Below are 110,628 nucleotides of genomic sequence, written 5' to 3' on the forward strand. Positions count from 1 at the left end.
CCCTTGCGGATCGTCGTGTGGTCACCCCAGGCGTCCGGCTGCGCCCGGTCGGGGGTGGGCACTGTGGGGTTGGTCACTGATCGTCGGGGATGCGGGTGGTGCTGGGCGGGTTCGCGGGGTGGGTGCGGTGGTGGTGTGGTCGGCTGGCGGCGGGGCGGATTTCGCCTGCTACAGCGGGTGTTCTGTGGGTTTGTGGTGGTGTGTGGGGCGGGTGGTGCGGGGCGGGGGTCTGAGGGGCTCGTCGGGTGGGCCGGCGGGTGATGCCGTTTCTTACAGGTTTCTTGACGAGTCGTGGAAATGGGGACTCGGATGGTTTTGACGCGCTTACTCTGGATATCTGGTACGCGGCCGGAAGGGGACCCACGTGGGGAACGATGTGTTGTGCCAGGTCTGTCAGGGGGTTTTGCCAGCGTCTGGGCGTGAGGCGTACACCGCCGCCCGGGCGCGGCTGGTGGTGACGAACGGCTACTGCCAGGGTGGGTGCGCCGAGCGTGCCCAGCCGCCGGTGCAGGCCGTGCGGGTGGGCGCCGCTCCCCCGGCTCCTGCGCCGGTCCCGGCTCCGGGTGTGCCGAGTGCGGTGCGGGTGTAGTCAGGTTTCGTGCCAGTAGTCCCTGGTCTGTACGGCGCGGCCGTCGTGGCCGAAGGTGATGAACACGCAGCCGGCCAGGGTGTGCTCGCCGTCGGTGACACGGTATTCGACGGCGGCTCGGTCGCCGTCCACGATGGGCGGTTCGAAGTGGGCGCGGGGGGCGTGCTCTTCTGCGAAGGATCTGCGGATGTAGTCGGCGATTTCGGCTTTCCCGCGGTGTGGTGGGCGGAAGGGCATCGAGGTGTGGACGGCGTCGTCGGCGTACAGGGTGAGGATGGCCTCGGCGTCGTGGTGGGTCCAGCCGTGCTGCCAGGTGTCGGCGAAGCGCTGGGCGGCGGCGCGGGTGTCGGTCATGGGGTGATCGTAGGTGGCCGTGCCGGCGGTCTGGCTGGAGGCTGCGCCGGAGGGCAGGCCGGCGGGGCGGGTACCCGGCCGGCCTCTTGTCTCCAGGTCACATGCCGGCGATGAGCTTGTCCACTCTCTCGTCCACGCTGCGGAACGGGTCTTTGCACAGCACGGTGCGCTGCGCCTGGTCGTTGAGTTTGAGGTGCACCCAGTCGACGGTGAAGTCGCGGCGCTTCTCCTGGGCCTTGCGGATGAACTCGCCCCGCAGCCGCGCCCGGGTGGTCTGCGGCGGCACCGACTTGGCCTCGAAAATCCGGATGTCGGACGTCACCCGTTCCACCGCGCCGCGCTTTTGCAGCAGGTAGAACAGGCCGCGTTTGCGGTGCACGTCGTGGTAGGCCAGGTCGAGCTGGGCCACGCGCGGTGAGGACAGCGGCAGGTCGTACTTCTTGCGGTAGCGCTCGATGAGCTGGTATTTGGTCACCCAGTCGATCTCGCGGCTGACCAGGTCGAGGTTGCCGGTCTCCACCGCGCGCAGGGTGCGCTCCCACAGCTCCAGCACCCGCCGGGCGATGGGGTCGCCGCCGCGCCGGTCGACGAAGTCCTTGGCCTTGCCCAGATACTCCTGCTGGATCTCCAGCGAGGACGCCTCCCGCCCGTTGGCCAGGCGTACCCGCCGGCGGCCGGTCATGTCGTGGGAGACCTCGCGGATGGCCCGGATCGGGTTCTCCAGCGACAGGTCGCGCATCACGGTGCCCGCCTCGATCATGCGCAGCACCAGGTCGGTCGCGCCGACCTTGAGCAGCATCGTGGCCTCGCTCATGTTCGAGTCGCCCACGATGACGTGCAGGCGCCGGAAACGCTCGGCGTCGCCGTGGGGCTCGTCGCGGGTGTTGATGATCGGCCGGGACCGGGTCGTCGCCGACGACACCCCCTCCCAGATGTGCTCGGCGCGCTGCGAGACGCAGTAGACGGCGCCGCGCGGGGTCTGCAGCACCTTGCCGGCGCCGCAGATGATCTGCCGCGTCACCAGGAACGGGATCAGCACGTCGGCCAGGCGGCCGAACTCTCCCTGCCGGCTCACGCAGTAGTTCTCGTGGCAGCCGTAGGAGTTGCCGGCGGAGTCGGTGTTGTTCTTGAACAGGTAGATGTCGCCGGCGATGCCCTCCTCGCGCAGGCGTTTCTCGGCGTCGACGAGCAGCCCCTCCAGGATGCGCTCGCCGGCCTTGTCGTGGGTGACGAGTTCGACGACGTTGTCGCACTCGGGGGTGGCGTACTCGGGATGGCTGCCCACGTCCAGATACAGGCGGGCGCCGTTACGGAGGAAGACGTTGCTTGACCGGCCCCAGGACACGACCCTCCGGAACAGGTAGCGCGCCACCTCATCCGGCGACAGCCTGCGCTGACCCCGGAAGGTGCATGTGACGCCGTACTCGTTCTCCAGGCCGAAGATGCGTCGATCCACCACCTCACACTATTCTCCCCGAGCCGATGTCGGGGAAGATCTTGGTGCGCGGCGTGCCCGGCCTGGGGGTACGGCTGCGCCCGGCCGGGACGTCCTGGCCGGTCAGGGGCCCGGAGTACGCATTTCCCGGGTGGCGCGGTGGTCTCGCGATCGGCTATCGCGTCCGGGCTGTGGGGAGGACAGTGTGTTCAGGCACACTCATCCGCGACGGCCGCGCCGGCGAAGACCGAAGAGCAACGGTTGGACGGAGCCGGCCGGAGCGTCGTCCCCCGGGTTCCGTCATCATCCACAAGGAGACAGGTATGCGCACGTCGTACAAGATCGCTCTCCCCGCCCTCCTGACGGCCGGGCTGCTGATGTCCCCGGCCGCCCTGTCCGCCTCCGCCTCCGCGGTGTCGAGCGGTTCGGCGGCGGCGATGGCCCTGACTCTCGACGGCGGCAGCTGTGAGGCGCTCGCGCGGCGGTTCCTGTGCGAGGTGTCCTTCAGCGGCGGGGTGGCGCCGACCTCGGTCCGCTGGTTCGTCAACAACAACCACATCCCGTCCTTCGACAACAAGCGGTTCGTGGCGATCGGCTGCCAGCCGACCTTCAGCTACGCCATCCGTGCCGTGGTTTCGGATGCGGCCGGCGCCTCCGTGGAGTTCCGTACCTCCGCGATCTGCAGGTCCGGCAACCCGTGATCGGTTGCGTCTGATCCGGTGGGAGCGGCATCGCCGTTCTCACCGGATCGGGGGCGGGCCGGTCAGGCGCCCACGTAGGCGGCCAGGTGCCGGCCGGTCAGGGTGGAGCGGGCGGCGACCAGGTCGGCGGGGGTGCCTTCGAAGATGACGCGGCCGCCGTCGTGCCCGGCCCCCGGCCCCAGGTCGATGATCCAGTCGGCGTGGGCCATGACCGCCTGGTGGTGTTCGATGACGATGACCGATTTGCCGGCTTCCACCAGGCGGTCGAGCAGGGTGAGCAGTTGCTCGACGTCGGCCAGGTGCAGGCCGGTGGTGGGCTCGTCGAGGATGTACACGCCGCCCTTGTCGGCCATGTGGGTGGCCAGTTTGAGCCGCTGGCGTTCGCCGCCGGACAGGGTGGTGAGCGGCTGGCCGATGGTGAGGTAGCCGAGGCCGACCTCGGCCAGGCGTTGCAGGATGGCGTGCGCGGCCGGGATGCGGGCCTCGCCGGTGGCGAAGAAGGCGGCGGCCTCGCCGACCGGCATGGTCAGGACTTCGCTGATGTCGCGGCCGCCGAAGTGGTAGTTCAGGACGGAGGCGTCGAAGCGCTTGCCGTCGCAGTCCTCGCAGGTGGTGGCGGAGTCGGCCATGATGCCCAGGTCGACGTAGATGACGCCGGCGCCGTTGCAGGCCGGGCAGGCGCCTTCGGAGTTGGCGCTGAACAGGGCGGGTTTGACGCCGTTGGCTTTGGCGAAGGCTTTGCGGATCGGGTCCAGCAGGCCGGTGTAGGTGGCCGGGTTGCTGCGGCGTGAGCCGCGGATGGGGGCCTGGTCGACGGAGATGACGCCGGCGGAGGCGGGGATGGAGCCGTGGATGAGCGAGCTTTTGCCGGAGCCGGCCACGCCGGTGACGACGGTCAGGACGCCGAGCGGGATGTCGACGTCGACGTTCTGGAGGTTGTGGCGGGTGGCGCCGCGGATCTGCAGGGTGCCGGTGGGGGTGCGGGTGGCGGGTTTGAGGGTGGCGCGGTCGTCGAGGTGACGGCCGGTGATGGTGCCGCTGGCGCGCAGTCCCTGGAGGGTGCCTTCGTAGCAGATGGTGCCGCCGGCCGTACCGGCGTGGGGGCCGAGGTCGACGATGTGGTCGGCGATCGCGATCGCTTCGGGTTTGTGCTCGACGACCAGGACGGTGTTGCCCTTGTCGCGCAGGCGCAGCAGCAGGTCGTTCATCCGCTGGATGTCGTGGGGGTGCAGGCCGATGGTGGGTTCGTCGAAGACGTAGGTGACGTCGGTCAGGGCCGAGCCGAGGTGGCGGATCATCTTGGTGCGCTGGGCCTCGCCGCCGGACAGGGTGCCGGCGGGGCGATCGAGCGACAGGTAGCCCAGGCCGATCTCGACGAAGGATTCGAGGCTGTGCAGGAGTTTGCCGAGCAGGGGCGCCAGGGTGGGTTCGTCGAGGTCGCGGATCCATGCGGCCAGGTCGCGGATCTCCATCGCGCAGGCGTCGGCGATGCTGATGCCTTTGATCTTGGAGGAGCGGGCGGCTTCGTTCAGGCGGGTGCCGCCGCAGTCGGGGCAGGAGGTGAAGGTGACCACGCGTTCGACGAAGGCGCGGATGTGCGGCTGCATGGCGTCGACGTCCTTGGACAGGAACGACTTCTGGATCGTCGGGATGAGGCCGGAGTAGGTGAGGTTGACGCCCTCGACCTTGATTTTCGTGGGTTCCTTGTGCAGGAGGTCGTCGAGTTCTTTTTTGGTGAAGGTGCGGATGGGCTTGTCGGGGTCGAAGAAGCCGCAGCCGCGGTAGATGCGGCCGTACCAGCCGTCCATGCTGTAGCCGGGCACCGACAGGGCGCCTTCGTTGAGGGATTTGCTGTCGTCGTAGAGCTGGGTGAGGTCGAAGTCGGTGACGGTGCCGCGGCCTTCGCAGCGGGCGCACATGCCGCCGTGGTAGACGGCTTTGCGTACGACGACGCGCTCGCCCTTGCCCTTGTCGATGGTCATCGCGCCGCTGGCCACGCGGGCGGCGGTGTTGAAGGAGAAGGCGGGCGGGGGGCCGATGTGCGGGCGGCCGAGGCGGCTGAACAGGATGCGCAGCATGGCGTTGGCGTCGGTGGCGGTGCCGACGGTGGAGCGGGGGTCGGCGCCCATGCGCTGCTGGTCGACGATGATGGCGGTGGTCAGGCCGTCCAGGACGTCGACGTCGGGGCGGGCCAGGGTGGGCATGAAGCCCTGGACGAAGGCGCTGTAGGTTTCGTTGATCATCCGCTGGGATTCGGCGGCGATGGTGTTGAAGACCAGGGAGCTCTTGCCGGAGCCGGACACGCCGGTGAACACGGTCAGGCGGCGCTTGGGCAGTTCGACGCTGACGTCCTTGAGGTTGTTGACGCGGGCGCCGTGCACCCGGATCAGGTCGTGGCTGTCGGCGGCGTGCGGCTGCGTGCCCGGGGTTTCGGCCTTGCTCATGCTGTCTCCATCTGTGGGGCGGTGCCGCCTGGCGGGTCCGGAAAAACGCGTCCAGTATGCCCGGTTGGTTCGGGTTGGGCGGCAACGGTTTCTGTCTACCTGAGCGGCGGCGGTGGTCGCGTCCGGGTGCTCAGCGGATTTCCTCGATGCGGATGAGGTTGCCCGCCGGGTCGCGGAAGGCGCAGTCGCGTACGCCGTAGGGCTGGTCGGTGGGTTCCTGGACGACTTCGGCGTCGCCGGCCTGCAGTTTGGCGAAGGTGGCGTCGAGGTCGGCGGTGGCCAGGACGATGCCGGCGTAGGTGCCTTTGGCCATCATTTCGATGATCATGCGGCGTTCGTCGTCGGTGATGCCGGGGTCGGCGAGCGGGGGTGTGAGCACGATGGAGGTGGCGGGCTGGTCGGCCGGACCGACGGTGATCCAGCGCAGGCCCTCGAAGCCGACGTCGTTGCGGACTTCGAAGCCGAGGGTGTCGCGGTAGAAGGCCAGGGCGGCCTCGGGGTCGTCGTGGGGCAGGAAGCTGGCGTGAATGCGGATGTTCATGCCGGTCAGGCTAATTGTGGTGGCATGGGTGGCGCTTCTTGAATCCTGATGGGTCTGGTCAATTCCTGACCGGTCGGGTGACGCGTTTGGCCACGCACGCGGGCATCTCGGCGCCGGCTTGGGCGGTGCGGCGGCGGTAGGCGCTGGGGGGCATGCCGACCAGCTCGGTGAAGCGGGTGCTGAAGGTGCCCAGGGAGGAGCAGCCGACGGCGAAGCAGACGTCGGTGACGCTGAGGTCGCCGCGGCGCAGCAGTGCCATGGCGCGCTCGATGCGGCGGGTCATCAGGTAGCTGTAGGGCGATTCGCCGTAGGCGGCGCGGAACTGGCGGCTGAGGTGGCCGGCGGACATGTTGGCGCCGCGGGCCAGCGCCTGCACGTCGAGGGGCTGGGCGTATTCGCGGTCGATGCGGTCGCGGACCCGGCGCAGCAGCGCGAGGTCGCGCAGGTGCTGGGCCTCGGTGGATCTGCTGCTCACCTGCGCATCGTACGCCGCCGGGTGCTCAGCCGTCGCCGAGCAGGGCGTTGACGTGGCGCCTGAGGGTGGCGTGGGCGGGGGTGGCGCCGTGGTGGCCGACCAGGGCCAGGGCGGTCAGTCCTTCGGCCAGCGGCAGGAGGGTGTCGGCTGCCTGCTCGGCGTCCAGGCCGGTGCGGAACTCGCGGGTCTGCTGGCCGTAGCGGATCAGCCACACCAGCAGGGCGCGGGTCTGGGCGTGGGCCTGGCGCAGGACGGCGGCCAGGGACGGCGTGGCGGCGGCGTGGGCGGTGAAGGCGGCCAGGATGGCGGCGTCGCGCCGCTGGTGGGCTTCGACGAGCGTGATGGAGCGCAGGGTGGCGGTGAGCAGGGTGGCGGCCGATTGGCCGGTGCCGGAGGCGGCGATGTCGGCTTTGCCGTGTTCGGTGATGCGTTCGGTGACGTGGCGCAGGGCGAAGACGAGCATCTCCTCCTTGGTGGCGAAGCAGCGCTGTACCGCGCCCATGGACACGCCCGCCTGTTCGGCCACCTCGCGCAGGGTGGCGCCTTCGGGGCCGTGGCGCTCGATGAGGTCGCAGACCGCTTCGGCGATGTGGCGGCGGCGGGTCTCGTAGTCGACCTGCTTGGGCATGAGGCTCCTCCCCCGGGCTCGTTGTGATGCGTTTGCATCGTATCAAGGAATCCGGTTTATTTGATGCGTACGCATCGGAACGAAGGAGAGGGACGTCCACGTGAACCGTCTCACCACCCCGCCCCGCACGGCCGTCAAGGCGTTGTGGCTGGCCGGAGTCCTGTTCGCGGTCCAGGGATTCGGCTCGGCGATCACCGAGGCGCGCTGGGGCACCAGCTTCGGCATCGCCGCGCTGCTGCGCGCCGCCGGCGTGCCGGGCTGGGCCGACCTGGTCATCGGCGCGATCGGGGCCCTGGCCCTGCTGGCGGCGCTGTATCGGACGGTGCGCCGATGAGCGCGCCCACCGGCCGCACCACCGGCCGCCGCCTCAAGGCGACGGCAGCCGCGATCGGCCCGCTCACGCTGACGCTGAGCCTGGCCGTCCCCGCAGCGCACGCCACACCCGCGCACGCCACACCCGCGCACGCCACACCCGCGCACGCCACACCCGCGCACGCCACGTACGGCGCGGCCGTGCAGGCTGCACGATCGGCCGCACACGATTCGGGCGGTACGGCGCGGCCCGTCGTGCGCACCGGCGCCGGCGCGGTCGCGGGGGTGGCCTCCGCCGACGGCCTGCGGCGATTCACCGCCATCCCGTACGCCGCTGCCCCGACCGGGGACCTGCGCTGGCGGCCGCCCCGGCCCGCCCGGGCGTGGAAGGGGGTCAGGGACGCCTCCGGCCCGGCGGTGCGCTGCGCCCAGAACGCCAATCCGGCCGACTCCAACCCGGCCAGCGCCGCCGAGGACTGCCTCTACCTCAACATCACCACGCCGGACAAGGCGCAGCGGTCCGCGCGGGGGCTGCCGGTCATGGTGTGGCTGCACGGCGGCGGCTTCACCCAGGGCGCCGGCGGCGACTACGACGCCGGGCGGCTCGCGCGGGCGGGCGCGATGGTCGTGACCGTCAACTACCGGCTGGGCATCTTCGGCTTCCTCGGCCACCCGCACCTGGCGGGCTCGGGCGCGTTCGGCCTGCTGGACCAGCAGGCCGCGCTGAGGTGGGTACGGCGCAACGCCGCGGCGTTCGGCGGGGACGCGGCCAACGTCACCCTGTTCGGCGAGTCGGCCGGCGGGTTCAGCACCTGCGCCCAGCTGACCTCGCCCCGGGCGGCGGGGCTGTTCGACAAGGTGATCATCCAGAGCGGCACCTGCTCCATGCGCCGGCTCGGCATCGACCCCGCCGGCGGCGACGCCGTCTGGCCCGCGCGCCGGGCGAGCGAGCGCATCGCCGCGGCCGCCGCCGGCCGGCTCGGCTGCACCGGCGCGGCGCTGCGGTGCCTGCGCAAGGCCCCGGTCGCGGCGCTACTGGGCGCCCAACAGGCGATCCCGGCCACCTGGGCACCCGCCCACGGCACCCCGGCGCTGCCGCTGGAGCCGGGCCGGGCGCTGGCGCAAGGCCGCATCCACCGGGTGCCGGTCATGGCCGGCGGCACCGCCGACGAGGCCCGCTACTTCACGGCCATGTACTTCGACGGCCCCGGCCGGCCGCTGGACGACAACACCTACCGGCAGTTCCTGCGCATCGCCTTCGGCCGCGACGCCGCCCGGGTGGCGGCCCGCTACCCGGTCAGCGCGTACGGCTCGCCGTCCCTGGCCTGGGCGGCCGTGGCCACCGACCGCGCCTGGAGCTGCCCGGCGCGCCTGGGCAACCGGCAGCTGGCCCGCAAGGTGGCGGTGTATCAGTTCGAGTTCGCCGACCGCGCCGCCCCGCGCCCGGCCGGCTTCGCCGTACCCCGCTCCTTCCCGCTGGGCGCCTACCACGGCGGAGAGCTGGCCTACCTGTTCGACGGGCCGGGCGCCGCGGTGGAGCGGCCCCTGTCGCCCGGCCAGCGCCGCCTGGCCGCGCAGATGATCGGCCACTGGACGCGCTTCGCGGCCACCGGTGACCCCAACGGCCCCGGCCTGCCCCGCTGGAAGCCGGGCGCCGGGCACGTCCGCACGCTGGCGGTATCGGATGGCCCGGCGCGCCACCGGTGCGCCTTGTGGGCCTCACTCGGCCGGTAGGGGCCGGCCGGTGCCGGGCTCGTGCACCTCCGGGCCGGTCTCACCCCCATAGGTGGCGATCTTGTAGTCGACGGCCGCCAGCGACAGGGCAAGCTCCCGGATGCGGCGCCGGATGGTGTCGCGATGCTCGATCAGCACAGGAAGGCCAGGCGCCGCACCGCCGCGGCGTCGTAGGCGCGGTGCCCGCCCGGGTCGCGGGCCACGGTGACCAGGCCGGCCCGCTCGTAGTAGCGCAGTGTGTGGGCGGTGATGCCGAGCAGGCCGGCGACCTGGGCGATCGTCAGCGGCTGCGGCACCGGGCCCGGCCGGGTCAGCTCGTGGAGCACCTCGATCGGCGGCGGGCCGTCCTCGCCGAGGATGTCCAGCAGCCGGGTCATCAGGTCGTCGGTGGCCATGCCGGGCGAGCCTACGCCCCTTGCGCTAGACGGGCCGGGCCGAGGGGGCCAGGCCCGGGAAGTCGGCGCTGCGCGCGATCCCGGCCCACCGCTCGACCTCGGCCAGGCCGCGCCGGTAGGCGCCCGACAGCCGCTCGACGGCCTCGCGGCCCAGCGGCAGCCGCAGCGGCACCTCGGCGGCGTGGGCCAGGCCCACGATGATGGCGGCCGCGCGCGCCGGGTCGCCTTCCCGCAGCCCGTCTGCTCCGGCCAGGTCGGCGCGCACCGGGGTCGGCGCCTCGCGGTAGGCGGGCGAGGGCTCGACGATCATCACGCGGACGCCGAACGGCGCGACCTCGCCGGCCCGGGACTCCGCCCAGCCTTCCAGGGCGAACTTCGAGACAGGTGCAGGTCCATCAGCTCGCGCAACTGCTCCTCGCTCACCTCCTGGGCGGAGCCGACGATCGCGCGGCCGGCGTTGTTGACCAGCACGTCCAGGCGGCCGAACCGCTCGAGCGCGGCCTGGATGAGGGCGGGGGCGGTGGCGGTGTCGCGGGCGTCGAAGGCCACCGTCAGCAGGTCGCCGGTGTGCAGGCCGGCCATGCTTTCGGGGTGGCGCACGGCGGCCACCACCCGGTCGCCGGCCGCCAGCGCCGCCTCGGCCAGGGCGCGTCCCAGGCCGCGGGAGGCGCCGGTGATGATCCAGGTCTGTGTCGTCATGGCGGCGACGGTAGGCGTTGGAGCGCGCTCGAAGGCAAACCGGCTCAGCGTTCGCGGCGGCGCGAGCGGGTCGCGGCGGCCGGGCGCGGCGGTGTCTGCGGGCGCTCGGGCCGGAAGGCGCCGGTGAGCAGGGCGGCCATCTCCCGTACCGTCGGATGGCGCAGCAGGTCGCCGGCGTGCACGTCGGCGCCGAAGTCGCGGCGCAGCCGTTCGCGCAGCATCACCAGCGACAGCGAGGTGCCGCCGGCGTCGAAGAAGTTCTCGTCCGGCCCGGCCGGATGGCCCAGGATCTCGTCCCAGGCCGCGCTCACCGCCGTCTCAGCCGGCCCCGAAGCCGACCCGGAAGCCGGTTCGGAAGCCGGTTCGGAAGCCGGTTCGGAAGCCGGTTCGGACTGGAGCCCGGACGACGCGCCGGGTGGCTGGGCGGGCGGCCCGCCGTACGACAGCAGGATCCGCGCGCGGTCCAGCCGGCCGCTGGGCAGCAGCGGCAGGCGCTCGGCGAGCACCAGGCGGGCCGGAACCATGGCGCCGGTCAGGCGCCGGCGCAGGTCGGCGCGGATCTCCTGCGGCCTCGCCCGCGCGCCGGGGCGCAGCACGACGGCCGCCACCAGCACCTCGGCGCCCTCCTGGCCGGTGAGCATGGCGCAGGCGCCGGCCACCGCGGGATGCTCCAGGATCGCGGCCTCGACCTCGCTCAGCTCGACCCGGCAGCCGCGCACCCTGACCTGCCGGCCGGCGCGGCCGAGCACCTGCAGCCGTCCGTCGGGAAGGTGGCGCGCCAGGTCGCCCGTGGCATACAGGCGCCGGCCCGGCTCGGCGGAGAACGGGTCGGCGACGAAGCGCCCGGCGGTCAGGGCGGGGCGGTGGAGGTAGCCGCGGCTGATCGCGGCGCCGCCCAGGTACAGCAGGCCCGCGACGCCGGGCGGGACCGGCCGCAGCAGGGGGTCGAGCACGTAGGCGGTGGTGTTGTCCATGGGGCGCCCGACCGTGATCGGCTCGCCGGGGGCCACGATGGTGAACAGCGCGAACAGGCCGGCCTCGGCGCAGGCGTACAGGTTGTAGACGACGTCGACGGACTCGCGCGCATACAGCCGGGCCAGCACCGGCGGCGGCAGCGGCTCGCCGTGGGAGATCACGATGGGGGCGGACTCGGGCAGGGCGTCGTCGTTCAGCAGGGCCGCGTGCACCGACGGCGCCGCCACCACCACGCTGGCGCCGGGGGCGACGCGGGCCGGGCCGTCGGCGTCGGCGTCGGCGTCGGCGATGAGCACGGTGCCGCCGCAGGTCAGCGTGGTCAAGACGGCGAACATCGCCGCGCCGCAGGTCAGGGGGCTGATCAGCGGCACGCCGGCCAGCGCCTTCTCCCCCAGTTCCCGGTGCGCCCAGGTGAGCAGGTTCGTCAGGTTGCGGTGTTCCAGGACGACGCCGGAGCCGGGCAGGACGCAGGCGGCGTTGGCCGCCGCGACCGGCGCGTCGACCGGGCCGCTCGGCCGGGATGCGGCCTCCTGCGGCGTGACCAGCCGCCTGCCGGGCGGCGGCGGCCCGTGCCGGGGTTCGGCCAGGATGATCGCGGGGGCGGCCGCGTCGCCGGGGGTGTCCAGGGGCACGCAGACGCCGCCGGCCTTGAAGACGCCCAGGATGGCCGCCGGCAGCTGCGGCGAGCGCGGCAGGCACACGCCGACGGGCGTTTCCGGGCCGACGCCGAGCGCGCGCAGGTGGTGGCCGATGCGGTTGGCGGCCTCCTCCAGCTCGCGGTAGGTCCAGGCGTGCGCGCCGGCGCGGGCGGCCACCCGGCCGGGGGTGCGGGCGGCCTGCCGGCTGACCAGGTGGTGGACGCAGCGCTCGGCCGGGTAGGGGGCGCGGGTGGTGTTCCACTGGCGCAGCACCTGCTCGCTCTCGGCGGCGTCCGGCAGCACCAGGTGCGACAGGCGGGCGGCGGGGTCGCGGCCGATGCGCTCCAGCACGCCGGCCATGCGCGCCAGCATGCGCTCGGCCGTGTGCTCCTCCAACAGCTCCAGGCGGTAGTCCAGGTGCGCCTGCAGGGCGCCGCGCTCGGCGTCGGCCAGGGTGATCTCCAGTTCGGCCGGGGTGGTCTCCAGGCGCAGGTTCGCCGCGGCGAAGGCGACGCCGCCGGCGCGGCCTTCGGGCTCGGGCGGCAGGTGGCCGAACATCACCTGGAAGAAGGGCCGGCAGCCGGGGTCGCAGGCCACCTTCAGCTCCCGCAGCACCTGCTCATACGGCAGTTCGCCGTAGGTGTGGGCGTCCAGGACCTCGCGCCGGACGGCGGCCAGCAGCTCGGTGAAGGACATCTCCAGGCCCGCCCCGCCGGACAGGTCGCTGCGCAGCACGACCGGCTGGGCGAAGGAGCCGATGAGCCGGCCGGCCGCCACCGTCCGGCGCCCGGGCAGGTTCACGCCCACGAGCACGTCGCCGGCGCCGTGCTGGCGCAGCACCACGTCCCAGGCCGCCTTGAGCACCATGAACATCGTGGCGCGCTGCTTCCTGGCCAGCTCGCGCAGCGGCGCCAGCACCCCGGGCGAGATCCAGCGCGAGACGCGGGCCGCGCGCTGCTCGCTCCAGGCCGGGCGCGGGCCGGCCAGCGGCAGGTCCACGGCCGCCGGGGCGCCGCGCAGCCGCCGGCTCCAGTACGCCGCCGCCTGGGGGTGGGGCTGGCTGCAGTAGTCCTCGGCCGGCTCCGGCAGGGGCCGCCCGCCGTACAGGCTCAGCAGCTCGTCCATGAAGATCTGCAGCGAGGGGCCGTCGAAGACGATGCGGTGGACGGCCACGATCAGCCGGTGCCGCTCCTCGCCCAGGCGCAGCAGCAGCATCCGCCACAGCGGCTCGCCCTCCAGGTCGTAGGGGCGGCGGGTGAGCGCGGCGCTCAGCTCCTGGGCGCGGCGGGCGCGCTCGAGCGCCGACAGCCCGCTGAGGTCGGCCACCTCCAGTTCGTACGGCGTGGCGGGCCGGATGAGCTGCACCAGTTCGCCGCCCAGCAGCCGGATGCCGGCGCGCAGCGGGGCGTGGCGGCGCACGATCTCGTTCAGGCAGCGGCCCAGCAGCGCCACCTCCAGCGGCCCGCGCACCTCGACGGCGAACGGTGCGGCGGCGTAGGGGTCGCCGGGCCGCAGCTGGGCCAGCGCCCACAGCCTGCGCTGGGCCGGGCTCAGGGGGATGGTCGGCTCAGACCTCATGCGGGGTCCCCTCGGGGTGGTGGCGAGGCGATCGGCGTCATCCGCGGCGTAACCGGAGGGGGTTGTCCGGGCGACTCTCGCGTTGTTCCGGCCTGCGCGCGGACGTCGTCGCGTTCCCGGCGCGCCGGCGGGCGATCCGGGCCACGGCCTGCCTCTCGCGGGCGGGCGGCGGGCGGTGGATGCCGTCGATGACGCGCACGGTGGCGCGGTGCAGGAGAATCGGCGGGAAGCCGGCCCCGGATTCGGCCAGGCGGGTTATATGCTCCTGGTTTCCGGCGGCGCGCGGAATGTCCTCGTGCCGGAGTGTGTCAACGTCGGCAACGTGCGGGTCGACGGAATGTAATGCGGGCACCACGCTCGTCATGCATAACACCCCGCCACGCCGATGAAATGCCGGACCGATAGTAATCCGGGCTTATGGCGGTGTCCATTCGAGGGGGGCGTGCCGGGTTATCGGGGCGGCCGGCTGCGGAAGCGGTTGATGTCCGGCAGCCATCGTCCGCGTGACTCCTCGTCCTCCACGCCGAGTCCGTCGCGGGGCGCCAGGCACAGCACGCCGACTTTCCCGTGGTGCAGATTCTGGTGCACGTCGTAAACGGCGCAGGCCACGTCCTCGAGGGGGTAGGTCCTGGACAGGGTGGGGTGGACGCGGCCCTTGGCCACCAGGCGGTTGGCCTCCCACGCCTCGCGGTAGTTGGCGAAGTGCGAGCCGACGATGCGTTTGACCTTCATCCACAGGTGCCGGTTGTCGTATTGGTGCACGAACCCGGTCGTCGAGGCGCAGGTGACGATCGTGCCGCCCTTGCGCGCGACATACAGCGACGCGCCGAAGGTGTCGCGGCCGGGGTGTTCGAAGACGATGTCGACGTCGCCGTCGGCCAGTTCCCGGATGCGGCTGCCGAAGCGGCGCCACTCCCGCTCGTCGTGGGTGTGCTCATCGCGCCAGAAGGTGTAGTCCTCGGCGCTGCGGTCGATGACCGCCTCGGCTCCCATCGCCCGGCACAGCTCGGCCTTGGCGGCGGAGGAGACCACGCAGACCGGGGTGGCGCCGGCGGCCAGCGCGAGTTGCGTGGCGCACGAGCCGAGGCCGCCGGCGGCGCCCCAGATGAGCACGGTGTCGCCGAGTTTCATGCCCGCGCCGTTGCGCGAGACGAGCTGGCGGTAGGCGGTGGAGTTGACCAGGCCGGGCGCCGCGGCCTCCTCCCAGGTCAGGTGCCGGGGCTTGGGCATGAGCTGGTTGGCCTTGACCAGGGCGATCTGCGCCAGGCCGCCGAAGTTCGTCTCGTAGCCCCAGATGCGCTGGTCGGGGTCGAGCAGCGTGTCGCCGTGGCCTTCGGGGGACTCCAGTTCCACCGACAGGCAGTGCGCCACCACCCGGTCGCCGGGCCGCCACAGCGTCACGCCGGGTCCCGTGCGCAGCACCACGCCGGCCAGGTCGGAGCCGATGACGTGGAAGGGCCGGTCGTGCCGGGCGGCCAGCGCCGACCTGCGGCCGTAGCGCGACAGGAAGGTGAAGGTGGGCACGGGCTCGAACAGCGCGCTCCAGACGGTGTTGTAGTTGACCGCGCTGGCCATCACCGCCACCAGCGCCTCGCCGTGCGCCGGCTGCGGCAGCTCGACCTCGTCCAGGTGCAGGGATTTGCGCGGGTCCTTGTCGCGGCTGGGCAGGCCGGCGAACATGTCGGTCTCATCCGCGTGGACCGTTATCCCGCGATAATACGCTGGGAGCGGCAATTTCCCGACGTCCGAAAATTCTCCGGCGAGAATGGCGGCGCGGATGTTGGCGATTTCTTCCGTGGGCATCGCACGCTCCCAAAAGCCTATTTTTTGGGGTGGTGGGCGCAGACTACCAAGGCGCCTCGCGTGCGGATCGCCCCTCGGGCCGGCGGCAGGGGTCGCCCGCCCGGGTTCAGGGGCGGCGGTAGGGGTGGGCGGCGGTGACCGAGGCGAGGGGCAGCGCGCCGTACAGGTGCGGGAATCCGTCCTCGACGCGCACGTCCAGGCCGGCGGGGTCGATCTCCAGCACGAGCAGCTCGTCGGTGACGTCGGCGTAGAAGACGGCGGCGACCTGCTCCAGCTGGGCCCGGTCGCGGCTGCAGTGGATGAAGCCGACCTCGGCCAGGGTGCGGCCGCGGGTGGAGACGCGGTAGCCGCCGGGCCCGGCCGCGCGCCAGTCGCGGGCGTAGGCCAGGTGAAGGATCATCGCAGCGCCTCCAGCGCGCGCTCGACGTCGGCGTGGGTGTTGTAGGCGTGGAAGGACAGCCGTGCCCGCCCGGCCCGTACGGCGGCGCGGATGCCGGCGGCGGCCAGGCGGGCGGGGTCGGCGTCCAGGGACACGATGGGGCTGTCGGAGGGCGGCCGGCCCAGTTCGGTGCGCAGCCGGTTGGCCAGGGCGAGGTTGTGCTCGCCGATGGCCGCCACGCCGAGGGTGAGCACGACCTCCAGGGCGGGGGCGGCGCCGACGTAGCTGAACCAGGCCGGTGACAGGTCGAAGGCGCGGGCGTCGTCGGCCAGGCGCAGCGGCATGCCGTAGTAGCCGCTGTCGCGCTCGGCCGCGCCGTACCAGTTGGCGGCCAGGGGGCGCATGCGCTCGCGCAGCAGCGGCGACAGGTAGCCGAAGGCGGCGCCGCGCGGGGCCATGAGCCACTTGTAGGCGGCGCAGACGACGGCGTCCAGGCCCTCGACGGTGAAGGGCAGCCAGCCGCAGGCCTGGCTGGCGTCGGCGATGACCAGGCAGCCGCGGGCGCGGGCGGCCTCGACGATGGGGGCCGGGTCGGTGACGTGGCCGGTGGCCGACTGCACGAGGCTGAAGGCGACCGCGCTGATGCCGGGGGTGATGTGCTCGGCCAGGCGTTCGGCGGGGGCGGTGCGGACGCGGGCGGCCACGGCCCAGGGGAAGACGTTGCTGGTGAACTCGATGTCGGGCACCAGGACGGTGGCGTCGGCGGGCAGGGCGGTGGCGATGGCGGAGACGATGTGGGAGGCGGTGGAGCTGACCGTGACGTCGGCGGGCTGGGCGCCGATCAGGCGGGCGAACAGGGTGCGGGCGCGGGTGACGCTCTCGTCCCAGGGCGCCCAGTCGCTGCTGCCGTGGCGCCACTGGTCCAGGACGGTGTCCAGGGCGGTGTAGGCCAGGCGGGGCGGCAGGCCGTAGCTGGCGGTGTTGAGCCAGCCGGGCCGGGCGTCCCACAGGGTGCTCCAGTCGCTCACCGCTGCTGCCATTCGCGGGCCAGCATCGCGTAGACGATCTCCGAGGCCCAGGCGCCTTTGACGTATTCGTTGTCGATGAGGTGTGCTTCGCGGCGCATGCCGAGTTTCTCCAGGACACGGGCCGAGGCGTGGTTGCGCGCGTCCAGGCGGCCGACGATGCGGTGCAGGCCCAGGCCGTCGAAGCCCAGGCGCAGCATCTGCGCGGCGGCCTCGGCGGCGTAGCCGCGGCCGTGGAAGTCGGGGTGCAGCACGTAGCCGATCTCTCCCTGGCGGTGCTGCTTGCTGGTCCAGATCAGGACGCAGTTGCCGGCCAGGCGGCCGCTGGCGGTGTCGACGACGGCCACGTCGATCGCCTCGCCCTCCTCGTGCAGCGCCGTGCGCGCGATCTTCTTGTCGAGGAAGGCGCGGGTGGTGTCGAGGTCGCGTGGTTCCCAGTACAGGTAGCGGGCCACCGCGGGCAGCGACTCGTAGGCGTGCAGCTCGTGCAGGTCCTGCGGGGTGAACGGGCGCAGGGTCAGCCGCTCGGTGGTGATCGGGTAGCCGGGTGTGAGCACCCACGCAGTGTAGACATCGGTCATTCGGGACGCGAGGCGTTTTTCACGGCAAGGTCTACGAGCGTGCGCATGTCCTCGAGGGGCAGGCCGATGACGGTGTGCTCCAGCCACAGGTAGCTGACGGCGGCGTACAGCAGGCGCGCGCGGGGGTGGCCGGCGGGCAGGGCGAGGTGCTCGGCGGCGATCTCGGCGCACGCCTGGCTCCAGCGCCGGGCGATCGCCTGCAGCGCCGGGTCGCGGGCGGCCAGCACGTACAGCTCCCACAGGCCCTGCTGGCGGGAGTGCTCGTCGGCGGCCAGGTCGTCGACGAGCCCGGCCAGGCCGATGGCGCGCAGGTGGGCCACCTCCCGCTCGACCAGGTGGCTGAATGCCTCGGCCAGCAGTTCGTCGCGGGAGGCGAAGTAGTAGGTGGTGGCGGCCAGCGGCAGGCGGGCCCGCTGGGCGACGGCGCGGTGCGTCAGGGCGGCGAACCCGCCTTCGGTCAGCACCTCGACGGCCGCCGCCAGCAGGGCGGAGCGGCGCTGGGTGGCGCGGGCCTGCGGTTGCCTGGTCAATGGGCTCCGGCGAGGTTGAGGACGACGACTCCGGCGATGATGAGCACGATACCGCCGATCTTGAGCGCGGACACGCCTTCGCCCAGGAACAGCGCGCCGATGACGGTGATCGCGGCGGTGCCGACGCCGGCCCAGACGGCGTAGGCGGTGCCCATCTCCAGCTGGAGTTTCAGGGCTTGGCCGAGGGCGGCGAAAGAGGTCAGGTAGCCGGCGGCCGTCACGATGCTCCAGCCGAGATGGCTGAAGCCGTTGCTGAGTTTGAGCGCGGAGGTCGCCAGGACTTCGGCGGCGATGGCGAGAGCGAGCAGGAGCCAGGCCATGGGGGGATCCAACCTTCCAACAGAAAACTGGTACTTGCGTACCACTTTAAGCGATGGAGATTGGATCGAAGCGCTTGCACACCAAGTCGAAAGCGTGTTCCATTGAGAGTTGTGGAGTGGGACGCGCTTTCGCTGCTGGAGGCAGGCCAGGACCGGCCGCTGATCGAGCGGCGCTCGGTGCTGCGCGACGGCTTCTACGAAACCCAGGCCAAGACCATGATCGAGCGGGTCCCGCCGGCCGCGGGCATCGCCCAGCAGTGGAGCGTGTCGCCCTACCGCGGCTGCGCGCACGCCTGCCTGGGCTGCGGCGCCCGCGCCGGCCACCGCAGGCTGGGCCTGGACGCCGGGCGCGACTTCGACACCCGCATCGTGGTCAAGGCCAACGCCGCGGCGCGGCTGCGCCGGGAGCTGGCCCGCTGGGACGGCGCGCCGCTGGCCGTCGGCCTGAGCGGCGACTGCTACCAGCAGGCCGAGCAGACCTACCGGCAGATGCCCGGCATCATCACCGCGCTGCGCGATGCCGCCGTCCCCTTCACCGTCTACACCAAGAGCCCGCTCGTGCTGCGCGACGCAGCCCTGCTGGCCTCCTCCGGGGCCCAGGTGGCGATCTCGATCGCGTTCGTCGACGAGCGCATCCGCCGGGCCGTGGAGCCGGGCGCGCCCAGCGCGCAGGCCCGCCTGGAACTCGTGGCCGCGCTCACCGAGGCCGGGGTGGCCTGCCGGGTGCTGATGGCGCCCGTGCTGCCGCTGCTCAGCGACGCCACCGACCAGCTGGCCGCCACGGTGCGCCGCATCGCCGCCAGCGGGGCGGCCGGGGTGGAGGCCATCGTGCTGCGCCTGCCGCCGGCCACCCGCCGCTGGTACCTTTCGTGGCTGCGGCAGGCGCATCCGGCGCTGGCCGAGCGCTACGAGGAGCTCTACGACCGGGCCGGGCTGCCCGCCTGCGGCTACGAGCAGCGCATCCTCGGCCAGATCGCCCAGCTGTGCCGGCCGTACGGGCTGAGCTTCGGCCCGCCCGCTCCCCCGGCCCCCGCCCCGGCGCGGGCCGCGCAGCTGAGCCTGGTGTAGCGGCGCGGCGCCAGTCGGCGTCCCACCGGGGGCGGCCACCAGCGCGGGGCCCGGCAGGACGTACAGCTCGACGGTGCCGGAGCTGTGGCGGCGCGAGCCCCGGACGTTCCAGCCGGGGAAGTCGGCGGGCCTGCAGACCTTGCCGCAGAAGGCCGACGCGCACGGCTGCACACCGATGCTCCCGCTCCGGGTGAAGCCGCCGGGCACGACCGGGCCGATCAGCGCGCCGGCCTCCTGCGGCGCCACCGGGACGGCCTTGACCCGCACGTTCACCCCGACCGCGCGAAACGTCGCCGGTCGGCCGCGGGGTCGGTGATGGTGACGCCGACGTGGTCGGCGGCCTTCTGATGGCCACCGAAGGCCGCGCGCACGTGCTCCAGCCCGTCCGGCGCGCGGCGCCGCGGAGGCAGGTCTCGGCGGTGTCGTCGGGCGAGCGGGTACGGCGGGCGGCGTCCTGATGGATGGCCGGGTAGCGGGCGTCGTAGACCGCTTCGCAGCGATCGCGGTGTGGCACTCGATCTCCTTGTCTCACGGGGGCCGGACACCCGGGTGGGTGTCCGGCACCCCTCCCCCCGCGTCGCATTGTTGACTGATCGTTCCATTTTTGGGCTAAGGTGGGGAGCATGGCGCGGACGAGGGAATTCGACACCGGCGCCGTCGTCGAGCGGGCCATGGGGCTGTTCTGGCGGAAGGGCTACGCGGCCACCTCCATCCAGGACCTGGTCGAGGCCACCGGCGTCGGGCGCGGGTCGTTGTATGCCGCATTCGGCAGCAAGGACGGGCTGTATGAGGCGGCGCTGACGCGCTACGCCGAGCGTTCCGGCGCGGCCAACGCCGCCCGGCTCGGCCGCGACGCGCCGATCCGGCAGGTGCTGCGCGAGCTGCTGGTCTCCCTGGTGGAGGCAACCACGGCCGACCCGCAGCGGCGCGGCTGCCTGATCACCAACACCGCGACCGAGCGCCTGCCCGACGACCCGGTGGCCGCCCGGGTGGTCGGCCGGGCCCTGGACGGGCTGGCCGCGCAGGTGAGCGGGGCGCTGCGGCGCGCCCGCGAGGCCGGCGAGCTGGCGCCCGGGGCGGACGTGACGGCGCTGGCCGACCTGATCGTCACCGCCGTGCAGGGGCTGCGCGTGCAGGGCAAGGCCGGGGCCGACCGGCGGCGCCTGGTCGCGGTCGCAGATCTGGTGCTGGACGCCCTGCCCATCTGTAATGATCGTTCAATATAGGAGTTGGTGTCATGTCGACCGTCGCACTGCTGGGCACCGGGATCATGGGTGCCGCCATGGGGCGCAACCTGCTCAGGACCGGCCACCGGCTGAGCGTGTGGAACCGTACCCGTGAGCGCGCCCTGCCGCTGCAGGCCGATGGCGCCGTCGTGGCCGGCACGCCCGCGGAGGCGGTCGCCGGAGCCGACGTGATCATCACCATGCTGGCCGACGGGCCCGCGGTGGCCCAGGCCATGGCCCAGGCCGCGCCCGCGCTGTCGGCCGGGCAGGTGTGGGCGCAGATGAGCACCGTCGGCGTGCGCGCCCTGGACGAGCTCGGCGCCCTGGCCGCCGGGCACGGCCTGGTCTTCGTGGACGCGCCCGTGCAGGGCACCCGCCAGCCCGCCGAGGCCGGGACGCTGGTCGTGCTGGCCGCCGGGCCGCGGGATCCGCGCCTGGCCTCGGTGTTCGACGCGGTGGGCGGCAAGGTCGTGCACGTGGGCGAGGTGGGCGCCGCCACCCGGCTCAAGCTGGCCGTCATCACCTTCGGGATCTCGCTGACCTCCGCGCTGGGCGAGGCGCTGGCCCTGGCCAAGGCCCTGGACGTGCCGGCGGCGGGCTTCGCCGAGGTCGTCACCGGCGGCCCCATGGACAGCCCCTTCGCCCAGGCCAAGATCGCCGCGATCGCGGCCGGGGACTACACGCCGAGCTTCACCGTCGGCAACGCCGAGACCGCCACCCGCCTGATCGCCGAGGCCGCCGCCCTGGCCGGGGTGAGCGTGGACCTCACCGAGGCCGCCGGCGCCCGCTTCCGCCGCGCCGAGGCCCGCGGCCACGGCGCGCAGGACATGGCCGCCGGCTACTTCGCCAGCTTCCCGGACTGAAACCAGACCTTCCCACACTAAAACCGGGCCTTCCCACGCTGAAACCGGGGCGTCCACGCTGAAACCGGGGCGTCCACGCTGAAACCGGGGCGTCAAAGCCAGGCGTGGCGGATCGTCACCCGGCCCAGCCCCACGGCGCCGGAGATGCGGATCCGCGGCCCCGCGCCGCCGGCGCGGCGCGGGGGCCGGTAGCGGGCCTCCTTCCAGCCCGCGAGCCCCTCCAGGTCGACGATCGCCTCGCGCGGCAGCGTGATGCGGGCCCGGCCGGTGCCCAGGCGCAGTTCGATGTCGACCACCGGATGGTCGATGGTCGCCCGCGACAGGTCCAGGCGCACCCGGCCCAGCGCGGAGGCCACCGTGAGGGTGCGCGGCACCCGCCAGGCGCCGCGCCGCACGATGCGCCCGCCGACGGCGGTGATCGTGGCCGCGCCCTCGTCCGGGAGTGCGGCCAGCGCCGCGGTGAGCTCGCCGCGCGTGGTGGCGCTCAGCACCCGGTGCAGCAGGCCGTCCATCTCCTCGTGCGGGACGTGCCCGGCGGCGTATGCCTCCTGCAGCCGCAGCACGGCCGCCTCGCGCTCTTCCCGGCCGATCATCGTCCCGCGCGCGTGTAGGCGCGCAGCGACAGCGGCACGAAGACCGCCAGCAGCACGGCCGACCACAGCAGGACGGCGGCCACCGGGTGCGCCAGCGGCCAGGCCACCGGCCCGGAGGGGCCGCCCGGGTTGCCGAACAGCTGCCGGCAGGCGGCGGTCAGCGCGCTGACCGGGTTCCAGTCGGCCAGCAAGCGCAGCCAGGCCGGCATGCCCCCGGTCGGGACGAACGCGTTCGACAGCATCGTGAACGGCAGGAACAGCGGCACCAGCGTGTCGGCGACCTGGTCGTTCTTCACCGCCAGGCCCACGTACACCCCCACCCAGCTCAGCGCGTACCGCAGCACGATCATCAGCAGGAACGCCTGGGCCGCGGGGATCGGGCCGCGGTGCGGCTGCCAGCCCACCAGCAGGCCCGCGCCCACCATGATGGCCAGCATCAGCAGGCCGGTCAGCAGGTCGGCGCCGCTTTGCCCGAACGGCACCGCCAGGCGCGCCATCGGCATGGAGCGGAAGCGGTCCATCACCCCGCGGGAGGCGTCGCCGGCCATCCGCGTCATGACCCCCGCCACCGAGGAGAAGGTCACCATCGCGAACAGGCCGGGCATGAGGTACTCGCGGTAGTCGCCGCCGCCCGGCACCTGGATCGCGCTGCCGAAGACGTAGCCGAACAGCACCACCATGATGGCCGGGAAGATCAGCGCCCCGGCGAGCTGGCCGGGTTCTTGCCGCAGCCGGCCCAGCTCGCGGCCGACCAGGGTCAGCCCGTCGGCCAGCGTCCAGCGCAGGCGGGTGTAGGCGCTCATCGCACGGGCTCCTTCCGGTCGGTCAGGCGCAGGAACACCTCGTCCAGGGTGGGGCGGCGCAGCCGTACGTCGGCCGCGGCGACCCCGGCGCGGTCGAGCTCGCGCACGATGTCGGCCAGCCGCGGGCCGCCGCCGGGCAGGGCGACGCTGAGCAGGCCCTCGTCCGTGGCCGCGGGATCGGTCCCGGCCAGGGCGCTGAGCACGCCGGCGGCCGGGCGCAGCGCGGCGGGGTCTTCGACGACCACGTCGAGGCGGTCGCCGATCGTGGCCTTCAGCTCGTCGGGGGTGCCGGTGGCGATCACCCGGCCGTGGTCGATGACGGCGATGTCGTCGGCCAGCCGGTCGGCCTCGTCCAGGTACTGCGTGGTCAGCAGCACCGTGGTGCCCTCGGCCACCAGCTCGCGGACGCTGTCCCAGATCTCGCCGCGGCTGCGCGGGTCCAGGCCGGTGGTCGGCTCGTCCAGGAAGAGCACCTCGGGGCGCAGGATGAGGCAGGCGATCAGGTCGAGGCGGCGCCGCATGCCGCCGGAGTAGCCGGCGACCTGCCGGTCGGCGGCCTCCATCAGGCCGAAGCGCTCCAGCAGCTCATCGGCCCGCAGCCGCGCCCGGCGCCGCGACAGGTGGGACAGGCGCCCGAACATGCGCAGGTTGCCGCGGCCGGTGAGCTTGTCGTCCACGGCGGCGTACTGGCCCGCCAGCCCGATCCGCTCCCGTACCTTGCCCGCCTGGCCGACGACGTCGTATCCGGCGATCCGGGCGTGCCCGGCGTCGGGGTCGGACAGGGTCGCCAGGATGCGCACCGCGCTCGTCTTGCCGGCGCCGTTGGGGCCGAGCACGCCGCAGACGGTGCCCGCGGGGATGCTCAGGTCCAGGCCGCGCAGGGCGTGGGTGTCGCCGAAGGACTTGTGCAGCCCCTCGGCGACCACGATCGGTTCCATCGTCTACCCCTCCACTGGGTACGTTGTACGCGCTTTATGGCGGCCAGGTTAAATTACTGGGTACTATGTACGCAAGTGGGAGGTGCGCCGGTGACCGACGCCGAATACGTGAACATCTGGATGCGGCCCGAGCGCCCGGCCCGGGGGCCCAGGCCGGCCTACAGCCGCGCGCAGATCACCGAGGCGGCGATCCGGATCGCCGACGCCGAGGGGCTGGAGGCCGCCACCATGCGGCGCATCGCCGCCGAGATCGGCGCGGGCGCGATGTCGCTCTACCGCTACGTCCCCAGCCGCGACAACCTGGTCGAGCTCATGGCCGACCGGCTCATGGGCGAGATCGACGTCACGGGCATGCCCTCGGGCGAGTGGCGCGCCGACCTGACCCGCTACGCCGGCGGGCTGCGGGCCATGTGGCTGAGGCACCCCTGGATCGCCGGCGTGCAGCGCTCGCTGCCCAGCTTCGGCCCCAACCAGCTGCGCCTGATCGAAGCGCTGATGGGGGCGCTGGACCCCTTCGTCTCCATCGACGAGAACCTCGGCCTGACGGCCATGCTGAACAGCTACGTCGAGGGCGCCGTCCGCGAGGAGATCAGCTCGGCCGGGGAGGTGCGCCGCAGCGGGCTGAGCGAGTCGCAGTGGATGGCGCGCAGCTCCCCCTACATCGAGCAGCTGGTCGGAAGCGGCGACTACCCGATCTTCACCAAGATCGTGACGGAGGCCCGCCAGCTCCACCTGAGCCGCGACGAGCAGTTCCGGCACGGCCTGGCCCGCGTCCTGGACTGCATCGCCGCCGCCATCCCCCCGCCCTGACAACCGTTCGCCCTTGCGCACACTGTTCCCCATGAGTACGGTGTACCCGTCAAGCGACTGACGTGCTCATGGAGGCAGCCCTCATGACCGACAACACCCGCCTGGACGCCTCCGCGTACCGGGCCGCCGAACAGCTGATGCGCAACAACCGCGGCAACCTCGTGCACGGCGCCAAAGTCCGGCCCACCTGGATCGACGGCGGCACCCGCTTCTGGTACACCGTGAGCACCGGCGCCGGCCGCCGCTTCGTGCTGGTCGACCCCGGGGCCGGCACCCGTGAGCTCGCCTTCGACCACGAACGCCTGGCCGCCGCGCTGAGTGCGGCCTCCGGGCGGCACGCCGACGCGGCGGCGCTGCCGCTGAGCGCGCTGGAGTTCGGCCAGGGCACGCTCTCGTTCCGGACCGGCGACGGCCTGCACTGGACCTGCGCCCTGGACACCTACACGGCCCTCTGCTCCCGAAGGCGTCCCCAGCCCCAAAGTAGCTGTGAGTGATCTTGGTTGCGGGGGTCGTTAGGTTGCCGAACCGGGCTGGTTGGGGAGGAGATCGGCGAGGGCGGTCCGTATGGCGGCGCGGCTGACACCGTGGGCGCGGGCGAGCGCGGCGATCGAGGTGCCGTGGTCGGTGAACGTCGATCGCACCTCTTCAAGCCGGGTACCGGTGAGCGCGGGCGGGCGGCCTCGATAGCGACCTTCGGCCTCGGCGGCGGCGATCCCCTCGACGGTGAGCTCGTTCTGGATGTCACGCTGGAACTGGTCAACTGCGGTGATCACGTTGATGATGACGGCGGTGGTGGCGTCGCCTGCGGCCAGGTCGTGGAAGTTCGACAGCGGTCCGGACAGGACGCGCAGGGCGACGCCGCGGGCTTGGCACCAGTTGCGGACGGCGTGGATGTCGAGCAGGTCGCGGCAGAGCCGGAACAGCTCGGAGACTGTCAGGGTGTCGCCGGGGTGTGCCTTGGCGGCGATCTTGCCGAACGCGGGCCGGTCGAGGGCGGGGATCTTGGAGGTGGTGGCGGGGTCCTCGAAGAGCAGGACGCCGTCGGCAGGCCGGAATCCCTCGGCGACGCCTTCGGTGCGCATGAGAAGGCCGGCCTCGGTGAGGATGTGGCGCTGGCGCAGCAGGGACTGGGTCGCGGTGGAGACGCGGGAGTAGACGATCTGCACCGGGCTCTCCTCGGGAAGGGGCAAGGCCCGATTTTCCTGTCGGATAATCCTGTCGTCAATTCAGGCACCGAATCGGCCGCGCGACGCCCCTATTCGTCCCTCGGTGCCCGATCTCCGAGAGGGTGCCTGGGCCGGTTCGATGCCTGTCGGGAAACCACCTAATCCCGACAGGCCACCCTGTCGGGATTGGCCGCGGAGGCGAGTTGGGTGATGGTGCCGCAGGCGATGTCGTCGTCGGGATCGGGTGGTGCCACCCGCTATATCACGCTGGGCGACGGCGACAGTCGCCGTGTGATCCGGTCGAACAGCTCCGTCAGCGGCTCGCCGATGTCCTGGCCGAAGTCAGTCAGCCCGTAGGTGACCTGGGGCGGCGTTGTCGGCTCGACCTCCCGCCAGACCAGGCCGTCCTGGACCAGTGCGCGCAGGAGAGATTTCGAACGGAATCCGGCGTTAAGGCCGGGCAGCTGGATTGCCTACACGCTCATGCCGTAAACCGGGGGCGCTTGCGCTTGCGCTTGCCGGTCGCGGCGCCACTCCAGGCTTTTGAGGAAGTCGATCGTGGAGGAACGGCTGCGGGAGATCGACGCCGAAGGTACCTGACCAGCATCGCGACGGGGATCGCCCCCGCTGTCGGCACCCGCGTACGGCCCCACGGAAGGCGTGCAGAGCCCCCAGTGATCAGCGGGAGGCGACAGTAGCTCGCTGACCGGTTGCAAAGACCGGCGTGAGCACTGCCACCGGCCTCAGCGCCACCACCGCGCCCCTGCTGGCCGCTCGCAAGCGGGTCAATGGCCGTCGTGGCTGTCCGCAGAGGTGAGCCAGGTCTGCAGGCCGTCCAGGAACAGGTCAAGCCGGCGGTCGAAGTCCGCCTCGCTGGTGCCGTGCGGGTTCTTTCCGTGCTGGATGGCGTACAGCTTGCGCAGGCGCGGGTACGGCTGTGCCGCCTTCTCGGCCGCCGGCCATACCTGCTCGACCAGGTCGCGCTCGGACTGTCCGCTGCGGGCCAGCATCGTCAGGTACGCGGCTTCGCTGATCGCCGACCCGAGGACGTAGGCGATCAGCGTGTTCAGCGCGTGGTCGGCCTGTTCCAGGGTGAAGCCGCCGCGCTCGAACATGGCGAGGATGTCCTCCGAGGCGCGCATCATGTTCGGGCCGAGGAAGACCAGGCCCGCCTCGCCGATCACCGAGCCGAACCACGGATGGCGCAAGATCACCGAGCGCAGGCTGCGCGCGGTGCGGACGGCGCCGCCCCGCCAGTCGGCCGATTCCCCGGCTACCTCGATCTCGCCGTAGATCTGGTCCACGACCAGCTCGAGGAGTTCGTCCTTGCTGCTCACATGGTAGTAGAGCGCCGGGGCGACGGCGCCGAGCCGGCTGCCGAGCCGGCGCATCGTCAGCGCGTCGATGCCCTCTTCGTCGAGCAGCCGGATCGCCTCGGACACGATCTGCTCGCGGCTCAGCTCGGGCCGTGCCCGCCTCGTGCGCGCCGGGCGGGTCCACACCGAGCCGAGCGCCTGCTCATCGCCTGACATGCGACCTCCTCCATCCCGGCCAAGCATAGCCGCCTGTTGAACAACGTAAGACTTCGTGTACGGTGTTGGCAGTTTCTAACAGCGTTAAAACTGCCAAACAACGTTCAAGAAGGAGGTGTCGCGGATGGAACGACATCCCCGGCGCTGGCTGATCCTGGCCGTCCTGTGCCTGTGCACTCTGGTCCTGGTCGTCGACAACGGCGTACTCACCGTGGCGATCCCGACCCTCACCCGTGACCTGGGCGCCACCGCTCAGGACATCCAGTGGATCACCGCGTCCTACATCCTGGTCTTCGCCGGACTGCTGCTGACCGCCGGCAGCCTGTCCGACCGCTTCGGCCGGCGCCGCGTCATGATCATCGGACTGGTGGTCTTCGGAGTCGCCTCGGCGCTGGCCACCTACGCGGCCGGCCCCGGTCAGCTGATCATCGGCCGGATCCTCATGGGCCTCGGCGGCGCGCTGGTCATGCCCAGCACGCTGTCGATCCTCATCACCGTCTTCGACGATGACGAGCGGCGCAGGGCGACCTCCCTCTGGAGCTCGGCCCTGATGCTCGGCGTGATCGGCGGCCCGGTTCTGGGCGGTGTGCTGATCTCCACGTTCTGGTGGGGGTCGGTGTTCCTGATCAACGTGCCGGTCGCCGTCGTGGCGATCATCGCGGCGCTGGCGTGGATGCCGGAGTCCAAGGCCCCCGCGCGCAAGGCCGACCCGCCGGGCGTGGTGCTGTCGGCGCTCGGGATGAGCGCGCTCGTCTGGGCGATCATCGAGCTTCCCCGGCACGGCTTCGCCCATCCGCTCGTCCTCACCGCGCTCGGGGTGGGCGCGGTGGCCATGGTCACCTTCGTGCTCTGGCAGGCACGCGCGCCGTACCCGATGGTGCCTCTCGCGCTCTTCCGCGACCGCAACTTCACCGGCGGCAGCCTGGCCCTGGTCCTGGTCCAGGTGGGCACCTCGGGACTGCTGCTGGCGCTGCCGCAATACCTGCAGTTCGTCCTCGGCTACACACCGACCCAGGCCGGCCTGGCGATCGCCCCCATGGCACTGGCCACCATCGCCGCCAACGCCGTCGGCGGCGCGCTCGGCAACCGGATCGGCAACCGCCCCCTGGCCGTCATCGGAATCGCCGTGCTGGCCACCGGCTTCGCCTTCCTCGCCACCACCTCGCCCGGCGACGGCTACGGGAGCGTGGTCACGGCCCTGGTCCTGTTCGGCGTGGGAACCGGGCTGGCCCAGCCGGCGGCCGTGGCGGCGCTGATGGGCGCGGTACCGCACGAGCACGCAGGCGTCGGATCGGCGCTCAACGACACCATGCAGCAGGGCGGCGGCGCACTCGGCGTGGCCGTCCTGGGCAGCGTGCTGGCATCGGCGTTCACCGCGGCCATGCCCGACACGGCCACCGAGCACGCGCGGCGCTCGATCAGCGACGCACTCGGCGTGGCCGCCCGCACCGCCGACACCGCCCTGGCCGAAACCGCCACAACCGCGTTCACCACCGCGATGTCCGTCACCTCCGTCGCCGGAGGCGTCCTCGCGCTGGCCGGAGCCGCCCTGGCCTTCCTGCTCATCCGCGACCGCAAGGGCCTGCGGGCCGTGCCGGACATCGTCTCTGGCACCCATCACTGAAGCCAAAGGAACCCAGTCATGCACATTGAGGTGGACACTCCCGCCTGCATCGGCGCCGGCCAGTGCGTCCTGCTCGCACCTGACGTCTTCGACCAGCGCGACGACGACGGCCTCGTCGTACTCCTGCGACCACAACCCTCCCCAGAGTTCCAGGAGGTGACCCGCGAGGCGGCCCAGGTATGCCCGGCCATGGCGATCAAGATCACTGAATGAACCGGATCGTGATCGTCGGCGCCTCCATCGCCGGGCTCAGCGCCGCCCAGACACTGCGGCGCGAGGGTTTCGAGGGGCACCTGACCCTGGTGGGCGCGGAACCGCACCTGCCCTACGACCGGCCACCGCTGTCCAAACAGGTACTCGCGGGCACCTGGGAACCAGAGCGGATCCAGCCTTTCGACACCGGCCACTACGCCGACCTCGGCGTACACCTGCGGCTGGGGCGAGCGGCCACCGCCGTGGACCTGCCCGGCAAGGCCGTCGTCCTGGACGACGAGCGGCTCGGCTACGACGGCCTGATCATCGCCACCGGTGTCTGTCCCCGCCGCCCGCCCTGGCCCCACGTGCACGTGCTGCGCACCGTGGACGACGCGGTACGGCTGAGCACCGCCCTGCGGCACCTGCCCCGCCTGGCAGTGATCGGCGCCGGCTTCCTCGGCGCGGAGGTCGCCGCCACCGCCCGCACCCTCGGCTGCGACGTCACGCTGATCGACCCGGCTCCCCAGCCGATGGCCCGCCAGCTCGGTCCCCGGCTCGGCGCCCGCGTCGCCCGCCTGCACCGGGAACACGGTGTCATCGTGCACACCACCACGAACGTGCTGCGCGTGACACCGAACGGTGTGGAAACACACGACGGCAGGTTCGTCCAGGCCGACCTCGTCGTCGCGGCCATCGGCTGCACTCCCGCGACCGCGTGGCTGGCCGGCTCCGGGCTCCCGCTCGGCGACGGCATCGAGTGCGACGACCGCGGCCGCGCCGCACCCGCCGTATACGCCGCCGGCGACGTCGCCAGCTGGCACAACCCGGCGTTCGGCACCCGGATGCGGCTCGAACATCGGCTCAACGCCGCCGAACAGGCGGCCGCCGTCGCCCGCAACCTGCTCGGCGCCGACCGCCCCTACGCTCCGATCCCGTACTTCTGGAGCGACCAGTTCACCACCAAGATCCAGGCGTACGGGATCCTCCCGGCCGACGCCGAGATCACCCTCGAACACGGATCACTCACCGGCGACCGGTTCGTCGTCGCCTACCGCCGCCACGGCCACACGGTCGGGCTGCTCGGCTGGAACAGCCCGCGCGAGCTCCGCACCCTGCGCGCCGCCTGGCGACCCATCACCCCTGCGACAAGGAGCATGACATGACGGAGTTTCCCCACGAGCGTCCCGCGCGATGCCCGTTCGATCCCCCCGCGGAGCTGGCCGAGCTGCGTGAGCAGCGGCCGATCACCCGGCTGGCCTTCGCCGACGGCCACCAGGGCTGGCTGGTGACCAGCTACGCCCTGGTCCGGCAGGTGCTCGCCGACCCGCGCTTCTCCTCCCGATATGAGCTGCAGCATCACCCGCTGGTCCCCGCCGGGACCGGCCCGATGCCGCCCGCGCCGGTCGGGGACCTGTCCGGGATGGACGCCCCCGGGCACACCCGGTTGCGCAAGCTGCTGACCGGTCAGTTCACCGTGCGCCGGATGCGGCAGCTCACCGGACGCGTCGAGGAGGTCACCGCCGAGCACCTGGACGCCATGCAACGGCAGGGCCCGCCACTCGACCTGCTCAAGGCCTACGCGCAGCCAATCCCCGCGGTCATGATCTGTGAACTGCTCGGCGTGCCGTACGAGGATCGCGAGAACTTCCGCAGGCACGCGGCCGACGGCATCGCCGCCTCCACCCCAGAGGTCCAGTTCACCGCGTTCGCCGCGCTCGCCGAGTACATCGGCGAGCTCGTGACGGCCAAGCGAGCCCATCCGACCGACGACGTGCTCAGCGACCTGACCGGCACCGACCTGTCAGATGAGGAGCTCGCCGGCGTCGGAACTCTGCTGCTGGGGGCAGGTCTGGACACCACCGCCAACATGATCGCCCTCGGCACCTTCGCCCTGCTGCGACATCCCGGCCAACTCGCCGCGTTGCGCGAGGACCCGGACCTGGCCGGCCCGGCGGTGGAGGAGCTGATGCGCTACCTGACCATCGCCCACACCGGGATCCGCACGGCACTGGAGGACGTCGAGGTGGACGGCCACCTGATCAAGGCCGGCGAGACGGTGGTCCTGGCGGCCAACGCCGCCAACCGCGACCCGGCCAGGTTCCCCGACCCCGACACCCTTGACCTGAACCGCAACGCCACCGGGCACCTGGGCTTCGCCCACGGCATCCACCAGTGCATCGGCCAGCAACTGGCCCGCGTCGAACTGCGCGTCGCCCTTCCCGCGCTGGTCACCCGCTTCCCCCATCTGCGCCTGGCCGTGGCGCCAGAACAGGTGCCGACGCGCACCGACTCCCACATCTACGGCGTACGCGAACTACCGGTCACCTTCTAGAGAAAACCCAGCACCAGACGGCCCCTGGCCAGCCGCACCTGCTGGACGCCATCCGGGTCAGAGCCGGGTGGCGTCCGGGCCCCGCCGGATCGTCACGTGAACGCGGCCCCGACGATCTGCTCCTTGGTCAGCATGCGCCCACCCAGCCCGAGTTGAACTTTGATCAAATCGACGTTACCGTCGTTGAACTAAGTTCAAATCTTTGTGTGAGGAGATCCCCTCGTGTTCGTCGTTGTCGCCCTTCAAGTCCTGACGGCCCTGACGTACGTGATCGTTCCGCTTGTCGGCCACCGGTACGGCACCGCCGCCCAGCAAGCAGCCGAGACCGAGATCCGGCGCCAGGGCCACGCCCCCGCCCTCCTGGTCAAGCACGGCCTCGACTTCACCGCCGGCACCGCCAGCGTGGTGGTCTCGATGCTGATCGCCGCGGACCTGGCGGCGCTCGCCGTACTGAACCTCGGCGACCAGCCACTGTTCACCTGGATCCTGCAGCCCATCCTGCTGATCGCCGGCGGCTTCGTCACCACCACCCAGGTTTTCGTCGACCGCTACGTGGAGCGCGCACTCAGCAAGTCCGGCACCACAACCATCGACACCAAGGCACTGATGGGGGCAGCCAAGGAAACCTTCCCCGGCTGGTTCCGGCCCCTGGTCATGACCCGCTTCCTCCTCACGACGGCGGGCTCGCTGGCCATCCTCGTCTCGCTGGCGGTTTCCTGACCCGGCAATCGAGGTCCTTGCGGTGGTCGTAGATCGCCATCCAGGACGAGAACCAGGCACCTAGCGCGGTTCCGCTGGTCAGCGACCCCGTCTCGCTCGTCCGAACGTGGTCAACGCCGGATTTCGCTCCAAAGCGCCGCTGGCGTTGGAGATGCGGCGGCGGCGCGGATGGTGCAGAGGCCGCCCGGTACGCAGCCGGCTGGATCGACGCGTGCCGGCCGCTGTCGGCGCGTAGCGAGCGAGAGACACGACCGTGGTGTGGCCGGAGGAGGCGAGCGGGTTCAGCTGAACAGGCTGACGATCAGGTCCATGCTGGGTGCGACCGGTGTGAGGCGGTGCCGCGGCGGTTCGACTCCCATGAGGTTGCGGAGGAGGAAGTCCCACTTACGCCGGTTGACGTGGTGTTCGTAGCCGATGAAGAAATGCTCGGCGCCGGGGACGATGAGGAGTTCGACGTCCTTGTCGGCGGCGATGAGGCGTTCGGCGAGCCGTAGCGAGTGGTGGGCGTGGACGATGTCGTCCACGCCGCCGTGGATCAGCAGGAGCTTGCCGTCGAGCCGGTCGGCCAGCTCCACGTTCGATGAACGGGCCCAGGCGGCCGGGTCCAAGCCGTCGTAGGCTTCCGCGAACTGCAGGTGGAACAGGCGGGTGTCGTGGTTGCCCGACTCGGCGACGCCGACCTTGTAGACGTCGGGGAAGGCGAGCATGGCGCGGACGGTGGCGAATCCGCCGCCGGAGTGGCCGGTGACGCCCACGCGGTCGAGGTCCATCCAGGGGCGGGTAGCGGCCAGTTGCCGCAGGGCGGCAACGTGGTCGTCGATGCCGCCCGCGGCCGCCTGGTTGCCGTAGGAGGCATCGTGGAAGGCCTTGTCCCGGCCGGGGGTTCCCCGCCCGTCGACGGCGACCACGACGAAGCCGAGCGCGGCCAGAACCTCGGCTTCCTGGCCGAGGATCCCCGGGTGGAAGGCGGGCGAGACGCGGGTGGTCTGCGGGCCGGGGTAGACGTGGTCGATGACCGGGTATCGGCGGCCGGGGTCGAAGTCGTGCGGCCGGTAGATGACCCCGTAGACGTCGGTGACGCCGTCGGCCGCGGTGGCCCGGAAGCGTTGCGGAGGGGTCCAGCCGGTCGCGAGCAGCGGGGTGATGTCGGCCCGCTCCAGTTCGACCAGCACCCGGCCGTCCCATCCGCGCACGGTGGTCACCGTAGGCAACTCGACCGTGGAGGCCGAGTCGATGAAGCAGTCCTTGCCAGGGGCGAGGGTGACGACGTGGTGCAGGCCGTCGTCGGTGATGCGGGCGAAGCCGGTGCCGTCGAGGTTGATCCGGCACACCGAATGGCGGTAGGGATCCTCGGCTACCAGGCCGGCTGCGGTGAAGTAGAGCACGCCTGCCGGTTCGTCGACGCGCAGGATGCGCTGCACCGCCCAGGCGCCCGAGGTGACCTGCCGAATGGGTGTGCCGGTGCGCGCGTCGTACAGGTAAAGGTGGCCCCAGCCGTCGCGCTGGGAGTACCACAGCACCTGTGATCCGCCGGACAGGACAGCGATGATCGGCTCCGCCCCCGTCTGGTTCGGCTCGACGCGGGTCGAGCCGCTCTCGCTCAGCACCCTGCGTACTTCCCCGGTCGCCGGGTCGAGCCGGTTCAGGTGCAGGGAACGCAGGTCGCGGGGCTGGCTCAGGAAGTACACGGCCGAGCCGTCTTCGGCCCACCAGGCCCAGCCGGAGGCGATCGGCGACTGCAGCGGCATGGGTTCCGGGGCGGTGCGGGCCTTGACGACGTGGCAGGTCGCCGCGTCGATCACCACGAACTCCCCTTGCGACATGTGGGCGTCACCGGGGTAGGCGTAGCGCTGGGTGATCGGCCGCGGGGCACCGCCGTCGGCCGGCAACTCCTCCATGATCTGGGTACGGCGGACCGCACGCTGGTCGGTGCGGTGCGTCAGCACGCGCGTCGAGTCGGGCGACCAGGCAAGGGCGGGCGGCAGGTGGCTGCGCAACCCCAGCTTGTTCGGCAGCACCGATGGCGCGAACGGCGTGGCGCCGTACTCCTCATCCTCCCGGCCGTCGGTCGTCAGGGGCCACTCCCGGCCGTCGGCCACCGAGCGCGCCCACAGGTCGTGACCGCGCAGGAACGCCACCAGCTTGCCGTCCGGCGAGGGCACTTCGAGGAAACCGGGGCCGTGGACGGTGGCCGGGGCCGCGGGCGTACAGGAGTAGGTGTCCAGTCGGCAGCTCCAGAAGGAGCCGAAGGCGAAGAATCCGACCGCGTCCCGGCTCAACGCGATGGCGGAGAACGGCAGCGCGCCCGGGTTCACCTCCTGCCCGGTGGCGGCCGCCAGCGCGACGGCCAGGCGGTCATGGTCGAAGACGGGCTCGCGGGATCCGGCGACGGGATCGACGAGAATGAAGCGCCTGCCCTCGCGGGCGTCCACGGTGTACCAGAAGCGGGCGCCGTCCCACTGCGGGTTGATCTTGTCGCCGCGTACCAGGCCCGCTCGGTTGTGCCGGAGCAGGCGCTCGGCCGCTTGGTATCGGGTTGCGTCCATCGTGATCACTCCACACGTTAGGCTTCTAAACGAATCGTTTCGTTTTGCAGGATGGCATCGGATGCCGAGACGTGTCAAAACGAATCGTTTCGTTTAGGGTGTGGGTATGACGAGAGCCCCGAACCCAGACCGCCGCCGGGACGCAAGCCGCAAAGCGACCCTGGCCGCGGCGCTGGAGTTGTGCGTGGAGCGGGGATACGCCGCGGTGACCGTCGACGCCATCGCCACCCGCGCCGGCGTCAGCAAGGCCACCATCTACCGCTGGTGGCCCGCCAAAAGCGCGATCGTCCTGGAAGCGGTCGATGAGGCCGCGCCCATCCCGGAGACCTTCCCCGACACCGGCGACCTGGCCGCCGACCTGCACACCTGGCTCAGCGGCATCCACGGCGTCTTCCACGACCCGCGCCTCGGCCCGGCCTTCACCGGCGTGCTCGCCGAAAGCCAGCTGGATGCGAACCTCGCCCACCAGCTACGCGAACGACTGATCAACCACCGAGTCGCTCAGCTCGAGGAACGCATGACCAAGGCGCGAAAGAACAACGAGCTCGCCCCCGACGCCGATCTCGAAGTGGCGCTGGACATCCTCCACTCACCCATCTACCGAAGGCAGGCGCTGCACTACCCGCTGCCCGATGACACCTACCTGACCAGGCTCATCACGCTCGTCATGCGGGCCATCGGACCCACTCACGCCAACTGACCCACACCAGGCCACAGCTCTGGACGGTCGCTGATCATTCCAAAGCTTCGATCCAGAGCGCCAGCTTCTCGACGCTCAACACGCTTCGCACAAATGAGTCATCTCAGGCGGCCAGGCCGAGGTCGAGGCGGCGTTCCATGTCGATGTCGATCCGACCGTACAGGTTGGCGTTCGACCAGAACAGAGGCGACAGGCCCCGTTTGTCGGCGTCGGTCATCTTCTCCTGCCAGGCCGGATCCTTCAGGACGGACTGAACCAGCAGGGTGTTGATGAACACCAGGGCGGACTGCAGCAGGTGCAGACTCAGCATGGAGACCTCTTGGTGCTCCTTGTCGCTGCCGGGCAGGGTGCCGGCGCTGCCGTAGAACAGGTCGGTGTTGGCCGAATTCCAGTTCTCCACCACCTGCAGCCCCTCGTGAATCTCCCGACGCAGCTCTTGGGAGGCGACGTACTCGGCGACGAAGATGCTCTTGACCGCCTTGCCGAGTTCCTCGATCGCTCTATAAGTGGGGTGCTTGGGGCCGCCGCGGGTGAAGCGGCGCAGCACTTGCTCGGCCTCGGCCGTCCCCAGCCGCAGGGCGGTGGCGTACTTGACCAGCTGGTCGTACTGCTGAGCGATGATCTTCCAGTCGATCGGCTTGTCGGACACCATGCCGCTCAGGCTGGAAGGAACCGGATCGTCGGCGTCGGCTTTCACCAGCTTCTGCTGGGCGATCTTCTTCATCCGCGGCAGCAGCTTGAACCCCAGCAAGTAGGAGAAGGCGAACCCGACCACGGACTGACCATGACTATCGGTGTACTGGCGGTCGATGGTGGCGTCGGTGCAGTGCCGCAGCACGCCCTCCATCATCGCGGCGACCTCGGAGGCGTTGCAGGTCCGCAGCTGGGAGTAGACGCACACCGACTTGCGGTCCACGTGCCAGTAGATCATGACGCCGGGGCCGCCGTAGCGGGCGTGGTATTCGGTCATCAGGTTCGACGACCATGACCCGAACTTCTTCGAGTCCGACGCGCACGCGGTCCCGTTGCCCCACCACAGCGGGTCGCGCATCTTCAGGGTGGCGTTGACCAGGGCGGCGATCGCCTTGCGCAGGTCGTCGCGGTTGACGAACAGGTGGCGGGTCGCCCGCAGCGCCGCTTCGGTCTCACCGTGGTGGCCGCTGTCGGCGACCCGTTTGATCCCCACGTTCGTGCCCAGCGCGTACAGGACCAGCAGCAGGCGTTTGCGGATCACCTCGCGCGGGGTCGCCTCCCGGGTGGCGACCGTGGTGAAGGCGTCGGTGAAGTCGGTGACGAAGTCCGACTCCTTCAAGAAGTCCAGCAGGTCGATGATCCCCCAGCGAGCGGCGACCTCGGTGTGCAGCGCCCGCAGGTTCTCCGGCACCTTCAGCTTGCCCAGGTCAGGGATGTGCCAGCGCGGCTCGCCGCAGTGCGTCTTCACCTTCGTCCCGCCGGACTTGTTCCTGGCCAGCGCTTCCCCGCACGCCGCCATCGAGGCGCGCATCGCCTCCTTCAACGTCTCGATGAACACCGTGGCGTCCAGCGGCTGGCGCAGTTCCTCGTAGTGGACGTCGCGGTTGTCCTCGAAGTCCGCCGGCAAGTCCTCGTCGGGGTTGCGCCAGCGGCGTGCGCCGGCGACGTAGATCTCGCGGCGGCGCAGTGCGTCCTTCAACGACACGATCACGCACAGCTCGTAGGAGGCCCGCTCGATGACCCCGTTCTCATCGACCACCGCTTCCAACCAGCCGTCCGGCACCACGCCCTCGATCGGGACGTTCTCCGAGGCGTCGTAGTGGCGGGTCGTGTTCGGGATATCGGCGTAGCGCTGCAGCAGGTCCAGCGCGTCCATCACCGGCCGGTAGGCGGTGTTGTTGCACTTGAACTCGAGCGCGGCCAGCAGCTTGGGCAGCATCCGCCGGTAGTAGGAGGTGTAGGAGCTGGTCAGCACGATGCGCACCTGGGCCTTGAACGTCTTGGCGTCCGCCTTCGCCTCGGTCACCAGCGCCTTCAGTGTCGCCTCCCCGCCCGGCACCGCGGGAAACACCACCTGCCGGACCGTGCCCTCTGGCCGGCGCAGCGAAGCCTCGGCAATCGAGAACAGCTTCTCGGTCTTGCGATGCACCTTCTTGGCCTCCGCCGCGATCGCCCGCTCAACCTTCCGCTCCGCCCTGGTGTTGATCTTCGACACCAGGCCGATGAACAGATCCACCAGCGCATCCGTGATCTCCGTCGTCCGCGACCAGGCCAGCGCCGCCATCAACGTCAACCGGATCGCCGGCGGATTGGCCGCGAAGTCCGACGGATGCGAGGCCATCGACCGGGCCCGCCAGGAGGCCACCAGCCGATCCGAGTAGCCGCCGAACAGATCCGCCGGCAACCCGAGGGTCTTGGCCCGCCGCAGCTTGACGATCTCCTCCAGCAACGTCTCCAGGCCCAGCCGTCCGGGGTCGGACTTCAGCTCCTGCAGGAACCCGTCCTCGCCTGTCGCCAGCTCCCACAACGCCCGCGCCGAGTCCGCCGACAACCCGTTCAGCACATGCAGGCAGAACTTCCGCTCAAACCGGGCCCGGCCTGCGCCCACGATCCGGTCCATCCGGCCCGGCGGTTCGATCTGTAGCTTCCGGCAGCGAGGCAGCAGCGCCGCCCGCAGCCCTTCGTCGGTGAACACCATCGGACAGATCTTTTTCGCCAGCCAACCGGCCAGCACGTCCTCATCCGCCCGGGTCGACTCCCGAAACCCCAGCGCTTCCCGCACCTGCGCCCGGTGGTACTCGATCGTGGACCCCGACCACCGATACTCCGAAACAGCGTAGCGTCGACCTTCACCTGCCCGGCCATGTAGTCCACCGCCGCTCGCGGCACCTCACCCGCATGTCGCGGGAACCGGCCTTCCTGCTCGAAGAACTTCAGCAGCAGGCCGAAACCCAGACGGGTCGCCCCCGTCTTGTTCCCCACCAGATCCCAGTCGCTGTCCAGCAGCGTCCACGCCGCGATCAGCTCCTCAGGCTCCCACTCCCGGCGCATCTCCGCCGCTCCCTTTGCCAGACCGACCCCCGAGAACAAGGCACACGATCGAACGGGAAACACCCCCTACGCCCCGGTACGCGCGATTCGTGACGACTACGAACCGCAACCGTGATCTAGCTCATCGCTACTTTGGGGCTGGGGACGCCTTCGGGAGCAGGACGCCTACACGTGCACCCGCACCGAGGCCGCCCCACCGGCCGGCTTCATGGAACCCGCCTCGCCCGACGGCCGGCACACGCTCTTCCTGCGCGCGCACGACCTGTGGCTGCGCACGGTCAAGGACGGCCGCGAGCGGGCGCTGACCGGCGACGGCGAGGCCGACCTCGCCTACGGCCTCAGCCCCTTCTCCCCGGCCGTCCTGCTGAACAAGCTCGGCCTGCCCGGCCCGCCGCCCGCCGTGGCCTGGTCACCGGACTCCACCCGCGTCCTGACCCACCGCACCGACCAGCGCCGCGTGCGCCGCACCCACCTCGTCACCCGGGTCGAACCCGCACAGTTCGGACGGCCGATGGTCAAGGTCCTGGCCAGCGGCGAGGTGCTGTGGTACTCCCAGCGCGACGGCTGGGGTCACCTCTATCTGTACGGCGGGCGGGCCGAGCGCCAGATCACCTCGGGGCCTGGGCGGTGCGGGAGATCCTGCACGTCGACGAGGCCGAGCGGGTGGTCTACTTCGTCGCCACCGGCCTGGTCGCCGAGGACCCCTACCGGCGCTCGCTCTGCCGGGCCGCGCTGGACGGCTCCGGCTTCGCCCGCATCACCGGCGACGACCTGGACCACGAGGTCACCGTGTCTGCCAACCGGGAGTACGTCATCGACTCCGCCTCCACCACGAGCCTGCCCCCGGTGATCAGCGTGCGCGGCTGGGACGGCGCCGTCCGCGTCGAACTGGAGCGCGCCGACATCTCCCGCCTGCTGGCCACCGGCTGGTCGGCCCCGGAGCGCTTCCGGGTCAAGGCCGCCGACGGCGTCACCGACGTCTACGGCATCGTGTACAAGCCCCACGGCTTCGACCCGCGGCGCACCTACCCGGTGATCGACCGCCCCTACCCGGGGCCGCACGCCAACCGGGTCAGTCCCGCCTTCGACTCCGGCATCCTCGGGCACGAGGCCGAGCCCATCTTCCCCGACGTCTACAAGGTCGGCGTCGCCGAGGCCGGCAACCACGACAACCGCTTCTACCACGCCGGCTGGGGCGAGGCATACGACGGCCCCGACTACGTCCGCTCCTCCAACGTCGAGGCCGCCGACCGCATCCGGGGCAAGCTGCTGCTCATCCACGGCGGCAGCGACGACAACGTCCACCCGCACCTGACCCTGCGCCTGGCCGAGCGGCTCATCGCCCTGGACAAGGACGTCGACATGTTCATCATCCCCGGCGCCGAGCACGCCTTCGTGGGCTACGAGCACCAGGTCTCCCGGCGCAGGTGGGACTACCTCGTCCGCAACCTGCTGGGCGTGGAGCCGCCGGAGGACTACCGCATCGCGCCGACGGCGATCGATGGGGAGATGCCGGCCGAGTTGTTCGGCTGATCAGCCCAGGACCAACGGGAGTTTCGCCGCCAGCTCCCCCAGCTCGGCCCTCTGCGCGGCGCTCGGGGCGCGGCGGCCGGTGCCGACCAGCAGCGCCTCGGCGTCGGAGAAGGCCGCGGGGAACGCGCTGGCGGCGATCTTCTCCAGCATCTCGCGGGTCCTGGCCAGCCCGTCGGCGGGTGGCCCCGGCACGCCGGGCAGGTGGGCGACCAGGTCGAGGTGGTGCAGCGTCCACTCCAGGACATAGGCATCCAGATAGTCGCCCGCGGTCAGGACCTGGTCCTTGGTGCCGACCCGCATCGCCGGATCGGCCAGCACGGCGGCCCGGCCGGCGGCGGCGCCGAGGTCGTCGAGGTGGAACTTCAGCAGCCGAGGCTCCTGGTAGGCGGCGGCCAGCCGGACGATCAGCGCGTCGAGCGGGTCCTCGCCGGTGGGCGGCGTCTGGGAGAGGGTCCAGTAGGTCACCGCGTCGTGGGTGGGCTCGCTCTGCGCGGGCGTGGCCAGGGTGATCAGGACGTCCTGGGCGTCGATGATCAGATGGCAGGCCAGGTCGCGGACCAGCCAGCCGGCGCACCCGGACGGCTGCGCGAATGCCTCGTCGGGGAGGTCGGCGACCGCCGTGCGCAACGCCGCCCAGGAGCGTGAGAAGAGATCCACCTTGGCAACCTAGTCCGGGGCCGCGCCGGCGGACAAGCGCATAACCCCCGAGCCGGGCGCATGGATCGCGCCTGGAGCCCTGACCACTCCAGGCGCGGTCCATGCGCCGGCCCCGGGCCGCGGGGCGCTCAGAGCAACAGGGCCGGCAGGTGGAGCAGGGCGTTGAGGGTGACGCGCCGGCCGAGCTGGGCGCCGTCGTCGTCGGCGTCGCGGGTGTGGATGCCCGACCACACGCGGGCGTCGAGGTTCTCCTGGGTGAACTGGCGCCAGCTCGTGTACGTGCGGTCGGCGCCGGGCGCGGCCGAACTCGCCACGGTGATCGGCTGCTGCGGGCGCGAGCCGGTCAGCGCGGTGAGCACCTGCTCGGCCGAGGCGGCGACGGCGGCGTGACCGGAGACGTAGTCGGGATGCGGGGGCGTGTCGTGCAGCGGGGTCCAGGCAGGGTGGCCGCCGGCGCGCAGGGCGGTGACCGGGCGCCAGCGCGCGTGCGCGTACTTGGCGTCGGCCACGGCGATCTGGGTGTCGACCGAGGCCACGTGGAAGGCCGCCACCAGGCCGGCGCGGGCGGCCGTCGGCCAGGTCGCCCTCTGAGCCAGGGCGCCGCGCAGGATCTGGGTGAAGATCGGCAGCGGGGTGGTGGCCCAGAACTGCGCCACCGCCGTCTGCTCCGGGGTGCGCACGGCGGAGTCGGCGGCGCCGTACACGCGCACCTCCTCCAGGTCGCGGCGGTAGGCGGCCGAGTCCAGCGGGTCGGGGGCCGGCCGGTACCGCGCGCCGTCGGGCAGCAGGAAGGGGCGGGCGTTGCGCAGGCCGTACTGGATGCCGGGCTCGTAGCGCGGCGGCGTCGGCTGCCAGACGCCGGGGGCGGGCGGCTGCGGGTGGTAGGGGGCGTTCACCGAGGCCGGATCCAGGCCGTCGCCGGTGCGGGCCGACAGCAGCGCGGCGGTTTCCGCCTTTCCTGCGGCGATGCCGCGATCCTTGGCGGGCCCGTCGGGGATGCGCGCCAGCGTGCCGGCCAGAACGGCGTCCAGCTGCGGCTTTCCCGGCGGGGCGAAGTCGAGCAGCGCCGCGTGCACGGCGCAGGCCAGCGCGGCCTCCTGATAGGCGGTGCCCGCCAGCGGCTCGCGCAGCAGGGCGCGCGTGGCCGCCGTCCAGCCGATCGCCCACACGCGCGAGTTGGTGACCGCGGCCGAGGCGCCGCCCAGCCTGACGGTCAAAGCGGAGGCGTCATACCATTCCAGGGCGACATCGACCGCCCCCGCCGCGGTGCGGGCGGTCGCGGGGGCTGCGGTGAGCGTGGTCGGCAGTACGGCCAGCACGAGCACGGCCGCTATCCGGGATAAGCGCGACATCGAGCCGGTGGTCCTTTCTGTGGGAATCCCTCGGGGCCACGCTCGTCCCGGCGGCGATCAGCGGCAACCCCTAGCGACGCCTTGGCCTGCGGGTCTGGGGTGACGCAGGGGTAAATCGGTGGACAGCGTCGCTAACGTGGCGGGTATGCAGATCATCGATGAGGAGCGTTTCGCCGCCGACGGTTTCGCCAAGGTCGAGGCGGTGGTGGCACGGCAGGTGGCCGACGCGGCCCGGGATCTGCTGTGGCGGCAGATCGGCCTGTCCCCCGGCGAGCCGTCCGGCTGGCGTGAGCCCGTGGTGTGGGCCTCCGACATGACCGGCGCCGGCCCGTTCGGCGAGATCATGAACAGCCCCCGCCTGCACGCCGCCTACGACGCCGTCGCCGGTCCGGGCGGCTGGCTGCCGCGCGGCAGCCTGGGCATGATCCCCGTCCGCTTCCCCCGGCTTCCGCCGGCCGACGACCGGGGCTGGCACATCGACCTCAACACCCAGCGCCCCGACGGCACGTGGGGCACCAGTGCGCGCTCGCAGACGATGCTGCTGCTGATCCTGCTGTCGGAGGTGGGCCCCGACGACGCGCCCACCCGGGTCCGGGCCGGCTCGCATCGCGACGCCTTCGCCGTCCTGGGCGAGGAGGCCCTGGAGCACACCGAGGCCGGCCCGCTGGTCGAGGCGGCCAGCCGGGAGCGGCCCGTCGTGCACGCCACCGGCGAGCCCGGCGACGTGTACCTGCTGCACCCCTACACCGTGCACGCGGCCGACGAGCACCGCGGCACCCGGCCGCGGTTCATGTCGCAGGGACCGGTCATGCTCAAGCGAGCGGTGACCGGGCAGAGCGACACGTTGCTGGACCGCGCCCTGCGGTAGCACGCGCGCCCGGAGGATCAACGGGTTCAGAAGGTGAACCCGCCCGGCCGCCCGTTGCGGTCGGCGATCAGCCCGGCCAGGGTGGCCAGCGCGATCTCGGGCGGCGTCTGGGAGCCGATGTTGAGCCCGATGGGCCGGCGCACCCGCGCGATCTCCTCCTCCGGCACCCCCAGCTCGGCCAGCGCCTTCACGTGCGGGCCGGTGTGCCGGGCACTTCCCATGATCCCGATCCAGCGGGCGGAGGTCTTCAGCAGCTCCCGCAGAACCGGCCCGATCTCTGGCCGATGGTGATCGGTCAACACGACGTCGGCGCCGTCGAGGAAGCCGCCCGCCCGCCTCTCGGCCCGCACCCCTGCCAGCCCCCGGGCGGGGTCGGGCTCGAACAGAACGGGCGTGAACCCGAGCTCGGCGCCGAAGCGCAGCAGGCACTCGGCGACGGGCGAGGCGAACACCGCCACCAGCCTGCGCTCGTCCCGCCCCTGGGGCGGGTGCCCGTGGGCGGCCTCACACGCCGGGTCCTCGTCATGGCTGTGCGTCATAGGGGCAGTCTGCGCGCCGCGCCCGCCTCAGGACAACCGGCCGTGCCGGGCCCGCCTCAGGACAGCCGGCAGGTGACCTCGGTCGCCATCGCGCTGGCCGGTTTGTCGGCCACGGCGCTGCGTCCCGGGTACTTCCACTGGCACACCTGCGAGGCGGAGATCATGCTTCCGCTCAGGCACCACAGGTTGTCCCAGCTGCCGCCCGCCATGGTCGCCCCCTGCGCCTTGCAGTAGCCGTGCGCGTCGTCGAACGTGATCGTCCCCTGCGCGGGCTCGGGCGGCTTCGTGCTCGGCGGCGGCGTGGTCTTGGTGGTGGGCCGCGCCGTGGTCTTCTTGGTGGGTTTCGTGCTGGTGGGCGGGTCGCCGGGCACGACCGGCGCCGTCGTGGCCGGCGGTTTGGGGGTACGGCTCGGCGTGCCGCGCGAGGAGCGCTCCGGTGAGGCGACCGGGCTGGGCAGCACCTGCGCCGACTGCGAGCGCTTGGTGGCGCCGGGGCCGCCGGAGGGAGTGGGCGTGCCGGCGGCGGGGGTGCCGATCTCCGTGACGGGCGCCGAGGTGCCGGGCGGCGAGGTGACGGTGGTGGCAGAGGGCTGCGGAAGGGCGTTCATGGGAGTCGAGCCCATGGCCCGGTTGCCCGAGGCCCCCGGCGCCAGGGCGAAGTACCCTGCCACAGCCGCGGCCAGCAGCGCGGCGCCCGCCGTACCGAGAACGAGCCCGCGGCGCCGCCGCGCGACGGGCACGGCCGCGGCGGTCACCGGGCCGACGGCGGCGCCCGCGGGGATCCCGGGCACGTCCGGCGCGGCGAACCCGCCGGCGGCCGCGCGCCCGATCGGCACGGTCTCCCAGGCGGGCGGCGGCAGCGCCCGCAGGCGCTCGATCACCTGGGCCGCGCTGGGCCGCCGGGACGCGTCCTTCTCCAGGCACTGGGCCAGCAGCTCGCGCAGCGGCCCGTCCAGGCCGGCGAGGTCGGGCTCGCCGTTCAGGATGAGGTGGAGAATGCCGGGAATGGAGTCGGCGACGAAGGCGCGCCGCCCGGTGGCGGCGTAGACCATGGTCGCGCCCCAGGTGAACACGTCGGCCGCCGCCCCGACGTCGCCGCCGGCGATCTGCTCCGGCGCCATGTAGGCGGGGCTGCCGATGGGCTGGCTGCTGACGACCGACTGGCTGAGGTCGAGCGCGCGGGCGATGCCGAAGTCGATGACGACGGGCCCGTCGGGGCCCAGCAGCACGTTGCCGGGTTTGAAGTCGCGGTGCACCACGCCGGCTTCGTGGATGGCGGCCAGCGCGGTGGCGGTGTTGACGGCCAAGCGCTGCAGCGCGGCGGCCCCGCGCGGGCCGTTGTCGCGCACGCTGTCCTGCAGCGACGGCCCCTTGACGTACTCACTGACGATGTACGGCCTGGCCCCCACGAACCCGGAGTCGAGCACATGGGCGGTACAGAACGGGGCGACCCGCTTGGCGGTGCCGACCTCGCGCAGGAAGCGCTGCTGTTCGCGGTGGTCGGCCATGAGGTGGGGGTGCAGCAGCTTGACCGCCACGGGGACGCCGTCGCCGGAGCGGGCGAGGTAGACGGTGCCCTGGCCGCCGGAGCCGAGCCGCCCTTCGAGGCGATAGGACCCGACCGCGCGCGGATCCTCGTCTAACAGGGGCAACACCTCGGGCACCAAGCCTCCCAGTCAAGTCGGCCAAGATCGTACCAAAGCCACACACACCCCGGTTAAGCAACCTACGTTGACTAACGTGCGGGTGGTCGCCTACAGTTGCCCGCATGCCCGCCGAAGAGATCCCTGCTCCCCTGGACCCCGCCGACGGCCTGGCCGCCGTGGCGGCACTGCGACGGCTGGCCGACCAGCTCGAGGACGCCGCGGTCGAGCAGGCGATGCGCGCGGGCTGGAGCTGGCCGCAGGTCGCCGAGGCGCTCGGCGTGACCCGCCAGGCCGTCCACAAGAAGCACGCCAAGCGGCTCATCGCCGCCGGCGTCCAGCTGAGGAGGCGCTGAGCCGTGACACCGTTCGAGAAGTATCTTCACATCATCATCACCCAGGGCGGCTACGAAGCGGAAAAAGACCGTTCGGCCACCGTCGAGGCCCACCATCTGCTGCTGGCCATGGCCGACTACGCATCCGGCACCGCCCACCGGCTGCTGGCCGAGGCCGGGCTGAGCAGGCAGGCGGTCCGCGAGGCGCTGGATCGCGAGTTCGAGCACAGCCTGAACGCCGTCGGCGTCTCGGCCGCCGCCTACACCCTGCCCCGCCCCAGCGGCACCCCCAAGACGTCCGGAATGGGCGCCTCCGGAAAGCTCGTCCTGGAGCGCACCTTCGCCTCCGCCCGCAAGAAGGACCTGGACTCCGCCCACGTCCTGCAGGGCATCCTCCTGGCCCAGGCCGGCACCGTGCCGCGCGCCCTGGCGCTGGCCGGCGTGGACCGCGAGGCCCTGCTGGCCCGCGTCCACGAGGCCATCGCCGCCCTGGACGCGTAACACCCCCCTTTTTTCTTCGCAAGGCGGTCCTCGCGCCCTGCGGTGAGTAAGTATTCACGAACCGGGATTCCGCCATGTCCTCCAGCTCCGCCGTCCTGGACGTCAAGGGCCTGCGCATGCGCTACGGCAGCACCGACGTCCTGCACGATGTCACCTTCCAGGCCCGCCACGGCGAGGTCCTGGCCCTGCTCGGCCCCAACGGAGCCGGCAAGACCACCACCATCGAAATCCTCGAAGGCTTCCGCACCCGCTCGGCCGGCCAGGTCACCGTGCTCGGCGCCGACCCCGCCACCGGCGGCGAACGCTGGCGGGCCCGCGTCGGCGTCGTCCTGCAATCCTGGCGCGACCACGGCAAATGGCGCGTGGGCGAACTCCTGGCCCACCTGGGCGCCCACTACGCCCCCTACGCCACCGCGCGCCTGCCCCGCCCGTGGGACCCCGACAAGCTGATCGCCGCCGTGGGCCTGACCGGGCACGCGGGCAAGAAGATCAAGACGCTGTCCGGCGGCCAGCGCCGCAGGCTGGACGTGGCCATCGGCATCGTCGGCCGCCCGGAACTGCTCTTCCTGGACGAGCCCACCGCCGCCTTCGACCCGCGCGCCCGCGCCGACTTCCACGGCCTCGTCCGCAGCCTGGCCGCCGACCAGGCCACCACCATCCTGCTCACCACCCACGACCTGGACGAAGCCGAGAAGCTCGCCGACCGCATCGTCATCCTCGACGGCGGCCGCATCGTCGCCGACGGCACCGCCGCCGAGCTCTCGCGCCGCATCGCCGGCCACGACGAGGTCCGCTGGACGCTCGAGGGCCGGCGCCACAGCGAGCGCGTCGCCGACTCCACGACGTTCGTCCGCGAGCTCTTCGGCCGCTACGGCGGCGCCGTACGAGAACTCGACATCCAGCGCGCCTCCCTGGAACAGACCTACCTGGCGCTGGTACGCCAGGCCGAGACCCGCGAGGAGCCGGGCCGATGACCACCACCGCGCTGCGCGCCGGCTGGCGGCGCGGCCTGATCGAGCTCCGCCAGTCCTTCACCAACGGCGCCGAGGTGTTCAGCCACCTGTTCTGGCCGGTGCTGATGCTGGTGGCCATGTCCTTCCTGCGCGAGCACTCCTTCGCCGGCTCCGGCCTGCTCCTGGGCACCCTCGCGCTGCCGGGCATCCTGGGCATGAACGTGGCGATGGGCCTGGTCAGCCTCAGCCAGCTGCTCACCCACGAACGCGAGGACGGCACCCTCCTGCGCGCCAAGGCCACCCCGTACGGCATCCAGAGCTACCTGATCGGCAAGGTCGTCGCGGTGACCGGCGGCCTGCTGGCCGATCTGGCCATCTTCCTGATCCCGGGCCTGCTCATCATCGACGGGCTCGACGTGCGCGCCGGCTCCTGGCCCATGCTGGCCTGGGTACTCGTGCTGGGCATGGTGGCCACCATCCCCATGGGCGCCGTGCTCGGCTCGGTCGTCCCCGGCGCCCGCGGCCAAGGGCTGCTGCAGCTGCCGGTCATGGCCCTGATCGGGATCTCCGGCATCTTCTACCCCATCACCGCGCTGCCCGAATGGCTGCAGGCCGTCGCGCAGGTCTTCCCCTTCTACTGGCTCGGCCTGGGCATGCGCTCGGCCCTGCTGCCGGAGGCGGCGGCCGCGCTGGAGATCGGCCAGTCGTGGCGGCATCTGGAGACGGCCGGGGTTCTGCTGGGCTGGGCCGTACTCGGGCTGGTGCTGGCCCCGATCGTGCTGCGCAGGATGGCGCGCGGGGAGTCGGGCTCGGGCGTGGCGGCGCGGCGCGAGAAGGCGCTGCGGAGGGCGATGTGAGGTCATCGCGCCACGCTCGGCCGCCGCACGCCCGGCCGGCGGTCGATCGCCCACACGGCGAGGGCGCACACGGCGAACCCGGCTCCGAGCAGGCTGGAGCCGGTCCAGCCCGCGCTGGCGAACACCACCGTGGTGGCGGCCGCGCCGAGGGCGGAGCCGAGGGAGTAGAAGACCATGTAGCCGCCGATGACGCTGCTGGTGCGGTCCGGATGCGCCGTGGTGAGCAGGTGCTGGTTGCTGACGTGCGCGGCCTGCACGGCGAAGTCGAGCAGGAACACCCCGGCGGCCAGCAGCCACAGCGACCACGGAAGCTGCGCGATCCCGGCCCACGAGGCGGCCAGCAGGGCGAGCGCCAGGCCGGTCACCGCCACCGCCCGCCCCGAGTCCGCCCACCGCCCGGCGCGCGCCGCGCCGAGCGCTCCGGCGAGCCCCGCGACGCCGAACAGCCCGATCTGGGCCTCGCTCAGCTGCCACGGCGCGCCCGCCAAGGGCAGCGCCATCCCGCTCCACAGGGTTCCGAAGGAGGCGAACAGGAAGAACGTGATGAGCCCGCGCGTGAGGAACAGCCGCTCGCGCAACAGCCCGCCCAGGGAGGCGACGACCCGCCCGTACGGGATCCGTCCGCTCCTCGCCTCGGCGGGCAGCACGGCCAGGACGAGGCCGGCGAGGGCGAACGCGAGCACCGCGAGCACGAGGTAGACGCTCCGCCAGCCCCACACCGCGGCCAGGGCGCCGGCGAGCACCCTTCCCCCGAGGATGCCGACGACCACCCCCGAGGTCACCACCCCGATGCTCGCGCCGCGCTCGCCCGGCGCGGAGACCGAGGCGGCATAGGCCACCGTGGTCTGCACCACCACCGCGAACACCCCGGCCACCGCCAGCCCCGCGAGCGCCGCCCACGCCGCCTGGGCCGAGGCCGTCACGACCATGCCCGACCCGGTCAGCGCCAGGTGCCCGGCGATCAGCCGCCGCCGGTCGAGCAGATCGCCCAGCGGCACCAGCAGGACCAGTCCCGCCAGGTAGCCCACCTGGCCTATGGCCACGATCCAGCCGGTCAGCTCCGCCGGCACGCCGAGATCACGGCCCATCGGCTCCAGCACCGGCTGGGCGGCATAGACGCTCGCCACCGCGACACCGCACACCACCGCCAGCAGCACCCGCCGCCACACGCTCATGACACCACCCCAATCAGTAGCACATTGCAACCAATTTGAGGCTAGGGCACAATGGTTTCAATCCGCAACTCATCTGGAGGTGTCATGCCGGCCACCGTCACCGTCGCCCCGGACTCCGGCTGGACCGACCCCACCTGCCCGGTCGCGCGCACGCTCGACCTCGTCGGCGACCGGTGGAGCCTGCTCGTCATCCGCGACGCGATGGACGGGGCGCGCTCGTTCACCGAGTTCCAGCGGCGCACCGGCATCGCCCGCAACATCCTCACCGACCGCCTCCGCAAGCTCACCGCCCACGGACTCCTGGCCCAGCGCACCGCGCCCTCGGGCCGCCGCCAGGAGTACGTCCTCACCGACGCGGGCCGCGACCTGTTCCCCGTCGTCCTCACGCTGCGCCAGTGGGGCGAACGCCACGCCTTCACCCCCGGCGAACCCCACTCCACCCTCCTCGACGGGCACGGCGCGCGGGTGCCCGACGTCGTGCCCACCGGCGCCGACGGCACCGTCCTCGGCGCCGACACCACCCACGTGCACAAGGTGAGCTGATCCGGTGACGGCTCGCCCCGCTCTGCTACCGGGCCGTCTTCACCGACCAGGCTCCCGCCCCCGAGTGGGCGCGCACCCCGGTGTCACGCCTGCTGCCCGGCCGACAGCGAGCGCAGGCCCCGCAGCGCCACCTCGGCCGCCGCCCGCCCGGCCTCGAGGGTCTCCTCTTCGTCGTGCCCCAGTTCCCGGCTGACCAGCGAGGCCCCCATGAGCGCCCCCATCAGGGCGCCGACCGCGGCCGCCGCCGTGACCAGGTCGATCTCGCCGGGGAAGGACTCCACGAACGCCCCGGCGACCTTGCGCTGCAGGTCGAGCAGCACCAGCAGCCCCTTGGCCTGGACCGAGGGCACGGTCATGACGAGCTCGCGGTAGAGGCCGGCGAGTTCGGGGTCGCGGCCGACGAAGTGGGCGACGACCTCCTCATACGTGCGCAACAGCAGGTCGGCGATGGTCTCGCCGGGACGGCGCGAGGCCAGCACCTCCAGCGTGACGTCGTAATACTCCCCGGCGGCGAAGAACAGCACGTCCTCCTTGGCCGGGAAGTAGTTGAAGAACGTCTTGGTGGCCACGTCGGCCGCGGCGGCGATCTGGGCGACCGTGGTCTGCTCGAAGCCCTGGTCGGCGAACAGGCGGAAGGCGTGCCCGGCGATGAGTTCCCTGGTCTGCCGCTTCTTGCGCTCGCGGCGCGTCTCCTCCATATGCAGACCTTACACCATCAGTATTTTTACACATATTGTAAGTTTGCAGGGAGTGGTGTTATCTGGAAGGCATGTTTCCTTTCCCACCACGGGCAGGCCGTCCCTTCGACCCGCCCGAAACCCTGGGCGAGCTGCGGGAGCACTCCCCGGTCAGCCCGATGACCTACCCCGACGGCCACGAGGGCTGGCTGGTGACCAGTCACGAGCTGGTCCGGCAGGTCCTGTCCGATCCGCGCTTCAGCCATCGCGCCGACCTCGTCCACACCCCGGTTCCCGGCGCGAGCGTGCGCGGGCCCCTCCAGCCGGCGCCCCGGGGCGCCTTCCTCGGGATGGACCCGCCCGAGCACACCCGCTACCGGCACCTGCTGACCGGGCAGTTCACCGTACGGCGCATGCGGCAGCTCACCGGCCGCGTCGAACAGGTCGCCGAGGAGTACCTGGACGCGATGGAGAGCCACGGCCCGCCCGCCGACCTCGTCGCCTTCTACTCCCAGCCGATCCCCGGGGACGTGATCTCCGAGCTGCTCGGCGTGCCCGGCGCCGAGCGCGACGAGTTCGGCCGCCGCATCCTCGCGCTCGGCAGCACCACCGCCAGCCCCGAGGACAAACTGGCCGCCTACACCACCATCCAGGCCATCATCGGCGGCCTCATCGCCGCCAAGCGCGAACACCCGGCTGACGACCTGCTCGGCGGCCTGATCGCCGGCGGCGAACTGGACGACGAGGAACTGGCCACCATCGCGTTCCTCCTGCTCGGCGGCGGCTTCGACACCACGGCCAACACGATCGCCATGGGCGCGTGGGTGCTGATGAGCCGCCCCGGCGGCGTCGAGCGGCTGCTGGCCGATCCGGCCAAGACCGTCGAGGAGCTGCTGCGCTACCTCAGCGTCGTGCCCGGCACCGCACGGGCCGCGCTGGAGGACGTCGAGGTCGGCGGGCAGCTCGTCAAGAAGGGGCAGACGGTCACCGTCTCCATCCCGGCCGCCAACCGCGACCCCGCGCGCTTCCCCGACCCCGACGCCTTCGACCCCGACCGGGCCACCTCCGGGCATCTGGCGTTCGGCCACGGCATCCACCAGTGCCTCGGCCAGCAGCTGGCCCGGGTCGAGATGACGGTCGGGCTGCCGGCGTTGTTCCGGCGCTGGCCCGCGTTGCGGCCGGCCGTACCCGACGAGCAGGTGCCGCTGCGCACCGATATGGGGATTTACGGCGTCCACGCGCTGCCGGTCACGTGGGAGCCCTAGGCTGCTCCCTCATGACTGATCAGACCCGTGACTCCTACACCGCCATCGCCGTCGAGTACGCCGAGCTCGTGCGCGCCGAAATGGGCGGCAAGCCTCTCGACCGCGCCATGGTCGGCGCCTTCGCCGACCTGGTCCGCGGCCAGGGGCAGGTGGCCGACATCGGCTGCGGCACCGGCAACGCGACCGGGCAGCTGCACAAGCTGGGAGTGGACGTCTTCGGCGTGGACCTGTCGCCCGGCATGCTCGCGGTGGCCAGGAAGGACCTGCCCGAGGTGCGCTTCTTCGAGGGCTCCATGCTCGAGCTCGACATCCCGGATGAGTCGCTGGCCGGGCTCGTGGCGTGGTATTCCACCATCCACGTGGCCGACGAACTGCTGCCCCGGGCACTGGCGGAGTTCCACCGGGTGCTGCGGCCCGGCGGGCACGCGTTGCTGGCCTTCCAGGTGGGCGATGAGCCGCTGCACCTGACCGAGGGTCTGGGCCACCAGATCGACCTGCTGTTTCACCGCCGCAGGCCCGAGAAGATGGCCGAGCTGCTGAAGGCGGCCGGACTGGTCACCCACGCACGGCTGGTGCGCGAGCCGGAGAACGAGCGCACCCCTCAGGCGTTCCTGCTGGCCAGAAAAGACCTCACGGGCTGAGGTAGGGCGTCGTGGTGGCCAGCGCCGCAAAGCCGAGCCGGGCCAGAATGGGCCGGCTGGTCGGCGCCGCGTCCACCTGCAGGTAGGCGTAACCGCGTTCGGCGGCCAGCCGGGCGCGGTGGGCCACCAGCCACCGGTACAGGCCCCTGCCGCGCCAGGCCGCCACGGTCCCGCCGCTCCACAGGCTGGCGAAGCCGGTGCCGGGGTGCAGCTGCATACGCGCGGCGCTCACCGGCTCCTCCCCCGCCATGGCCACCACCGCGACCAGTTCCTCCGGCCGCTCGGCCAGCTGGGCCAGCAGCTGGTGCCGCACCAGGGAACCGTCCCCGCCGAACGCCTGCGCGTGCACCGCCATCATCAGCTCCACGCCCGCCGCGTCGTCCACCGCCCGCAGCCGCACCCCGGCCGGCGGCTCGCCGTCCAGGTGCAGCTCGCCGATCCGCCCGACCATGAGCGTCTCCGGCTCCTCGGGGGTGAAGCCCGCCCTGACCAGCCGCTCCCCCAGGTCAGCGGGCTGGTCGTGGCTGTAGAGCTTCCATTCGAAGGTACGGCCCAGCCGCCCGAAGTAGGCCACCTGCTCGGCGATGGCCGCATCGGCCCCGGCGGCGTCCAGATCGGACCACAGGATGCCGTTCCAGTCGTCGTCCCCGCCGACCTGCCGGACCACCGGCCCGGCCCGTTCCACCCGGGCCCCGGAGGTGTCGGCCTTGGCTCCCCGGCGCATCTGCCGGTCGAAGATGTGCAATGTCACGGCGCCACCATAACGACCTAATACAGGCGGTGCGCGTTGCGCACGGCGTTCACCCCCACCTGCTTGCCCAGTCGTACCCCGGCCAGGTCCGCCGTGCGGGTGTGAATGCCCGACCACACGCGGGCGTCGACGTTCTCGCGCGTCGGCGTGCTCCAGTCGCCGTAGGTGCGCGAGGCGCCGGGCTGCGTCGGGCTGGTGATCGTGTACGGCCGGCGGGCCCGCGGGCCCAGCAGCGCGGTGAGCACCCCTTCGGCGGCGCCGGAGTAGGTGTTGTGCCCGCTGGGATAGTCCGGGTGCGCCGGGGTGGTGTGCAACGGCGTCCAGTCCGGCGCCCCGCCCGCGCGCAGGGCGGTGACCGGCCGCCAGCGCAGGTAGGCGTACTTGGCGTCGGAGGTGGCGATCTGGGTGTCGACCAGGGCGACGTGGAAGAGCGCCACCAGTTCGGCCGGACGCCTGGCCTGCTCGACGCCGGCGCGCAGCACCCCGGTGTAGAGGGTCAGCGAGGAGCCGAGCCAGAACTGGGCGGTGTCGGTCTGGGCCTGGGTGCGCACGGTGCTGTCCTGGGAGCCGTACGCGCGGACCTCGGCCAGGTCCTTCTCATACGGGGGCGAGCCCAGCTCCGGCGGCGGCCCGGGCCGGAACTGATCGGCGCGCTGCAGCAGGAACGGCCTGGCCGCGCGCGACCCCGACTGGGTGGCCGGCGTGTAGGCCGGCGGCGTCGGCTGCCACACGCCGGGCGCCGGGGCGGGGGCGGGAAAGGGGGCGTTGATCGAGGCCGGGTCGAGGCCGTCGTTCTGGCGCTCGGCCAGCAGCGCCCGCGCTTCGCGCTGCCCGGCGGCCACGCCGCTGCTCTCGCCTGGGCCGTCGGGGATGGCGTTCAGGGTGTCGGCCAGGGCGGCGTCCAGCTCGGTCACCCGTGAGGGGGCGAGCGCGGTCAGCGCGGTGTGCACGGCCGAGGCCAGGGCCGCGTCGGCGTAGCCGGCTCGGCGCGTGGCGGCGCCGGCGGCGGGCCGGTGCAGGGCGCGGGCGGCGGCCAGCCAGCTGATCGCCCAGGTGCGGCTGTTGGTGGCCTGGGTGGAGGCGCCCGCGGCGGCGACGGTCTCGGCCGTCACGTCGTACCAGCGCAGCGCGACCGCGTTGCCGGCCGGCGCCGAGACCGGGCTGGTCAGGGTATTGGCGGCCAGGGCGGTGGCGGCCAGGGCGGAAACGAGCGACATGAAGGGTTCCCCTCTCTCAGGCGTACTGGCTGGCCGGGCGGGGCAGGCCGTAGTGGTCGCGGAGCGTGGCGCCGCCGTACTCGCTCCTGAACAGCCCGCGCGAGCGCAGGATGGGCAGGACGTGGTCGGCGAAGACCTCGAAGCCGCCGTTGAGGTAGGGCGGCATGACGTTGAAGCCGTCGGCGGCGCCGCCGGTGAACCATTCCTCGATGCGGTCGGCGATCTGCTCGGGGGTGCCGGCGGTGACCCAATGGCCGCGAGCGCCGGCCAGGCGGTGCAGGAGCTGGCGGATGGTGGGGTTCTCGCGCTCGATGATGTCCACGACGACGCCGAAGCGGCTGCCGTATCCGCGCTGCTCGTGGGTGGGCAGCTTCTCGCGGGGCACGGGGCCGTCGAGGTCGTGGCCGCTCAGGTCGATGCCGAGGAACTGGCGCAGTTGCTGCACCGAATACTCCGGCTGGGTCAGTTCGTCGAACTCCTGTTGCAGTGCCCTGGCCTCGGCCTCGGTGGAGCCGATGAACGGGCTGATGCCGGGCAGCACCTTGACCAGGGCGGGGTCGCGGCCCTCCGCCTTGACGCGGGCCTTGATGTCGGCGTAGAAGTCGCGGGCGTTCTCCAGCGTCTGGTGGGCGGTGAAGATCGCCTCGGCGTGGCGGGCGGCGAAGGCCCTGCCGTCCTCGGAGGAGCCCGCCTGCACGTAGACGGGACGGCCCTGCGGCGAGCGCGGGGTGTTGAGCGGGCCGCGCACGCGCAGCCGTTCGCCCGCGTGGTCGATCGTGTGGATCTTGCCGGTGTCGGCGAAGACGCCGCCGGCCTGGTCGATGACGAGCGCGTCGTCCTCCCAGCTGTCCCACAGCGCGGTCACCACCTCGAGGAACTCGTGCGCGCGGCCGTAGCGCTCGGCGTGCACGGGGTGTTCGTCCAGGCCGAAGTTCTGCGCGGCCTGCGGGGCGCCGGTGGTGACGATGTTCCAGCCCGCGCGCCCGCCCGACAGATGGTCGAGGGAGGCGAAGAGGCGGGCCAGGTTGTAGGGCTCCAGGTAGGTGGTGGAGGCGGTGGCGATCAGGCCGATGCGCCGGGTGACCGCGGCGATCGCCGACAGCCAGGTGAACGGCTCCAGCCGGAAGCGGCTGGCGTAGCGCACGTTGTCGGGCAGCGAGGGGCCGTCGGCGAAGAAGACGGCGTCCAGCTTGGCCTCCTCCGCGCGCTGGGCCAGCTCCTGGTAGTAGGCGATGTCGAGCACGCGCTCCGGCTTGGCCTCGCGAAAGCGCCAGGCGGCCTCGTGGTGGCCGGCCGGGTAGACGAACAGGTTCAGGTTGAGCTGTCTCATCGGGGTTCTCCCGTCACGCCGAGCGCGCGCAGCAGCTCGGCCCGGATCTCGCTGTGGCTCCTGGCGCCGTCCAGGCGCTGTTCGGCGGCGATGCGCCCCCGCTGGAGCACCAGCACGCGGTCGGCCAGCGCGATGGCCTCGTCCACGTCGTGCGTGACCAGCAGGACGGCGGGCCGATGCTGCTCGTAGAGCCGGCGCAGCAGCGCGTGCATCTTCAGCCGGGTCAGCGCGTCCAGGGCGCCGAACGGCTCGTCGGCCAGTAGCAGGCGCGGCTCGCGCACCAGGGAGCGGGCCAGGGCCACGCGTTGCTGCTCGCCGCCGGACAGCTCGTTGGGCCAGGCCCGCTCGCGCCCGCCCAGCCCGACCTCCTCCAGGCTGGCCAGTCCCTTGCCGGCGGCGCCGTCCAGGCCGAGGACGACGTTGTCCAGCACCCGCTGCCAGGGCAGCAGGCGGGCGTCCTGGAAGACGACCGAGACCTGCTCGGGCACCTCGACCAGGCCGGTGCCCACGACGTCGTGGTCGAGCCCGGCCAGCGCGCGCAGCAGCGTGCTCTTGCCCGAGCCGCTCTGGCCGAGCAGGGCGACGAACTCGCCGGAGGGGATCTCCAGGTCCAGGGCGTCGAGGATGACGCGCTCGCCGTAGGAGCGGGTCAGGCCCTGGATGCGGACGGCCGCGGTCAGCCGGCCAGCGTGCGCCGCCATGACAGCGCCCTCCTCTCCACGAGGCGGACGGCGGCGTCGGAGAACAGCCCGAGCAGGCCGTACAGGACGAGGCCGACGAGGATGACGTCGGTCTGGCCGTAGGTGCGGGCCAGATCCATCATGTAGCCGATGCCGGTGGTGGAGTTGATCAGCTCGGCGACCACGAGGAACAACCAGGCGGTGGTGACCGCGAAGCGCATGCCCAGCAGGAACCCGGGCAGCGCGCCGGGCAGGACGACCTTGCGGATGAACGCGGCGCGGCCGAGCCCCACGCTTTCGGCCAGCTCGACGTAGCGGCTGTCGATGCTGCGCAGGCCGTTGTGGGTGTGGATGTAGATGGGTACGGCGACGCCGAGCGCGATCACGGTGACCTTCATGCCCTCGCCGATGCCGAGCCACAGGATGAGCAGCGGCATCAGGGCCAGCGCGGGCACCGCCCGTTTGATCTGCACCGGGCCGTCGATGATCGCCTCGCCCCACCGGCTGAGGCCGGAGACCAGCGCCAGCAGGGTGCCGATCGGGATGCCGAAGGCCAGGCCGAGTCCGACGCGCTGGACCGATGACAGCAGGTTGGCCTGCAGGCGCCCGTTGGCGATCAGCTCGCCGGCGCTGCTGAGCACGGTCCAGGGGGCCGACAGGAAGCGGGGGTCGAGCAGGCCGGTGGCCGAGCCGGCGACCCAGGCGGCCAGCAGGAGGGCCGGGCCGTACAGGAAGCCGGCGCGCAGCGGGCGGCCGGGACGCAGGCTGCGGCGGGTGCGGGCCTGGACCAGGAGGTCGGGGGGCGTGGTCAGCAACATCAGGCACCGTCCCGGACGGTCTGGAAACGCAGGTCGTAGAGGTCCTGGGCCTTGATCGGCTGGTTGCCGGTCTCGGCGGCGAGGATGTCGATGGTCTCCTGGTGGCGGGCGACGGCCTCGCTCCAGTCGGTGGGCAGGTCGGGCTCGCCGGTCAGGTCGACGAGGTACCGGCCGTCTTCGGGGGTCAGGCCCTGGTCCTTGACGTAGTAGCCGGCGATCCACTCCTCGGGGTGCTCGTAGATCCAGCGGGAGGCGCGCACCCAGGCGGCCACGTACTCGCGCAGGGCGGCGGCCTTGGCGGGGTCTTTCAGGGTTTCGGTGCGGACGTAGAGGTGGCTCGGGTCGTCGCGCAGGCCGTGGCGGATGGTGGTGGCGCCGTCCTTGCCCCACTTGGCGGTGTAGCGCTTGATGTACACCCCGCCGATGGGCGCGACGTCGACCTGCTTGCTGGCCAGGGCGTTGGGGTAGACGTCGCCGGTGCTGGGCAGTTCGACCAGGGTCACGTCCTTGGTGGTGAGCCCGGCCTGCTTGAGCACCTTGAGGATGAGCGCGCCCTGGGCCTGGCCGGGGCTGTAGGCGATCTTCTTGCCGCGCAGGTCGGCCAGGGTCTTGACGGGGACGCCGGGGGCGATGCCGAGTTCGTAGGTCGGGTGCGCCAGCGGGTCCTTCCTGAACTTCGAGGCGATGATCTTCACCGGCAGGCCGGTCCAGGTGGCGTGGATGGCGGGGATCTCGGCGACCGCGCCCACGTCGAGCGCGTTGGCGCGGAATGCCTCGGAGGTCTGGGGGCCGCCGCTGATGTTGGCCCACTCGATCGGGAAGGAGAACGTGCCGATCTCGCCGGAGAGCGTCAGCGCCACTTTGGTGACGGGGTCGCCGACGATGAGCTTGGTGCCCTTGGGCACGGCGGTGGGCAGGGGCGCGTCGGGGGCCAGGGCGTTCGTGGTCTGTCCGCCGGCCTGGCCGCAGGCCGCCAGCAGGGTGGTCAGCAGCAGGGCGGCCAGCAGGGAGCGGGGTTTTGCGGGCATGCGGAATCGTCCTTCAACCAGGCGAAACAAGGTGACAGGGTTACGGCGCTAGAGCCGGCGACACTGTGCGGTGGCGACGCGGCAGAAGTCGATGTGCGCGCGACGGGTCAGGCCTGGGTTCACGATCATCACGATAAACGCGCAGGTCCACATTGGCAATATTTCCTACCTGATTTCTAGGAAATGTACCCTGGCGGCCATGAAGATCAGGAAAGGCGGCCCGCCCGATGCGCCGGCCGTACTCGCCATGTTCGACAGCGCCGTCGCCTGGCTCACCGCGCAGGGCCGCACCGGGCAATGGGGCAGCGAGCCGTTCACCGGGAACGTCAAACGCGAGGAGCAGGTGCGGAGCTGGGCCGGGAGCGAGGGCATGCGCATCGCCGAGATCGACGGCGAACCCGCCGGCTGCGTGGTGGTCGGCCCGCCCCTGCCGTACGTCGAGCCCGACCCCGAGCCGGAGTTGTACGTGCAGGGCCTGGTGATCGACCAGCGCTTCGCAGGCAACCGCGTCGGCGGCGCGCTGCTGGACTGGGCGCTGGCCGAGGCCCGGGAACGCGGGGTGAAGGTGCTGCGCGTGGACTGCTACGCCGGTGACGACGGACGCCTGGTGCGCTACTACGAGCGCTGGGGGTTCACCCGGGAGAAGCCCTTCACCGTGGGCGAGTGGCCCGGCATGGTGTTGCGCCGGGAGCTCTGACCGTCACTCGCATCCCTCGAACTGCGGCACCGAGGTGGTCAACCGCAGGCCCGTCGAGCCGAACCGCCGCTCCAGAAGCCCGGCCGCGGCCCCGCTCTGGTACATCTCGGTCAGGGCCCGGTTGACCTCCTCGCACCCGGCCACGTCGCCCAGGCGCAGGGCGATGCCGTACCGCTCCTCCGTGAACGGCGCGTTGACGATGGTGTAGGCCCCTTCGTCCCGGGCCGCGAATCCCGCCAGGATCAGGTCGCCGGTGGAGACCGCGTCCACCTGGCGCGAGCGCAGCAGGTCCACGCACGCGCCGTAGGTCTCGGCCGGGACGAGGTCGGCCATGACCCGGCGCCCCACCACCACGCGCGAGGCCGAGATCGACCCCTTGGCCTGGCACAGCCTGCGCCCCTCCAGGTCGCGCACGCCGCGGATGTCGGTGGTCTCCTTGCGCACCAGGATGTCCTGGCGCGAGACATAGTACGGCCCGGCGAAGGTCACCTCGGCCTTGCGCTGCGGGCTGATGGAGTAGGTGGCGATGACCATGTCCGCGGCCCCGGAGCGCAGCTTGTCCTCGCGCCCTTCGGAGGTCGTCTCGACGAAGGTGACCTTCTTACCCAGATATTTGGCGACATAGGAGGCCACGTCCACGTCGAAGCCCTCGAACCGGTCCCCGGTCCTGAGCCCGAGGCCGGGCTGGTCCGATTTGACCGCGACGATCAGCTCGTCCTTGTCCAGGATCGACGCCTGGCCGCCCACCTGTATGCCGCATCCGGCCAGCGACAACGCGGCGGCCAGGATGAGGAGCTTGCCTCTCACCCCCGGCAGGCTAGGGGGCGTCCGTGAACGCCGATTGAACGCCCGATGGCCTCTGTGCCGGAATGTCTTGCTGGAAAAGCGTTGGCGCCGGCGTCGTCGAGCGGGCTAGCTTGGCCTGCGTTTGTGAAACGGCAGATAGGAGATGCGGGATGACTTCCCAGCTCGTCGCGCTCAGCTTCGATGCGAACGACCCAGCCCGACTCGCCCGCTTCTGGGCCGGAATCCTGGGCTGGGAGATGGCCGACGATCCCGTCGAAGGCATCACGCTGCTGCCGGACGACGACACCGGCTTCCGGCTGCGGTTCGTCGCGTCTCAGGAGAAGAAGACCGGACAGAACCAGATCCACTTCGATCTGACCAGCAAGTCCCTGGAGGACCAGCAGCACACGGTGGACCGGGCGCTCGAGCTGGGCGGGCAGCACATCGACATCGGGCAGCGCCCGGAAGAGGGCCATGTGGTGCTCGCCGACCCCGAGGGCAACGAGTTCTGCGTCATCGAGCCGGGCAACAACTTCCTCGCCGAGTGCGGGTTCCTCGGGGCGCTCTCGTGCGACGGTTCGCAGGAGGTCGGGTACTTCTGGAGCGCGGCGCTGGGCTGGCCGCTGGTCTGGGACCAGAACGAGGAGACCGCGATCCGCTCGCCGCACGGCGGCCCGAAGATCACCTGGGGTGGTCCGCCCGTGGCGGAGAAGACGGGCAAGAACAGGCTGCACCTCGACCTCGCCCCGCCCGCCGGCGGCGATCAGCAGGCGGAGGTCGAACGGCTCATCTCCCTCGGAGCCAGGCGCCTGGACATCGGCCAGGGCGAGACCGGTCATGTGGTGATGGCCGACCCCGATGGCAACGAGTTCTGCGTGCTGGCTCCTCGCTAGCGCGTCAACCTTCGGTCGGCCGGATGCAACCTGCGGCGGTATCGGGGCAGCCGGATCGCTTCGTAGCGTGCTGGTCATGACGATGCGACGAGGTGTTGCCGCCCTGGGGGCGCTCCTGCTCATGACGGGCTGCGGGGTGGCGGCCGCCGGGGTCTCCGGGCCCGACGTGAAACTCGACAGCGGGTGGGTGCGCGGGGTCGCCGATGGAGATGTCCTGAGATTTCGGGGTATCCGGTACGCGCAGCCACCCGTCGGCACGCTGCGCTGGCGGCCGCCCCAACCCGTGCCCGCCTGGCGGGGTGTCGTGCCCGCGACCACCTCCGGCCCGGCGTGCCCGCAGGCCAGTGACAACCCGAAGGAGAGCAGCGACGCCGAGGACTGCCTCACGCTGGACGTGACCGTGCCCGGGAAGCCGGGTGCGAGGCCCAGGCCGGTGCTGGTCTGGCTGCACGGCGGCGGGTTCACCGCGGGCCGGGGATCCGACTACGACCCGCGCCGCCTGGCCGCGCAGGGCGACGTCGTGGTGGTCACCGTGGAGTTCCGGCTCGGCGTGCTCGGCTACCTGGCCCTGCCCGGGATGCCCGGCGGGGGCGCGTTCGGGCTGCAGGACCAGCAGGCGGCGCTGCGCTGGGTGCGCAGGAACGCGGCGGCATTCGGGGGCTCCGCCGGGAACGTCACGCTGTTCGGCGAGTCGGGCGGCGGCATCGCCACCTGCGGCCACCTCACCTCCCCCGCCAGCCGCGGCCTGTTCCACAAGGCGATCATGCAGAGCGGCGCGTGCGGCACGGTCCTGCTGCCGAACTCCGTCGGCCTCGGCACGCCGAGGTTCCCGTTCTGGCGGCCGCTGAAAGAGACCTACGCCGCCACCCGGACGGCCGCAGGGCTGGCCGGCTGCCGCGAGGAGGCCAGGATGCCGGCGTGCCTGCGCGCCCAGCCGGTCAAGGAGCTGCTGAAGCTGACCGGGTACTTCACGGCGGCCTCGTACGGCGGCGCCACCCTTCCCACCGCCCCCGACCAGGCGCTGCGCGACGGGAACTTCGCCCGGGTGCCGGTCCTGTCGGGCCACACCGCCAAGGAGGCGCTGGCGATGGCCGTGGCGATGAGCCTGCTCGGCACCCCGGTCACCGACGCCAACCTGCCCGAGCTGCTCCGCCAGGGCTTCGGCGACCAGACGGACCAGGTCGGCCGCCGCTACCCCCGCGAGCGGTACGGCAGCGCGCCCGAAGCCTGGGCCGCGCCCTACACCGACGCGATCTTCGCCTGCCCCCACGTGGCCGCCCAGGACGAGCTCACCAAGCGCACCCCCGTCTACGCCTACGTCTTCGGCGACGACACCGCGCCCCCGTTCATCCCGGCGCCGCCCGGCTTCCCCGCCGGCGCCGGGCACGGCGCGGAGCTGGCCTACCTCTTCGACGTCAAGGACAAGCCGATCGACCTCGACGGCTGGCACGTCCCGCTCACCGCCGTCCAGCGGCAGGTGGCCCGGGACCTGGTGGCCGCCTGGACCGCGTTCGCGTGGACGGGCACGCCGTCGTCGAACGGCAAGGCGTGGCCACGCTGGCGGGCTGACCAACCGGTGGCCCACCTGATCACCGAACGGCCGGGCAGCACCGCCACGGTGTCGCCGTCCCGGTGCGAGCTGTTCAACCGGGCATGAGCACCCCATCCCCGGCGGACGAGGCCAGGAGGGCGCCGGTCTTCCTGGTCCCCGCCATGGTCGCGTTCATGCTGGTCGACCTGGCCCTCTACCAGTACGTCCAGCGCACCGGCGGTCCCCTCGGCCCGGCCGCCGGCCTGACGCTGAGCCTGGCCGTGGACGCCTGCCTGCCCTTGCTGGGCCGCTTTCCCCGGACGGTGGCGCTGGTGGCGTGCGCGGCCACGGCGATGGCGGCCGTCGGGGACACCCTGACTCCCGGGACGTTCACCCCGGCCGAGCCGGCCACGCCGGTGACGGCACCGCTGTGCACACCCCTGGTCGTGTGGTGCCTGACCGCCCTGCCGCGCCGGACGACACTGGCGTACGTGACGGTGCTGGCGCTGTTCGCCGTCCGGCCGTGGGCTCCGGACTGGGTGACGGTGTACGCCGGTCTCACCGCCAGCGTTCTGCCCGCCGTACTCGGTCTGTACCTCCGTGCCCGCCGCGACCTGCTGCGATCGTTGCGCGAGCGGGCAGAGAGCGCGGAGCGGGAGCGGCGGCTACTCGCCGAGCAGGCGCAAAGCGCGCAGCGGGAGCGGCATCTGCTGGCCGAGCGAGCCAAGGCGGACGAACGGCAACGGCTGGCCGGGGAGATGCACGACATCGTCACCCATCACGTCACGGAGATCGTCCTGGCCGCGGGCGCCTTGAAGGTGTCGGCCCCCGACCAGGCCGTCCGGTCCGCCGCCGAGCACATCCGTGACGTGGGCGCGCGCACGCTCGGTGAGCTGCGCGACCTGTTCACCGTCCTGCGCCACGACCACCCCCGGGAACCCGCGGAACCCGCGCGGGTCATGCTGACGGGCCCCGGCCTCGAGGCGCTGGTGGACCGGGCGGTCGCGGCGGGCAACCCCGCCACCCTGCGCGTCACCGGCCGGCCGGGGGCGGTGACGCCCGCGGTCGCCCGGGCCGCTCACCGGGTGCTGCAGGAGGCGCTGACCAACGCGCGCAAACATGCGCCCGGCACGCGGGTGGAGGTCGAGGTCGCCTACCACGGCCACACGATGACGATGACGATCGCCAACACGCCGCCTGTGGCCGCCTCCGAGCTGGCGGGCAGCGGTTCGGGCATGGGCCTCGACGGGCTGCGGCGCCGCGTCACGCTGCTCGGCGGCGCCTTCACCGCCGCCCCGGACACGGCGGGCGGCTTCCGCGTCACCGCCACCTTCCCCGCCCCCGATTCCGATTCCGCTCCCGCCTCTGCCCGCCCGGAGACCGGGAAGGACGCCTCCTAACGTCGTCGAGAACCGCCCTCTGCCCCTGTGACGCACCCACCCCTGCGGCGGCATGAAAGATCGATGGAGAATCTGTGGTGAATGGCCACGGCCACCGATGGACTCGGGGTCAAAGTACGACGTACCAATCCGTACAGTGGGTGATCATAGTGTAACTGTTTGATTATCCAATAACGGCGTGTAGAGGTTGTCCTACTTTCCGTGCGTGTCGGTCGATTTCCTGAGCGACGGCGAGGCCGCGCGGTATGGGCAGCACTCCGGGCCGCCGTCGCAGGTGGAACTGGAGAAGGTGTTCTTCCTCGACGACACGGACAAGAAGCCGGTCAATGCCTGCCGGATCAGAAGCTGAGGACCTGCGGCGCGACATCAAAGGCATCCGTAACCTGCAGGGAGGGCCTGGAAGACCAACTCGGCGCTCTGGGCATCGTGTTGAACTGCCTGGTGCTGTAGAACACCACCTACATCGACGACGCCCTCACGCAGCTGCGCGAGCAAGGCTATTCGGTGGCCGAGGCGGACGTGGCCCGGCTGTCGCCGTTCATCTGCAAGCACATCAACGTGCACGGCCGCTACTCCTTCTACCGCCACGAACTTGGCGGAGCCCGGCGCCCGCTACGCGACCCCGAAACCCTCGATCTCGACGCCGAGGACGAGCAGGACCGAGCCGTGTGCGACGGGCGGCGGTGTCCCCGGCCTGGAGGAACCGGTGTCACCGGCGCCGCGTGGCCGGGTCTCCGCCCTGCTATCAGCGTGCCAGTGCCTTGGGCGACAGCCGGGTGTAGCGGGCCAGCGAGACGACCGAGGTGTGACCGGAGTAGGCCAGCAGGGTGGAGGTGTTCGCGCGGTCCTCGGCAGCGTGCATCAGAGCGCCGTGGCGCAGCTGATGCAACGTGTACGGCCCACCGGGCAGGTCGGCGGTGGCCGCTTCGAACAGCACGGCAGCGCGACGGTAGGACAACCGGGCCCGCCCGAAGCCGGGGTCGAGGTCAGCCGACGACAGCGCCAGGCGGGCCCGCCGGTTGCGCAGGTCGAGCTCGTCAACGTCGAGGGCCAGGACCTCCTCGGCCCGGGCGGCGCTCTCATACAGCAGCCGAAACAGGGTCCGTTCGCGTAACGGCAGGCCCTGGCGGGTCAGCAGCGTCTCCACCTGGCCGCGATCCAGTGCTCTGGTGCGGTTGAGCGTGCGGGCCCGGCGGCGTGGCCAGCGCAGCGGATCATCGGCCAGCCAGCTCTGATCCCGCCACCAGGCACAGGCGGAGTCGAGCGCGTTCATCCGCGCGTTGAACGTCGCCGCGGCCGCCGTACACCAACGGCCGGCGAACCATTCGGCGACGCGGTCGGCGCCCGCGTCGCCTTCCAGCACCGGCAGCGGCACAGCGGAGCCGAGCTCGGCGGCCAGAGCGCGCAGCGCGATCGCGTACGCCTTGGCGGTGTTGGCGTTGGGGATGGTGGCCAGGAAGGCGTCGACAGGGTGCGTCAGCCGGTGCACCGTCGCGATCGCAGCCCTCCGGCAGCTGTCGCAGATAAGCGCCGGGAGTCACCGCCCCGCGGCGGGATGTTCTCCCAGGACGGGTTCCACGCTATCGCAGATAATCATTGACCATCTGCGATAGCGCGGCGCGATCCCGGCGTGGTCACCTACCTCACCCTCACAGACGCCCGGGACCGCCGAGTGGTACGTGCGAGAGGAGACGCTACGGGCGGCGAACATGGCCATCATCGACTGCCAGCAGCGGATGCCACTCGCGCCGTTCTTCGACGGCGGCACGGTGTCCTCCTCGGACGGCCAGAGTGGACAGGTCCGCCGCTGGAACGCGGTGGAACGTCCTGTCACGCCTCAAGGGAAGAAGCAGGCTCCCTCCTCCCTGGAAGGCTCAGGAGAAGGCGCCCGCACCGTATTCAGTCGTAGCCGAGCCTCACCAAGGAGGACGAAGACCCACGAAAGGCGTGAAGCGGGTACTCTCCACACTCGCCGTAGCGGGCACATTGCTGGTTGGCGCTGCAGCCATCGTGCCTGCCCAAGCGCTGGCGAAACCGACGGACTGCGCTACAGCAGAACTAGACGAGTAAGTCCTAAGTCGGGTCAGTGGTCGTAGGCGATGAGTGAGCGTGTGATGGGCTGGCCGGTGGCGCGGTTGTGCCAGATCGCGGTAGTCAGGGCGAGGATCCGCTGGGGGTACGCGTACGCCGACGCCAGAGGGGGTGCGGGCACCGTGTAGTTCCAGGTCGAGCTGGCTTTTGAGGGTGTGGTTGACGGACTCGATGAGCTGGCGGATCGGCTTGAGCAGATGGTCGCCGGGGCGGGGTGTGTGGTTGCGGTAGGACGGGCGCAGCAGCCGCACGCCACGTTCGGCGAGATAGGCGTCCAGTTCGGCGGAGACGTAGCCCTTGTCGGCGATGATCAGCAGGCCGGGGCGGTCGGTGAGCAGGGCGGGATCGTGATCGCAGATGGCCATCAGCACCTGGCGTTCGTCGACTTTCGGTGTGGCCAGGGCCCAGGTGACGGGTAGCCCTGCAGGGGTGCAGACGAGGTGCAGGCGCAGTCCCCAAAACCAGCGGGAGTGGGAGCGGCAGTAGCCGTAGCCGGCCCAGCCGGCCAGTTCGGAGCGAAGCACGGTAGGGCGGGAGCGACCGCATTCGACCGGGGTGGAGTCGACGATCCAGAGCGGGTCGTGCCACACGTCGGTATCGGCGGCGATGACGCGGATGGCGTCTTTGAGCAGGGGCAGGGCTTTGTGCAGGCGCTTGTTGTAACCGGATTGGCCGGGCAGGTACGGGAAGGCACCGGGCAGGTGGGCGGGCACATAACGCAGCCAGCGGGCCTCGGACCGGATGCCGAGCAGGACTTGGGCCACCGCCAAGGTCAGCAGCTCGGCATCGGTCAGCCTCGGCGGTCGCCCAGAACGCGGTGATGTCTTCAGCCAGTCGTCGATCGCCACGTACAGTGCGGTGAGAAGGGTGTTGAGGTCTTTCGTCACACATCGATCCTCGACACCCTTCGTCTTCCCCGCACTGGCATGGCAGCGACTTAGGCCTTACTCATCTAGCCGTGATGTGGGACTTGGACCAGTTCGACATATACAAGGACACCTCACGAGACATCCGCGATGGCACCTGGTATATCGCCATGTGACACAGCAGGGCCGCTTGGAATGCGCAGGACTACATCTACAACAATTGCTCAAAGGGTCTGATCACATGCCGGTGTGCTGCCGCAGAGTGACCCTTTTTCATCCTCAGGCGGCCTGGGCAACGCGGTGGTTCTGAAGGACGGCGATGGCCTTGCACAGGTGGCCGGCCTTGGACGGGCTGCAGCGTAGCTTTCGAAGGATCTTCCAGCTCTTCAGCTGGGCATTCGCTCGTTCGCCGGGTCCGCGGAGCTTGGCGTGGGAGCGGTTGGTCTGCTTCTGGGACTCGGGCTTGTTCTTGCCCTTGTCCGGGGTGCGGACCGGGCCCTCGGCTCCCTGATACGCCTTGTCGGCCGGGGCAATGATCCCTGCTGTCTCCAGCGCGCGCAGGATGCCCCAGATCCGGGCGGCACTCAGATCGTGGGCCTTGCCGGGCAGCGCTCCGGAGGTCCACAGGATCGTCCCGTCCGGTGAGGCGATGACCTGCACGTTCATCCCGCGCACGCGGTGCTTGCCGGAGAAGTACGGCCGGTCGGCCTTAGGAGCTGTTTAGAGTTCGGATCATGTGGTTGAGGTGAGGAGCCTTAACCACAGGATCGAGCCGCGGAGATAGAGCCCGGCCTCGTAGCTTTCTGGGGCCTTGTCGTAGCGGGTCGCCAGGCCACGCCATGCCTTGATCTTCTGGAAGCAGCGTTCGACGGTGTTGCGCTGCTGGTAGCGCTGCTGGTAGCGCTGCGGATCGAAGGTGGCGGGCCGCCCACCGGCTGAACCCTTCTTCTTCCGGTTGGCCTGCTGGTCGCTCTTCTCCGGGATGACCGCTTCGATCCGGCGGCGGCGCAGATAGGCGCGGTTGGCCTTGGAGGAATAGGCCTTGTCTGCCGCCACCGCCGTCGGGCGGGTCCGGGGCCGGCCCACCGGTGCGGCCACCCGGATCTTGCCCAGGACGGTGGTGAACCGCGGGCAGTCAGCGGCCTGCCCGGGTGTGAGCACGAAGACCAGCGGCAGCCCGGCGGCATCGACCGCGGCATGGATCTTGCTGCTCAGCCCGCCTCGGGATCGGCCGAGCGCGGCAGCCTTCGCCCGTGCCCTGCGACGTCGCCGGATGGCGGCGCGATCGTGCGGCGGCGACGCGCCCGCAGCGGGTGTGGCCTGCGGCGCATCACCCGCAACACCGGCGGCTGCTCCGGCAGCGGAGCCCCCTTTTCCTCGGTCAGCGCCTGCTCCAGCGCATCCAGGGTCTCCCCGGCCACCGCCAGCCCAGCCGACTCCTGATGCGCCCGCACGATCGTGGAATCCACACTGACCAGCTCCAGCCCGACCTGCCCACGCGATGCCGCCTCGGCGATCAGCGCGTCCATCAGCCCCTGAAACACCCCGGCCTTGGACCAGCCGCTGAACCGGGAGTAGACGGTGGACCAAGGCCCGTACCGTCCGGGCACGTCACGCCAGCCAGACCCGGTGCGAAACCGCCACAAGATCCCGTTGAACTGATCACGCACCCGCCGTGGCAGCGGCCCGGTAGCCGCCACCGGCAGATGCGGCACGATCAACACCCACTCGGCATCGCTCACATCAAAGCGCGCCACATCCGAGTTCTACCAGCGACACCGGCCCGCTACGGGGCCTCACCAAGATCCCAACTCTAAACAGCTCCTAGATCGTTGATGTGAAATTCGCTGATCGTCTGCGGACCCAGCGAAGGGCGTCCAAGATCGGTTTGTGAAGACTGAGCTGGACGCCCTTCTGACGGCACTCTATGTCCATCTGGACGATCATGTGATGCCTTCGCGACGCCGGCCCCGCAAACGAGGCCGGCCACCGGTACTGACCTCGGCAGAGGCGGTAGTCGTGGCGGTAGCGCAGGTGCTGCTGCGATGCGACCAGGAACGTTACTGGTTACGGACGGCAGCGGCCAGGATCGGTCATCTGTTCCCGCGGCTGCCGTCCCAGGCCGTCTACAACCGGCAGCTGCGAGATCTGGGCCCGCAGATGTCGGCGGCGGCATCGTGGATAGCCCGCCAGGTCCCGACCTGGCACGAACCTTTGCGGTTGATGGACGGAACCCCGGTCCGCTGCGGAGCCTCGCGGGTAACGGTCAACCGATCCGGCCTGGGCGAGATCGCCGGATACGGCATGGACAAGTCACATCACGCCTTCTACTGGGGCGCCAAGCTGATGCTCATCACCACCGCCGACGGCACGGTGACCGCCTTCAGCCTGGCCAGCCCCAAAGAGCTCGACGAACGCAAACAAGCTCTGCACCTGCTCCACGTCGCCCAGATCGCGCCCGGACCGTGCCCGATCGTGTGCGACAAGGGATTCGCCGGAGCAGGCATCGAAAAAGCCGCCGCTGACCTGGGCCACCCGCTGATCCGGCCGAACCGCCAAGACGAACACGCACCGACCTCGCCGTTTCCGTCCTGGCTACGCCAGCGCATCGAAGCGATCATCTGGACCCTGAAGAACCAACTCGGTCTCGAACGCCACAACGCCCGCACCAGCGACGGCCTCTGGGCCCGCATCAGCCGGCGCATCCTCGCACTCAATGCCGCCATCTGGCACAACTGGAACACCGGCGCACCCGTGAAACGGTCCCTGACCTCCTATGACCACTGATTTCACATCAACGATCTAGACCAGCACGAAATCCCCCGGCTGAAGTCCTGGCAAGCCAGCGGCTGACCTCGGCAGCCACAAGATCCCCGGCAGAGTCAAGCTAAGACGGGAAGGCATGGTCACGCGGAGCCGGTCAGAAGGAGACAGGCGCAGATCGTACTTGCGCCTGTGTCTGTCGAGGAAGTTGGACGAGGACGGCAATCCGATCCCCGCCCGACGGCACCACCCGACCAAGCCACGCAGGATCCGGCCGATGCGGTTCGTCGATGCCGGCCGCAGGGTCCCATCACGGGCCAGTGAGCCCCACGTGGACACCGGACCGTTCGTGAGCAGGTTCTCTGTGTATGCCGCGACTGAGCTGGTCACGGGCTTCACGCCGTAGGACTTGGCCTGCCAGTAGGAGTGGAACGGCGAACCGGGTTTAGTGTCACATCTGTTGACGCTGTGCGGGAGGGTGATCGACGGCGGCCCTGTCGTGATCTCTGGCGGGAGTCACTGACCAGCCAATCTCTAGAGGAGAGGTGCCTGATGGCCCTGCCGGTGATGACGGTGGAGCAGCGTGCGAAGGCGTTGGCGAAGGCGGCCGAGGCTCGTACGGCGCGTCGTGCGCTGTTGGCGGAGGTGGCCTCCGGCGCGGTGAGTGTGGCGGAGGTGTTCGAGTGCAGCGGGCAGGATCTGGTCCGCAGGACACGGGTGGTTCAGGTCCTGCGGGCCGTTCCCGGGTATGGGCCGGCCAGGGTCGCGGCGTTGATGGCCACCTGCGGGGTGGAGGAGAAACAGCGTGTTGGCGCGCTGAACGAGCAGCAGTGCGAGCGACTTTTGCGGGCTTTGCTCAGCTGACAGCGTCGGGGTTGATCGTGTGCGCTATCGGAGCTCCGCGTCCGGGTGAGGTTGGCTCTGCAGGCGATGGCGAAGTTCGGTCTCCTGCGCCGTCGGCGCCTGGCCCGGGCGCCGGATGCGGGCTGGGCGGGGTCGGGGGAGGTCTTCGCCTTGCAGGACGGCGAAGTCGGCGTGGGCCGCCTCGACGGCTTCGGGGTAGGCCTGTGTCTTCTCGTACTCGGCCAGGGCCCGGTAGATGCTGGCCGGGGACGGGTTTTCGCCCTTGCGCCTCCCGGTCGGGATGATCAGGTCCTTGCGGATGTCTTCAACGCGTTCCCCAGCCGCCTTGCGGCGCAGCACGGTGTGCAGCATGTCGTCGGTGATCACCACAGGGCGGCCGCCGTGCTTGCCTTTGCGGGCGGCGGCGTCCAGGCCTTCCAGGGTGGACTCGCGGATGGCCTCGCGTTCGGTCTCGGCCATGGCGGCGAAGAACGCGAACAGCATCCGGCCCGGTCCGGACGGATCGTAGATGCCGGCCAGCGGCCCGGCGAGCATTTCCAGGACCAGGCCGTGTGCGGTCAGGTGGTCGGCCAGTGCGGTGAGTTCGGCGGCGTCGCGGCCCAGCCGCTTCATCTCATACACGCTCAGGATGACCCGGCAGTGCGGGGCGTGCGCCTTGATCTGCCGGGCCAGCGCGAGCGCCGCCTCGAACTGGGGACGCACCTTCACCCGGGTCGAGATCTTCTCGGAGAAGATTTTCTCGTGACCGATCCCGTGCGCGGCCAGCGCGTCCAGCTGCGACTGCAGTTCCTGGGTGAGCGCGGAGCAGCGGGCGTAGCCGATCCGGATGTCGGCTGAGGGCCCATCGTCATTGAGCGGGGCGGGCGGTGGCGTGCCGGGACGCCACGGCTGGCCCGGGTTCCGGTCGGCCGGGGTAATCACCCGCAGCAGCTTGGCCAGCCGGGGCACCTTGGTGAAGCGGCCGGTGTGGTAGCTGTTGGCCACGGCGCCCGACCGTGCGCGGCATGGCGAACCGGGCGCGACGGTGCATCGCGGGCACGGGTGACGCTCGATCTCATCGGCGTCACGGGTGTGTTTCTCGCCAATGACCGACATCGGGGCAGATTCGGCGTTTTCTCGGGATTCTGCGGCGTCGGCCATGCCCCAGATGGTCTCACAGACATTTCCCAGAAACCGGCGATCCGCCGACTTGCATGAGAACGAGTTCTGAGAAGAAATCGGCCTCTCTGGCGGTCGGAACGGCCTTGCGGAGCCGTCTGGTGATCTTCTCTGGGAATCGAGCGTTTCTGAGAGCATCTTTGGATGCGGACAGTGAAATGCCGACCGGATAGCCGAGGTTGACTGGACCGTAGTCAAGCAGGTGCTTGACAACCTCACTCAATCTTACCCATCATCTGCTTGATGGATAACGAAAGGCAACCGGCTCGCCAGCGACTCAAGGCCGACGAGCGGCGGCGGCAGATCATGGAAACCGCCTTCGATATGCTCGCGGACAAAGGTTTCGAAGGCTTGCGGACCCGCGACGTCGCCGAACGCGCGGGGATCAACAGTGCGACGCTGCACCACTACTTCCCCACGAAAGAGGCGCTGATCGAGGGGATCGCGGCCCACGTGGAGCAGCTCTACATGCGGGACCGCGCACCCGAGCGGGACGCGGACGAGACCACGCCGACTGCACTGGGCAGGCTACGACAGGAGTTCGCCGACGTCGCCTACATCTGGCGGGAGCACCCGCGGACCTGGGCGGTCTCGCGGGAGTTCATGCTTCGTGCGCCGCGCGACCCGGCGGTGGCGAAGGTCATCGGGCAGCTGAACGAGCGGTGGCGCGCCGGCGTCGAACGCCTTCTCGCTGAGGGGCGGGACGCGGGCGTGTTCCGCGCCGATCTCGACCCCGCCGCAGCCGCCGTTGCCGTGGTGGGCGCCTTGTGGGGCTCGATCATGCTCACACAACCCACCCGAGCCCAGTTCGATGCCGTCTGCCACGAGATCGAGACATGGCTTCTCGGAGAGGAACAGCAGAGATGACACCATCAATACTGGCCGACAAGGTCGCCATCATCACCGGAGCCAGTCGCGGCATCGGCGCACAGACAGCACAGCGATTCGCCCAGTGCGGCGCCAAGGTCGCCGTGAACTACCTGCGCAACCACACCGCCGCGGAAGCCGTGGTAGGCGCGATCGCAGATGCCGGCGGGGACGCGATCGCCGTGCCGGCCGACGTGCGTGACCCCGACGCCGCGGCGAGCATGGTCGCCGCAGTGACCAAGCAGTGGGGGCCGCCCGACACACTGGTTCTGAATGCGGACGCGGGCGGCTTCCGGCCAACCCCGGTCATGGGGCTCGACTTCGCTGCATACGAGTCACGGCTGGTGGACGAGATGAAGGCCGCGTTCACCCCGGTGAAAGCCGTGCTGCCGGGCATGCTCGACAAAGGACACGGCAGCATCCTCGCGATCAGCAGCGCCCTTTGCCGTGCCCCGGTTCCTGGCTTCTCGCTGCTGGCGGTCAGCAAGGGCGCGCTCGAAGCCTTCGTGCGCGCGCTTGCCGTGGAACTCGGCCCGCACGGTATTCGGGTCAACACCATCGAAGCCTCGATGATCCAGGACGAGAACAGCAGCGTCGTTGACGACGAGCAGCAGAAAGAACTACGCGAGTGGATCCCACTGCGCCGCCTCGGCCGACCAGACGACATCGCCGGCACCGCCACGCTGATCGCCTCCGACCTGGCCGGCTTCGTCAACGGCGCGTCCATCCCGGTCAACGGCGGCCAAGTCCTCTACTGAACCCAGGAGCATCCCATGACCGTGATCGAAAGCAACCAGGGCGTGATCACCCAGATCAACGTCTTCGACGTCGACCCGGACAAGGTCGACCTGCTCGTCGCCACCCTCCAAGAAGCGGCACGAACCGTCACCCACGTACCGGGCTGGATGTCGGCCAACCTCCACGTCTCCCTCGACCGCACCAAGGTCACGAACTACGCCCAATGCGCCAGCAAGGAGGCATGGGACGCCGTCATGGAGGTGGTCTACGCCAACGGCTTCATCGGCAAACTCACCGCCATCGCACGACCCAACCCCTGTCTCTACAACGTCGTCTGGACACTCGACCACACCCAAGTGACAGCAGGCCCGTAGCCAGCCGAGCTCTTCGGGCTCTGCACGGAGCTAGAGCACAGGCGGGACTTCCGACACGCGTGCAACCCGACCGTCATGAGCTGTACAACGGTGATCATGACTGGCGTGAGACTGGCACAATTCGCCACGTAATTGGTCATGTCGATCATCTGGCCTGACCGCTGCTGATATCCGAGGGCGCCTTCACCGCGGCGTGCGGGGTGGGGGCGCCCTGGTGTGCCTGGAGGCCCCTACGCCGGTCAGTTTCCTGTCCGCCGAGCAACGTAGCCGATACGGCGTCTTCAACGCCGTGCCCGACATCGCGCAACTGGGCGCCTTCTTCCACCTGGATGCCGCTGACCGGCGGCGGGCGATGGCCGCCAATGGGGCGCGTAACCAGCTCGGCTTCGCCGTCCAGCTTGGTACGGCCCGGTTCTTGAACTGCTTCCTGGCCGATCCGGAGGATGTGCCGGTGGTGGTGGTCGACTACGTCGCCGAGCAGCTCGGCCTGGACGCCTCCGTGTTGAAGGGGTACGGGGAGAAGGAGGCGCGCTGGGATCACCAGAAGCAGATCCGCCAGGCCTACGGCTTTGAGGTGTTCGAGGAGCACGCGTTCGCGCTGGCGTGCTGGATGCATCGGCGGGCCTGGTCGAACAGCGAACGCCCGATCGTGCTGCTGGACCTTCTCACTCACCGCCTGGTGGAGTCGAAGATCTTGCTGCCTGGGGTCAGCACGGTGGAGCGGATGATTTCGGAGATCCGCGAGCGGGTCGCGCTGCGCCAGTACAAGATCCTCGCCGCCGCGCCCAGCCCGGGGCAGAAGAGCGCGCTGGAGGAGCTGGTCGCGGTGGCCGAGGGTCGGCGGGTCTCGGGGCTGGACCGGCTGCGCAAGAGCCCTACCGATGTGTCCGGCGCCGGGGTGGGCAAGGCGCTGGAGCGGCATGTGGAGCTGCGCGGCCTGGCCGCGGCGGCGTGGGATCTGTCGGCGGTGCCGGCCGGGAAGGTGGCGGCGCTGGCCCGATTCGCCAAGGCCGCCCGGGCCAGGGCGGTCGCGGACCTGGCCGGGGATCGGAAGCTGGCCACCCTGGTCGCCTTCGCCGCGGTGATGGAGCCGGTCTCGGCCGATGAGGCGATCGAGGTGTTCGATCTGGCGACGGGTGACCTGCTGCGCACCTCGGCGCATCGGGCGGGCAAGGAACGGCTGCGCACGCTCAAGGACCTGGACACGGCCGCGATCGTGCTGCGCGAGGTGTGGCTGGCGATCCGGGACGTGACCGCCGACCCGGACGGCGATGTGCGGGCCGCGCTGGACGGCATGGACCTGCCGGCCATCCACGCCGCGGCCGAGGTCATCGGCGAGCTCGCGCAGGAGCCTGATGAGGATTTCCAGGACCAGCTGCTGCAGCGCTATGCCACCGTCCGCCGGTTTCTGTCCAAGCTGCTGAAGATCATCGACTTTCACGCCGGGGCGGGTCTTCCCCAAGCGCGGCGAGAACGCCGGCAGGGTCAACACGGTGGCCACCGTCGAGCGGCTGCGTGAGTGCCTGCGCCGTCATGAGGTGTTCGTGCCCGGCCTGCCCAAGTGGGGCGATCCCACCGCCGGGCTGCTGGCCGGACCGGCGTGGGAGCGGGCCCGCGCCAAGGTGTGCCGCGGCCTGGGCCTGTCGGCCGAACCTGGGACCGACACCGAGCGGTGGGCGCGCACCCTGGATTTCGCCTACAAGCAGCTGGCTGCGGGCCTGTCGGGTGAGGAGGGAGTGCGCAACGAGTGGTTGCGCATCGAGAAGTCCCCCGAGGGCAAGGAGCACCTGGTGCTGACCGGGCTGGAGGCGCTGGACGAGCCCGCCTCGCTGACCGCGCTGCGCGCCGACGTCGAGGCCCGCATGCCCATCGTCGACCTGCCCGAGGAGCTGCTGGAGGTGCACTCGTGGACCGGCTGCCTGGACGCCTTCACCCACGTGTCCGGCGAGGCACCCTCCCGGCGAAAGGACATGGTCAAGTCGATCGCCGCCGTTCTCGTCGCGCAGGCCATGAACGTCGGGATGCGGCCCATGGCCAGCGAGCACGAGCCCGCGCTCGCCCTGGACCGGCTGTTTTGGGCCGAGCAGAACTACTTCCGCGCCGCCACGCTGACCGCCGCCAACGCCGCCCTGGTCGACTACCACGCCACCCAGGAGATCGTGCAGATTTGGGGCGGCGGCGAACTGGCCTCGGCCGACGGGCTGCGCTTCGTCGTCCCGGTCAAGACCATCAACGCCGGGCCGAACACCAAGTACTTCGGCAAGGGCAAAGGTGCACGCGCGTCACCTACTACAACTTCACCTCTGATCAGTTCACCGGCTTTCACGGCATCGTCATCCCGGGCACCCCAAGGACTGGTACTACATCCTGGAAGGCCTGCTGGAACAGGAGACCTCGCTGCGGCCCACCGAGATCGTCTCCGACACCGCCGGCTCCTCCGAGCTGGCCTTCGGCGTCTTCCGGCTGCTGGGCTGGCAGTTCTCCCCGCGCCTGGCCGACGTCGGCAGCGCCACCCTGTAACGGGCCGATCCGGCCGCCTTCTACGGCCGCCTCAACACGATGATCAAAACCCGGGTGAACATCGGCCTCATCAACGACCACTGGGACGACCTGCTGCGCGTGGCCGGCTCCCTGCACACCGGCAAGGTGCGCCCGGCCGAGCTGTTTCGCTACCTGACCGGCGGCGGCACCCCCACCCCGATCGGCCGCGCGCTGATGGAGCTGGGCAAGCTGGATCGCTCCACCTATCTGGCCTCCTACTTCAACGACGAGCTGCTGCGCCGCCGGGTCAACACCCAGCTGAACCGGCAAGAGGCCCGCCACACCCTGGCCCGCAAGATCTTCCATGGGCAGAAGGGCGAACTACGGCAGAAGTACAAGGAAGGCCAGGAAGATCAACTAGGAGCTCTGGGGTTGATGACCAATGTCTGCATTTTGTGGAACACCGTCTACACGGCCCGGGCGCTGAAGCAGATCCGCGCCGAGGGCAAGAAGATCGCCACCGCCGACATCGCCCGCCTGTCCCCGCTCGGGTTTGAGTGGCTGAACTTCCTGGGCCGCTACAACTTCTCCCTGCCCGAGACCGTCCGCGAGGGCAACTTCCTGCCGCTGCGCACCCCTGGCCAGCAGTAGCTGCCCGGTTCAGGCCGCCGGTTCCGGCAGAGCCCTCCGCCAGGGCGCAGCGGGCCGGATGTCGATCCCGACAGGGCGCGCGGTCCCGCGCACGTTGTCGGTCAGGTGGTTGCCGGTGCGTCGTCGGTGCGGACGGCGCTGGGGGTGTCGGCCCACAGGATCTGCCGGTCGGGGCCGTATTCGGGCCAGGTGAGTTTGCCGGCGACGGTGAAGTCGCTCCAGATGCGGTACAGCTCGCCGGCGAGGGCGTGGGGTGGGTTGGGGCCGGCCATGCCGTCGGGGCCGGTGACGGTGGGCAGGGTGTCGAAGACGAACGGCAGGATGAGGCTGTGGCAGGCGCCCAGGCGTCCGTCCAGGGCGGGAGATGGCCACCCGAACTCGAAGAGGTGGGTGGGGCCGGTGTGCGCGGCGGCCAGGCGGCGGGTGGGCAGACGGAAGATCAGGTCGGTCATCGCTGCGGTCAGCACGTGCCCGGCGATGTTCCCGTCGCGGCCGAGCCCGTAGCCGTCCAGGATCTGGGCGGCGTCGGGGTGGGTTGCGGACAGGGTGGCGACGGCCTGGGCGTCGTCGGTGGAGTCGTAGATCCCTGCGGGGATCATGGTCAGGTTGACCTCCTGGCGGGCGGTGCCGGCCAGCAGGGCGACCTCGCTTCCCGCCCCGGCGGCGATGGCGGCCGCGGGCGGGCCGGGCAATACCTCGTCGCCGTAGACCGGGGTGTAGGGCAGGAACCCGCAGAACGGATCCAGGCCGTTCTCATCGCGCAGATCCAGGCCCCAGGCGGCGCCCTGGACGGCGATGAGTTCTTCGCTGGTTTTGGCGGCGAACGCCGCCGCGGTCGCCGGGACTCCGAGCGCGGCGGCGAGCCCGGCGGTGAGGGTGCGAGCCAGTGCCGAGGGCCGGACCATCTCCGGGTGACCGCTGGCCACGATCGCCCGCTGGAACAGGCCCCGGGCCAGGGGGGAGGCGAGCAGGCAGGCGATGCTCGCGCCGCCGGCCGACTCGCCGAACACGGTGACCTGGCCCGGGTCGCCGCCGAAGGCCGCGATGTTGTCGGCGACCCAGCCCAAGGCGGCGATCTGATCGCGCAGCCCGCGGTTGCTCGCGGCGCCGTCCAGGTGCAAGAACCCCTCGATGCCCAGCCGGTAGTTGATGCTCACCAGCACGATCCACGACCGGGCGAAGGCGGTCCCGTCGCAGGCGGGGACCAGGCCGGCGCCGGTGACGTAGCCGCCGCCGTGGATGAACACCAGCACCGGCAGTCCCGAGCCGCCCGGATCGGGCGTCCAGACGTTGACCGTCAGGTACTCCTCGCCCTTGCGCCAGCCCTGCCCGGTCATCCCGGCCAGGTCCAGGCCGGGCAGCGGCGGGTTGGTCGCCTGCGGGGCGGTCGGACCCTGCCTGCTCGCCTCCCGCACGCCGTCCCACGCCTTCACCGGCGACGGGGCGGCGAACCGCAACGCCCCCACCGGAGCCGCCGCGTACGGGATGCCCAGGAACCGGGCGACCCCGTCCGTCATCCCCCCGCGCACACGCCCGGCCGTCGTCGCCACCACAGGATTCGCCATGATCTCTACCCCCGATGAAACATCCACTCCGGCGACCGCGCCACCTTCGGCCCGGCGCCGCTTCACAGAGCCCGCCCGCGACAGACCACCCCCTCCATTCCGGAGGTCAGGGTCGATCCCCGCACGACGTGCTCACCCACGCTAGGCACCCTTGCGGAACCTGTGATTCCTCAATGTTCCTTTGGCGTCTCAATTTCCTCCTGGTTATCCCGGGGATGTGCACCGGCTCCAGCGCGGCGGCGACCTCCGCCTCGGATGAAATCGCGACGTCAGATATTGGAATGCCTGGTGGGGCATTGGCTGACGTCAGCGGCGTAGGTGGCCCAGTCGCCTGCGAGGTGGCGCTGCCAGGAGACAGCAACGTCGATGTGCCAGCCGAGGGTTCGGGCGAGGACCGCGGTGGGGATCTCGGTGGCGAGTTGGAAGAGCGCGGTGTTGCGGTCTTGGCTGGGCCGGATGCCGAGGTGGCGGAGCACGTGAGGGGAGATGCCGGCGTCGGCATGGGCGTCCTCGCCGACCCTCCTGCACGATCTCCCGGATACGCGGCGCGCTCAGCCGTACACCCCGCCGCCCGACGAACAACGCCTTCCCGCTGTCGGCGGCGACGTCGCCGCGTACGGTCAGCGCGGTCAGCGCGGTCCGGGCGTCGGCGTGCAGACCGGCCACCACTCGATAGGCGTCACCCTTGCCCGAGCCGACGACGGCCTTTCCCAGGCGGGCCGAGATCGCGACGTCGTCGAGATCGAGGGCGGCCGGCTCCGACACCGGCAGCCCGGAGAACAGCAGCGTGAAGCAGATCGCCCGATCAGTTGCCCGCCCTTACCGCGCCATACCGCTGTTCGGCGAGGACGCCGGCCACCGCTGGATCGACCTGGCCGATGCGTACGACAGCGACTTGACCCCCGAGTCGGTCCTGACCCTCCACGTCTGGTTCTGGCACACCACCGGGGAACGGCAGCGGGGCCCGTTCGCGCGAACTTCTGAGAACAGCGTGTTCCCGGAAATAGAATCCCGGTGTGACTTCCGAGAATCCGACTTCGGCCGGGTCACAACCTCCGCCACCAACTTCCGAGAATACGGAGCCGGGCGCAGGTGACGTTCCCGCCAGGCCGCGCGGCGCCCGTCCCACCGCGCTGCCCGCGCACTACGAAGACCTGCTCGCCGACTACACCAGCCTGCTGCAGGAGGTACCGCTGGCGGTCGACACCCGCCGCACCTACGCCTCGGGCGTGCGGATGTACCTGGCGTGGCTGGCCGACCGGCCCGCCGCCGACGGCGACCCGCTGGCCGGCGCCCGCGACTGGGCCGTGCGCGACTACCGCCTCTACCTGCTACGCGAGGCCGACCCCAAACGCTCGGTGCGCTACGTCAACAACGCCCTGGCCGCCCTGGACGACTTCCACCTGCGGCGCGGCCTGGGCAAGGCCAACATCGCCCGCGAGGACATCCCCAAGACCGCGCCCAAGGCCATGGACACCAACGCGCAGATCCGCTGGCTGCGCGCCATCGAGGCCTGGCCCCGCCCGCGTGACCGCGCGCTGGCCCTGCTGCCCTTCTACGCCGGGCTGCGCATCGGCGACGCCGTCGCCCTGGACGTGCCCGACGTGCGCATCTCCGCCCGCAAAGGCGTCCTGGTCGTCTACGGCAAGGGCGGCAAGGTCCGCGAGGTGCCCATCCACCCCCAGCTCCGCCAGCCCCTGCTCACCTGGCTGGACGAGCGCCGCACCTGGCCCGGCGCCATCAGCGGCAAGGCGCTGTTCCTCAACCGCCGCGGCGGCCGCCTGTCCGCCCGCGCCGCCTCCACCGTGTTCACCGCCATCGCAACCGCCGCCGGGCTGGAAGAGGCCACCACCGCCCACATCGGCCGCCACACCTTCGTCACCCAGCTGATTCGCGGCGGCGAAGACCTCGTCACCGTCGCCGAGCTCGCCGGCCACTCCCGCCTGGACACGCTGCGCGTCTACAGCCAGCCCACCGACGAGGACAAGCACCACGCGCTGCGCCACCTCACCATCGATCGCTGACCCCGTGGGGAACACGCCGATGACGACTCCCCGTCCGCCGGACGACCCACCGGCCGGCGCACTCGCCACCCGGCTATCGGCACTGGCCGCCGACATCACCGCCGCCACCCAGCCAGGCGGCCAGGCCGCGCCGGTCACCCTCGCGCACGCCTGCCGCGGCTTCGTGATCGCCGGTGCCGTCAGCGGCCTGCTCGAGGAGTACGCCGTGCCCCGCCGCGACGCCTTCGCCGTCTGCGACGACTACTGCAACCGCATCGTCGCCATGCTGAGCAAGGTGCTCGGCGAGCGCCTGCTACGCCGCTACGCCCACGGCACCCGCCGCACCGACCTGGCCGCCCTGCTGCGCCATGGCGAGGCCGAGTTGCTGCAGGCCACCCCCGACGACATCGACCACATCGCTCGTGCGATGGTCACCCTCGCCGCGGCGCTGCAGGACGCGCTCGCCCCCTGCCGGACGACCAGAGCCTGCCTACGACCACACGTGGCGCCGCCCGCATGGCCGCCGACGCCGCCACCATCCTGCACTCCCACTACGGCGGTGACTCCGGCGGCTGGTAGCCACCAGCCGCGCCTGCTCACCCGCCCGACCCCGCCAGCCCGCGAAGGGAAGGAGCACGATGAGCAGCCCCACCTCGCCCGATCCCGCCCAGCCACTCCGCGACGACCTGGTCTTCGCCTGGTCCTCGGCGATCAACATCAGCCTGGACGAGGCCACGCCCGCCGAGCCGCAGGCCGTACGCCGAGCGCTGCAGGCCCACGCCGACCAGGTCCACGCCCACATCGAGCTCCTGCTCACCCACGTCCGCGCCGACCCCGCCCGGCTGGCCGCCCTTCCCGCCGCCGCCCAGCAGAGCATCACCGAACTCCAGGTCCGCAACGCCGAACCAGGGATGGCACGCTGCTACCTGATCGCCGCCGAACTCGCCCAGCAGGCTCTCACCCGCATCCGCGAGGCCGGCGCCGAACACGACCCCAAGGCCCAGCACGCGCTCGCCGAGGCCATCGAAGACAGCTGGTTGCCCACCGTCGAGCCCTTCCGCCCCGGACCGCTCGACCGCCACCGGCTCCCGCGCCGCCTGGCCCGCCGCCTCAACCCCCGCTGGTGGTACCGCCGCCACCGGCTCCAGGCCGCCCCGCTCGACCACAACCCGGCCGACGCCCCACATGCCATCGCCATGATCAGCATGACGTGGCGCAGCTACCGCATCGCCAAGATCGGCTACATGATCTGCCACACCTGCCGCCAAGGCCTGGTGTGCAAGGTCTCCGTGGCCGGTGGATACCGAGACCTCGGCCTCGGCCGCCGACTCGTGCTCGCCGCGCACGCCACCGGCCCCGACTACGAGTGGACCACCACCCCGCAATACGACACCGCCGAACGCTTCTGGCAGCGCATGGCCCGCACCACCGGCGCCTCCTATTGCGACGACCTGCTCACCCCCGAAACCCGCTGCCCCACATGAACCCCACACCCCCTCGCCAACGAGAAGAGGCATAGCTGGGAGGATCCGAACCTAGCGCGCAAGCGCGGTGAGCAGCCGCTCGCACTGCGCCTCCCCCAGGCCACCGATGCGTCGCTTCACCTCGACCCCGCACGTCGCCATCACCGCGGCGACCGTCGCCGGACCCAAACCAGGCACCGCCCGCAGCACCTGAACGACCCTCATCCTCTGGACAACGGTTTCTTCCTCCGCCCGGGCGAACACCTCCGCCACCGTGACCGTCCCGGCTCGGACCCCGGCCAACAGCTCACTGCGCGCCTTGCGCGTCTCGGCGGCCTTCACCACGGCCAAAGCCCGCTGCTCAGGGGTCAACGCCGGTACCGCCTGGATGGTCTCCTCGCATATCAGCTATCCCTCGCCACGCCGTAGGCCCGACGAGGATGTCGACCTCCATCATGGAGCACTGTCAACAAATGTGACAGTAACCCCGGTTCGCCGTACCGCTCCTACTCGCAGGCCGACTTACACGGATACCTACTGTCGAACGTCCTGTCGAAGGTCGGTCGTCGCGGGACCGGCTGGGACGGCGGGGGTTCGCGGCCATGTCCAGGCGGAGCGCAGGACGAAGGCCAGGAGTAGCACCTCGATTCCGATGGAGAGGCCGTAGAAGGAGGCCCAGGCCCACGACTCCCCTGCCGCGTTGAACACCGAGTAGGGGATGTAGAGCGATGCAACGACGAGGTTCGTGGCGCGGTTCATCCGGGCGGGCAGCGTCATGGAGAGCATCACCATCACGGCCGGGATCGCCACGGACGCGAGCATGAAGGTCAACAACGTCGGGCTGACGTCGAACTCGAAGACGACGCCAGCCAGGATGTTGCCGACGGTGCCGGGCTTGTAGAGGTGGAAGTAGTCGACGTAGATGTAGAGGAACATGAAGCTGGTCCATGCGGCGGCGAGCTTGACCTGCACGGGGACCGGCGGGTTGTCGAGCAGGTCCGGGGTTTTCGTCCGGATGGTCATCGGTTCTTCTTTCGAGAGGAGCGGTCCCTCCGCCGGAGTGGCGGCAGGGATGTACCGAGGCCGCGCCCACCTGGACGAGCACGTCGCCTCGACCGGGCAGCGGTAGCCCGGCCTCGGACGACTCGAGCACTGAGGGCGGGCCGTAGCGGTGCCGCCCGGCGGCCCGCATCGTCGTCGCCCCGGCCGGACTCGTCCCCCGGCACCAGGCGTGCTCCGGCATTCGATCGCTGTTCAATTCCCACAGAAGCCTCCTCACGTCCGAGCTGCGACTCTGGCCGGGTCGTACATCGTACGTCGTACACTGTACTAACGACGTACACTGTACCATGACCGTACGGTGGACGATTGTCAAGCCGTTCGAGCGAGAGGAGATCCGTGTCTGCGAGGGAACAGCGCCAGGTCGCGTCGGACGCGGCGCTGAGCAAGCAGCGGGTGGTGGTCGAGGCGATCCGGCTCGCCGACGGCGAGGGGGTCGACGGGCTGAGCATGCGCCGGCTGGCCGGCGCTCTCGGCGCGGGCGCGATGTCGCTCTACCACTACGTGGCGAGCAAGGAGGAGTTGCTGGACGCCATGATCGACATCGTGTTCGAGGAGATCGAGCTCCCGCCCGAAGAGACCGACTGGCAGTCAGCGATGCGACGCCGGGCGATATCCGCCCGCCAGGTTCTCGCCCGCCACCCGTGGGCGATCGGCCTGATGGAGTCGCGGACATCGCCAGGGCCCGCGAACCTCCGCCACCGCGAAGCGGTCACCGCCTGCCTGCGGAGGGCTGGCTTCTCGTTCTTGATGGCGACACACGCCAACTGGTTGCTCGACAGCTACGTCTACGGCTTCGCCCTGCAGGAAGCCAGCCTGCCGTTCGACACCGCCGATGAGCTCGCGGACATGACCGAGGACGTCTTCCTGCCCCAGCTTCCTCCTGACGAGTTTCCCTACCTCAACGAGTCCGCCGCGGCGCTCGTCGCTGCCGGCTACGACCCGGCGGAGGAGTTCACCTTCGGCCTCGACCTCGTCCTAGCCGCCCTCGAGCCCCTGAGAGCCTCCGCATAGCGACGCTCACGGACCGTCGCGCGGCCCTCTGCACCGCAGGCTCCGCAGACGGCGCCGAAGTGCCCCGTACGGCCGGCGCCGCAACAACGTCACTGATGCCAAGGGGTTTGGCTGTGGCTAGTGGTCGTAGGCGATCAAGGACCGTTTGACGGGCTTGCCGGTCTTGTCGTTGTGCCAGATCACGGTGATCAGCGCGTGCACACGGATCAGGACGCGGATGATGACACAGGCCGGGGTCCGTCCTCCACGGGTCATCGGAGTCGATCATGGCGCCGGGGCGGTCTGCTGTTCGAGGCGCTGCAAGACGCGGGCGCGCCGCCGGCGGCAGGCCGGAGCGAACTACGGCGACCCCCGGCGCTCACATCGCTCACACAGGCACATGCGAAGACTGCTCTCATGACAGATGTGCGAGCAGGCACGTGGTGAGGCGCATGACCGGACATGCCGTGACCGCGCGAGACGGCACCTCTCCGCCTTCCGGGCTGACCGCCACGGTGGAGATCGTGGTGCCCGTCCACAACGAGGAGCGGGCGCTGCCCGGTTGTATCGACGTTCTCCGTGACTATCTGAAGCGCTGTTTCCCTTTCGGATGGACCATCACCGTGGTGGACAACGCCAGCACCGACCGTACCCCCGCGGTCGCGGCCGAGCTGGCCGAGCGGTATCGCGACGAGCTCCGGTTGGTACGGCTGGAGCGCAAGGGGCGAGGGCTGGCGCTGCGTACGGCGTGGGCGCGCAGCCAGGCGGATGTCGTGGTGTACATGGACGTCGATCTGTCGACGGGGCTGGATGCGCTGTTGCCGTTGACGGCGTCGCTGGTCAACGGGCACTCCGATGTGGCGATCGGCTCCCGGCTGGCACGCGGGGCGCGCACGTTACGCGGGCCGCGCCGGGAGATCATCTCGCGGGCGTACAACGCGTTGATCCGGTGGACGCACGGGGTGGGGTTCACCGACGCGCAGTGCGGGTTCAAGGCCGCCAGGACGGCGGTGATCCGGCCGCTGCTGGACAAGGTCGAGGACGACGGGTGGTTCTTCGACACCGAGCTGCTGTTACTCGCCGAGTACAACGGTCTGCGCGTGCAGGAGGTGCCGGTGGACTGGGTGGAGGACGCCGACAGCAGGGTGCAGGTGTTCTCCACCGCAGTCGAGGACGTCAAGGGGCTGATCCGGGTGGCTCGGGCCAAGGCGTCGGGGGCGGCGCGCGTACCGGATCTGCCGCGGCGCCCCGAACCGCGCCCCGCCCATCCCGACGCCGTGCTGACCAGCAGGAGCGGCGGGCTGCTGTGGCAGGTGGTGTCGTTCGGCGTCATCGGGGTCCTGTCCACGGTGACGCATCTGGGCCTGTACGCGCTGCTGCGGATGTGGCTGCCCGTCCTCGGGGCGAACCTGGTGGCCCTGACGCTGACCGCCGCGCTCAACACCGAGGCCAACCGCCGTTTCACCTTCGTCTCCTCTCGCGGCTCCGCCACACATACGCACCTGCTCGGGCTGGTGGTGTTCGCCCTGTATTACGGGCTCACCTCCGTCGCGCTGCTCGGGCTGCATGCCCTCGCCGCGAACCCGCCGCACGCTCTGGAGCTGATGGCGCTGGTCTGCGCCTGCGTGTTCGGTACGGCGGGGCGGTTCGTGCTGTTACGCGGCTGGGTCTTCCGCCGGGCCGGTGGCGACGGCACCTGACAGGACATGGGCATGATGGTCAATTTCGAGATCACCTGACACCCTTTTCTCCATGGCCAAGTTTCTGGCGTGGCTCAGCCACAAGTGGTGGCAGGGTGTCGCGGCATTACTCGCCGTGGTCGCGATCGGCGTTGCCTTTTACCTGGAGGCCGACAAGCCTGACAGCCCTCCGCAAACCACGATCAGCGTGACCGGGGATTGCAACGCCATCGGAAACTCGACCGCCAACTGCCCGGAAAAGGCGCCCAAGTGAGGTGGGCGCGGATCCCGGCCACGATAGCGCTGTTATCCATCCCGGTCACCGCCTGCGCGGACGCCTCCACGGGCAGCACCGAGGTCGCGGTGACCGGCGACTGCAACGCGATCGCGAATTCGACCACGAACTGCACCATCTACACTCCGCCGCCACCTCCTCCCGCCTACACCCCGCCTCCGCCGACGCCGGAGAAATCCGCGTGTCAGCGGGCGACGAACATCCTTAACCGCATCGCCATCGCCCCTACGGACCGTGAAGGCGTATCCGATTTCTACCGCGAACTCGCCCGCGACCTCCTTGCGGAATCGGACGACGCTCCCGCCCCGCTGGCGGAAACCCTGCGCGACTTCGCCGGGAACTACGCCGACCTCGCCGATGCCTACAGAGAGGGGTGGGACGCCATCGAGGAGATCGAGGCTTACACGAAACTGGGCAGACCGCTGACCCCTTATGAGGATCAGGCCGTTCAGACGCTGCGCGAGAAAGCGCAGGCGGCTCAGGACCGCGCAAAATCCATTGGCGAGCGGGTGTCCGGCAATTTCGATGACCTGACGTCAGACTGCGGATGAGAGCGACGCCTGGCCGAGGTAGGCGAGAACGGCGCGCACCCGCCTGTTGCCTTCGGCCGCTCTGAGGTCGAGCTTGGCGAAGACGCTGCTCGCGTGCTTGACCACCGCGGCCTCCGTGAGGGTGAGCCGCTCGGCGATCGCCTGATCGGTCAGCCCTTCGGCCACCAGCGCCAGCACCTCGCGCTCGGCCGGGGTCAGCCGGGTCAGCGGATGCCGGGCCACCAGGCTCCGAACCACCTGCGGATCGACCACGGTCTGCCCGGCCGTCACCCGCCACACGGCGTCGAGGAAGTCGGCGACATGCCCGACCCGGTCCTTGAGCAGGTATCCCAGCCCCACGCCCGAGCGGCCGCCGGCCAGCGGCTGCGCCGCCTGGGCAGAGGCGGCGTCCTGCGCCAGCGCGAGCACCGGCAGCTGCGCGAACCGCCGCCGCACCTCCATGACCGCGCCGAGCCCCTCGTCACCACGGCCAGGCGGCAGCCGTACCTCGGTGATCACGACGTCGGGGCGCAGGTCCGCGACCGCCCGCAGCAGCTGATCCAGGTTTTCCACGGCGGCGACCACGTGGAAGCCGCCATGGGCGAGCAGCCGGACGAGGCTCTCGCGCAGCAGCGCGCATTCGGCGGCCAGGATCACCCGGAACACGGCGCCTCCACCCCTGGGGAGGGCCGTCTGAACAGGCGTCGCCGCATCGCCACCGGGACGGGGCCCATGTGCAACCTCCCGCTCAACAGCGAGTAAAGGTTCCAGTTCGATGGTAGGCGAAGAAACCCGGCGGCGAGCGCCTCGCATAGAGGCGGAGCGGCGACGATGAGATGGCCGAGGGGCGAACAACGGCGGGCCATGCGACATCATGCGACGGGGTCATGCGAAAACCCCCGGCCGAAACCGGGGGCTTTCGGGCGGCCTACGCCTTGCCGTGCAGGGCGCTGCCCTTCTTCCACTGCTTGAACGACATCTGCCAGAAGCCCCAGCCGTTGTTCCACTCCAGCTCACGGTCGGTGCCGACGATGTCGACGACGTCACCGCGCTGCATGTTGTCGTGGAACCACCTGGCCTGGTCCGGGCGGGAGTTGATGCAGCCGTGGCTGACGTTGCGCACGCCCTGCGCCCAGGTGTTGTTCTTGGCGTGGACGTACTCGCCCGAGTTGGAGATGCGCACGGCGTGGTTGATCATCACGTCGTAGTAGCCCGGGTCGCCCTTCTTGCGGCCGGGAGAGATCATCCGTACCGGATTGCCACGCTCCATCGTCAGGTGGACGCCGGAGGTGGTGGTGTACTCGCGGGTCGTGGCCATGCCCGCGCTGATGCGCATGGTCAGCTTGCGCTTGCCGTCCACGTAGACGTACATCATCTTCTTGCGGGTGTCGATCTTGCTGACCTGCTTCTTGCCGACCTGCAGTGTGGCCTCGTAGTCCTTGGAACCGTAAAGACCCTTGCCGCCCTTGACACCCTCGATGTCCGCGTGGAACTTGATCTTCTGGTGCGCGGGCCAGTACTTGGCGGTGCGGTAGATGACGTAGGTGTCGTCGATCCAGCGCCAGGCGCCCTCGACCGGCTTCTCCGCCTCGACCTTCAGCGCGGCCTCGACGGCGGCCTTGTCCTTGATCGGCTGGTCGAAGCGGACCATGATCGGCGCCCCCACGCCGATCTTCTCGCCCTTGGCGTTGGGCGTGACGTCCGTGACCTTGAACTGGCGCTCGGGCTTGTTCGTGGTGAAGGCGCTGGCCGCCTGCGTGCCGCCGGACTTGGCGGTCACGTTGTAGCCGGTGCTCGGCTTCAGCGGGACCGCGGAGACCCAGCGGGTCTTGTCGGTACTGAACTTGCCCTCGACCTGCTCACCCCCGGCCTGGACGACGACCTCGTCCAGCACGCCGCCGGCGACCTCGACCACGACCTTCTTGTCCGGGCTCACCTTGGCGGCCCCCTGCTCAGGCGTGATCTTGATGACCGGCGCCTGCGGCGTCGCCGCGGCCTGGCCGGACTTGCCCGGCTGTCCCCCCGGACCGGCCGGAGCGCCACCACCCGAGCACGACGCGGTCAGCGCGGTGGCGACCACCAGCGCCACACCCGCCGCGGGCCTCCTCCAACCGGGCACTGTACTCACTACGGACCTCTCCCCCATTTACCTAAAACAACTCCCAAAACCTTAATGCTCCTCCTTGTGTGACGCAGAATCATTCGGGAGAGTTCGGTCACATTTCGATCACTCAGTGAGGTCAAGCCCAGGTCAAGGGCGTTTCAAGTTCGCTGGTAGGGCATAGCCTGAGCGGATGCTTAGGGCCGGACCGCAAAGGATGAGCAAAAGGCTCGCGTGGCTGGATGCGCTGCGCGGGCTGGCCGCCGTCCTCGTGGTCTACGAGCACGCCATCGCCGCCCTCTGGCCCGCCATGCACCAGGCGAGCGGGTTCTGGTTCGCCGCCGGATGGTGCGGTGTCATGGTGTTCTTCCTGGCCAGCGGCTACATCGTGCCCGCCTCACTGGAACGCCGCGACAACATGCGCGCGTTCTGGATCGGCCGCGCCTTCCGCCTCTACCCCCTGTGGGCGCTGTGCGTGGCCGGCGCCCTCCTGCTCTTCCCCGTCACCGGCTCGCCCTTGGCCCACCTGAGCATGCTCCAGGACCTGCTCGGCGTGCCCAGCGCCGTCAGCGTCCTGTGGACCCTCTCCTACGAGATGGCCTTCTACCTGCTGGTGAGCGCCCTGTTCACGCTCGGCGCCCATCGCCGCAGCACCGAACTCGCCCTCGTCCTGACCGCCGCCGCCCTCGCCGGCGCCACCCTGCTGCCCACGGGCCTGCTCACCGGCGCCCCGCTCGTGCCCCTGGCCGTCCTGGCCGCCGGCCTCGCCGCCGTCCTGAGTTCTCATGACCGGGTACGGCAGGCCGGCGCGGCCGTCCTCCTCGTGGCGGTCGTCGGCCTGCTCGCGGTCAACGGACGGCTGCCCGCCTGGCAGAGCCTCATCGTGGTGGCCACGATGTTCTCCGGCACCGCGTTGTACCGGGCCGAACAGGGGCAGATCAGCTGGGCCAAGGCGTGGCTGGTGCTGGCGGTGCCCGGCACCGGCGTGCTGCTGTCACCGGGCACCAACCTCAAGACCGCGTTCGTGGCCGCGTGGGCGATCTTCCTGGCCGGGATGGCGCTGCGCGGACGGCCGGTGCCGTACGTGCTGAGCTGGCTCGGCCTGGTGAGCTACTCGGTCTATCTGCTCCATCCGCTGCTGCTCCGGGTGCTGCCCGCGGTGTGGGCGGTACCGGCCACGTTCGCGCTCAGCGCGCTGACCTGGCGCTGGGTGGAGGCCCCTGCCCAGCGCCTGGGCCGCCGCCTGGCAGCGCGCCTCGCACCCGATCCGTCATGACCCGAAGGGGATGCCGTCGAAGGTGCCGGACAGGGAGGGCCGGGTGGCGGACTCGGCCAGGCCGAGCACCGGGCCCAGCAGCCAGTTCAGGCGCCGGCTTCGAGCACGGCGAGGTCGCGCACCGCATAACGGTGATGCTCGACCTCTTCCTGCAGCACCACCTTGAGGCAACGGCGCACGACGTACTCCTGGTCGGGATACGGGTCCGCCGGTTTGCGACCGCAGACCCGATCGAGCTCGGCCTCGGTGAGCTCGTCGACGATACGCCGCATCGTGGCCATGCGGGCGAACCGCGGCACGAGCGCCTCGTCGAGGGTCGGGGTGGCTTCGAGGGTGAGACCGAGCTTCGCCGTCTCGTCGGGTGGCATCCCGCTGTAAGGAAAGCCCAGCGGATGGTACGGCGCCGCCTCCTCCAGCACGGCATTGCCGAGCCAGGCATCGCCGGCGAACAGCAGGTGCCGTTGGGTCTCGACCAGCGACCACTCGCCGTTGACCTGCTCGTGCAACGTGGCCTCGGGCAACAGCCTGGCGCGGTCGAGTGTCGCCGCCCACAGCGCCTCGATGGCAGCCCAGGCAGCCCGGTAGTCGTCGGGGGATGCGGCCTCACGCGCCAGCACCCGCGTGGGGTGCCGCCGGTCGAGCTCGGCTTCGACGTAGGCGCTCACGTCGACGTCGTTGACGACGAGACGCTCGAAGTCGCCACCGAGGTAGACGTCGCTCCCATAGCAGTCGACGATCTTCAGGCCGCTGACCCCGCAATCGCGAATCTCGAGGCCGGCAAGGTCGGACAAGTGGATGCGGGCACCACGGAACTGGTCGCTCTGGGCGTACTCGGCAGCCATCAGGGCAGTCTTCCGCACCCGTCCCGCCTGCGCCACCTTTGGCACCTGAGTTTCATGTGTCAGGGATCCCGCGCGCCACGCCGTTGCGACTCGGCCGCGGGGACGATTCCGTTCTAGGGACCTGCTCCCAGCCCGTTATGTGACCGACAGGCGGTGAGTCAGGCCGGTGTGGCGGCGGCCGGCGCCGCGGGTGCGGATCGCCTGGCCCAGGGCGCGGCGTGAGCCCACGATCACCACGAGCTTCTTGGCCCGGGTGATGGCGGTGTAGAGCAGGTTGCGCTGCAGCATCATCCACGCGCTGGTGGCCAGCGGCACCACCACGCACGGGTACTCGCTGCCCTGGGAGCGATGGATGGAGACGGCGTAGGCGTGGGCCAGTTCGTCGAGCTCGTCGAAGGAGTAGTCGACGTGCTCGTCCTCGTCGGTGAGCACGGTGAGTTTGTGGTCGTCGGGTGAGATCGCCTCCACGACGCCGACCGTGCCGTTGAACACCCCGGCGGCGCCCTTGTCATAGTTGTTGCGCAGCTGGGTGACCTTGTCGCCGACCCGGAAGACCCGCCCGCCGTACCGGCGCTCGGGCAGGTCCTCGCGCGAGGGGGTCAGCGCTTCCTGCAGGGCCATGTTGAGCGCGCCCGCGCCGGCGGCGCCGCGGTGCATGGGCGCGAGGACCTGGATGTCGCGGCGCGGGTTGAGGCGGAACTTGCGCGGGATGCGGCGGGCCACCACGTCCACGGTCATCTGGGCGATCTCCTCCGGCTCCTCGCAGGGGAACAGGAAGAAGTCCTGCATGCCCTCCAGCACCGGATGCCGGCCGGAGTTGACCCGGTGGGCGTTGACCACCACGCCCGATTCGGCCGCCTGGCGGAAGATCTGCGTCAGCCGTACCCTCGGGATCTCCTCGGCGGCGAGCAGGTCCTTGAGCACCTCGCCCGCGCCGACCGACGGGAGCTGGTCGACGTCGCCGACGAACAGCAGGTGCGTGCCCGGCGCGATCGCCTTGACGAGCTTGTTGGCCAGCAGCAGGTCCAGCATCGACGCCTCGTCGACCACCACCAGGTCGGCGTCGAGCGGGTTGTCGCGGTCGAAGGTGGCCTCGCCGCCGGGGCGCAGCTGCAGCAGGCGATGGACCGTGGTGGCCTCATGCCCGGTCAGCTCGGCCAGCCGCTTGGCCGCGCGGCCGGTCGGGGCGGCCAGGATGACGCGGGCGCGCTTGGCGCGGGCCAGCAGCACGACGGAGCGGACGGTGAAGCTCTTGCCGCAGCCCGGGCCGCCGGTGAGGACCGCGACCTTCTCGGTCAGCGCCAGACGTACGGCCTGGCGTTGCTCGGCCGCGAGCTCGGCGCCGGTCTGGCTCTGCAGCCAGGTCTCGGCGCGTTCCCAGTCGACCTCCGCGAAGGATTTCAGCCGGTCGTGGCCGTTGCGCAGCAGCGCGTTGAGGCCGGCGGCGAGGGAGATCTCGGCCCGGTGGAAGGGCACCAGGTAGACGGCCGGGACGGTGTTCTCGCCCGCCGGGATCTCCTCGCGGACCACCTCGTCTGCGGCGGCCGACTCGTCCAGGCAGGCGGCGACGAGGTCGGCGGGCACGTCGAGGATCTTGACGGCGTCGCCGACGAGGTTGGGGGCCGGCAGGTAGCAGTGCCCGTCGTCGGCGGCCTGGGACAGGGTGTAGCGCAGCCCCGCCTTGACGCGTTCGGGGCTGTCGTGCGGGATCCCGACGGCCTGGGCGATGGTGTCGGCCGTCTTGAACCCGATGCCCCAGACGTCGTCGGCCAACTGGTACGGCCGAGTTTTCACGACTTCCACCGATTTATCGCCGTATTGCTTGTAAATCCGGACGGCGATGGAGGTCGACACCCCCACCCCCTGCAGGAAGATCATCACCTCCTTGATGACCTTCTGCTCCTCCCAGGCGGCGGCGATCATCTTCGTCCTCTTGGGCCCCAGCCCCGGCACCTCGACCAGCCGCTCCGGCTCCTTCTCGATGACCTCCAGCGTGTCGGTCCCGAAGTGCCCCACGATCCGCTCGGCCATCTTGGGCCCGATCCCCTTGATCAGCCCCGACCCCAGGTACCGCTGGATCCCCTGGACCGTGGCGGGCAGCACGGTGGTGTAGGACCAGACCTCGAACTGCCGGCCGTACCGAGGATGCGAGGTCCACCGCCCGGTCATCCGCAGAGACTCACCGACCTGCGCCCCGAGCAGCGGCCCCACCACGGTGAGCAACTCGTTCCCCGACCGCTCGGTGGCCACCCGCGCGATGGTGTAGCCCGAGGTTTCGTCGGCGTAGGTCACCCGCTCGAGGACCGCCGTGAGCTGCGTACTGGGCGCGCGTTCTTGCACGTGTCCCAGTAAATCAGCCATCGCCGACGGCAGCGGGCGTGCGGCCGCACCCGCGGCACCCCAAAAGCTGGGAACCGGCGGACGGCCAGGTCGGGCAAGGGATGCTGGTGTCATCGCCTTGACCAGGGTGTATAGGGATTCGGATATGAGTCGGCGGCCGATATCGCTATTGGACAAGATCCACGCAGACCTGTTTTGCTCCTGGCTTCCGCAACCCCGACCAGCAAGGACAGGTGACATGCGCCGAGCCGCCCTCACGATGACCGTCTCCCTCCTGGCCCTCAGCACCCTGACCGCCCCGGCCCAGGCCGCCGCCCGTCCATCCGTGAACGTGGACGTGGACGTGAACGTGGACCGCGAGCTGCGCGCCCTGGAGCAGTCGTTCGACGGCCGGATCGGCGCCTACGCCGTCGACACCGCCACCGGCAAGACCGTCGGCTACCGGGCGGGCGAGATCTTCCCGCTGCTGTCCACGTTCAAGGCGCCGTTGTGCGCGGCGGCGCTGCATCGGGCCCGCACGAGCGAGCGCGGCCTGATGAGCAAGCGGGTGACGTGGACGAAGGAGGACCTCAAGCCCAACTCCCCCGTGACGGAGAAGCACGTGGAGGACGGCTTGACCGTCGCCGAGCTGTGCGAGGCCACGATCACGCTGAGCGACAACACCGCCGGCAACATGGTGCTCAAGCAGATCGGCGGCCCGGGCGGGCTGACCCGGTACTTCCGCTCGCTGAAGGACCCGGTCTCCCGCCTGGACCGCTGGGAGACCGAGCTCAACGACTGGAAGCCCGGCGAGAAGCGTGACACCACGACCCCGGCCGCGATCTCCCGCGACCTGCGGGCGGTGTCGGCGGGCAACGCCCTGCACCCCAAGGACCGCGAGCAGCTGAACGCCTGGCTGGTCGCCAGCAAGACCGGCGGTGAGCGGATCCGCGCCGGGCTGCCGAAGTCCTGGACGGTGGGCGACAAGACGGGCACCAACACCGAGATCGGCGGGGGCAACGACATCGCGGTCATCTGGCCGGGCAAGTCGGCCAAGCCGATCATCATGTCGGTGTACACCACCCGCGAGACCCCGGCCGTGGACAACACGGTTCTGGCCAAGACCGCGACGATTCTGGCGCGAGCGCTGGGCAGGCTCTGACGTCATGCCATGATCGATGGATGGTCGCCCGGATCGTCTGCGCGCTGACGGCCGTCCTGCTGACGGCCGCCTGCGCGGGCGCACCCATGCACGAAACCAGCAGACCCACCGGGATCTCCTGCACGATCAAGCCGGGTGAGCACACCCTGCGGCACGCCGGGCTGAACCGCCGGTACCTGCTGGCACTCCCGGCGAGGGGCCGCGGCCCGTGGCCGATCGTGCTGAACCTCCACGGCCTCGGCTCCAACGCCGCCCGGCAGGCGCTCAGGAGCCGCCTGCCCCAGGCGGGCGCCGCCCGCGGCTACGCGGTCGTCACCCCTCAGGTCGCCCCGCGCCGCATGGCGTGGACGCTGCCCGGCTACTACGGCCCCGACGACACCGGCTATCTCACCACGCTCCTCGACACGCTCGTGGCCAAGGGCTGCGCGGTGAAGGGGCAGCAGTTCGCGGCGGGCATGTCCTACGGCGGCGCCATGTCCGCGGCGCTGGTGTGCGGGATGAACGGGCGGCTGGCCGCGGTGGCCCCCGTGGCGGGGTTCAATGTCGTGCCGCCGTGCGAGGAGGCCAGGCCGACCACGATCATCGCCTTTCACGGCACCGGCGACCAGACCGTCCCGTATCGGGGCGGTCATCCCTTCGCCCGCTCCGACAGCCGCCTGCGGACGCTGGCCAGGCTGGTGACGCTGCCCGCCGTGGAGAGCACGGCGCGCAAGTGGGCGGCGATCATGGGGTGCGGCGCCGCGGTCACCTCGAGGGTGAGGCCAGGGGTACGGCTGCGCGCATGGCGGGGCTGCCGGGAGGAGGCGAGCGTGCGCCTGTACACGATCGGCGGCGCCGGCCATGTGTGGCCCAGGCCCGGCTCGGGCGGCCGGATCGACGCGGCGGAGCTGATCCTGAACGCCTTCGACGCGGTGCGGAAGGCTAGGAGCGGGCGGCGGGGCGGCTGATCAGGGCCTCGATCAGGCCGGGGAAGACGTGGTCGAGGTCGTCGCGGCGCAGGGTGTTCATGCGGGCGGTGCCGACGTAGTACTGCCGGATCAGCCCGGCCTCGCGCAGCACGTTGAAGTGGTGGGTGGCGGTGGACTTGCTGACCGGGATGTCGAAGTCGCCGCATTTGATGTCCAGGCCGGTGGTGTCGAGCTGGGTGACGATGCTGCGCCGTACCGGATCGACGAGGGCCTCGAGCACCTGCTGGAGCGCGAACTGCGACGGGTCGGGGTGCGGCGGCGTGCGTTCCATGCCCCCCAGAGTACGACACTCATCGAAGTTTGACACCCATCGTACTTTTCCTCCACACTCCGAGCCATGACGAGGACTGTGCGTTTTCACGAAATAGGCGGACCCGAGGTCATGCGGCTCGAAGACGTGGATCCGGGGCAACCGGGGCCCGGCGAGGTGCTGATCCGGGTGGAGGCGATCGGGGTCAACCGGGCCGAGGCGCTGTTCCGCAGCGGGACCTACATCGAGCCCGTCAGGAAGCTGCCCGCCAGGCTCGGCACCGAGGCGGCCGGCGTCGTGGAGGCGCTCGGCCCCGGGGTGAACCGGTTCGAGAAGGGGCAGGCGGTCAGCGTCGTGCCGTCCTTCTCCGCCAACGACTACGGGGTCTACGCCGAGCGGGCCGTGGTCCCGGCCTCCGCGCTGGTGCACCGTCCCGACGGCGTGGACGCGGTCACCGGAGCCGCCGTCTGGATGCCGTACGTGACCGCCTACGGCGCGCTCGTCGAGGTCGGCGGCATGCGGGCCGGCGACACGGTCGTGCTCAACGCGGCCTCCAGCGGAGTCGGCCTGGGCGCCGTCCACACCGCCAACCGGGTGGGCGCCACGCCGATCGCCGTCACCCGCACCCGTGCCAAGGCGCGGCGGCTGCTGGACGAGGGCGCGGCCGAGGTGATCGTCGCCGCCGAGACGGACGTCCCCGAGCGTGTGCTGGCGCTGACCGGCGGGCGCGGCGCCGAGTTCGTCTTCGACGCCGTCGCCGGTCCCGCCGTGGCCGAGCTCGCCCGCGCCGTCGCCCCGGGCGGCACCCACTTCCTGTACGGCGGGCTCAGCGGCAGGCCGTTCGCCTACCCGGGCTTCGACCTGGGCATGCCCGCCTGGAACCTGCGCACCTACACGATGCTGGAAACCACCCGGGACCCCGAACGCCTGCGCCGCGCCGCCGCGTTCGTCACCTCCGGCCTGCGCGGCGGCGCCTTCCGCCCGGTGATCGACCGGTTGTTCCCGCTGGAGGAGATCGTCCAGGCGCACCGGCACATGGACTCCGGCGACCAGTTCGGCAAGATCGTGGTCACGGTCCCGGCAGGGGCGAGCTGATCGGCAGCACTACCCTGGACTGCCATGACCCAGGTGGAGAACACGACGGCGCGGGCCCTGCTGCGCAGGCTGGCCGTCGAACAGAGTGAGCGCAGGCTGCCGTCGCTGGCGGCGGCGATCGTCAGAGACGGCGAACTGGCGTGGTTCGGCGGACGCGGCCAAGTGGACGGCGCCGCGCCGGCCGCCGACACCCAGTACCGGCTCGGCTCGATCACCAAGAGCCTGGTCGCCACCGTCGTGATGCGCCTGCGCGACGAGGGCGTCGTCGGCCTGCTCGACCCGGTCGGGCGACACGTGCCCGGCACGCCGTTCGACGAGGTGACGATCGCCCAGCTGCTCTCCCACAGCGGCGGCCTGACCGCGGAGCCGCCGACCGAGTGGTGGGAGCGCACGCCGGGCCCGCCCGCCGCCGAGCTGTTCGCCAAGCTGACCCCCGGCGAGGTCAAGCACCGCCCCGGCCGCATGCTGCACTACAGCAACCTGGGCTACGCGCTGCTCGGCGAACTGGTGGCCAAGCACCGCGGCACGACGTGGTACGAAGCGGTCCGCCGGGAGGTGCTCGAGCCACTCGGCATGACCCGCACCACACCCCGCCCGATCGCCCCGCACGCCACCGGCTACGCCGTGCACCCGTGGGCCGACGTGCTGCTGGAGGAACCCGAGCACGACCACGGCGCCATGGGCGCGGCGGGCCAGCTGTGGTCCAGCGCCGCCGACCTGGCCAGATGGGCGGCCTTCCTGGCAGGCGACGCCGAAGGCGTGCTCTCCCCCGAGACGCTGGCCGAGATGCGCGAACCCGTCTCCGTGGCAGACGGCGACGCCTGGACCGACGGCTTCGGCCTCGGCCTGCAGCTGGCCAGGCACGCCGGCCGCCACCTGTGCGGGCACGGCGGCTCCATGCCCGGCTTCCTGGCCGGCGTGTGGTCCGACCCCGCCGGCCGTACCGGCGTGCTGTTTCTCGCCAACGCCACCTCGGGCGTGCGCTACACGCTCCTGACCGACCTGCTGGCCATCCTCGACGAGCACGAGCCGCGCCTGCCCGAGGAGTGGCGGCCGGCTACGCTCGCCCCCGGCCTGCTCGCGCTGACCGGCCTGTGGCACTGGGGGCCGGTGCCGTTCCATCTGCGCGTGCTGCCCGACGGCAACCTGTCGCTCACCGCCGTCGCCAACTCCGGCCGCGGCTCCCGCTTCGTGCCGCAGGCCGACGGCACCTGGCTGGGCCTGGACGGCTACTACGCCGGTGAGACCCTGCGGGTGGGGGCCGACCATCTCAACCTCAACACCTTCATCCTCACCCGCGAGCCGTACCAGCAGGGGACCCCCGTCCCCGGTGGCGCCGGGGAGTGGCAGGCTTGACCACGTGCGCATAGCGATACTCGGCCCGCTCGCGGCCGGGCCCGACGCCATCGGCGGGGCCCGGCTGCGTCGGCTGCTGGTACGCCTGGCGCTGGCCTCCGGCCGCACCGTCACCGTCGAGGAGCTCACCGACGCCCTCTGGCCGGAGGACCGCCCCGCCGACCCCGCCAACGCGGTCCAGTCGCTCGTCTCCCGGCTGCGCCGCGCCCTGGGCTCCCCGGCGGTCCTGGAGTCGGTGCCCGGGGGTTACCGGCTGACGGCCTCGACCGACGCCGCCGAGTTCGAGCAGCTGGTACGGCAGGCGGCCACGGCCCCCGATCCGGCTGCCGCCGCCTCCCTGCTCCGGCGGGCGCTGGCCCTGTGGCGCGGGCCCGCGCTGGGCGACGTGGCCACCGTCCCCTTCGCGATCGGGCACGCCGTCCGCTTGGAGGAGGCCCGGCTGTCGGCCCTGGAGGACCTGGCGGACGCCGACCTCGCCGCCTCGCACGGCGCCCAGAACGGACTGCCGGAACTGATCGCCCGGCTGAGCGAGCTGACCGTCGAACACCCGCTGCGCGAACGCCTGCACGCCACCCGGATCCGGGCCCTGCACGCCGCCGGCCGTACCGCCGAGGCGCTGGCCGCCTACGAGCACGTGCGCAAGGACCTGGCCGCCGAGCTGGGCGCCGATCCCGGCCCCGACCTGCGCGCCCTCCACCTGGAGCTGCTGCGCGCCACCCCGCCGGCCGTCCCGCGCACCAACCTGCGCGCCCCGCTGACCAGCTTCGTGGGCCGGGACGCCGACATCGAGCGCATCATGGCCCAGCTGCGCGAGCACCGCCTGGTCACGCTCGTCGGCCCGGGCGGCGCCGGCAAGACCCGCCTGGCCACGACGGTCGCCGCCCGCGTCCTGCACCGGCCGGGCGAGGCCGAGGTGTGGGTGGCGGAGCTGGCCGCGGTCAGCGATCCGGCCGACGTGCCGCGGGCCGTACAAGCCGCGCTCGGCCCGTCGCCGCTCCTGCATCCGCACGGCGACACGATCGGCTCCCTGGTGGAGGCCCTGTCGGGCGGCCCGGCGCTGCTCGTGCTGGACAACTGCGAGCACCTGATCGAGGCCGCCGCCCACCTCACCGAGGACCTGCTGGGCCGCTGCCCGGAGCTGTCGGTGCTGGCCACCAGCCGCGAGCCGCTGGCCATCGCGGGCGAGGCGCTGTCGCCGGTGGGCCCGCTGCCGCCGGAGACGGCCGCGCGGCTGTTCACCGAGCGGGCGCGCGCCGCCGATCCCGGGTTCGCGCCGGATGAGCAGGTGGCGGAGATCTGCCGCCGCCTCGACGGGCTGCCGCTGGCCATCGAGCTGGCCGCCGCCCGGCTGCGCTCGCTGACGCTGCGGCAGGTGGCCGAGCGGCTGGACGACCGCCTGGCCCTGCTGACCGGCGGCAGCCGTACCGCCCTGCCCCGGCACCAGACGCTGCGCGCGGTCGTGGCGTGGAGCTGGGACCTCGCCGACGAGCGCGAGCGGGCGCTGGCCGAGCGGCTGGCGGTCTTCCCCGGCACGTTCGACGCGGAGGCGGCCGCCTGCCTGGACGCCTCGATCGACGCGCTGGCCGCGCTGGTGGACAAGTCGCTGCTGCAGCAGGCGCCGGGCGGGCGCTACCGGATGCTGGAGACGATCAGGGAGTTCGCCCTGGAACGGCTGGCCGGCAGCGGCCAGGGGCCTGCGGCCAGGACCGCGCACGCCGCGTACTTCCTGCGCCTGGCCGAGACCGCCGAACCGCAGTTGCGGGGCAGGGGCCAGCGCGAATGGATGAACCGGCTGGTCGACGAGCACGACAACCTCCTGGCCGCGCTGCACCACGCGGCCGCCGCCGGGGACGCCGACACCGCGGTACGGCTGGCCGCCGCACTGGGCCCGTTCTGGATCACGTGGGGCAGCAAGCGGGAGTCGGCCAACTGGCTCAGGACGGCGCTGCAGGTGGAGGGTCCGGCGCCGGCTGTGGCGCGGACCATCGCCACGGCCGTCTACCTGATCACCAGCGCGCTGAGCGGCGGCTTCTCCACCCCGCTCGAGCCCACCCGGCGGCTGCGTGAGCTCATCGACGGGCTCGGCCCGGACGACGACCATCCGCTGCTGGCGCTGCTGGAGCCCGCGGTGGCGTTGTTCACCGACGACGACGAGATCGGCCTGGCCGCCATCGAGCAACGGCTGGACCACCCCGACCCGTGGACCCGCGCGATCTTGCGCATGGCCAGGGGCGCGATGCTGGAGAACCGCGGCGACCTGCTCGGCATGCGGGCCGACATGCTGATCGCCGAGGCGGAGCTGGCCGCGCTGGGCGAGCATTGGGGCCGCTCGCAGGCCCTGACGATCCTGGCCGGTTCCCATCTGGCGCTGGGCGAGTTCGACCGGGCGGTGGCCGCGCTGGAGACGGCCACAGAGCTGATCACCGCCCTCGACCCGGCCAATCCCGCCAGTCACCAGCGGGTGGCGCTGGCCGGCGCCCGCGTGATGGCCGGTGACGCCGAGCGCGGACGCCGGGAGCTGGAGGCGATGGCGAACGCGCCCGCGCGGGGCTGGGAAGCCCGTCTGGTGGCCTTCGCCCAGCTCGAGCTCGGCAACCTGCACCGGCGTGAAGGCGACCTCGCCACGGCCGAGCGGTTGTATCAGTCGGCGGCGGCCGCGATCGATTGGCTGCCCGTGGTGGCGCCGCAGTTCTACGCCCTGGTCCTGGCCCGGCGGGCGCACGTCGCGGCGGCCGCCGGCGACGTGGACGGCGCGGCGCGGATGGTGGCCGCGGCCGTGGAGCAGACGGTGCCGGTCAAGGACATGCCGGTGCTGGCGCTGGTCGGGGTGGCCGCGACGGCGGTGTGGGCGGCGCGCGGCGAACCGGCCCGGGCCGCTCGGGTGCTGGGCGCGACCGAGCAGTTGCGCGGGCTGCCGGACGCCTACGAGCCGGACGTGGTCGCGCTGACGGCGCGGCTGCGCGGGGAACTGGGCGCGGCAGCCTTCGACAAGGAGTACGCCGCGGGGCGCGACCTGACCCGCGCCGAGGCGATCGAGCAGGTCCGCGACGTCATGTGACCGGAACCTCTCGCGCCGGTGACCGCGCCGGAGGACACATACCGCCGGTGCCGGACGGACATGAACGTTGACGTCATCAAGACGTACGGTCGTGACCCGGGGGTACTTCGTGCGGTTGGATATCGCTGACTTCGATCCGCCCTTCCACTGGAGCGTCAACCCCCAGGCCGAGGCGGCCCACCGGCGCAGCATCACCTGGCTGCGGTGCTTCGGCGTCATCACCGACGAGGAGAGCGCCACACGGCATCTGGCCGAGAGGTGGGGCCTGTGGGGCGGGGTCGCCTGGCCGATGGGCGACGCCGAAGGCTTGCAACTGGGCGTGGACCTGCCCTCGTTGTGGACGGTGCTGGACACCCGGCTATCGGGTGATCGGAACCATGACGAACTGCTGGACAGCCTCAGACATGCCATCGTCCGCCCCGGCGATCCCGGCCCCATCCCCGTCGCGCGGGCCCTGGCCGACCTGTGGTCGAGGCAGCGCCGGAGGGCTTGCGCCGTCTCGCAGGCGCTGCTCGAGCGTTCCGAACACCACTGGCTGGAGTGGATCGACGCCTGCGCCGCGGAGGCCGACAGTCAACGCCGCGCAGACCTGCGCACCTGCAGCCTGAGCGACTACGACGCCTTGCGCGACGTCACCGGCGTCATGCAGGTGATCTACACCTTCGACGAGGCCATCGGCGGCTACGAGGTGCCCAGTCCCGCCCGGCACCTGGCGCCGGGCACTCCTCTGGGCGCGATGCGCCAGGCGGCAACGAGATACATCGACTACCTCAACGACCTGACCTCCCTGCCGAAGGAAGAGGCCGACGGAGAAACCCTGAACGGAGTCCTGGTCCTGCAACAGCAGGACCGGTGCAGCCGTGAGGCGGCCATCGCCGAGGTGCGCCGGATGCTCCGCTCCCATCTGGACAGGTTCCTGGCAGAGGAATCCACGCTGCCGGACTACTGCGCCGCCCATGGCCTGGATCTTGGCGACCGCAGGGCGGTGTACCGGACGGTGGCGGGCATGCGCAACATCATCTCGGCCGTCTACATGATCAGCGTCCACTCCGGACGCTGGGCTCTCACCCCCGAGAACGGCCAGGCGGGCAGCGCCTTGTGAAAGTGGCCAGAGGGGTTCGCGCTCAACCAGCCCATCCTCGACCAAGGCATCCCGTTCAGCAGAAGGGAACGTCATGCGAAAGCCGTTCGCCGCGGCCGACGCTCCGGGCCTTCTCAGCGCCACGCCGTCGAGGTGGCGCCAGCCGGTGCCGAGCCTGCTGGTCACCAGGACGCGCCCCGCCAGAGTACGGCCGAGCAAGCCGTTGACGTGGCCGGGCTGGGTGAGGGTGTCCAGGATCAGCAGCCACCCATCGTGGCAGGCCAGCCAGCCGATCGCACGTTCGGCCATCGCCAGCGCGCTCAGCCCGGCCCCGATCGAGGCGGGTTGAACCGTCCGTCCCGGGCATGCTGAAGGGCATAGCCGCCTGCCAACGTCGATGCACCATGTCGTCCTCGGACGGTCCGCGGCAAGAGCTTGACCGCCCCGGACATGACCATCGACGGCGGCCGGGTTGGCGGCCGCCGGCCTAAGCTCACCGCCGACCAGGCCGCCCTCGCCCAGGAGCTGTACGACACGCGGGAAAGACCGTCCAGCAGATCGCGGACTTGTTCGGGGTGCCGCGCTCGACGGTGTACGGGCACCTGAAGGGCGACACCGTGCCCCGCCAGCCGAGAAAGGCCCAGGAGAGGCCGTAAGCGGTACGGAGGGGTCGGCCAGCCGGCCCCGCTCGGGGGCGGATCCGTGCAGGGGCCCGAGGTCGAACTGTTGGGAAGATGCGAAATCGGGATGTAAGAAGGCATTCCTTCGGACCACTTGCTCTATGAACGTTTTTTGCCCCCAACCGAAGGAACCGGCTTGCCAAACCCACATGAGCGCTTCACCGCGCTCTACAACACCTACCAAGCGCGGGTGTACGGCTTTGCGGCAAGTCGCGCCGGACATCAATTCGCGGAGGAAGTGGTCAGCGAGACCTTCCTGGTGGCCTGGCGGCGTCTGGACAGCATCCCCGACCACGCGCAGTTGCCATGGCTCCTCCGCGTTGCTCGCAACATTCTGCGCGACAACGTCCGGCAGGCCGCACGGCGTGAATCTCTGGAAGCCGAACTGAGAACGTGGATGGAAGAGGCCGTCACCGACGTGGGCGAACACGCCACCGAGCGAGTCGCAGTACTCCGCGCCCTGGTCGGCTTGTCCGAAGCCGACAAAGAGATCCTGACCCTGATCACCTGGCATGGCCTATCCACCACAGAAGCGGCCAAGGTACTCGGCTGCACCAAGGCCGCCTTCTTCGTCCGCTTGCATCGAGCGCGCCGCCGACTGCAGTCGGCGATCGAAGCCACCGGTACCACCACACCCCGAAAGCCCGTGACCGTTCCAGGAAGGAAACTGCGATGAGCCGCAAGCCCGATGCGATGGACCTGCTTGCCATGGCCCGCCCGGCTTCGCTGGACCGCGGATCACGCATCTCCGCTGACGACATGCTGTTCATGGCCACCGCCGAGGCACCAGAAGAACTCTCGCGCAGGCCCTCGCGCCCGAGACGGACCCTGCTGGCCGCCCCGGCCTCGCAGACCCGCCCCCGCCTGTGGGTCCTGTGGGCGCCGCTGGCCACGGCAGCGATCGTGGCCCTGGTCTTTACGCTGGTGACGAACCTGGCACCAGCCCCTGCCGTGCTCAATCCGCCGAGGACCAATCAGGAACTGTTCGACCTGGCCGACAGGATCGAGAAGCTCCCCGCAGAGGGCGGCGCCTACTGGCGCGATGTGAGGATCGACGGCAGCTACCTGTCCAGCGGCGGTTACAGGCTCGTGGTGGTCGGCCGCCGCGAGACCTGGCAGCCGCGCGACCCCGCTGATCTGGTGCTCACGCAGGTGTGGCGGCAGGTCAGTGCCCGCCCGGCCACGGCCGAGGACGAGCGCGCCTGGCAGGCAGCGGGAGCTCCCGCCCGGGTCAAGGGGCACTGCGAGACCAGCGGGCCGTGCGGTTCGATTCCGGTCGCCGATGAGCCGAAGGACTGCAGGTACACCTGGAGGTTGGACTCCACGGGAACCTATCCCGACACGACGATCAGCGAGTTCACCATGGCTGAGTTGGCGGCGATCCCCACCGATCCGGCCGAGCTCATGAAGCAGCTTCGCGCCTACCACGAGATCTGGAATGGCCGCGGCTTCACGCAGCCTTTCGAGAAGTTTCTGCCTACCACCGTGAACCTCCTGGGCATGCCGCTCAGCCCCGCCCAGCGTGCCGCGATCATCCGCGTCCTGGCCGGCCTGCCGACCACCAAGGTCGTGGGCACAGTGACGGATCCGCTGGGCAGAAGGGGCATATCCGTAGACTTCGGCAAGGCGGAAGGCGCCCTGGTGTACTCCAACAAGCCACGCAAGGAGCTGCCGGTCTACCACAGGCAGATCCTCGACCCGGAGACGGGGGAGACACTCTCGCGCGTTTCCTACGCGGCCCGCACCGCTCTGGGGGCGACTAAGGGTGAGGTCATGGGCTACCACGCCCGCGGCTCCGAGTCCGGCTGGACCGGGCCGCCGACTTCTCCCCCGAAGGGGTGCAAGAAGGGGAAGTGAAAGAGTGCGGACCCCGGCGGTGGTGGGCGCGCGGCCGGGGGACGCGTCGTAGACAGCTCAACTGACAGGGCGTCCATGTCGTTCTGGATCTCGGTGGCAGTGAGGGCTCGGTTGTAGATGCGGACGTCGTCGAAGAGGCCGTCGAACCTGCGCCCTCGTGTTGCGGGAAGAAGGACGTTCCGGTCCCCGGCATCGCCAACAAGCTGACGATCAAGATGTGGATCACCGCGGGGCAAGAATCCCTCCCTGACCTCGGTATGCCACGCCCTAGCCAAAGCTGACACCTTGAACACCCGCCGCAGTGGAAGGGTCCGTAGCGCTCATGCTTACGGGCCCACCTTCGGTAGAAACCGACGACAACGGCGCTCACGCGGCCTTGGTCACCAGCGTGGATCAGTTGGGCAGCTGGACTTCCAGGTCCGGGCCTGGCCCGAGGTCGAGCTGTTTGCTCATGTCGAGCTCGAACTTGCCGTACAGGTTCAGATGGGACCAGAAGAGAGCCGACAGGGCGCGCCGGTCGGCATCGGCGAGCTTCTTCTGCCACTTCGGCTCGGCCAGGACGATCTGGACCATCCTGGTTTTCAGGTAGACGATCGCGGCCTTGGCCAGGTGCAACGCCAGGGCGGAGACCTCGACGGTCAGGTAGTCGCAGATGAAGACGGTGCGGATGACCCGGCCGAGTTCCTCGATGGCCCGGTAGGTGGGGTGCTTGGGGCCGCCGCGGGTGAAGCGGCGCAGCATCTGGTGAGCCTCGGCGGTGCCCAGTCGCAGCGCCGTCGCGTACTTGATCATCTGGTCGCACTGGTTGGCGATCAATTCCCAGTCGATGCTCTTGCCCGACAGGACGCCTTCCAGCTGCGGCCAGGCCTCGCCCTCGGCCAGCCCAGGCCGGTACAGGCGGGCCGAGCCGATGTTCTTCAGCCGGGGGCAGCAGCTTGAAGTCCAGCAAGTGCGAGAACGCGAAACCCACGATCGAAGCTCCGTGCGTATCTGTGTACTGGCGATCGATCTCCGCGCTGGTCAGGTGCCGGAGCAGGCTCTCGATCATCGAGGCCACCTCGGAGTCCGTGGTGGAGCGCACCTGGCTGTAGATGCACACGTTCTTGCGCTCGACGTGCCAATACACCATGATCCCGGCACCGCCGTAGCGCTGGTGCCACTCGGTCATGAAGTTCGCCGACCAGGAGCCGAACTTGCGCGAATCCGACGCGCACGCCGTGCCCGGTCCCCACAGCGAGACATCGCGCACCTCCAGCGTCTTGTTGACCACCGTGCGGATCGCGGCGCGCAGGTTGTCGCGGTTGACAAATAGCCGGCGGATCCGGCGCAGCGCGGCCTCGGTGTCGGCCTCCATCCCGTCGATCGCCGCGGTGCCGTCGGCGACACGTTTGATCCCCATGTTCGTGCCGAGCCCGAAGGTGCACAGCAGCAGCCGGCGGCGCAGCACCTTCGCGTCGGTCACCGTGCGCGAGGCCACCGAGGTGAACTCGCCGGTGAAGGCGGTGGCGTGGTCGACGTTCTTGATCAGGTCCAGCAGGTCGATCACACCCCAGCGGCGGGGTGATCTCCTCCTTCAGCGCCTCCAGGTTCTCCGGCTCGGTCTGCTTGCCCAGGGGCGGGACGCTGATCCACGGCTCGCCCTTCCTCCTGGTGATGCTCACCCCGCCCGTCGTGGCCTTCTTCAGCCCTTTGTTCAACCGGTCCAGCGCCGCCACGTGCCGCTTCTGCAGGTCGGCGATGAAGTCGGCCGGGTCGCGGGGCTTCGCGAGGGCTTCGTAATGTACGTCCCGGTTGTCCTCGAAGTCGGCGGGCAGATCCTCATCGGGGTTGCGCCAGGTGTTGGCGCCCTCCACCCAGATCTCGCGGCGCCGGATGGCCTTGCGCAATGCGACCAGCACGCACAGCTCGTACGGGATCCGCTCCACCAGGCCGCTGTCGGGGTCGAGGACCGCGCCGCGCCAATCGTCGGGCACCACGTGCTCCAGCGGCGGCGCCGTAGAAGTCGGCGTCAGAGCCGTCGTAGCGCTTCAGCAGGTCCAGGGCATCCATGACCGGCTGAAGGTGTCGTTGCTGGAGCGGAACCGCACCGCCTTGAGCAGCTTGGGCAGGCCGCGCCGGTAGTAGTGGGACTAGGAGCCGCGCAGCTTGGTCCGCACCCGGGTACGCAACTCCTTCTCGTTCGCCTTGGCCTCGGCGATGATGTCTTCCAGCGTCCGCTCACCGACCACCGGATACAGGGCCTTGCGGACGATCTCCTCCGGCAGCTCCAGCGCCGCCGTGGCGAGCTTCACCAAGATCCCGTTCTTGCCCTGCCCCCGCCGGAACTCGGCGTTGAGCTCGCCCTCGACCTTTTTCTCCGCCCGCACGCTGATCTTGTGCACGAGTTGGACCAGCAGCTCCACCAGCCCGTCGATCAGCTCCGCCTGCCGCACCTGGCACAACGCGGCCAGCAGCGTGAGGCGCACCGGCGCCGCCGCCGCCTCGAGATCGGACGGGTACATCTTCATCGCCCGGGCCCGCCAGCCCGCCACGACCTTCTCCGAGACTCCCTCGAACAACGCGGCCGGCAGACCGATCGCCTTCACCCGCTCCAGCTTCACGATCTCCGCCAGCAACGTGTCCAGCTGCAGCGCCCCCGGATCCTCCCTCAGCTCCTGCAAGAACGCGCGCCGGCCGCCACTGGCGCCACTGGTGACCTGAGTCTGCCCGTCTCCTTCAGGGGCCTCCTCTCCGGCGACCGGGACGCCGGCCGAGGGAGAATCGGCGACGATCAGCTCTTCCAGCTTGCCGACCGACTCGAACGACAAGCGCTCCATGGTCGTGGCGGTGAAGTTCCGCTCGAACATCGCCTCGGCCGCGCCCAGCACGCGTTCGATCCGGGTCGTCTTCGGCGGATCGATCCTGTCTTCGCGGCAGCGCGCCAGCAGCGCGCCGCGCAGTCGATCCCGCGACATCTCCACCGGGCAGATCTTGGTGGCCAGCCAGTCGGCGAGCTTGTCCTCATCGCCCACCGTCGGCTCACGGAAGCCGTGGAACTTCCGGATTTGCGCTCGGTGGTTCTTGATGGTCCGGCCGGACCAGTCGTAGCGGCGAACAGCTGCGCGTCGACCTTCACCTGCCCCGCCATGAACTCCACCGCCGGGCGAGGCACGTCCTCCCGGCGAGGGAACCTCGCTTCCAGCTCGAAGAACTCAGCATCAGACCGAAGCCGAGCCGCGTCGCCCCGGACTTATTCGCCAGTAGCGCGAACTCCTCCTCATCCAGCGTCCAGCACTCGATCAGGTCCTCTAACTCCCAGTCACGTCGCATGCTCGCACCCTTTCTCCCGATCTCCAACGGAGGGCCAGGAGATACATGATTTGTAACCACCCGACTACCGATCGGTATGCCCGAGCCGTGATCGCGACATAGCGGAACTGAGGCGCAACGCTCAGTTACATCGCCCCGTCTCAAGCTGGCTTTTCATCCTGCGAGCCACTCGAACGACGATTGCGCAGAGCTACTTTGCCCCTGATGACGGCGACCCGAGCGCCAGGCCAATGAGACCGATCTGCCGATCCACGAGCACACGACCGATACTCATGGCCCCACGCTGGTCAACATCGAAGCCGAGCTCGCCGAGCTCATCGAAGGGGGGCGGCCCCTGCGCCCAACCGGAGTCCACGACGCGGGCCTGCCCTTCCTGCTCAACCCGTGACCCCGCTGCTCAGTGAACGATCCGATCAGGCTGTCACCCCGCCCGAACTACGCCCCCGCTGGCCGACCTCGATGGCGTGCTGAGGCCATGGCCAGGTCTCACGCGACCTCGGCGCCGTAGGACGCCTGTTGACGATGGTCAGGCCTGCAGGTAGTGCAGGACGGCGAGTACCCGGCGGTGGTCGTTGTCCGACGGAGGCAGGCCGAGCTTGGTGAAGATCTGCGTCACGTGCTTCTCCACCGAGCCGTACGACAGGAACAGCGCGGCGGCGATGGCGTTGTTGGAACGGCCCTCCGCCATCATGGCCAGCACCTCGCGTTCCCTCGGGGTGAGCGTGCCGAGGGTCTCCGTGCGGCGGCTGGCACCCATGATCTGGGTGACGACCTCGGGGTCGAGGACGGTCTGCCCGGCAGCGATCTGGTCGAGCGCGGCCAGGAAGTCCTTGACGTCGGCGACGCGCTCCTTCAGCAGGTATCCCACGCCATGGGCGCCGCCGGCGAGCAACTGGGTCGCGTACCGCGTCTCGATGTACTGGGAGAACACCAGCACGCCCACCTCTGGGTGATCACGGCGGATCTGGATCGCGGCTCGCAGGCCCTCGTCGGTGTGGGCGGGCGGCATGCGTACGTCGACCACGGCGATGTCGGGACCGTGTTCCGCCACGGCGGCCAGGAGCGCGTCGCCATCGCCCACGGCGGCCACCACCTCGTGGTCGCGGGAGGTGAGCAGCATGCACAGGCCCTCCCGGAGCATCACGGCGTCCTCGGCGATCACGATGCGCATGCGCTGCTCCGTTCAGATGTGCAGGGGGAGTTCGACGGTGATGACCGTAGGTCCTCCGGCCGGGCTGTGAATGTCGATCAGGCCGTCCAACGTCTGGACCCGGGCGGCCAGTCCGCGTAATCCGGATCCGGTGCCGATCGCCGCGCCGCCGGTGCCGTCGTCGCGCACTCGCAGGGTCAGCAGGTCATCATGCACCCGTACCTCGATGGCGGCGTGCCTGGCGCCGCTGTGCTTGACCACGTTGGCGAGCAGTTCCGTCGTGCAGAAGTAGGCGATGGCCTCGATGGCCGGAGCCGGTCGCTCGGGCAGGTCGGCTTCGAACCGGGCGGGGATCGGGTTCCGCGCGGTGAGCGTGGCCAGGGCGACCTCCAGCCCTTGGTCCAGTGCCGGCGGGTGGATGCCGCGGATCAGGTCACGCAGCTCGGCCACGGTCTCCTTGGCGCTGCGGTGCGCGCTGTCGACGAGGACGCGGGCGCGCTGGAGCCGGTCGGGCCGGCCGGCCTGCTCGAGCTCGTCCTGGGCCATGCCCAGGCTCATGGCCAGCGTCACCAGCCGTGCCGCCGTCCCGTCGTGCAGGTCTCGCTCGATCCGGCGGAGCCTGGCGACCGCGTCCTCCGCGGCCAGCGCCCGTGCCTGCTCCAGTCGGCGGATCCGGGTCTCGCCCGGCGCGGGCCCGAGCAGCGCACGGGCGAGCATGCGCTCGGGGCCCAGGGCGAGGTGGACACCCCACGGGGCGAGGAGCAGCAGCGCCAGTCCGGCGGCGCTCACCAGCGCCGCACCCGGCCAGCCGGGAGGAGACAGGTGCGCCAAGGCGAAGAACTGCCCCCACAGGGGGCAGAAGAGCAGGAGCAGGCCGCCTCCCCACAACCCGGCGGCGGCCGCGCAGGCGAGCACGGCCGCCGGCAGCCGGAGCAGGCTATGGATGACGGCGCGCCATCCCGTCACGTCACCGAGCGCCGCGCCGAGCCGGTCCAGCAGGCCCGGCCCGGCACAGAACGGGCCGGGATCGGGCACCCGCACCCCGGCCCACGCTCGTGCCAGCCGTCGATTGGCCGTGCCGAGCCCTCTGGCCGCCATCACGCTCAGGGCCAGCATCGGCACTCCGACGAGATTCACCGTCAGCATGACACTCAGCAGCACGAGAACGAGATGGACCAGGCCGGCTCCCACCATGAACGGCAACATCAGCACATAAGCGAGCTCACGCTGCGACCGCTCCCGCACCGGAGTAGTGATCAGCACACGCCACCTGTCTGCTTGCCTGTCCACGCTCCTCCTCGTCAGACGCCGCACGCCGTCCAGCCTGACGGACACGCTCGCGCGAGAACAGCCGGACAACCCGTGGGGGACATCCCGAAACCAACACGGAGGACGTCCCGGTGGTGGCCATCCGGTCGGTGTCACCAGAGTGATCACCATGACGACAACCAAGCAGCGGCGCAGGCGCGGCAGGACCAGAGGGCTAGTCATCGGTGTAACGGTGGCGGCGCTGGCGGGGATGACCCCGGGGGCCTCCGCCGCCCGGGATACGCGGCCGACCTGGCGGGACTGCGCCGACCAGGGCATACCGGCGGGCATGCAGTGCGCTGCGATCGAGGTACCCGTGGACTGGGCCAAGCCGGACGGGTCGAAGGTCAGGCTGGACCTGGCCCGGCTGCCCGCCACCGAGACTGCGCGCCGGATCGGCAGCGTGCTGGGGGTTCCCGGCGGTCCCGGGGCCAACGGGATCGACGACCTGGAGCGCGCTGCGAGCGACCTCACCGAACTGCGGCGCAGGTTCGACCTCGTCGCCTACAAGCCGCGCACCACCGTGTGGCGTGATCAGATTCCCCCATCCTGCATGGAGCCTGGAACGTCACTGTTCGAGCCGCAGGGCCAGAAGCAGTACAAAGCATTGGCCGCGGCGATGACCAAGGCCCTCAAAGCCTGCCAGGACGCAGACACGACTGGCCTGTTCGCCCACATGGACTCTCTGTCGGTGGCCAGAGACATGGACGCGGTTCGGGAGGCTCTGGGCGAGGAACGGCTGAGCTTCATGGCCAACTCCTACGGAGGGGTGCCCGCCGCCGCCTATGCCCGGCTGTTCCCGCAGCGCATCCGAGCCATGTATCTCGACGGGACGATCAACCAGGTCGTGGGCTGGCCCGACCAGACGCTGCGGTCTCTGCCCGCCGTGGAACGGGTCTTCACCAGATTCACCACCTGGTGTGCGGACACTCCCACGTGCGCGTTGCACCGACAGGACGCCGGGGCGGTCTGGCGCAAGCTCATTCGAGACGCCGATCGCAGGCCGATCCCGGTCACGTCGTCCGAGTTCGGCAAGGGCGAGCTGACCGGATGGCATCTGAGGAGTTTCGGCTTCATCGGCGACCCCGGACCGAACAACTCGCGGTGGCTGGCCTTCGCCGAGGCGGTCGACAAGGCCCGGAGCGGGGACGGGTCCGGTTTCGCCGATTTCGCTCTCGGCAACGCGCGGATCTGGGCCGCGCCCGGAGCGCTGGCGATGACGTGCGCAGATGACCGTGGCTACAGCAGCTACGCGCAGCTGCAGAAGTTCCGCCGTCAGGCGGAGAAGATCTCGCCGAACTTCGGAGGAGCGTCGTTCGACGCGCTCGGATGCACCGGCTGGCCGCTACCGGTCGCCAATCCGTCCCGCCCACTGCTGACTCGTGGCCTGCCGCCATTCCTGGGCGTCGGCAGCACGTGGGGCGACTACG

The 110,628-nt window shown here is 70.9% G+C and carries 108 protein-coding genes and 12 pseudogenes (1 of these 120 only partly in view); 59 read left to right on the plus strand and 61 right to left on the minus strand.

Annotated features, from left to right (window positions below; genetic code table 11):
* Positions 1-589: 589 nt before the first annotated feature.
* Positions 590-943: a nuclear transport factor 2 family protein gene (locus tag FVE25_RS44660; RefSeq protein ID WP_157253614.1), complete on the minus strand. Its 354-nt coding sequence runs from the start codon at positions 941-943 to the stop codon at positions 590-592.
* A gap of 97 nt (positions 944-1,040) precedes the next feature.
* Positions 1,041-2,399, minus strand: a complete 1,359-nt coding sequence (gene pafA, locus FVE25_RS44665) for a Pup--protein ligase (RefSeq protein WP_157253615.1) — start codon at positions 2,397-2,399, stop codon at positions 1,041-1,043.
* Positions 2,400-2,701: 302 nt separating this feature from the next.
* Here pafA and FVE25_RS44670 point away from each other — a divergent pair, with 302 nt between their 5' ends.
* Complete coding sequence (locus FVE25_RS44670) at positions 2,702-3,079, plus strand: hypothetical protein (protein WP_157253616.1); 378 nt, start codon at positions 2,702-2,704, stop codon at positions 3,077-3,079.
* A gap of 62 nt (positions 3,080-3,141) precedes the next feature.
* Here FVE25_RS44670 and FVE25_RS44675 read toward each other — a convergent pair whose 3' ends face one another.
* The 4 genes from FVE25_RS44675 to FVE25_RS56595 form a co-directional block, all read right to left on the minus strand.
* Complete coding sequence (locus FVE25_RS44675; RefSeq protein ID WP_157253617.1) at positions 3,142-5,523, minus strand: ATP-binding cassette domain-containing protein; 2,382 nt, start codon at positions 5,521-5,523, stop codon at positions 3,142-3,144.
* 130 nt (positions 5,524-5,653) lie between these two features.
* Positions 5,654-6,064 (minus strand): VOC family protein, encoded by a 411-nt coding sequence (locus FVE25_RS44680; RefSeq protein WP_181019915.1) that lies wholly within the window; start codon positions 6,062-6,064, stop codon positions 5,654-5,656.
* Positions 6,065-6,122: 58 nt separating this feature from the next.
* Positions 6,123-6,539, minus strand: a complete 417-nt coding sequence (locus tag FVE25_RS44685; protein WP_157253618.1) for a helix-turn-helix transcriptional regulator — start codon at positions 6,537-6,539, stop codon at positions 6,123-6,125.
* Between the two features lie 25 nt (positions 6,540-6,564).
* Complete coding sequence (locus FVE25_RS56595) at positions 6,565-7,167, minus strand: TetR/AcrR family transcriptional regulator (RefSeq protein ID WP_157253619.1); 603 nt, start codon at positions 7,165-7,167, stop codon at positions 6,565-6,567.
* 100 nt (positions 7,168-7,267) lie between these two features.
* On the opposite strand from FVE25_RS56595, the gene FVE25_RS44695 reads away from it, so the two are divergent.
* Together FVE25_RS44695 and FVE25_RS44700 are read left to right on the plus strand one after the other, a co-directional pair.
* On the plus strand, positions 7,268-7,501 hold the full coding sequence (locus FVE25_RS44695) for a hypothetical protein (protein ID WP_157253620.1): 234 nt from the start codon (positions 7,268-7,270) through the stop codon (positions 7,499-7,501).
* Positions 7,498-9,213: a carboxylesterase/lipase family protein gene (locus FVE25_RS44700; RefSeq protein WP_157253621.1), complete on the plus strand. Its 1,716-nt coding sequence runs from the start codon at positions 7,498-7,500 to the stop codon at positions 9,211-9,213. Before FVE25_RS44695 ends, FVE25_RS44700 begins: the two co-directional genes overlap by 4 nt.
* Here the strand turns inward: FVE25_RS44700 and FVE25_RS54685 are convergent.
* The 12 genes from FVE25_RS54685 to FVE25_RS44750 all read right to left on the minus strand — a co-directional run bounded on the left by FVE25_RS54685 (position 9,199) and on the right by FVE25_RS44750 (position 18,136).
* Positions 9,199-9,351, minus strand: a complete 153-nt coding sequence (locus tag FVE25_RS54685; protein ID WP_219825927.1) for a MerR family transcriptional regulator — start codon at positions 9,349-9,351, stop codon at positions 9,199-9,201. The two genes, FVE25_RS44700 and FVE25_RS54685, sit on opposite strands and share 15 nt — an antisense overlap.
* The gene (locus tag FVE25_RS54690) at positions 9,345-9,608 is read right to left on the minus strand and encodes a MerR family DNA-binding transcriptional regulator (protein ID WP_219825928.1); all 264 of its coding nucleotides are present in this window, start codon (positions 9,606-9,608) and stop codon (positions 9,345-9,347) included. Before FVE25_RS54690 ends, FVE25_RS54685 begins: the two co-directional genes overlap by 7 nt.
* 25 nt (positions 9,609-9,633) lie before the next feature.
* The gene (locus tag FVE25_RS54695) at positions 9,634-9,918 is read right to left on the minus strand and encodes a Rossmann-fold NAD(P)-binding domain-containing protein (protein ID WP_219825929.1); all 285 of its coding nucleotides are present in this window, start codon (positions 9,916-9,918) and stop codon (positions 9,634-9,636) included.
* Positions 9,918-10,307 carry an SDR family NAD(P)-dependent oxidoreductase gene (locus tag FVE25_RS54700; RefSeq protein WP_219825930.1) on the minus strand — a complete coding sequence of 130 codons (390 nt, stop codon included), beginning with the start codon at positions 10,305-10,307 and terminating at the stop codon, positions 9,918-9,920. The genes FVE25_RS54695 and FVE25_RS54700 overlap by 1 nt, the downstream gene beginning before the upstream one ends.
* Positions 10,308-10,351: 44 nt before the next feature.
* Positions 10,352-13,498 (minus strand): non-ribosomal peptide synthetase, encoded by a 3,147-nt coding sequence (locus FVE25_RS44715; RefSeq protein ID WP_157253622.1) that lies wholly within the window; start codon positions 13,496-13,498, stop codon positions 10,352-10,354.
* 37 nt (positions 13,499-13,535) lie between these two features.
* Positions 13,536-13,862, minus strand: a complete 327-nt coding sequence (locus tag FVE25_RS44720) for a hypothetical protein (protein ID WP_157253623.1) — start codon at positions 13,860-13,862, stop codon at positions 13,536-13,538.
* A gap of 86 nt (positions 13,863-13,948) precedes the next feature.
* Positions 13,949-15,286, minus strand: coding sequence for a crotonyl-CoA carboxylase/reductase (gene ccrA / locus FVE25_RS44725; RefSeq protein ID WP_425489526.1), 1,338 nt, complete (start codon positions 15,284-15,286; stop codon positions 13,949-13,951).
* A gap of 121 nt (positions 15,287-15,407) precedes the next feature.
* Complete coding sequence (locus tag FVE25_RS44730) at positions 15,408-15,701, minus strand: DUF952 domain-containing protein (protein WP_157253625.1); 294 nt, start codon at positions 15,699-15,701, stop codon at positions 15,408-15,410.
* Complete coding sequence (locus FVE25_RS44735; RefSeq protein ID WP_157253626.1) at positions 15,698-16,720, minus strand: aminotransferase class V-fold PLP-dependent enzyme; 1,023 nt, start codon at positions 16,718-16,720, stop codon at positions 15,698-15,700. Before FVE25_RS44735 ends, FVE25_RS44730 begins: the two co-directional genes overlap by 4 nt.
* A complete protein-coding gene (locus FVE25_RS44740; protein WP_157253627.1) occupies positions 16,705-17,262 on the minus strand; it encodes a GNAT family N-acetyltransferase in 558 nt (185 codons plus the stop codon). Before FVE25_RS44740 ends, FVE25_RS44735 begins: the two co-directional genes overlap by 16 nt.
* 20 nt (positions 17,263-17,282) lie before the next feature.
* Positions 17,283-17,816 (minus strand): TetR/AcrR family transcriptional regulator, encoded by a 534-nt coding sequence (locus tag FVE25_RS44745; protein WP_157253628.1) that lies wholly within the window; start codon positions 17,814-17,816, stop codon positions 17,283-17,285.
* The gene (locus tag FVE25_RS44750) at positions 17,813-18,136 is read right to left on the minus strand and encodes a DMT family transporter (protein ID WP_157253629.1); all 324 of its coding nucleotides are present in this window, start codon (positions 18,134-18,136) and stop codon (positions 17,813-17,815) included. The genes FVE25_RS44745 and FVE25_RS44750 overlap by 4 nt, the downstream gene beginning before the upstream one ends.
* Positions 18,137-18,247: 111 nt before the next feature.
* On the opposite strand from FVE25_RS44750, the gene FVE25_RS44755 reads away from it, so the two are divergent.
* The 5 genes from FVE25_RS44755 (at position 18,248) to FVE25_RS44770 (ending at position 21,293) form a co-directional block, all read left to right on the plus strand.
* Positions 18,248-19,204: a radical SAM protein gene (locus FVE25_RS44755; RefSeq protein ID WP_246268495.1), complete on the plus strand. Its 957-nt coding sequence runs from the start codon at positions 18,248-18,250 to the stop codon at positions 19,202-19,204.
* Positions 19,205-19,277: 73 nt separating this feature from the next.
* Positions 19,278-19,520 carry a hypothetical protein gene (locus tag FVE25_RS44760; RefSeq protein WP_157253630.1) on the plus strand — a complete coding sequence of 81 codons (243 nt, stop codon included), beginning with the start codon at positions 19,278-19,280 and terminating at the stop codon, positions 19,518-19,520.
* A gap of 13 nt (positions 19,521-19,533) precedes the next feature.
* Positions 19,534-19,662 carry a hypothetical protein gene (locus FVE25_RS56600; RefSeq protein WP_281367972.1) on the plus strand — a complete coding sequence of 43 codons (129 nt, stop codon included), beginning with the start codon at positions 19,534-19,536 and terminating at the stop codon, positions 19,660-19,662.
* 165 nt (positions 19,663-19,827) lie between these two features.
* Positions 19,828-20,430: a TetR/AcrR family transcriptional regulator gene (locus FVE25_RS44765; protein WP_157253631.1), complete on the plus strand. Its 603-nt coding sequence runs from the start codon at positions 19,828-19,830 to the stop codon at positions 20,428-20,430.
* Positions 20,431-20,441: 11 nt separating this feature from the next.
* The gene (locus FVE25_RS44770) at positions 20,442-21,293 is read left to right on the plus strand and encodes an NAD(P)-dependent oxidoreductase (protein ID WP_157253632.1); all 852 of its coding nucleotides are present in this window, start codon (positions 20,442-20,444) and stop codon (positions 21,291-21,293) included.
* A 92-nt stretch (positions 21,294-21,385) separates the two neighbouring features.
* Here the strand turns inward: FVE25_RS44770 and FVE25_RS44775 are convergent, their stop codons facing one another.
* From FVE25_RS44775 to FVE25_RS44785, 3 genes are read right to left on the minus strand one after another with little or no spacing between them, the layout of a single operon-like run.
* The gene (locus FVE25_RS44775) at positions 21,386-21,886 is read right to left on the minus strand and encodes a DUF1707 SHOCT-like domain-containing protein (protein WP_157253633.1); all 501 of its coding nucleotides are present in this window, start codon (positions 21,884-21,886) and stop codon (positions 21,386-21,388) included.
* Positions 21,883-22,689, minus strand: coding sequence for an ABC transporter permease (locus FVE25_RS44780; RefSeq protein ID WP_157253634.1), 807 nt, complete (start codon positions 22,687-22,689; stop codon positions 21,883-21,885). Before FVE25_RS44780 ends, FVE25_RS44775 begins: the two co-directional genes overlap by 4 nt.
* Positions 22,686-23,627, minus strand: coding sequence for an ATP-binding cassette domain-containing protein (locus tag FVE25_RS44785; RefSeq protein ID WP_157253635.1), 942 nt, complete (start codon positions 23,625-23,627; stop codon positions 22,686-22,688). Before FVE25_RS44785 ends, FVE25_RS44780 begins: the two co-directional genes overlap by 4 nt.
* 90 nt (positions 23,628-23,717) lie before the next feature.
* Between FVE25_RS44785 and FVE25_RS44790 the strand changes: the two genes are divergently transcribed.
* Both FVE25_RS44790 and FVE25_RS44795 read left to right on the plus strand, forming a co-directional pair.
* Positions 23,718-24,437 (plus strand): TetR/AcrR family transcriptional regulator, encoded by a 720-nt coding sequence (locus FVE25_RS44790; protein ID WP_157253636.1) that lies wholly within the window; start codon positions 23,718-23,720, stop codon positions 24,435-24,437.
* A gap of 83 nt (positions 24,438-24,520) precedes the next feature.
* On the plus strand, positions 24,521-24,931 hold the full coding sequence (locus FVE25_RS44795; RefSeq protein ID WP_157253637.1) for a hypothetical protein: 411 nt from the start codon (positions 24,521-24,523) through the stop codon (positions 24,929-24,931).
* A gap of 18 nt (positions 24,932-24,949) precedes the next feature.
* Here FVE25_RS44795 and FVE25_RS44800 read toward each other — a convergent pair whose 3' ends face one another.
* From FVE25_RS44800 to FVE25_RS44810, 3 genes are all read right to left on the minus strand, one after another.
* Complete coding sequence (locus tag FVE25_RS44800) at positions 24,950-25,627, minus strand: recombinase family protein (protein WP_157253638.1); 678 nt, start codon at positions 25,625-25,627, stop codon at positions 24,950-24,952.
* Positions 25,628-25,860: 233 nt separating this feature from the next.
* On the minus strand, positions 25,861-26,073 hold the full coding sequence (locus tag FVE25_RS44805) for a winged helix-turn-helix transcriptional regulator (protein ID WP_343046184.1): 213 nt from the start codon (positions 26,071-26,073) through the stop codon (positions 25,861-25,863).
* Between the two features lie 315 nt (positions 26,074-26,388).
* Entirely contained in the window at positions 26,389-27,135 is a 747-nt protein-coding gene (locus tag FVE25_RS44810; RefSeq protein WP_157253639.1) for a TetR/AcrR family transcriptional regulator C-terminal domain-containing protein, read from the minus strand.
* Positions 27,136-27,259: 124 nt separating this feature from the next.
* On the opposite strand from FVE25_RS44810, the gene FVE25_RS44815 reads away from it, so the two are divergent.
* The 5 genes from FVE25_RS44815 (at position 27,260) to FVE25_RS44835 (ending at position 32,006) form a co-directional block, all read left to right on the plus strand.
* Positions 27,260-28,759, plus strand: a complete 1,500-nt coding sequence (locus FVE25_RS44815; RefSeq protein ID WP_157253640.1) for an MFS transporter — start codon at positions 27,260-27,262, stop codon at positions 28,757-28,759.
* Positions 28,760-28,777: 18 nt separating this feature from the next.
* Positions 28,778-28,972: a ferredoxin gene (locus FVE25_RS44820; protein WP_157253641.1), complete on the plus strand. Its 195-nt coding sequence runs from the start codon at positions 28,778-28,780 to the stop codon at positions 28,970-28,972.
* Positions 28,969-30,117 (plus strand): NAD(P)/FAD-dependent oxidoreductase, encoded by a 1,149-nt coding sequence (locus FVE25_RS44825; protein WP_157253642.1) that lies wholly within the window; start codon positions 28,969-28,971, stop codon positions 30,115-30,117. The genes FVE25_RS44820 and FVE25_RS44825 overlap by 4 nt, the downstream gene beginning before the upstream one ends.
* On the plus strand, positions 30,114-31,286 hold the full coding sequence (locus FVE25_RS44830) for a cytochrome P450 (RefSeq protein WP_157253643.1): 1,173 nt from the start codon (positions 30,114-30,116) through the stop codon (positions 31,284-31,286). Before FVE25_RS44825 ends, FVE25_RS44830 begins: the two co-directional genes overlap by 4 nt.
* Positions 31,287-31,508: 222 nt before the next feature.
* The gene (locus tag FVE25_RS44835; RefSeq protein WP_157253644.1) at positions 31,509-32,006 is read left to right on the plus strand and encodes a hypothetical protein; all 498 of its coding nucleotides are present in this window, start codon (positions 31,509-31,511) and stop codon (positions 32,004-32,006) included.
* A 281-nt stretch (positions 32,007-32,287) separates the two neighbouring features.
* On the opposite strand, the gene FVE25_RS44840 is transcribed toward FVE25_RS44835, so the two are convergent.
* Positions 32,288-34,552 (minus strand): S9 family peptidase, encoded by a 2,265-nt coding sequence (locus tag FVE25_RS44840; RefSeq protein ID WP_157253645.1) that lies wholly within the window; start codon positions 34,550-34,552, stop codon positions 32,288-32,290.
* Positions 34,553-34,658: 106 nt separating this feature from the next.
* On the opposite strand from FVE25_RS44840, the gene FVE25_RS44845 reads away from it, so the two are divergent.
* Positions 34,659-35,252 (plus strand): TetR/AcrR family transcriptional regulator, encoded by a 594-nt coding sequence (locus tag FVE25_RS44845; RefSeq protein ID WP_157253646.1) that lies wholly within the window; start codon positions 34,659-34,661, stop codon positions 35,250-35,252.
* 103 nt (positions 35,253-35,355) lie between these two features.
* Here the strand turns inward: FVE25_RS44845 and FVE25_RS44850 are convergent, their stop codons facing one another.
* On the minus strand, positions 35,356-38,007 hold the full coding sequence (locus tag FVE25_RS44850; RefSeq protein ID WP_246268453.1) for a Tn3 family transposase: 2,652 nt from the start codon (positions 38,005-38,007) through the stop codon (positions 35,356-35,358).
* Between the two features lie 86 nt (positions 38,008-38,093).
* Positions 38,094-38,276, minus strand: a pseudogene (locus tag FVE25_RS55770) (hypothetical protein); the annotation flags it as partial.
* Between the two features lie 208 nt (positions 38,277-38,484).
* On the opposite strand from FVE25_RS55770, the pseudogene FVE25_RS55775 reads away from it, so the two are divergent.
* Positions 38,485-38,757 (plus strand): annotated as a pseudogene (locus FVE25_RS55775) (DPP IV N-terminal domain-containing protein); the annotation flags it as partial.
* A gap of 146 nt (positions 38,758-38,903) precedes the next feature.
* On the plus strand, positions 38,904-39,809 hold the full coding sequence (locus tag FVE25_RS44855) for an alpha/beta hydrolase family protein (RefSeq protein ID WP_219825931.1): 906 nt from the start codon (positions 38,904-38,906) through the stop codon (positions 39,807-39,809).
* Here the strand turns inward: FVE25_RS44855 and FVE25_RS44860 are convergent, their stop codons facing one another.
* Positions 39,810-40,466, minus strand: a complete 657-nt coding sequence (locus tag FVE25_RS44860) for a maleylpyruvate isomerase N-terminal domain-containing protein (protein ID WP_157253647.1) — start codon at positions 40,464-40,466, stop codon at positions 39,810-39,812.
* A gap of 128 nt (positions 40,467-40,594) precedes the next feature.
* Positions 40,595-41,818: a vanadium-dependent haloperoxidase gene (locus tag FVE25_RS44865; protein WP_157253648.1), complete on the minus strand. Its 1,224-nt coding sequence runs from the start codon at positions 41,816-41,818 to the stop codon at positions 40,595-40,597.
* 145 nt (positions 41,819-41,963) lie between these two features.
* On the opposite strand from FVE25_RS44865, the gene FVE25_RS44870 reads away from it, so the two are divergent.
* Positions 41,964-42,686: a phytanoyl-CoA dioxygenase family protein gene (locus FVE25_RS44870; RefSeq protein ID WP_157253649.1), complete on the plus strand. Its 723-nt coding sequence runs from the start codon at positions 41,964-41,966 to the stop codon at positions 42,684-42,686.
* A gap of 26 nt (positions 42,687-42,712) precedes the next feature.
* Here the strand turns inward: FVE25_RS44870 and FVE25_RS44875 are convergent, their stop codons facing one another.
* Positions 42,713-43,225 carry an XdhC family protein gene (locus FVE25_RS44875; RefSeq protein ID WP_157253650.1) on the minus strand — a complete coding sequence of 171 codons (513 nt, stop codon included), beginning with the start codon at positions 43,223-43,225 and terminating at the stop codon, positions 42,713-42,715.
* A gap of 56 nt (positions 43,226-43,281) precedes the next feature.
* Complete coding sequence (locus FVE25_RS44880) at positions 43,282-44,880, minus strand: serine/threonine-protein kinase (RefSeq protein ID WP_157253651.1); 1,599 nt, start codon at positions 44,878-44,880, stop codon at positions 43,282-43,284.
* A 113-nt stretch (positions 44,881-44,993) separates the two neighbouring features.
* Here FVE25_RS44880 and FVE25_RS44885 point away from each other — a divergent pair, with 113 nt between their 5' ends.
* The 4 genes from FVE25_RS44885 to FVE25_RS44900 all read left to right on the plus strand — a co-directional run bounded on the left by FVE25_RS44885 (position 44,994) and on the right by FVE25_RS44900 (position 47,514).
* Positions 44,994-45,224: a hypothetical protein gene (locus tag FVE25_RS44885; RefSeq protein WP_157253652.1), complete on the plus strand. Its 231-nt coding sequence runs from the start codon at positions 44,994-44,996 to the stop codon at positions 45,222-45,224.
* A 3-nt stretch (positions 45,225-45,227) separates the two neighbouring features.
* Positions 45,228-45,704 (plus strand): Clp protease N-terminal domain-containing protein, encoded by a 477-nt coding sequence (locus tag FVE25_RS44890; RefSeq protein WP_157253653.1) that lies wholly within the window; start codon positions 45,228-45,230, stop codon positions 45,702-45,704.
* Positions 45,705-45,778: 74 nt separating this feature from the next.
* Positions 45,779-46,678, plus strand: coding sequence for an ABC transporter ATP-binding protein (locus FVE25_RS44895; protein ID WP_157253654.1), 900 nt, complete (start codon positions 45,779-45,781; stop codon positions 46,676-46,678).
* Positions 46,675-47,514, plus strand: coding sequence for an ABC transporter permease (locus FVE25_RS44900; protein WP_157253655.1), 840 nt, complete (start codon positions 46,675-46,677; stop codon positions 47,512-47,514). The genes FVE25_RS44895 and FVE25_RS44900 overlap by 4 nt, the downstream gene beginning before the upstream one ends.
* A 2-nt stretch (positions 47,515-47,516) precedes the next feature.
* Here the strand turns inward: FVE25_RS44900 and FVE25_RS44905 are convergent, their stop codons facing one another.
* Positions 47,517-48,689 (minus strand): MFS transporter, encoded by a 1,173-nt coding sequence (locus FVE25_RS44905; protein WP_157253656.1) that lies wholly within the window; start codon positions 48,687-48,689, stop codon positions 47,517-47,519.
* A gap of 84 nt (positions 48,690-48,773) precedes the next feature.
* Between FVE25_RS44905 and FVE25_RS44910 the strand changes: the two genes are divergently transcribed.
* Complete coding sequence (locus tag FVE25_RS44910) at positions 48,774-49,232, plus strand: winged helix-turn-helix transcriptional regulator (RefSeq protein WP_157253657.1); 459 nt, start codon at positions 48,774-48,776, stop codon at positions 49,230-49,232.
* Between the two features lie 83 nt (positions 49,233-49,315).
* Here FVE25_RS44910 and FVE25_RS44915 read toward each other — a convergent pair whose 3' ends face one another.
* Positions 49,316-49,930 carry a TetR family transcriptional regulator gene (locus tag FVE25_RS44915; protein WP_157253658.1) on the minus strand — a complete coding sequence of 205 codons (615 nt, stop codon included), beginning with the start codon at positions 49,928-49,930 and terminating at the stop codon, positions 49,316-49,318.
* A gap of 71 nt (positions 49,931-50,001) precedes the next feature.
* Here FVE25_RS44915 and FVE25_RS44920 point away from each other — a divergent pair, with 71 nt between their 5' ends.
* Together FVE25_RS44920 and FVE25_RS44925 are read left to right on the plus strand one after the other, a co-directional pair.
* Entirely contained in the window at positions 50,002-51,174 is a 1,173-nt protein-coding gene (locus FVE25_RS44920; RefSeq protein WP_157253659.1) for a cytochrome P450, read from the plus strand.
* Between the two features lie 11 nt (positions 51,175-51,185).
* Positions 51,186-51,815, plus strand: a complete 630-nt coding sequence (locus FVE25_RS44925) for a class I SAM-dependent methyltransferase (protein WP_157253660.1) — start codon at positions 51,186-51,188, stop codon at positions 51,813-51,815.
* On the opposite strand, the gene FVE25_RS44930 is transcribed toward FVE25_RS44925, so the two are convergent.
* The 6 genes from FVE25_RS44930 to FVE25_RS44955 are packed head-to-tail and all read right to left on the minus strand — an operon-like array spanning position 51,805 to position 57,639.
* The gene (locus FVE25_RS44930) at positions 51,805-52,566 is read right to left on the minus strand and encodes a GNAT family N-acetyltransferase (protein WP_219825932.1); all 762 of its coding nucleotides are present in this window, start codon (positions 52,564-52,566) and stop codon (positions 51,805-51,807) included. The two genes, FVE25_RS44925 and FVE25_RS44930, sit on opposite strands and share 11 nt — an antisense overlap.
* Positions 52,567-52,583: 17 nt before the next feature.
* A complete protein-coding gene (locus tag FVE25_RS44935) occupies positions 52,584-53,783 on the minus strand; it encodes a vanadium-dependent haloperoxidase (RefSeq protein WP_157253661.1) in 1,200 nt (399 codons plus the stop codon).
* 16 nt (positions 53,784-53,799) lie between these two features.
* Positions 53,800-55,113 (minus strand): LLM class flavin-dependent oxidoreductase, encoded by a 1,314-nt coding sequence (locus tag FVE25_RS44940; RefSeq protein WP_157253662.1) that lies wholly within the window; start codon positions 55,111-55,113, stop codon positions 53,800-53,802.
* Positions 55,110-55,814, minus strand: coding sequence for an ABC transporter ATP-binding protein (locus FVE25_RS44945; RefSeq protein ID WP_157253663.1), 705 nt, complete (start codon positions 55,812-55,814; stop codon positions 55,110-55,112). The genes FVE25_RS44940 and FVE25_RS44945 overlap by 4 nt, the downstream gene beginning before the upstream one ends.
* Positions 55,790-56,611: an ABC transporter permease gene (locus FVE25_RS44950; RefSeq protein WP_157253664.1), complete on the minus strand. Its 822-nt coding sequence runs from the start codon at positions 56,609-56,611 to the stop codon at positions 55,790-55,792. The genes FVE25_RS44945 and FVE25_RS44950 overlap by 25 nt, the downstream gene beginning before the upstream one ends.
* On the minus strand, positions 56,611-57,639 hold the full coding sequence (locus FVE25_RS44955) for an ABC transporter substrate-binding protein (RefSeq protein ID WP_157253665.1): 1,029 nt from the start codon (positions 57,637-57,639) through the stop codon (positions 56,611-56,613). The genes FVE25_RS44950 and FVE25_RS44955 overlap by 1 nt, the downstream gene beginning before the upstream one ends.
* Before the next feature lie 199 nt (positions 57,640-57,838).
* Between FVE25_RS44955 and FVE25_RS44960 the strand changes: the two genes are divergently transcribed.
* Positions 57,839-58,336 (plus strand): GNAT family N-acetyltransferase, encoded by a 498-nt coding sequence (locus FVE25_RS44960; RefSeq protein ID WP_157253666.1) that lies wholly within the window; start codon positions 57,839-57,841, stop codon positions 58,334-58,336.
* Between the two features lie 3 nt (positions 58,337-58,339).
* Here the strand turns inward: FVE25_RS44960 and FVE25_RS44965 are convergent, their stop codons facing one another.
* On the minus strand, positions 58,340-59,143 hold the full coding sequence (locus FVE25_RS44965; protein ID WP_157253667.1) for a glutamate ABC transporter substrate-binding protein: 804 nt from the start codon (positions 59,141-59,143) through the stop codon (positions 58,340-58,342).
* A gap of 149 nt (positions 59,144-59,292) precedes the next feature.
* Here FVE25_RS44965 and FVE25_RS44970 point away from each other — a divergent pair, with 149 nt between their 5' ends.
* From FVE25_RS44970 to FVE25_RS57200, 5 genes and pseudogenes are all read left to right on the plus strand, one after another.
* Positions 59,293-60,015 carry a VOC family protein gene (locus tag FVE25_RS44970; protein WP_157253668.1) on the plus strand — a complete coding sequence of 241 codons (723 nt, stop codon included), beginning with the start codon at positions 59,293-59,295 and terminating at the stop codon, positions 60,013-60,015.
* Positions 60,016-60,091: 76 nt separating this feature from the next.
* Positions 60,092-61,672 (plus strand): carboxylesterase/lipase family protein, encoded by a 1,581-nt coding sequence (locus FVE25_RS44975; protein WP_157253669.1) that lies wholly within the window; start codon positions 60,092-60,094, stop codon positions 61,670-61,672.
* Complete coding sequence (locus tag FVE25_RS44980; RefSeq protein ID WP_157253670.1) at positions 61,669-62,946, plus strand: sensor histidine kinase; 1,278 nt, start codon at positions 61,669-61,671, stop codon at positions 62,944-62,946. Before FVE25_RS44975 ends, FVE25_RS44980 begins: the two co-directional genes overlap by 4 nt.
* A gap of 205 nt (positions 62,947-63,151) precedes the next feature.
* A complete protein-coding gene (locus FVE25_RS44985; RefSeq protein WP_157253671.1) occupies positions 63,152-63,295 on the plus strand; it encodes a DUF4158 domain-containing protein in 144 nt (47 codons plus the stop codon).
* 113 nt (positions 63,296-63,408) lie between these two features.
* A pseudogene (locus FVE25_RS57200) lies at positions 63,409-63,507 on the plus strand (Tn3 family transposase); the annotation flags it as partial.
* Between the two features lie 184 nt (positions 63,508-63,691).
* Here FVE25_RS57200 and FVE25_RS44995 read toward each other — a convergent pair.
* Positions 63,692-64,435, minus strand: coding sequence for a tyrosine-type recombinase/integrase (locus FVE25_RS44995; RefSeq protein ID WP_219825933.1), 744 nt, complete (start codon positions 64,433-64,435; stop codon positions 63,692-63,694).
* A 133-nt stretch (positions 64,436-64,568) separates the two neighbouring features.
* On the opposite strand from FVE25_RS44995, the gene FVE25_RS57205 reads away from it, so the two are divergent.
* Positions 64,569-65,042: a Tn3 family transposase gene (locus tag FVE25_RS57205; protein ID WP_425489527.1), complete on the plus strand. Its 474-nt coding sequence runs from the start codon at positions 64,569-64,571 to the stop codon at positions 65,040-65,042.
* On the opposite strand, the pseudogene FVE25_RS45005 reads toward FVE25_RS57205, so the two are convergent.
* From FVE25_RS45005 to FVE25_RS45015, 3 pseudogenes are all read right to left on the minus strand, one after another.
* Positions 65,030-65,924 (minus strand): annotated as a pseudogene (locus FVE25_RS45005) (IS982 family transposase). The gene FVE25_RS57205 and the pseudogene FVE25_RS45005 overlap by 13 nt on opposite strands.
* Positions 65,925-66,182: 258 nt before the next feature.
* Positions 66,183-66,611 (minus strand): annotated as a pseudogene (locus tag FVE25_RS45010) (transposase family protein); the annotation flags it as partial.
* Positions 66,612-66,635: 24 nt separating this feature from the next.
* A pseudogene (locus FVE25_RS45015) lies at positions 66,636-67,660 on the minus strand (IS5 family transposase).
* A 133-nt stretch (positions 67,661-67,793) separates the two neighbouring features.
* On the opposite strand from FVE25_RS45015, the gene FVE25_RS45020 reads away from it, so the two are divergent.
* Both FVE25_RS45020 and mihF (FVE25_RS45025) read left to right on the plus strand, forming a co-directional pair.
* The gene (locus FVE25_RS45020) at positions 67,794-68,690 is read left to right on the plus strand and encodes a transposase (protein ID WP_157253673.1); all 897 of its coding nucleotides are present in this window, start codon (positions 67,794-67,796) and stop codon (positions 68,688-68,690) included.
* A 528-nt stretch (positions 68,691-69,218) separates the two neighbouring features.
* Positions 69,219-69,530 carry an integration host factor, actinobacterial type gene (mihF, locus tag FVE25_RS45025; protein WP_157253674.1) on the plus strand — a complete coding sequence of 104 codons (312 nt, stop codon included), beginning with the start codon at positions 69,219-69,221 and terminating at the stop codon, positions 69,528-69,530.
* Positions 69,531-69,554: 24 nt separating this feature from the next.
* Here mihF (FVE25_RS45025) and FVE25_RS45030 read toward each other — a convergent pair whose 3' ends face one another.
* The gene (locus FVE25_RS45030; protein ID WP_246268456.1) at positions 69,555-70,670 is read right to left on the minus strand and encodes a recombinase family protein; all 1,116 of its coding nucleotides are present in this window, start codon (positions 70,668-70,670) and stop codon (positions 69,555-69,557) included.
* Between the two features lie 261 nt (positions 70,671-70,931).
* Here FVE25_RS45030 and FVE25_RS45035 point away from each other — a divergent pair, with 261 nt between their 5' ends.
* From FVE25_RS45035 to FVE25_RS56610, 6 genes and pseudogenes are all read left to right on the plus strand, one after another.
* Positions 70,932-71,555 (plus strand): TetR/AcrR family transcriptional regulator, encoded by a 624-nt coding sequence (locus tag FVE25_RS45035; RefSeq protein ID WP_157253675.1) that lies wholly within the window; start codon positions 70,932-70,934, stop codon positions 71,553-71,555.
* The gene (locus tag FVE25_RS45040) at positions 71,552-72,313 is read left to right on the plus strand and encodes an SDR family NAD(P)-dependent oxidoreductase (RefSeq protein ID WP_157253676.1); all 762 of its coding nucleotides are present in this window, start codon (positions 71,552-71,554) and stop codon (positions 72,311-72,313) included. Before FVE25_RS45035 ends, FVE25_RS45040 begins: the two co-directional genes overlap by 4 nt.
* Positions 72,314-72,328: 15 nt before the next feature.
* Positions 72,329-72,667: an antibiotic biosynthesis monooxygenase family protein gene (locus FVE25_RS45045; RefSeq protein ID WP_157253677.1), complete on the plus strand. Its 339-nt coding sequence runs from the start codon at positions 72,329-72,331 to the stop codon at positions 72,665-72,667.
* A gap of 193 nt (positions 72,668-72,860) precedes the next feature.
* On the plus strand, positions 72,861-74,186 hold the full coding sequence (locus FVE25_RS56605) for a DUF4158 domain-containing protein (protein WP_181019916.1): 1,326 nt from the start codon (positions 72,861-72,863) through the stop codon (positions 74,184-74,186).
* A gap of 343 nt (positions 74,187-74,529) precedes the next feature.
* A pseudogene (locus tag FVE25_RS57210) lies at positions 74,530-74,934 on the plus strand (Tn3 family transposase); the annotation flags it as partial.
* 82 nt (positions 74,935-75,016) lie between these two features.
* Positions 75,017-75,799 (plus strand): annotated as a pseudogene (locus tag FVE25_RS56610) (Tn3 family transposase); the annotation flags it as partial.
* A 101-nt stretch (positions 75,800-75,900) separates the two neighbouring features.
* Here the strand turns inward: FVE25_RS56610 and FVE25_RS45070 are convergent.
* Together FVE25_RS45070 and FVE25_RS45075 are read right to left on the minus strand one after the other, a co-directional pair.
* Positions 75,901-77,364, minus strand: a complete 1,464-nt coding sequence (locus FVE25_RS45070; RefSeq protein ID WP_157253679.1) for a carboxylesterase/lipase family protein — start codon at positions 77,362-77,364, stop codon at positions 75,901-75,903.
* A 269-nt stretch (positions 77,365-77,633) separates the two neighbouring features.
* Entirely contained in the window at positions 77,634-77,840 is a 207-nt protein-coding gene (locus FVE25_RS45075) for a hypothetical protein (RefSeq protein ID WP_219825935.1), read from the minus strand.
* A gap of 540 nt (positions 77,841-78,380) precedes the next feature.
* Between FVE25_RS45075 and FVE25_RS45080 the strand changes: the two genes are divergently transcribed.
* Positions 78,381-79,388 carry a tyrosine-type recombinase/integrase gene (locus FVE25_RS45080; protein WP_246268458.1) on the plus strand — a complete coding sequence of 336 codons (1,008 nt, stop codon included), beginning with the start codon at positions 78,381-78,383 and terminating at the stop codon, positions 79,386-79,388.
* Between the two features lie 617 nt (positions 79,389-80,005).
* Positions 80,006-80,851, plus strand: a complete 846-nt coding sequence (locus FVE25_RS45085; protein ID WP_157253680.1) for a hypothetical protein — start codon at positions 80,006-80,008, stop codon at positions 80,849-80,851.
* 51 nt (positions 80,852-80,902) lie between these two features.
* Here FVE25_RS45085 and mihF (FVE25_RS45090) read toward each other — a convergent pair whose 3' ends face one another.
* On the minus strand, positions 80,903-81,202 hold the full coding sequence (mihF, locus tag FVE25_RS45090) for an integration host factor, actinobacterial type (protein WP_181019917.1): 300 nt from the start codon (positions 81,200-81,202) through the stop codon (positions 80,903-80,905).
* Between the two features lie 162 nt (positions 81,203-81,364).
* Positions 81,365-81,853, minus strand: coding sequence for a DUF6326 family protein (locus FVE25_RS45095; protein ID WP_157253681.1), 489 nt, complete (start codon positions 81,851-81,853; stop codon positions 81,365-81,367).
* A gap of 375 nt (positions 81,854-82,228) precedes the next feature.
* Here FVE25_RS45095 and FVE25_RS45100 point away from each other — a divergent pair, with 375 nt between their 5' ends.
* Positions 82,229-82,903 (plus strand): TetR/AcrR family transcriptional regulator, encoded by a 675-nt coding sequence (locus tag FVE25_RS45100; protein WP_157253682.1) that lies wholly within the window; start codon positions 82,229-82,231, stop codon positions 82,901-82,903.
* A 117-nt stretch (positions 82,904-83,020) separates the two neighbouring features.
* On the opposite strand, the pseudogene FVE25_RS45105 reads toward FVE25_RS45100, so the two are convergent.
* A pseudogene (locus tag FVE25_RS45105) lies at positions 83,021-83,149 on the minus strand (IS982 family transposase); the annotation flags it as partial.
* A 185-nt stretch (positions 83,150-83,334) separates the two neighbouring features.
* Here FVE25_RS45105 and FVE25_RS45110 point away from each other — a divergent pair.
* The 3 genes from FVE25_RS45110 to FVE25_RS45120 are packed head-to-tail and all read left to right on the plus strand — an operon-like array spanning position 83,335 to position 85,407.
* Positions 83,335-84,582 (plus strand): bifunctional glycosyltransferase family 2/GtrA family protein, encoded by a 1,248-nt coding sequence (locus FVE25_RS45110; RefSeq protein ID WP_157253683.1) that lies wholly within the window; start codon positions 83,335-83,337, stop codon positions 84,580-84,582.
* 52 nt (positions 84,583-84,634) lie between these two features.
* Positions 84,635-84,835, plus strand: a complete 201-nt coding sequence (locus FVE25_RS45115) for a hypothetical protein (protein ID WP_157253684.1) — start codon at positions 84,635-84,637, stop codon at positions 84,833-84,835.
* Positions 84,832-85,407 (plus strand): hypothetical protein, encoded by a 576-nt coding sequence (locus FVE25_RS45120; RefSeq protein ID WP_157253685.1) that lies wholly within the window; start codon positions 84,832-84,834, stop codon positions 85,405-85,407. The genes FVE25_RS45115 and FVE25_RS45120 overlap by 4 nt, the downstream gene beginning before the upstream one ends.
* Here FVE25_RS45120 and FVE25_RS45125 read toward each other — a convergent pair.
* Both FVE25_RS45125 and FVE25_RS45130 read right to left on the minus strand, forming a co-directional pair.
* Positions 85,393-86,052 carry a LuxR C-terminal-related transcriptional regulator gene (locus FVE25_RS45125; RefSeq protein ID WP_157253686.1) on the minus strand — a complete coding sequence of 220 codons (660 nt, stop codon included), beginning with the start codon at positions 86,050-86,052 and terminating at the stop codon, positions 85,393-85,395. The genes FVE25_RS45120 and FVE25_RS45125 overlap by 15 nt on opposite strands.
* A gap of 262 nt (positions 86,053-86,314) precedes the next feature.
* On the minus strand, positions 86,315-87,475 hold the full coding sequence (locus tag FVE25_RS45130; protein WP_246268461.1) for a L,D-transpeptidase: 1,161 nt from the start codon (positions 87,473-87,475) through the stop codon (positions 86,315-86,317).
* Positions 87,476-87,704: 229 nt separating this feature from the next.
* Between FVE25_RS45130 and FVE25_RS45135 the strand changes: the two genes are divergently transcribed.
* Entirely contained in the window at positions 87,705-88,763 is a 1,059-nt protein-coding gene (locus FVE25_RS45135; protein ID WP_246268463.1) for an acyltransferase family protein, read from the plus strand.
* A gap of 86 nt (positions 88,764-88,849) precedes the next feature.
* Here the strand turns inward: FVE25_RS45135 and FVE25_RS45140 are convergent, their stop codons facing one another.
* Positions 88,850-89,605 carry a DinB family protein gene (locus FVE25_RS45140; RefSeq protein ID WP_157253688.1) on the minus strand — a complete coding sequence of 252 codons (756 nt, stop codon included), beginning with the start codon at positions 89,603-89,605 and terminating at the stop codon, positions 88,850-88,852.
* A 135-nt stretch (positions 89,606-89,740) separates the two neighbouring features.
* Positions 89,741-91,966, minus strand: a complete 2,226-nt coding sequence (gene recD2 / locus FVE25_RS45145) for an SF1B family DNA helicase RecD2 (protein WP_157253689.1) — start codon at positions 91,964-91,966, stop codon at positions 89,741-89,743.
* Positions 91,967-92,183: 217 nt separating this feature from the next.
* Here recD2 and bla point away from each other — a divergent pair, with 217 nt between their 5' ends.
* Together bla and FVE25_RS45155 are read left to right on the plus strand one after the other, a co-directional pair.
* Positions 92,184-93,086, plus strand: a complete 903-nt coding sequence (gene bla, locus FVE25_RS45150; protein ID WP_157253690.1) for a class A beta-lactamase — start codon at positions 92,184-92,186, stop codon at positions 93,084-93,086.
* Between the two features lie 20 nt (positions 93,087-93,106).
* A complete protein-coding gene (locus tag FVE25_RS45155) occupies positions 93,107-94,033 on the plus strand; it encodes a CE1 family esterase (protein ID WP_157253691.1) in 927 nt (308 codons plus the stop codon).
* Here the strand turns inward: FVE25_RS45155 and FVE25_RS45160 are convergent.
* Complete coding sequence (locus tag FVE25_RS45160; RefSeq protein WP_157253692.1) at positions 94,008-94,325, minus strand: ArsR/SmtB family transcription factor; 318 nt, start codon at positions 94,323-94,325, stop codon at positions 94,008-94,010. The two genes, FVE25_RS45155 and FVE25_RS45160, sit on opposite strands and share 26 nt — an antisense overlap.
* A gap of 66 nt (positions 94,326-94,391) precedes the next feature.
* Here FVE25_RS45160 and FVE25_RS45165 point away from each other — a divergent pair, with 66 nt between their 5' ends.
* The 8 genes and pseudogenes from FVE25_RS45165 (at position 94,392) to FVE25_RS45200 (ending at position 103,431) form a co-directional block, all read left to right on the plus strand.
* Positions 94,392-95,399 (plus strand): zinc-dependent alcohol dehydrogenase family protein, encoded by a 1,008-nt coding sequence (locus tag FVE25_RS45165; protein WP_157253693.1) that lies wholly within the window; start codon positions 94,392-94,394, stop codon positions 95,397-95,399.
* 24 nt (positions 95,400-95,423) lie between these two features.
* Positions 95,424-96,755 carry a serine hydrolase domain-containing protein gene (locus FVE25_RS45170; protein WP_157253694.1) on the plus strand — a complete coding sequence of 444 codons (1,332 nt, stop codon included), beginning with the start codon at positions 95,424-95,426 and terminating at the stop codon, positions 96,753-96,755.
* A gap of 4 nt (positions 96,756-96,759) precedes the next feature.
* Entirely contained in the window at positions 96,760-99,813 is a 3,054-nt protein-coding gene (locus FVE25_RS45175; RefSeq protein WP_181019919.1) for an AfsR/SARP family transcriptional regulator, read from the plus strand.
* A gap of 109 nt (positions 99,814-99,922) precedes the next feature.
* The gene (locus FVE25_RS45180) at positions 99,923-100,915 is read left to right on the plus strand and encodes a terpene synthase family protein (RefSeq protein ID WP_219825938.1); all 993 of its coding nucleotides are present in this window, start codon (positions 99,923-99,925) and stop codon (positions 100,913-100,915) included.
* Between the two features lie 73 nt (positions 100,916-100,988).
* The gene (locus FVE25_RS45185) at positions 100,989-101,243 is read left to right on the plus strand and encodes a hypothetical protein (protein ID WP_157253697.1); all 255 of its coding nucleotides are present in this window, start codon (positions 100,989-100,991) and stop codon (positions 101,241-101,243) included.
* Between the two features lie 193 nt (positions 101,244-101,436).
* Positions 101,437-101,550, plus strand: a pseudogene (locus FVE25_RS57215) (hypothetical protein); the annotation flags it as partial.
* 118 nt (positions 101,551-101,668) lie between these two features.
* On the plus strand, positions 101,669-102,250 hold the full coding sequence (locus tag FVE25_RS45195) for an RNA polymerase sigma factor (RefSeq protein WP_246268466.1): 582 nt from the start codon (positions 101,669-101,671) through the stop codon (positions 102,248-102,250).
* The gene (locus FVE25_RS45200) at positions 102,247-103,431 is read left to right on the plus strand and encodes a CU044_5270 family protein (RefSeq protein WP_157253698.1); all 1,185 of its coding nucleotides are present in this window, start codon (positions 102,247-102,249) and stop codon (positions 103,429-103,431) included. Before FVE25_RS45195 ends, FVE25_RS45200 begins: the two co-directional genes overlap by 4 nt.
* Here FVE25_RS45200 and FVE25_RS57220 read toward each other — a convergent pair.
* From FVE25_RS57220 to FVE25_RS45220, 6 genes and pseudogenes are all read right to left on the minus strand, one after another.
* On the minus strand, positions 103,353-103,724 hold the full coding sequence (locus FVE25_RS57220) for a LamG-like jellyroll fold domain-containing protein (RefSeq protein WP_157253699.1): 372 nt from the start codon (positions 103,722-103,724) through the stop codon (positions 103,353-103,355). The genes FVE25_RS45200 and FVE25_RS57220 overlap by 79 nt on opposite strands.
* Before the next feature lie 100 nt (positions 103,725-103,824).
* Positions 103,825-104,436, minus strand: a complete 612-nt coding sequence (locus FVE25_RS55795; protein WP_343046185.1) for a Tn3 family transposase — start codon at positions 104,434-104,436, stop codon at positions 103,825-103,827.
* Positions 104,417-104,977: pseudogene (locus tag FVE25_RS55800) on the minus strand (Tn3 family transposase); the annotation flags it as partial. The pseudogene FVE25_RS55800 and the gene FVE25_RS55795, both read right to left, overlap by 20 nt.
* Before the next feature lie 583 nt (positions 104,978-105,560).
* A pseudogene (locus tag FVE25_RS55805) lies at positions 105,561-106,520 on the minus strand (Tn3 family transposase); the annotation flags it as partial.
* A 746-nt stretch (positions 106,521-107,266) separates the two neighbouring features.
* Entirely contained in the window at positions 107,267-107,911 is a 645-nt protein-coding gene (locus tag FVE25_RS45215; protein ID WP_157253700.1) for a LuxR C-terminal-related transcriptional regulator, read from the minus strand.
* Between the two features lie 12 nt (positions 107,912-107,923).
* Entirely contained in the window at positions 107,924-109,153 is a 1,230-nt protein-coding gene (locus tag FVE25_RS45220) for a sensor histidine kinase (RefSeq protein ID WP_181019920.1), read from the minus strand.
* A gap of 175 nt (positions 109,154-109,328) precedes the next feature.
* On the opposite strand from FVE25_RS45220, the gene FVE25_RS45225 reads away from it, so the two are divergent.
* A protein-coding gene (locus FVE25_RS45225) for an alpha/beta fold hydrolase (protein ID WP_157253702.1) crosses the window boundary here: on the plus strand, positions 109,329-110,628 show its 5' portion. The gene runs 170 nt beyond the window's last position; the window shows 1,300 of its 1,470 coding nt (coding positions 1-1,300); the start codon lies at positions 109,329-109,331; its stop codon lies beyond the right edge, outside the window.

Source organism: Nonomuraea typhae, from assembly GCF_009760925.1.
GTDB classification, from domain to species: Bacteria; Actinomycetota; Actinomycetes; order Streptosporangiales; family Streptosporangiaceae; genus Nonomuraea; species Nonomuraea typhae.

Excerpts from the sequence above, each read along its gene's own strand:
- FVE25_RS44660 (WP_157253614.1), bottom strand. The coding sequence starts at position 943 with ATGACCGACACCCGCGCCGCCGCCCAGCGCTTCGCCGACACCTGGCAG.
- FVE25_RS44670 (WP_157253616.1), top strand. The coding sequence starts at position 2,702 with ATGCGCACGTCGTACAAGATCGCTCTCCCCGCCCTCCTGACGGCCGGG.
- FVE25_RS44675 (WP_157253617.1), bottom strand. The coding sequence starts at position 5,523 with ATGAGCAAGGCCGAAACCCCGGGCACGCAGCCGCACGCCGCCGACAGC.
- FVE25_RS44680 (WP_181019915.1), bottom strand. The coding sequence starts at position 6,064 with ATGAACATCCGCATTCACGCCAGCTTCCTGCCCCACGACGACCCCGAG.
- FVE25_RS56595 (WP_157253619.1), bottom strand. The coding sequence starts at position 7,167 with ATGCCCAAGCAGGTCGACTACGAGACCCGCCGCCGCCACATCGCCGAA.
- FVE25_RS44700 (WP_157253621.1), top strand. The coding sequence starts at position 7,498 with ATGAGCGCGCCCACCGGCCGCACCACCGGCCGCCGCCTCAAGGCGACG.
- FVE25_RS54690 (WP_219825928.1), bottom strand. The coding sequence starts at position 9,608 with ATGGCCACCGACGACCTGATGACCCGGCTGCTGGACATCCTCGGCGAG.
- FVE25_RS54695 (WP_219825929.1), bottom strand. The coding sequence starts at position 9,918 with ATGATCGTCGAGCCCTCGCCCGCCTACCGCGAGGCGCCGACCCCGGTG.
- FVE25_RS54700 (WP_219825930.1), bottom strand. The coding sequence starts at position 10,307 with ATGACGACACAGACCTGGATCATCACCGGCGCCTCCCGCGGCCTGGGA.
- FVE25_RS44715 (WP_157253622.1), bottom strand. The coding sequence starts at position 13,498 with ATGAGGTCTGAGCCGACCATCCCCCTGAGCCCGGCCCAGCGCAGGCTG.
- FVE25_RS44720 (WP_157253623.1), bottom strand. The coding sequence starts at position 13,862 with ATGACGAGCGTGGTGCCCGCATTACATTCCGTCGACCCGCACGTTGCC.
- FVE25_RS44730 (WP_157253625.1), bottom strand. The coding sequence starts at position 15,701 with ATGATCCTTCACCTGGCCTACGCCCGCGACTGGCGCGCGGCCGGGCCC.
- FVE25_RS44735 (WP_157253626.1), bottom strand. The coding sequence starts at position 16,720 with ATGGCAGCAGCGGTGAGCGACTGGAGCACCCTGTGGGACGCCCGGCCC.
- FVE25_RS44750 (WP_157253629.1), bottom strand. The coding sequence starts at position 18,136 with ATGGCCTGGCTCCTGCTCGCTCTCGCCATCGCCGCCGAAGTCCTGGCG.
- FVE25_RS44765 (WP_157253631.1), top strand. The coding sequence starts at position 19,828 with ATGGCGCGGACGAGGGAATTCGACACCGGCGCCGTCGTCGAGCGGGCC.
- FVE25_RS44770 (WP_157253632.1), top strand. The coding sequence starts at position 20,442 with ATGTCGACCGTCGCACTGCTGGGCACCGGGATCATGGGTGCCGCCATG.
- FVE25_RS44775 (WP_157253633.1), bottom strand. The coding sequence starts at position 21,886 with ATGATCGGCCGGGAAGAGCGCGAGGCGGCCGTGCTGCGGCTGCAGGAG.
- FVE25_RS44780 (WP_157253634.1), bottom strand. The coding sequence starts at position 22,689 with ATGAGCGCCTACACCCGCCTGCGCTGGACGCTGGCCGACGGGCTGACC.
- FVE25_RS44785 (WP_157253635.1), bottom strand. The coding sequence starts at position 23,627 with ATGGAACCGATCGTGGTCGCCGAGGGGCTGCACAAGTCCTTCGGCGAC.
- FVE25_RS44795 (WP_157253637.1), top strand. The coding sequence starts at position 24,521 with ATGACCGACAACACCCGCCTGGACGCCTCCGCGTACCGGGCCGCCGAA.
- FVE25_RS44810 (WP_157253639.1), bottom strand. The coding sequence starts at position 27,135 with ATGTCAGGCGATGAGCAGGCGCTCGGCTCGGTGTGGACCCGCCCGGCG.
- FVE25_RS44815 (WP_157253640.1), top strand. The coding sequence starts at position 27,260 with ATGGAACGACATCCCCGGCGCTGGCTGATCCTGGCCGTCCTGTGCCTG.
- FVE25_RS44820 (WP_157253641.1), top strand. The coding sequence starts at position 28,778 with ATGCACATTGAGGTGGACACTCCCGCCTGCATCGGCGCCGGCCAGTGC.
- FVE25_RS44825 (WP_157253642.1), top strand. The coding sequence starts at position 28,969 with ATGAACCGGATCGTGATCGTCGGCGCCTCCATCGCCGGGCTCAGCGCC.
- FVE25_RS44830 (WP_157253643.1), top strand. The coding sequence starts at position 30,114 with ATGACGGAGTTTCCCCACGAGCGTCCCGCGCGATGCCCGTTCGATCCC.
- FVE25_RS44840 (WP_157253645.1), bottom strand. The coding sequence starts at position 34,552 with ATGGACGCAACCCGATACCAAGCGGCCGAGCGCCTGCTCCGGCACAAC.
- FVE25_RS44845 (WP_157253646.1), top strand. The coding sequence starts at position 34,659 with ATGACGAGAGCCCCGAACCCAGACCGCCGCCGGGACGCAAGCCGCAAA.
- FVE25_RS44865 (WP_157253648.1), bottom strand. The coding sequence starts at position 41,818 with ATGTCGCGCTTATCCCGGATAGCGGCCGTGCTCGTGCTGGCCGTACTG.
- FVE25_RS44870 (WP_157253649.1), top strand. The coding sequence starts at position 41,964 with ATGCAGATCATCGATGAGGAGCGTTTCGCCGCCGACGGTTTCGCCAAG.
- FVE25_RS44875 (WP_157253650.1), bottom strand. The coding sequence starts at position 43,225 with ATGACGCACAGCCATGACGAGGACCCGGCGTGTGAGGCCGCCCACGGG.
- FVE25_RS44885 (WP_157253652.1), top strand. The coding sequence starts at position 44,994 with ATGCCCGCCGAAGAGATCCCTGCTCCCCTGGACCCCGCCGACGGCCTG.
- FVE25_RS44895 (WP_157253654.1), top strand. The coding sequence starts at position 45,779 with ATGTCCTCCAGCTCCGCCGTCCTGGACGTCAAGGGCCTGCGCATGCGC.
- FVE25_RS44900 (WP_157253655.1), top strand. The coding sequence starts at position 46,675 with ATGACCACCACCGCGCTGCGCGCCGGCTGGCGGCGCGGCCTGATCGAG.
- FVE25_RS44905 (WP_157253656.1), bottom strand. The coding sequence starts at position 48,689 with ATGAGCGTGTGGCGGCGGGTGCTGCTGGCGGTGGTGTGCGGTGTCGCG.
- FVE25_RS44910 (WP_157253657.1), top strand. The coding sequence starts at position 48,774 with ATGCCGGCCACCGTCACCGTCGCCCCGGACTCCGGCTGGACCGACCCC.
- FVE25_RS44915 (WP_157253658.1), bottom strand. The coding sequence starts at position 49,930 with ATGGAGGAGACGCGCCGCGAGCGCAAGAAGCGGCAGACCAGGGAACTC.
- FVE25_RS44920 (WP_157253659.1), top strand. The coding sequence starts at position 50,002 with ATGTTTCCTTTCCCACCACGGGCAGGCCGTCCCTTCGACCCGCCCGAA.
- FVE25_RS44925 (WP_157253660.1), top strand. The coding sequence starts at position 51,186 with ATGACTGATCAGACCCGTGACTCCTACACCGCCATCGCCGTCGAGTAC.
- FVE25_RS44935 (WP_157253661.1), bottom strand. The coding sequence starts at position 53,783 with ATGTCGCTCGTTTCCGCCCTGGCCGCCACCGCCCTGGCCGCCAATACC.
- FVE25_RS44940 (WP_157253662.1), bottom strand. The coding sequence starts at position 55,113 with ATGAGACAGCTCAACCTGAACCTGTTCGTCTACCCGGCCGGCCACCAC.
- FVE25_RS44945 (WP_157253663.1), bottom strand. The coding sequence starts at position 55,814 with ATGGCGGCGCACGCTGGCCGGCTGACCGCGGCCGTCCGCATCCAGGGC.
- FVE25_RS44950 (WP_157253664.1), bottom strand. The coding sequence starts at position 56,611 with ATGTTGCTGACCACGCCCCCCGACCTCCTGGTCCAGGCCCGCACCCGC.
- FVE25_RS44955 (WP_157253665.1), bottom strand. The coding sequence starts at position 57,639 with ATGCCCGCAAAACCCCGCTCCCTGCTGGCCGCCCTGCTGCTGACCACC.
- FVE25_RS44960 (WP_157253666.1), top strand. The coding sequence starts at position 57,839 with ATGAAGATCAGGAAAGGCGGCCCGCCCGATGCGCCGGCCGTACTCGCC.
- FVE25_RS44970 (WP_157253668.1), top strand. The coding sequence starts at position 59,293 with ATGACTTCCCAGCTCGTCGCGCTCAGCTTCGATGCGAACGACCCAGCC.
- FVE25_RS44975 (WP_157253669.1), top strand. The coding sequence starts at position 60,092 with ATGACGATGCGACGAGGTGTTGCCGCCCTGGGGGCGCTCCTGCTCATG.
- FVE25_RS44980 (WP_157253670.1), top strand. The coding sequence starts at position 61,669 with ATGAGCACCCCATCCCCGGCGGACGAGGCCAGGAGGGCGCCGGTCTTC.
- mihF (WP_157253674.1), top strand. The coding sequence starts at position 69,219 with ATGGCCCTGCCGGTGATGACGGTGGAGCAGCGTGCGAAGGCGTTGGCG.
- FVE25_RS45030 (WP_246268456.1), bottom strand. The coding sequence starts at position 70,670 with ATGGCCGACGCCGCAGAATCCCGAGAAAACGCCGAATCTGCCCCGATG.
- FVE25_RS45035 (WP_157253675.1), top strand. The coding sequence starts at position 70,932 with ATGGATAACGAAAGGCAACCGGCTCGCCAGCGACTCAAGGCCGACGAG.
- FVE25_RS45040 (WP_157253676.1), top strand. The coding sequence starts at position 71,552 with ATGACACCATCAATACTGGCCGACAAGGTCGCCATCATCACCGGAGCC.
- FVE25_RS45045 (WP_157253677.1), top strand. The coding sequence starts at position 72,329 with ATGACCGTGATCGAAAGCAACCAGGGCGTGATCACCCAGATCAACGTC.
- FVE25_RS45070 (WP_157253679.1), bottom strand. The coding sequence starts at position 77,364 with ATGGCGAATCCTGTGGTGGCGACGACGGCCGGGCGTGTGCGCGGGGGG.
- FVE25_RS45085 (WP_157253680.1), top strand. The coding sequence starts at position 80,006 with ATGAGCAGCCCCACCTCGCCCGATCCCGCCCAGCCACTCCGCGACGAC.
- FVE25_RS45095 (WP_157253681.1), bottom strand. The coding sequence starts at position 81,853 with ATGACCATCCGGACGAAAACCCCGGACCTGCTCGACAACCCGCCGGTC.
- FVE25_RS45110 (WP_157253683.1), top strand. The coding sequence starts at position 83,335 with ATGACCGGACATGCCGTGACCGCGCGAGACGGCACCTCTCCGCCTTCC.
- FVE25_RS45115 (WP_157253684.1), top strand. The coding sequence starts at position 84,635 with ATGGCCAAGTTTCTGGCGTGGCTCAGCCACAAGTGGTGGCAGGGTGTC.
- FVE25_RS45135 (WP_246268463.1), top strand. The coding sequence starts at position 87,705 with ATGAGCAAAAGGCTCGCGTGGCTGGATGCGCTGCGCGGGCTGGCCGCC.
- FVE25_RS45140 (WP_157253688.1), bottom strand. The coding sequence starts at position 89,605 with ATGGCTGCCGAGTACGCCCAGAGCGACCAGTTCCGTGGTGCCCGCATC.
- recD2 (WP_157253689.1), bottom strand. The coding sequence starts at position 91,966 with ATGGCTGATTTACTGGGACACGTGCAAGAACGCGCGCCCAGTACGCAG.
- bla (WP_157253690.1), top strand. The coding sequence starts at position 92,184 with ATGCGCCGAGCCGCCCTCACGATGACCGTCTCCCTCCTGGCCCTCAGC.
- FVE25_RS45155 (WP_157253691.1), top strand. The coding sequence starts at position 93,107 with ATGGTCGCCCGGATCGTCTGCGCGCTGACGGCCGTCCTGCTGACGGCC.
- FVE25_RS45160 (WP_157253692.1), bottom strand. The coding sequence starts at position 94,325 with ATGGAACGCACGCCGCCGCACCCCGACCCGTCGCAGTTCGCGCTCCAG.
- FVE25_RS45165 (WP_157253693.1), top strand. The coding sequence starts at position 94,392 with ATGACGAGGACTGTGCGTTTTCACGAAATAGGCGGACCCGAGGTCATG.
- FVE25_RS45170 (WP_157253694.1), top strand. The coding sequence starts at position 95,424 with ATGACCCAGGTGGAGAACACGACGGCGCGGGCCCTGCTGCGCAGGCTG.
- FVE25_RS45185 (WP_157253697.1), top strand. The coding sequence starts at position 100,989 with ATGCGAAAGCCGTTCGCCGCGGCCGACGCTCCGGGCCTTCTCAGCGCC.
- FVE25_RS45200 (WP_157253698.1), top strand. The coding sequence starts at position 102,247 with ATGAGCCGCAAGCCCGATGCGATGGACCTGCTTGCCATGGCCCGCCCG.
- FVE25_RS45215 (WP_157253700.1), bottom strand. The coding sequence starts at position 107,911 with ATGCGCATCGTGATCGCCGAGGACGCCGTGATGCTCCGGGAGGGCCTG.